The organism is Xanthomonas sp. F4 (assembly GCF_011761895.1).
The window spans coordinates 57672-170409 of the sequence record NZ_JAASQX010000007.1 but is presented as its reverse complement, the minus strand read 5'-3'; the positions used below and the strand labels follow the sequence as shown (position 1 = coordinate 170409).

Here is a 112738-nt window from a genome sequence, read left to right as displayed (position 1 = left end):
GCGGCCGGCTCGGCGGCAGCGGCCGCCGATGCGGTGCCCATGCCGGGCATGGCCTGGCCGGGGGCGGGGCCGTGCCCCCGGGGTCCGCTTGCGGCAGGGGCCGGATCGGCGCCTGCGGGCATGCGCGCGACGCGGCGCGCGCCCGGCTCCACGCTGGTGCTGCGTGCCACGTAGGGCAGGTAGATCAGGCCAGGCAGCACTCCGGCGTGGGTGAGCATGCCGTTGGCCCGTTCCACGATTTCGCCGTAGCGCGACAGCACCTGGCGTTCGAAAGCGCGGTACAGCGCCAGTTGCGTGTCCAGGCCCAGTCCCAGCGCTTGGCCGGCGTCGCGCAGCAGCCGGCACAGCGCATGCGGGCCCGGCGGCAATTGCTCGATCTCGAAGGCCGGCCGCGCCGCCAGCACGCCGAAGCGCTGGCCGAGCAGTTGCAGCGGGATGTTGCAGCGGGTGGCCTCGCGGCGGGCGATCTCGTGCAGCACGATGTCGCGGTCGATATCCATGTCGGCGACCAGGGTCAGCATCTGCGCGGCGGCGCCGGCCCTGGCCGCGCGCGGTGCGGCGGCCGGTGCCGCCGGGCTGCGGATGCCGGCCAGCTCGGCTTCCAGGTGCGCCCGATAGAACGGCGCGAAGCGCGCGCGCTGCGCGCGCAGGCGCTGCGCCTCCTGGTAGATGTCCTGCTGCACCTGGCCGTTGCGGGCGCGCTCGGCCTGCTCGAACAGGGTCTGCTCCAGGTCGTCCAGGGTCGCCTGTAACGGCCCCTCCAGGGACTGCCACAGCAGGTCGTTCAGGCCCAGCAGGAGATCGCGCACGCGCGCCGGCAGGGCGGCGCTGGCAAGCGTCGCCGGCGGGGCCGACAGGGTCGCAGACACGGGCATCTTGTGATCGCCGTTGTACTTTTCTGCGGGGTATGTAGCACGATCCGCCGCCGCAACCAAGGCGGGCGGCGTCGCCAGGACGCGTCTCAGGGCAAAAACAGGGCGACCACGTCGTTGGTGAAACGCCGCCCCAGCTCGGTCGGCACGGCGTGGCCGGCGTCCACCCGCAGCCAGTCGCGGGCCTGCGCGGTGGCCAGGGCAGGGGCGATCGCCTGCAGCGGCAGGCCGGTGCGGGCGCTGAAGTCGCGCAGCGCGAAACCGTCGTTGAGGCGCAGCGCGTTGAGCATGTACTCGAACGGACGCCGCTCCGGCGCGATCCACTCGTCGCCGCCGATCGCCGCCGGCGTCCCGGCCGCGTCCAGGAACGCCTGCGGGTGCTTGTGCTTCCAGCGGCGCAGGATGCTCTGCTCGGCGCCGGAGCTGATCTTGCCGTGGGCGCCGGCGCCGATGCCGAGATAGTCGCCGAAGGTCCAGTAGTTGAGGTTGTGCGCGCAGCGGTAGCCGGCGCGGGCGTAGGCGCTGACCTCGTACTGCGCGTAGCCGGCCTCGGCCAGCAGTGCCTGGCAGCGCTCCTGCATGTCCCAGGCGTCGTCGTCCTCGGGAATGCCCTGCGGCGGCCGCGCGGCGAACACGGTGTTCGGTTCCAGGGTGAGCTGGTAGTGGCTCATGTGGGTCGGCTGCAGCGCCAGCGCCCGCGCGATGTCGCGCTCGGCCTCGGCGAGGGTCTGCTGCGGCAGCGCGTACATCAGGTCCAGGTTGAAATTGGCGTAGCCGGCGTCCTGCGCCAGCTTCACCGCGCGCTCGGCCTCGGCGCCGTCGTGGATGCGGCCCAGCCGCTGCAGCGCCGCATCGTCGAAGCTCTGGATGCCGAAGCTGAGGCGATTCACCCCGGCCGCCAGGTAGCGGTCGAAGCGGCCGTGCTCGGCGGTGCCGGGATTGGTCTCCAGGGTGATCTCCAGGCCCGGCGCGAAGCGCAGCCGGGCGCTGGCCGCCTGCAGGAAGCGGTCGATCGCCTCGGGCGGGAACAGGCTGGGCGTGCCGCCGCCGAAGAACACGCTGTTGACCACGCGGCCCCAGACCAGCGGCAGGTCCTGGTCCAGGTCGCGGATCAGTGCATCCACATAGGCGTCGAAGGGCAGCGCGCCCTTGGCCGCATGCGAATTGAAGTCGCAGTACGGGCATTTGCGCACGCACCAGGGCAGGTGCACGTAGAGCGACAGCGGCGGCGGCACCAGTGCCGGGCCGTCGGCGTGCGCGGACGGGTCCGGGCAGGCGGCGCCGGGCGGGTGCTGGCAATGGTCGTGGGTGTGCGGCATGGCGAGCGGGGATCTGGGAAACGGAGATGCGGGCGGTGCGGGCGCTGGATGGCTCAGGGCTTGGCGCAGCGGCGCAAGGCAGTCTGCGCGCGCCGTGGTGCCTGGACTGGCCCGGCGCCCGCGCGCGGCGCGTTCACACGGCGGGCTGCGCCGCCAGCAGGTCGGCCAGGCGCTGCTTGAGCTGCTGCAGGGCGAGGGCGCGATGACTGATGCGGTTCTTCAGCGCCAGTGGCATCTCGGCCGCGGTCTGGCCATGTTCCGGATCCAGGAACACCGGATCGTAGCCGTGCCCGCCGCTGCCGGCACGCGCATGCGCGATGCGGCCGCGCCAGCGGCCTTCCACCAGCAGCGGTTGCGGATCCTCGGCATGCCGCAGCAGCACCAGCACGCAGTAGAAGTGCGCGCCACGCTGTGCGTCGGGCACATCGCGCAGCGCGTCCAGCAGCTTGTCGATGTTGGCCTGCGCATTGCCGTGTTCGCCGGCGTAGCGCGCCGAGTACAACCCCGGCGCACCGTGCAGCGCGTCCACGCAGATGCCGGAGTCGTCGGCCAGCGCCGGCAGGCCGGTGACGCGGGCGGCGTGGCGTGCCTTGAGCAGCGCGTTCTCGACGAAGGTCAGGCCGGTTTCGTCGGCATCGCTGACGCCGAGGGTGGATTGCGCGATCAGCTCGACGCCGACGTCGTCGAGCAGGGCGTGCAGTTCTTCGAGCTTTCCGGCGTTGCTGCTGGCCAGGACCAGTTTCATGCGGTGGGCTCCAGCAGATCCCAGGTGTTGCCGTACAGATCGCGGAACACCGCGACCGTGGCGTAAGGTTCGTGACGCGGGGCTTCCAGGAACTCCACGCCGGCGGCGAGCATCGCCGCATGGTCGCGCTGGAAGTCGTCGGTGTGCAGGAAGAAGCCGACGCGGCCGCCGGTCTGGTCGCCGATGCGGCTGCGTTGGGCATCGTCGCTGGCGCGCGCCAGCAGCAGCGCCGCGCCGTGGGCATCGCCAGGCCCGACCACGACCCAGCGCTTGTGGCCCTGGTCCACGTCCTCCAGCAACTGGAATCCCAGCTTGCCGGTGTACCAGGCGATGGCCTCGTCGTAGTCGGCCACCACCAGGGTGACCAGGGCCAGGCGCCGGTTCATTGCGCCAGGGCTGCGCGCTGCGCCGCCAGCAGGTCGCCGATGCCGCGCTCGGCCAGGCCGAGCAGCGCGTCCAGTTCGTCGCGGCGGAAGGCATGGCCTTCGGCGGTGCCCTGCACCTCGATGAAGCCGCCACCGTCGTTCATCACCACGTTCATGTCGGTATCGCAGTCGCTGTCCTCGGCGTAGTCCAGGTCCAGCACCGGGGTGCCGCGGTAGACCCCGACCGAGACTGCCGCGACCGCGCCCAGCACCACCGGCTTCTTCAGGTCGCCGCGCTTCTGCAGCCAGTTCACCGCATCCACCAGCGCCACATAGGCGCCGGTGATGGCGGCGGTGCGGGTGCCGCCGTCGGCCTGCAGCACGTCGCAGTCCAGGGTGATGGTGCGCTCGCCCAGCGCATTGCGGTCCACGCAGGCGCGCAGCGCGCGGCCGATCAGACGCTGGATCTCCAGCGTGCGTCCGCCCTGCTTGCCGCGCGCGGCTTCGCGATCGGAGCGCGAATGGGTGGCGCGCGGCAGCATGCCGTATTCGGCGGTCACCCAGCCTTCGCCCTTGCCGCGCAGGAAGCCCGGCACGCGGTTCTCGACGCTGGCGTTGCACAGCACGCGGGTGTCGCCGAAGCTGACCAGGACCGAACCTTCGGCGTGGCGGGTGAAGGCGCGTTCGATGCGGACCGGGCGCAACTGATCGGCCGTGCGGCCGCTGGGACGGGAGAAGGACATGCAGGGGTTCCGGGAAGGGCGGGGCCGTGCGCGGCATGTGACCGCGTCGGTGAGGCGTGAGAGAGCCCTAGGTTAACATTCGCCCCCTGTCCGCACCGGAACACCGCATGATCCGCAGCATGACCGCCTACGCCGGCGCCGAGCGCATCACTCCCTGGGGCACGCTGGGATGCGAGCTGCGCTCGGTCAACCACCGTTTCCTGGAAGTGGGCGTGCGCCTGCCTGAAGAACTGCGCGCGCTGGAGCCGCAGCTGCGCGAACGCGTGGCCGCGCGCATCAGCCGCGGCAAGCTCGACCTGATGTTGCGCCTGCGCGCGCCGGATGCGGCGCAGACGCTGGCGGTGAACGAGGCCCTGGTCGAACAGTTGGGCGTGCTCGCGCAGCGGCTGGGTGCGCGCTTTGGGCAGATGCAGGTGCAGTTCGTCGATCTGCTGCAGTTGCCCGGGGTGCTGCAGGGGCAGACGGTCGATCCGGCGGCGCTGCAGGCGCAGGCGCTGGAACTGCTGGACGAGGTGCTGGCCGAGTTCGTCGCCGCGCGCGAGCGCGAGGGCGGCAAGCTGGCCGCGGCCATCGTCGAACGGGTCGATGCGGTGGAGCGCATCGCCGGCGAGGTGCGCACGCTGATCCCGGCCATCCGCGACGGCCAGCGCGCCAAGCTGGCGGCACGCCTGGCCGACCTGTCGCATCCGGTCGATCCCGGCCGCGCCGAGCAGGAGCTGGTGCTGTGGCTGCAGAAGCTCGACGTGGACGAGGAACTGGACCGGCTCGGCAGCCACATCAAGGAACTGCGCCGGGTGCTGCGCCAGCCGGAACCGGCGGGCCGGCGCCTGGATTTCCTGCTGCAGGAGTTCAACCGCGAGGCCAATACCCTGGGCTCGAAGTCGGTGGACAGCCGCACCTCCAACGCCGCGGTGGAACTGAAGGTGCTGATCGATCAGATCCGCGAGCAGGTGCAGAACCTCGAATAGCCGGGATGGCGGGATTCGAGATTGGGGATTGGCGCGCCGGGCCGGTCACGTCCAATACCGGGTAGCATATCGACCCCGTAGGTGTTGGCCCGCGGCTCCGTTCGCGAATCCCGACTCTCCACTCCCGAATCCCTGATCCTATGCGCGGCACTCTCTACATCGTGGCGGCCCCGTCCGGCGCCGGCAAGAGCAGCATCGTCAACGCCACCCTGGCGCGCGACCCGCAGATCGCGCTGTCGATCTCGTTCACGTCGCGCGCGCCGCGCCCGGGCGAACGCCATGCCGAGCACTACCATTTCGTCTCCGCCGACGAGTTCCAGCGGATGATCGATGCCGGCGACTTCTTCGAGTACGCCCGGGTCCACGGCGACTGGAAGGGCACTGCGCGGCAGTCGGTGGAGCCGCAACTGGCCGCCGGCCACGACGTGCTGCTGGAGATCGACTGGCAGGGCGCGCGCCAGGTGCGGGCCAAGGTGCCGGACGCGGTCAGCGTGTTCATCCTGCCGCCCTCGCGCGAGGCCCTGGAGCAGCGCATGCGCAAGCGCGGCCAGGACAGCGAGGCGGTGATCGCGCAGCGGCTGGCCGCCGCGCGCGAGGAGATGTCGCACTACGCCGACTTCGATTACGTGATCGTCAACGAGCACTTCGATACCGCGGTGGACGAGATGTGCGCGATCTTCGTGGCCAGCCGCCTGCGCCGGCCGCAGCAGCAGCTGCGCCATGCCGGGCTGATCGATACCCTCCTGCAGGAACAGCCAACTGGCTGATTCCAAAGGGAACCGGATGGGGTGGGGTTGAACTCGGGCGGTTGTCGCCCTACAATCCCCGCCCTTTCCCTCATTCGAACGCGCGGCCGCCACCGGCCCGCCGGGAGCCCGCATGGCCCGCATCACCGTAGAAGATTGCCTGGAAGTCGTTAACAACCGTTTCGAACTGGTCATGATGGCGTCCAAGCGCGCCCGCCAGCTCGCCAACGGCGTGCAGGCCACCCTCGACAACAGCGAATCGGCCGACAAGCCGACCGTGCTGGCGCTGCGCGAGATCGCCGCGCGCAAGATCGACAACGCGCTGATCGACGAGGTCGAGAAGGCCGAGCGCGAGCGCGCCGAGCGCGAGGCGCTGGAATGGGCCGCGGCCGAAGTCGTCGCCGACGAGGACATGTCCAAGAACGACGACTGATCGCGTCTCCGCGTCGCGATCGTCCCACGAACAGCCCGCATCCGCGGGCTGTTTCGTTTTGCGGGTTTGCCGTCCACGCGCCGCTGGCATAGTCTTTCCGCATGAACCCAGGCCCTTCTGCCCAGGTCGCCCACGCCGCGCCTTCGTCGGCCGACGAGGCGGTCCCCGATTACGTCCTGCAGCTCGAACGCAGCGCCAGCTATCTGCCCGCCGAGCAGATCCCGCTGCTGCGCCGCGCGTGGGAGGTAGGTGCGGCAGCGCACGCGGGGCAGACCCGCAAGTCCGGCGAGCCCTACATCACCCATCCGGTGGCGGTGGCCGGCGTGCTGGCCGAGCTGGGCCTGGACGTGGAGGCGCTGATCGCGGCGATCCTGCACGACACCATCGAAGACACGCCGCTGACCCGCGCCGAGCTGGCCGCCGAGTTCGGCGAGGCGGTGGCCGAACTGGTCGATGGCGTCACCAAGCTGGACAAGCTCAAGTTCCGCGACCGCCAGGAAGCGGCCGCCGAGAGCTTCCGCAAGATGCTGCTGGCGATGTCGCGCGACCTGCGCGTGATCATGATCAAGCTCGCCGACCGACTGCACAACATGCGCACGCTGGGCGCGCAGAGCGCCGAGGCGCGCAGCCGCATCGCCCGCGAGACCCTGGAGATCTACGCGCCGATCGCCCAGCGCCTGGGCATGAGCCTGATGAAGTCCGAGCTGCAGAACCTCGGCTTCCGCGCGCTGCATCCGTGGCGCCACGCGATCATCGAGAAGCACATCCGCAGCCAGCCGGTGGTGCGCCGCGAGTCGATGGCGCAGGTGGAAGTGCAGTTGTCGCAGCGTCTGGCCAAGGAGGGGCTGGAACACCGGCTGGTGAGCCGGATCAAGACGCCGTGGAGCATCTACAACAAGATGCGCGACGAGAACAAATCCTTCGACCAGGTGATGGACGTGTTCGGCTTCCGCCTGGTGGTGCGCGGCGTGCCCGACTGCTACCACGCGCTGGGCGCAGTGCATGCCACCTTCAAGCCGCTGGATGCGCGCTTCCGCGACTTCATCGCCATTCCCAAGGCCAACGGCTACCAGTCGCTGCACACGGTGCTGTTCGGGCCCTACGGCTCGCCGATCGAAGTGCAGATCCGCACCGAGGAAATGGACCTGATCGCCGAGCGCGGCGTCGCCGCGCACTGGACCTACAAGTTCGGCGGCGATTCGCCCAACAGCGCGCAGAGCCGCGCGCATGCATGGATCGTGGAACTGATCGAATCGCAACGCGCCGCTGGCTCGTCGCTGGAGTTCCTGGACAACGTCAAGGTCGACCTGTTCCCGGACGAGGTCTACCTGTTCACGCCCAAGGGCAAGATCCTGGCGCTGCCGCGCAACTCCACCGCGCTGGACTTCGCCTATGCGGTGCACACCGACGTCGGCAACCGCGCGGTGGCCTCGCGCGTGGACAAGAAGCTGGTGCCGCTGCGCACCAAGCTGGTCAGCGGGCAGACCGTGGAAGTGATCACCGCGCGCTCGGCCACGCCCAAGCCGCAATGGCTGGAATTCGTGGTCAGCAGCAAGGCGCGCACCGCGATCCGCCATCAGCTCAAGCAACTCGAGCACGAGGACGCGGTGCAGCTCGGCCACCGTATGCTCGACCGCGCGCTGGAAGCGATGGACAGCTCGCTGGAGCGGCTGCCCAAGGGACGCCTGGATTCGTTTCTCAGCGAGCACCGCTACCCGCGTCTGGAGGCGTTGCTGGCCGACGTGGCGCTGGGCAACTGGATGCCGAACCAGGCCGCGCAGGCGCTGATGGCCTATGCCGAACTGCGTGGCGGCGGCCACTCCAAGCATTCGCAGGAAAAGATCCTGATCAACGGCACCGAGCGCGGCGTGGTCAGCTTCGCCAACTGCTGCCAGCCGATTCCCGGCGACGAGATCATGGGTTACCACACCGCCGGCAAGGGCATCGTGGTGCATCGGCTGGACTGCCCGAACCTGGCCGAACTGCGCAAGTCGCCCGAGCGCTGGGTGCCGATCGGCTGGGACAGCAGCGTCATCGGCGACTACGACACCGCGCTGGTGGTGGAGGTCGAGAACCGCACCGGGGTGCTGGCGCAGCTGGCCGCGGCGATCGCGCAGAGCCAGTCCAACATCGAACGCGTCGACTACCTGGATCGCGACTTCAACGCCGCGGTGCTGCGCTTCAACATCCAGGTGCGCGACCGCAATCACCTGGCCGAGGTGATGCGCCGGCTGCGGCGTCTGCATGCGGTGCAGAGCGTGCGGCGGCAGTAGGTGGTGCCGGGATTGGGAAGTCGGGATTGGGGATTCGAAGCGGGCCTGGTCCTGGCGTTGTAGGAGCGGTTTCAGCCGCGACGCCTTGTCGATAAAGCGTCGCGGCTGAAGCCGCTCCTACGAAAAACGGGCGAAGCGCATGGCCGGCATCCCCGGCGGGCACGCTGTTCCCGATTCTCGATTCTCGATTCTCGATTCCCGATTCCCCAATCCCCAATCCCCAATCCCCAATCCCCAATCCCCAATCCCCAACCGCGCACGCCAGCTAAACTAGGCGGACATTCTTCCAACGGAGTCGCCATGTCCCGCCAGATCATCCATACCGACCGTGCACCGGCCGCGATCGGCCCGTATTCGCAGGCCGTGCGTGCCGGCAACACCGTGTACTTCTCCGGGCAGATCCCGCTGGATCCGGCCACCGGCGACATCGTCGCCGGCGATATCGCCGCGCAGGCGCGCCGCGCCTTCGACAACCTGCAGGCGGTGGCCGAGGCGGCCGGCGGCTCGCTGGACCGCATCGTGCGCCTGGGGCTGTACCTCACCGATCTGGCGCAGTTCGCGCAGGTCAACGCGGTGATGCAGGACTACTTCCAGGCGCCGTTCCCCGCGCGCTCCACCATCGAAGTCTCGGCGCTGCCCAAGGGCGCGGGCTTCGAAGTGGATGCGGTGATGGTGCTGGACTGATTCCCAGCCGTGCCGCGCGTGCAGGTTCCGGCGCCGGCCTTGTCGGCGGCAGGCGAGGTGCCACTGACCACGCTGCCCGGCGTCGGTCCCAAGCTGGCGGAGAAATTCGCCGCGCGCGGCCTGTCCACGCTGCAGGACCTGTGGCTGCACCTGCCGCTGCGCTATGAGGATCGCACCCGCCTGACCACCGTGGCGGCGCTGCAGCCGGGTGTGCCCGCGCAGATCGAAGGGCGGGTGCAGGCGGTGGACCGCGGCTTCCGCTACCGGCCGATGCTGCGCGTGGCGGTGGCCGACGATTCGCGCGGCACCCTGGTGCTGCGTTTCTTCCAGTTCCGTGCCGCGCAGGCCGCGCAGTTCGCGGTGGGCGCGCGCTTGCGCGCCTTCGGCACGCCCAAGCCGGGCCAGCACGGGCTGGAATTCGTGCATCCCAGCTATCAGATCCTCGGCGAGGACGATGACGCGGCGCTGGGCGATCGCCTGGATCCGGTGTACCCGGCGGTGGAGGGCGTCGGCCCGGCGACCGTGCGCCGGTTGATCGGCCAGGCGCTGGACCGGTTGCCGGAAGAAGCAGCGCTGGAATTGCTGCCGGCCTCGCTGCTGGCCGAACTCGGCCTGCCGTCGCTGCGCAGCGCGCTGCTGGTCGCGCACCGGCCGCCGCCGCAGGCCGATCTGGCTGCGCTCGCCGCTGGTCTGCATCCGGCGCAGCAGCGCCTGGCGCTGGAGGAACTGCTCGCGCATCACCTGAGCCTGCGTCGCCAGCGCATCGCCATGCAATGCCAGCCGGCGCCGTCGCTGCGCGGCCGCGGGCTGCTGGCCAAGCGCCTGCAGCAGTCGCTGCCGTTCCGACTGACCGGTGCACAGCAGCGTGTGTTCGCGCAGATCCGCGCCGACCTGGAGCGGCCGGCGCCGATGCTGCGGCTGGTGCAGGGCGACGTCGGCAGCGGCAAGACCGTCGTCGCCGCGCTGGCGGCGATGCTGGCGGTGGACAAGCGCAAGCAGGCGGCGCTGGCGGCGCCGACCGAACTGCTCGCCGAACAGCATCTGGCCAACCTGCGCGGTTGGCTGGAGCCGCTGGGCGTGCGCGTGGCCTGGCTGGCCGGCAAGGTCACCGGCAAGGCGCGTAGCGCGACCCTGGCGCAGATCGCCTCGGGCGAGGCGCAGGTGGTGGTCGGCACGCATGCACTGATGCAGGAGGCGGTGCGCTTCCACGACCTGGCGCTGGCCATCGTCGACGAGCAGCACCGCTTCGGCGTGCACCAGCGCCTGGCGCTACGCGACAAGGGCGCCTCCGGCGCGGGCGTGCCGCACCAGCTGGTGATGACCGCCACGCCGATCCCGCGCACGCTGGCAATGGCCGCGTATGCCGATCTGGACGTCTCCTCCATCGACGAACTGCCGCCGGGGCGCACCCCGGTGCAGACCATCGTGCTCAATGCCGAGCGCCGCCCCGAGCTGGTGCAGCGCATCCGCGTGGCCTGCGCCGAAGGCCGCCAGGCCTACTGGGTCTGCACCCTGATCGAAGAGGCCGAGGACAGCGAGAAGTCCGCGCAGGCCGGCGCCGGCAACCGGCTCGAGGCCAGCGCCGCGCAGGCCACTTTCGAGGCGCTGTCGGCACAATTGCCGGAGCTGCGTGTGGGCCTGGTGCACGGACGCATGAAGCCGGCCGAGAAGCAGGCGGCGATGCGCGCGTTCAAGCAGGGCGAGATCGACCTGCTGGTCGCCACCACCGTCATCGAGGTCGGCGTGGACGTGCCCAACGCCTCGCTGATGATCATCGAGAACGCCGAACGCCTGGGCCTGGCGCAGCTGCACCAGTTGCGCGGCCGGGTCGGGCGCGGCGCGGCGGCGTCGAGCTGCGTGCTGATGTACCAGGCGCCGCTGTCGGCGATGGCGCGGCAGCGCCTGGAAACCATGCGCCAGACCAACGACGGCTTCGTCATCGCCGAGAAGGATCTGGAACTGCGCGGCCCGGGCGAACTGCTCGGCACCCGCCAGACCGGCCTGGCCGCGTTCCGCGTGGCCGACCTGGCCCGCGACGCCGGCCTGCTGCCGCGCGTGCATGCCCTGGCCGACCGGCTGCTGGAGGAGGCGCCGGTCCTGGCCGACCGCATCGTCGCGCGCTGGGTCGGTGGGGCGGTGCGGTTCGCTGGGGCCTGAACGGCCGGGATTCGGCATTCGGGATGACCAGCCATTCGGCTGTTGAAAGCGGGGATTCGTTAGAAGCGGCCGTCCGCCTGCTGTTGTAGGAAGCGGCTTCGGCCGCCACCGGGCGTTACCAGGAGACCCGATCGCGGCTAAAGCCGCCCCTTCGAACGAAGACGTGGCGATGCCGCTTTTGCGAATCTCCGCTTTCAACAGCCGAATGGCTGGTCATCCCGACTCCCCAATCCTTCCCATGCCTGCGCCGCGGTGCCAGACTCGGCGACCGAATGGACGAGCGAAGCGACGCATGAGCGACAAGATTCCCCTGTTGATCGATACCGACCCCGGCGTGGACGATGCGCTGGCGCTACTGATGGCGTTCGCCGATCCGCGCCATGAGGTGGTCGGGCTGACCATCGCCGCCGGCAACGTCGGGCTGCGCCACACCGTGCGCAATGCGCTGAAACTGTGCGAAGTGGCCGGGCGAGAGGATGTGCCGGTGTTCGCCGGCTGCGCCGATCCGCTGCTGCATCCGTCGGTGGACGCTGGGCACGTGCACGGCCAGGACGGCTTCGGCGACGTCGACCTGCCGCCGGCCGCACGCGGCGCCGAGGCCGAGCATGCCGCGCTGGCGATCCTGCGCCTGTCGCACCAGTACGCCGGGCGCCTGCTGCTGGTCGCGCTGGGGCCGCTGACCAACATCGCGCTGGCGCTGAAGCTGGATCCGACCCTGCCGCAGCGCGTCGGCCGCTTCCTGGTGATGGGCGGGGCGATCACCTGCCACGGCAACATCACCCCGGCCGCGGAATTCAACATCGCCTTCGATCCGGAGGCGGCGCACATCGTGTTCAAGGCGTTCCCGCACATCGAGGTCGCCGATTGGGAGGCGACCGTGGCGCACGGCCTGCCGCACCGCGAGGTCGAGCAGTGGTTGGCGGTGGATGCGCCGAAGGCGCGCTTCTACGAGCTGATCTCGCGCAAGACCCGGCTGTGGTCGGAAGACGCGCGTGGCGAGCACTGGTATGCCGCCGACGCGCTGGCGATGGCCTGGGCGCTGCAGCCCGACGGTGCGCAGGAGGTGCAGTCGCGCCCGATGCAGATCGAGCTGTCCGGGGTGCACACCCGCGGCGCCACCCTGGTCGACTGGAACCGCCAGTTGGGCCTGCCGGACAACGCGACCATGCTTATCCGCTACGACCATGCACGGTTCCTGGATCTGGCCCGCACGGCGGTCGGTGCCGGCTAAGCCTGCCGGTCCCGCCCGAGTCCGGGCGGGACCCATTGGTAGGGCGGCGGCCTCGTGAGCCGTCACTTCACGTGCCATCACGTAAACGTTGCGTGCAGGGCAGGAGGGCTGTTATAGTTTCCCTCTTGTCCAGCAGCCACCTACGGTGCGAGCCCATGAAGGCCGACATCCATCCCCAGTACCGCGACGTCGTGTTCCACGATGTCACCTCCGATTTCAAGATCCTGACCCGTTCGACCATGTCCTCGAAAGAGACGGTCAAGTGGGAGGACGGCGAAGAGTATCCGCTGATCAAGGTCGAAATTTCCTCGGCTTCGCATCCGTTCTATACGGGCAAGCACAAGGTCATCGACACCAGCGGCCGCATCGACAAGTTCCAGAAGCGCTACGCGCGCTGATCGAAACCGTCGAACGGATGTAAAGCGACGGCCGCTTGCGCGGCCGTTTTGCTATCTGCGATCTCCTCCCGGTGTGATGCGCCGGTGTCATCCTTCCGTGAAAGTGCGGCGAGGATGCAACGCTGTGTCGCTTTCCTGCCGCCATCGTGCGGCATGAGCGGTGAGCGACGGCGCAAATGCTGCTGTGCGATAATGGCGCGATCCGTGGCGATTGCCGTGGACTTCCTTCACGCGTCTGTTCGCAACGTAATCGGACAGGCGCCTTCCATCGAGGAGCGCACACTGTGTCCGATCTTGATCAGGTCACGTTGAACGCCGGCGACACGTCGGTCGTTCTTCCGGTACTCAAGCCCACCCTGGGCAACGATTGCGTCGACATTTCCAAGTTGACCAAGGAGACCGGTCTCTTCACCTACGACTCGGGCTTCACCGCGACCGCCAGCTGCAAGTCGGCGATCACCTACATCGACGGCGACAACGGCGTGCTGCTGTACCGCGGCTACCCGATCGAGCAGCTGGCCGAGAAGTCCAACTTCCTCGAAGTGGCCTACCTGCTGATGAACGGCGAGCTGCCCACCGCCGACGAATTCAAGAAGTTCGACCACGAAGTGACGCATCACACGATGATGCACGAGTCGCTGAAGAACTTCCTCGGCGGCTTCCGCCACGACGCGCACCCGATGGCGATGATGGCCGGTACCGTGGCCTCGCTGTCGGCGTTCTACCACGACACCCTCGACCTCAACGATCCGGAGCAGCGCCGCCTGGCCGCCATCCGCCTGATCGCCAAGGTGCCGACGATCGCCGCCGCTGCCTATCGCTACTCGATCGGCTGGCCGATCCGCTATCCGCGCAACAACCTCGGCTACGTCGAGCGCTTCCTGCACATGATGTTCGAGGTGCCGAGCGAGCAGCTGGAGATGAACCCGGTCGTGGCCAAGGCCCTGGACCTGCTGTTCATCCTGCACGCCGACCACGAGCAGAACGCTTCGACCTCGACCGTGCGCCTGGTCGGTTCCACCGGCGCCAACCCGTACGCCTCGGTCGCCGCGGGCATCACCGCGCTGTGGGGCCCGGCGCATGGCGGCGCCAACGAAGCCGTGCTGAAGATGCTGGAAGAGATCGGCACCGCCGACAACGTCGAGAGCGCCGTGGCCAAGGCCAAGGACAAGAACTCGAGCTTCCGCCTGATGGGCTTCGGCCACCGCGTGTACAAGAACTTCGACCCGCGCGCGAAGATCATCCGCGAGATGACCCACAAGGTGCTGGGCGAGCTGGGCGTCAACGACCCGCTGCTGGAAGTTGCGCTGAAGCTGGAAGAGGCCGCGTTGAAGGACGACTACTTCGTGCAGCGCAAGCTGTACCCGAACGTCGACTTCTACTCGGGCATCATCTACAAGGCGCTGAACATTCCGGTGGAGATGTTCACCGTGATGTTCGCCATCGCCCGTACCGCCGGCTGGGTCTCGCACTGGCTGGAGCAGCAGGTCGACCCGGAAATGAAGATCGGCCGTCCGCGCCAGATCTACACCGGCTACGACAAGCGCGACTACACCAACGCCGACAAGCGCTGATCGATCGCCGCAAGGCTGTCCGGAACGCCCCGCCTCGCGGGGCGTTTTTCGTTTGTGGCGGGTGAAGCGGGGAAGGGAAGTGGCAGGTGCCTCGTCGCGTGCGCGGCGAGCCGGAATACGGGCGCCCGCGCGATCGTGCGGCGCCCGTCGCATCCACGACGCGGAATGGTGGTGCGCTCAGCCGTCCTGGTAGGCGGCGATGTCCTGCTCGGTCAGCAGTTGCCGCAGTTGCGGCATCGAGGCGCGCCGCATCGGCTTCTCGTCCACCTGCGACAGCGGCGCCTGGCGCAGCGCGTCGTAGGGCAGTACGGTCAGGTCGAAGGTCAGTTCCTCGGCGGCGAACAGCCACACCGGGAAGTCCTCGCTGCGCTCGCGGTCCAGGCGCAGGCGGCGGCTGCGCAGCTCGGCCGGGATCCGGTGTTCTTCGAGGAAGCGCGCCACCGCCTCGGCGTCGTCGCTGTGCAGGTGCAGTTGCACCGGGCTGTTGGCATCGGCGGTGCCGTCGTGCACCGGTCCGGCCAGGCGTGGCGCGAACGCATGCAGGAAGTCCATCGCGCGCAGCGCCGCCTCGCGCCGCCTTCGCAGTTCGCCGGCATGGTCCGGACCGGCGAACAGCCGCTGGTACTCGCGCAGCGCGTCCTCGATCTCGCTGTTGCGCGGCAGCGAGGCGTCGTCGTGGATGCCGAGCCGCTCGGCGGCCTTGAGCTTGGCCTGGTGGAAATCGCGGATGCCGCCTTCAGCCATCAGCCGGGCGGCTTCGTGCGCCAGTCGGCGACGGCGTTCGTGCGTGCGGGTCCGGGCATGTTGCCGAGCGTGGTGCATGGTGCGCCTCCCCTCAAAGCCTGCCCCGACTGTACCGCAGCCTTGCGAAATTCAGGTGTAGCGGCGGTTTCGCGTGAGCCAGTGTCCGCCGGGCGAGGCGCGCCCGGCGGACGTGCCCCCGGCGAGCGCCGGGGGCGGGGGAAGCGGAGTGATCAGAAGATGTCGAACGCGGCGTCGTCGGTCTTCTGGTCCTGCAGGCTTTCGTCGAACTGCTGGATGCGGTCCATGTCCTCGGTCTTGACCCATTCCGTGGCGCCGTTGAGGCTGACCTGGACCATGCCGCCCGGCGGATCGTTGCGGGCGATCGGCTGGTCCTTCAGCGCGACCCGCATGTAGTCGATCCAGATCGGCAGCGCGGCCTTGCCGCCGTACTCGCGGTAGCCGAGCGAGCGGTAGTCGTCGCGGCCGACCCACACCGTGGTCACGTAGGGGCCGCCGAAGCCGGAGAACCAGGCGTCGCGGTGGTCGTTGGTGGAGCCGGTCTTGCCGCCCACGTCCTCGCGACCGAGCACCTTGGCCGCGGCGCCGGTGCCGCGCTGGACCACGTCGCGCATCATCGACACCAATTGATAGGCGGTGCGCTCGTCGATGGCGCGCGGCGCCACCTTGGCCTCGGGATCGGTGGCCGGGGCCTTTTCGTCCGCGGCTTGCGCGGTGGTCGCGGCCGGTTTGGCCGCCGCCGGCGGCGTGGCCGCGCCGAAGTTGAAGCCGTCGACCACCTGGCTGACCGGCGCCGCGTTGCCGCCGACGCTGCCGCAGCTGCGGCAGGCAGTCAGCGGGTGCTCCTGGAACAGGACATTGCCGTCGCGGTCGGTGACCTTGTCGATGATCCAGGTGTCGACCAGCGAGCCGCCGTTGGCGAACACGGTGTAACCGCGCGCCACCGACAGCGGAGTCAGCGAAGCGGTACCCAGCGACATCGACAGGTTCGGCGGCAGTTCGGCTTCCTGGAAGCCGAACTGGCTGATGTACTTGCGCGCGAAGTCCACGCCGATGGCGTCCAGCAGGCGCACCGAGACCAGGTTGCGCGACTGCACCAGCGCCTCGCGCAGGCGCATCGGGCCGCGGAAGCCGCCGCCGTCGTTCTGCGGCGACCAGGTCTTGCCGCGGCGGTCGCGGAACACCACCGGCGCGTCGAGCACGATCGAGGCCGGGTTGAAGCCCTTATCGAACGAGGCCGCGTACAGGAACGGCTTGAAGCTGGAGCCGGGCTGGCGGCGCGCCTGGGTGGCGCGGTTGAACTTGTTGCCGGCATAGCTGAAGCCGCCGACCATGGCGCGCAGCGCGCCGTTGTGGGCGTCCAGCGAGACCAGCGCGGCCTGGCCGCGCGGGATCTGGGTGATCTCCCATTCGCCCGGCTTGTCGCCGGCCTGGATGCGCACCAGGTCGCCGCGCTTGAGCAGGGTGGCCGGGCTGCGCCCGGTCCAGCGGCTGGCGGCCACCGGCAGCACCAGCTCGGTCTTGTTGGCGAGCACCACGGTGGCGCTGCCGTCGCTGCCGGTGCTGGCGACGATGCTCGGCAGCATCCCGCCCTGCGCGTAGACGCCGCTCAGGTGGCTGGCCAGCGCGGCCGCATCGGCGCTGGCGGGCAGGTCGAAATGCTTCTCGACGCCATGCCAGCCGTGGCGGCGGTCATAGACGACCAGGCCCTGGCGCACCGCATGGTTGGCGGCGGTCTGCAGGGTCGAATCGATGCTGGTGTAGACGTGGTAGCCCTTGTCCAGCACGTCGCCGCCGAAGCGCGCGATCATCTCCTGGCGCACCAGTTCGGCGACGTACGGGGCCTCGACCTCGACCGGGCGCTCGTGCGGCGCGGCGTGCATCGGCACCGCCTTGGCCGCCTCGGCCTCGGCCGGGGTGATGAAGCCCAGGGCGGCCATGCGGCTGAGTACATAGTTGTCGCGGCGCTGCTTGGCGCGCTCCGGGTTGCTGATCGGGTTGCCGCTGGAGGGGAACTTGGGGATGCCGGCCAACGAGGCCATCTCGTCCAGGCTCAGCTCGTTGAGCTTCTTGCCGTAGTAGTACTCGGCGGCGGCGGCGATGCCGTAGGCGCGGTTGCCGAAGAAACTCTTGTTGAGGTACAGCTCGAAGATCTGGTCCTTGGTCAGCTCGGCCTCGATCTTGCGCGCCAGCAGGATTTCCGCCAGCTTGCGGGTGTAGCTGTATTCCGAGCTCAGGAAGAACTGGCGGGCGACCTGCTGGGTGATGGTGGAGCCGCCCGGCACGCGCTTGTCGTTGGTGGTGGCCAGCAGCCACACCGCGCGGGCGATGCCCTTGTAGTCGACCCCGCCGTGCTCGTAGAAGCGGGCGTCCTCGGTGGCAAGGAAGGCTTGCTTGAGCCGCTCCGGCACGTCCTTCATGGTGATGGGGTAGCGCCGGGTCTCGCCGAACAGCGCCATCAGCTTGCCGTCGCTGGAGTAGACGTACATGGGCTCCTGCAGTTCGACCTTGCGCAGGGTCTGCACGTCCGGGAGCTTGGAGGAGACGACGTAGTAGAGCCCGCCTGCCACGGCGGCGCCGACCAGGCCAAGGAGGAGCAACATGACCAGCGCCCAGCGCAGCCAACGACGAAAACGGGGCATCGCGAGAGATTCCGATTGCAGATTTCTTGGGCGCAGAGTATAGAGTACGCCGGGGAACGGCTGGGGCCGGTTCCGGGGATGCGACGGGTTTGCTGCCGCAGGTCGTGCCGTGACACGGATCGCGGCATGCAACCGGGCGGTTGCCAATTGCAAAAAATTTGTTATTAATGCGCTGGCGCAACATTGGCGTCCAAGTGCCCGCCGGCAGGGGAAAATCCGTGGGGCTTATCCCAAAGAGTCAGCAACCGCTGATCGGCATCGACATCAGCTCGACTGCGGTCAAGCTGCTGCAGCTTTCGCGTAACGGCAACCGGTTCCGTGTCGAGCATTACGCCGTCGAACCCTTGCCGCCCAATGCCGTGGTCGAAAAGAACATCGTCGAGGTCGAGGCGGTGGGCGAGGCGATCCGCCGCGCCGTGACCCGTTCCGGCACCCGCGCCAAGCATGCCGCGGCCGCCGTGGCCGGTTCGGCGGTGATCACCAAGGTGATCCCGATGCCGGCCGAGCTGGACGAGAGCGAACTGGAAGCCCAGGTCGAGCTGGAGGCAGTGAACTACATCCCGTACCCGATCGACGAAGTGAACCTGGATTTCGAGGTGCTGGGCGTCATCCCCAACAACCCCGAGATGGTGCAGGTGCTGCTGGCCGCCTCGCGCTCGGAGAACGTGGAACTGCGCCAGTCGGCCCTGGAACTGGGCGGCCTGGTGGCCAAGGTGATGGACGTGGAGGCCTTCGCGGTCGAGAACGCCTTCGCGCTGGTGGCCAGCGAGTTGCCGGTGGCCGCCGACGGCATCGTCGCCCTGGTCGATATCGGCGCCACCATGACCACCCTCAACGTCCTGCGCGGCGGGCGTAGCCTGTACAGCCGCGAGCAGGTGTTCGGCGGCAAGCAGCTGACCGACGAAGTGATGCGCCGCTACGGGCTCACCTACGAGGAAGCCGGCATGGCCAAGCGCCAGGGCGGGCTGCCGGAGAGCTACGAGGTCGAGGTGCTGGAACCGTTCAAGGAAGCCACGGTGCAGCAGATCAGCCGCCTGCTGCAGTTCTTCTACGCCGGCAGCGAATTCAACCGGGTCGACCACATCGTCCTGGCCGGCGGCTGCGCCGCCCTGGCCGGGTTGCCGGAGATGGTGGAGGAGCAACTCGGCGTGGCCACGGTGGTCGCCAATCCGTTGGCGCAGATGACCCTGGGGCCGAAGGTCCAGGCGCACGCGCTGGCCCAGGATGCGCCGGCGCTGATGATCGCCACCGGCCTGGCGCTGAGGAGCTTCGACTGATGGCGAAGATCAATCTGCTGCCCTGGCGGGCGGAACGGCGCAAGCAGCGCGAACGCGAGTTCTACTCGATGCTGGGCCTGGCCGCATTCGCCGGGGTGCTGCTGGCCGGACTGATCTGGTTCTACTACGACCTGCAGATCAGCGGCCAGAACGAGCGCAACGCGTATCTGCAGACCGAGATCGAGAAGGTCCAGGCGCAGAACAAGGAAATCGACACCCTCGACGAGAAGAAGCGGCGGCTGCTGGCGCGCAAGCAGGTCATCGAGGAACTGCAGGCCAAGCGCTCGCAGATGGTGCATCTGTTCGACTCGCTGGTGCGGACCATCCCCGACGGGGTGGTGCTGACCTCGGTGAAGCAGGAAGGCGACATGCTGACCCTGGAAGGTCGCTCGCAGTCCAACGCGCGAGTCAGTACCTACATGCGCAACCTCGAAGGCTCGGGCTGGATGACCAATCCGGAGCTGACGGTGATCGAGGCCAAGGCCCAGGAGAAGGAAGCCAAGGGCCCGATCCTCGACACCAAGGCGCTGCCGTACGTGTTCACGCTGCGGGTCAAGCTGCCGGTGCCGGGCGAGAGCACCGATCCGGCGGCCGCCGGCACGGCGCCGGGCGGTGCCGCCACGCCCGCAACCCCTGGCGCAGCCCCCGCGGGCGGCACGCCTGGCACGTCGATGCCTGCGCAGGCACCAGGCGCAGCACCTGCGGCCGTACCTGCCCCCGGCAGCGCTGCCGCCCCGGCCCCGGCCACTCCGCCGGCACCCGCCGCCAAGCCAGCGCAACAGGGACCGGCGTCATGAGCAAGAAATTCAACATCAAAGAGCTGGATTTCAACAACATCGGCAACTGGCCGCAGCAGGCCAAGATCGTGTTCTGCGTGCTGGTGACGCTGTTCATCCTGATCCTGTCCTGGTTCCTGCTGATCAGCAGCAAGAGCGACGAGCTGCAGGCGTTGGAACAGAAGGAAACCGAGTTGCGCGCCTCCTTCGAGAAGGAGCAGAGCCGTGCGGTCAACCTGCAGCCGCTCAAGCAGCAACTGGTGCAGATGGAGCAGGTGCTGCAGCAGATGCTGCGACAGCTGCCGAGCAAGACCGAGATGCCCGACCTGATCATCGACATCTCGCAGACCGCGCTGTCCAGCGGCCTGACCAACGAGTTGTTCCAGCCGGGTCCGGAGTCGCCGAAGGAGTTCTACGCGGAGAAGCCGATCGCCTTGCGCATGGTCGGCAGCTACCACCAGTTCGGCGCCTTCGTCAGCGGCGTGGCGTCGCTGCCACGGGTGGTGATCCTGACCATGCACGACATCAACCTGAAACCGCGCGACAAGAGCAACGGCATCACCGCGCGCGGCGAGCTGGAACTGTCCGGTACGGTCAAGACCTATCGCTACCTGGACGACAAGGAAATGGAAGAGCAGGAGCAGGCCGCCAAGAAGGCGGGCAAGCAAGGCGGTGGCGCATGAGCCGGCAGCAGCGGATGGTCAGGATGCTCGTTGCGGGCGCGTTGGCGCTGGTGCTTGGCGCGTGCGGCCGCACCATCACCAGCACGCCGGGCGATGCGCCGAACCTGGAGAACTGGGTGAAGGAAGTGCGCGCGCGACCGGCGCAGCCGCTGGAGCCGTTGCCGGTGATGCAGCAGTTCGAGACCTTCGAATATGCGGCGCAGGGCCTGCGCGATCCGTTCAGCGATGCCTGGGCCAATCCCGATGGCAGCAGCGGTCTGCGCCCGGATCCGAACCGCCGCAAGGAACCGCTGGAGCAGTTCCCGCTGGACAGCCTCAACATGGTCGGCACGCTGGGTAGCGGCGCGGGTCAGGTCGCGCTGGTGATGGCGCCGGACAAGGTGACCTACCGCGTGCGTCCGGGCGTGTACATGGGGCAGAGCGATGGCCGCGTGACCGGGGTGCACGAGGATCGCATCGATTTGATTGAACTGGTGCCGGATGGCGCCGGCGGCTGGTTGGAACGTCCCGCCTCCGTCGCGCTGGACGATCAATGATTGATTATGGGGATAGCACGATGACTTTTTCCAAAGCCCTGAGCCTGCGCCCCATCCGGCGTCATGCGACGATGCGGCTATGCGCGTTGGGGTTGGCGGCACTGCTCGGGAATGCGGTCGTCGCCAGCGCGGCGCCGGCCGCCGCGCCTGCTGTCACGCCCGCCGCACCCGCGGCGGCGCCGGCCAAGCTCACGGTGTCGAAGATCGACTTCAAGCGCGGCGACGGCGGTGCGGGGCGGCTGATCCTGTCCTTCAACGGCAACGGCGCCAGTCCTGACCTGCGTACCCAGGGCAACAACGTCGTGGTCGACGTCGGTAACGCCATGCTGCCGCCTGAGCTGCAGCACCCGCTCAACGTCACCGATTTCGCCACTCCGGTGCAGCGCATCGATGCCAAGCCCTACGCGGGCGGCGCGCAGTTGGTGCTGAATACCAATGGCGCATTCGAATCGCTGGCCTACCAGTCGGGCAATGAGTACGTGGTCGAGATCACCCCGCGCGCCGCCGCGCCGGCGGTGGGCGCAGTTACCGCGACCACGGTCAGCCAGGCCGCCGCGCAGGTGGCCGAGCGCGGCTACAGCGGCAAGCCGGTGACCTTCAACTTCCAGGACGTGCCGGTGCGCACGGTGCTGCAGCTGATCGCCGAGGAGTCCAATCTCAACATCGTCGCCTCCGACACCGTGCAGGGCAGCGTCACCCTGCGCCTGGTCAACGTGCCGTGGGACCAGGCGCTGGACATCGTGCTGCGCGCCAAGGGCCTGGACAAGCGCCGTGACGGCAAGGTGATCTGGGTCGCGCCGCAGCAGGAACTGGCCAAGTTCGAGCAGGACAAGGAAGACGCGCGCATCGCGATCGAGAACCGCGAGGACCTGATCACCGACTATGTGCAGATCAACTACCACAGCGCCACGGCGATCTTCAAGGCGCTGACCGAGGCCAAGGGCATCGGCGGTGGCGGTGGCGGTGGTGGCAGTGGCGGCTCGGGTGGCAGCGGCAGCAGCCAGAACGACAACGGCTTCCTGTCGCCACGCGGGCGCCTCGTCGCCGATGAGCGCACCAACACGCTGATGATCAGCGATATCCCGAAGAAGGTCGCGCAGATGCGCGAGTTGATCAACGTGATCGACCGGCCGGTCGACCAGGTGCTGATCGAGGGTCGCATCGTCATCGCAACCGATACCTTCGCCCGCGACCTGGGTGCCAAGTTCGGTATCGGTGCCACGCGGACCTATGGGGACAATGTCGCCACGGTCGGCAGCAACGCAGTCGGTGGCGGCGTCACTACGCGTGGCCTCAATGTCGATCTGAGCGGCCCGACCTTCACCAGCGCGCAGACCCTGCCCAGCCTCGCCTACACTCTGCTCGGCAAGAACTTCAATCTGGATCTGCAGCTGTCGGCTTTGCAGGAAGAAGGGCGGGGCGAAGTCATTTCCAATCCGCGCATCGTGACCTCCAACCAGCGCGAGGCGGTGATCCGGCAAGGCAAGGAAATCGGCTATGTCACCATCACTGGTGGAACCGCCGGCACCGCGGCGACGCCGAACGTACAGTTCAAGGAAGTGTTGCTGGAGCTGAAGGTGACGCCGACCATCACCGACGACAATCGTGTGTTTTTGAACATGAACGTCAAGAAGGACGAAGTCGAACGCTATGTGGTCTTGCAGAACTACGGCACCGTGCCGGAAATCAACCGGCGCGAAATCAACACGGCGGTCCTGGTCGACGATGGGCAGACGGTGGTGATCGGCGGTGTCTACGAGTTCAACGACCGCAGCAGTATCTCCAAGGTGCCGTTCCTGGGCGACGTCCCGTTCCTGGGAAATCTGTTCAAGAAGCGCGGTCGCAACAAGACCAAAGCGGAATTGCTGATCTTCGTGACCCCCAAGGTGATGCACGTGGCAAAGCGCGCGCCGGCCTGAGCTGCAAATACAGGTGGTACCCTCCGACGGGAGAGGCGCAGGCCTCTCCCGTCGCCGTTTGGGGCCATGGATGAGGAAACCCTGAATTCGCGGCCTGGAGCCTCGGCCAGGCGCGGAACCATTTTCACCGGCGATCGGTCAGACTGCGCAAATGAACACTCCATCCCCGACCCTCGATTCCCCGCTGGCCGCGCCCGAGCAGCAGCGCCTGCACGCCGCGTTCGTCGCACTGCGCGACGGCCTGTCCCAGACCATCGTCGGCCAGTCGGCGCTGGTGGAGCGCCTGCTGATCGCGCTGCTTGCCGACGGCCATCTGCTGGTCGAAGGCGCGCCCGGCCTGGCCAAGACCACGGCGATTCGCGCCCTGGCCTCACGCCTGGAGGCCGACTTCGCCCGCGTGCAGTTCACGCCCGACCTGCTCCCGGCCGACCTCACCGGCACCGAGGTGTGGCGTCCGCAGGAAAGCCGCTTCGAGTTCCTGCCCGGGCCGATCTTCCATCCGATCCTGCTTGCCGACGAAATCAATCGTGCACCGGCCAAGGTGCAATCGGCGCTGCTCGAAGCGATGGGCGAGCGCCAGGTCACCGTTGGCCGGCATACCTATGCGCTGCCGAAGCTGTTCCTGGTGATGGCGACGCAGAACCCGATCGAGCAGGAAGGCACCTTCCCGCTGCCGGAGGCGCAACTGGACCGGTTCCTGATGCACGTGCGGATCGGCTATCCGGAAGCGGCAGCGGAAGCGGAGATCCTGCGCTTGGCGCGCGAACGCGCGCGCGAGACGCTGGAGGCGGGCGAGGCGCCGCCGCCGCGCATGCCGCTGGACGACGTGTTCGCGGCGCGACGCGCGGTGCTGGCGCTGCACATGGCGCCGCCGCTGGAGCGCTATCTGATCGAACTGGTGCTGGCCTCGCGCGATGCCAGCGGCTACGACGCCGCGTTGGCGCGGCGCATTGCTTGGGGCGCGAGCCCGCGCGGCTCGATCGCGCTGGAGCGTTGCGCGCGCGCCCGGGCATGGCTGGCCGGACGCGACTTCGTCACGCCCGACGACGTACGCGCGGTCGCCGCCGATGTATTGCGCCACCGCGTGCTGCCCAGCTACGAAGCCACCGCCGAAGGCTGGGACGGCGATCGCCTGGTCGCGGCGCTGCTGGACAAGGTGCCGCCGCCATGACCGGACGCGGCCAAGCACGGCTGTTGCCCGCCGCCCGCCTGCGCGCGGAGTAACGAGCATGGCACCGCAGCCGACCGCGCCGGGCATGCCGCACGCCGCCGCGCCGGGCATGCCGCACGCCGCCGCGCCGGCCGAGGCGGGGATCCGTCCCAGCCTGGCCGAGTTGGTGGCCCTGCGTGCCGCCGTTGCGCGTATCCCGCCACCGCGCCGCGGCCGCCATGGCCTCAGCGGCGCTGCCCCGTCGCCCATGCGCGGGCGCGGCATGGAGTACGCCGAATCGCGCGAGTATGTGGCGGGCGACGACGTCCGCCACATCGACTGGCGGCTCACCGCGCGCAGCGGTCGCACCCACACAAAATTGTTCCAGGCCGAGCGCGAACGGCTCAGCCTGATCGTTGCCGACACCGCGCCGTCGTTGTATTTCGGCACCCGCGTCCGCTTCAAGTCGGTGCAGGCGGCGCGTGCCGGGGCGGTCGCCGCGTGGGCAGCGCAGCGCCAGGGCGATCGCCTGGCCGCCTTGCGCGGCAGCCGCAGCGAAGCACCGGTGCCGCCCGCCTCCGGACCGCGCGGCGTCCTGCGCGTGCTGGATGCGTTGACGCGCTGGTATGCGCAGCCGCCGCAGGAGGACGCCGGCCTGGGCATGGCCCTGGATCACGCGGCCAAGCTGTTGCGCCCCGGGTCGCGCCTGACCGTGCTGGCCGACCCGGCCAGCGCGCAGGCCGTGCCCGCGGCGCGCTGGGCCGCGCTGGCACTGCATAACGAAGTGGAGTTGCTGCTGCTCGCCGATCCGCTGGAGGTGCAGCCGCCGCGCGCGGCCCTGCCGTTCTGGGCGAGCGGCCGCCGCGTGGAAGTGGATCTGCTGGCGAGCACCGCACAACAGCGCTGGCGCGCGCAGTTCGTGCAGCCGTTGGAAACCCTAGCCGCGGAACTGCCGGGCCGCGGCGTGCAGGTGCGGGTGTTGCTGAGCGACGCGCCCAGCGAGTCGTGGTTGCTGCCGGTGCAACGGGGCGCGACGGTATGAGCCCGCAACAACTGCCCCTGCGCGATGTGCATCTGCCGCCGGCACCGGCCTGGTGGCCGCCCGCGCCGGGCTGGTGGATGCTGGCGGCGGTGTTGCTGCTGGCGATCGGCGCGGCGCTGTTCGTGTGGATGCGCCGGCGCCAGCGCGTGCAGCGTTGGCAGCGCCAGTTCGACGCGGCAACGCGCACGGGCGAACCGCCGACGCAGGTGGCCGCGGTCTCTGAGTTGTTGCGGCGTGCGGCACAACGCCGCGATCCGGCCGCTGCGGCCTTGCAGGGCGAGGACTGGCTGCGGTTCCTGGATGGCGGCGACAAGCGCCAGGATTTCTCCACCGGCCCAGGCCGTGTGCTGCTCGATGGCGGCTACCGGCTCAGCGTGGACCCGGCGCAGGTGCAGGCGCTGCTGCCGCTGGCGCGGCGCCGGTTCCTGGCGTTGATGGCGGCGCGGCGCGGAGGACGGCGATGAGTCTGTTGCCGTCGTCGTGGCAGAGCCTCAGCGACCTGGTGGCCGGCTTCGCCTGGCCCTGGATGTGGCTGGCCATGCCGCTGCCCTTGCTGGCCAATCTGCTGCTGCCGGCGCGGCGCGGCAATGCGCCGGCCTTGCGCGTGCCCTATGGCGAGCGCCTGCAGGCCGTGGCCGCCGCACCGGCGCGCGGCGGGTTATGGCGCGCCAGCGTCTGGCTGGCCTGGCTGGCATGGTTCTGTCTGTGTGCCGCCGCGGCGCGGCCGCTGCAACTTGGCGAACCCATCGCGCCGCCGCAGCAGGCGCGGCAGTTGATGCTAGCGGTGGATCTGTCCGGCAGCATGAGCGAGCCGGACATGACCCTGGGCGGGCGCGTCGTCGATCGCCTGACCGCGGCCAAGGCGGTGCTGGCCGACTTCCTCGACCGCCGCGACGGCGACCGCATCGGCTTGCTGGTGTTCGGCCAGCAGGCGTATGCGCTGACGCCGTTGACCGCGGACCTTGCCACGGTGCGCGACCAGTTGCGCGACAGCGTGGTCGGCCTGGCCGGCCGCGAGACCGCGCTGGGCGATGCGATCGCGCTGGCGGTCAAGCGCCTGCGCGAGCAGCAGCAGGGCGAGCGGGTGCTGATCGTGCTCACCGACGGCGTCAACACCGCCGGCGTGCTCGACCCGCTGAAGGCCGCCGAACTGGCCAAGGCCGAACACGTGCGCGTGTACACCATCGCCTTCGGCGGCGATGGCGGCATGTCGCTGTTCGGCCTGCCGATTCCCGGCAGCGGCGGCGACGACCAGGTCGACGAGGACACGCTGCGCAAGATCGCGCAGGACACCGGCGGTCGCTTCTTCCGCGCCCGCGATACCGCCGAACTGGCCTCGATCTACGCCGAGCTGGACCGGCTCGAACCGGTGCGTTCGGCGGGTCCGGCGGTGCGGCCGCGGATCGAGCGCTACGCCTGGCCGTTGGCTGCGGCGTTGGCGCTGGCCCTGCTGTCCTTCATCTGGCCCTGGAGGCGGCAATGACCCGCATGATGGAGTTCCTCCAGGCCCTGCACCTGCTGCGCCCTGAGTGGCTGTGGGCGCTGCTGTTGCTGCCGTTGCTGGGTTGGAGTTGGTGGCGCCGGCGTCGCCGCCGCGACATCTGGCGGCGCACGGTGGACCCGCATCTGCTGCCGCACCTGTTGGCGCGTGGCGACGCCAAGGGCAATGCCGGCCTGCTGGTGGGCGCGTTGGGCTATGCGCTGGCTGTGCTGGCGCTGGCCGGGCCGAGCTGGCGCCAGGAACAGCAGCCGCTGTGGCAGGCGCGCACGCCGTTGGTGATCGCGCTGGACCTGTCCGCGCAGATCGACGCGCGCGATCTGCCGCCATCGCGGCTGTTGCAGGCGCGGGCCAAGTTGGCGCGCCTGTTGCACGAGCGCGCCGGCGGCGAAGTGGCCTTGCTCGCATATGCCGGCGAGCCGTACACGGTGGCGCCGCTGACCGACGATGCGGCGAACGTCGGCCTGTTCCTCGACGCCTTGTCGCCGCAGGTGATGCCGGTGCCGGGACAGCGTACCGACCTGGCGATCGACTGGGCGGCGCAGTTGTTGCGTCAGGCCGGCTTCTCCCGCGGCGACATCCTGGTGCTCAGCGATCAGGCCGACACGCAGGCGCAGCAGGCGGCGGCGCGTGCGGCCGGGCAGGGGTATCACGTGTCCGCGCTGGGGCTGGGCACCACGCAGGGGGCTGCGTACCGTAACGACCAGGGCCGGCTGGCGCACGCGCAACTGGATGCGGGTTCGCTGCGTGCGCTGGCCACGGCCGGCGCGGGACGCTATGCCGCGTTGACGCCTGACGATGCGGATCTGCGCGCGCTGGGCGTGCTGCGGCCGCAGGAAGAAGAGGCGACGGCGGCCGACGAAAGCCATGGCCGCGTGTGGCTCGATCAAGGCTATTGGTTGCTGCCGCCGCTGATGCTGCTGGCATTGCTCGCGTTCCGCCGCCGTGGTGGCGCCGCGGTGCTGCTGCTGGTGTTGGCGCCGCTGGCGATGCCGCTACCGGTTCATGCGCAGGCACCGGCGGCGCCGCAGGCACAGACGCCGGCGCCCGGTCCTGTCGCAGGCGGGTGGTGGGAACGTGCCGACCAGGTCCGCCAGCAACGGCTGGACGCGGGCGTGCAGGCCTACCGCAAGGGCGATTTCGCCGCCGCGCAACAGCAGTTCGAAGGCATCGACAGCGATGCCGGCTGGTACAACCTCGGCAATGCCCTGGCCCGCCAGGGCCGTTACGACGAGGCGATCGAGGCCTATGACAAGGCGCTGAAGCTGCATCCGCAGATGGCCGATGCGATCGCCAACCGCGCGGCGGTGGAGGCGGCACGCAAGCGCCAGTCGTCGCAGAATTCGAAGTCCGGCCAGCAGGGCAAGGACGGCAAGCAGCAGAAGGATGGGCAGCCGCAGAACGGCCAGCAACAGAGCGGTCAACAGCAGAGCGGTCAGCAGCAGAACAGTCAGCAGCAGTCGGGCAAGCAGCAGGACCAGCAGCAGAAGGATCAGCAACAGGGCGGCCAGCAGCAGAACGGCCAGCAGGGACGCAATGGCACCAAGGACGCGCAACAGGCGCCGCCGAAACCCGGCGATGCGCAGACGCAACAGCAGGCCGATGCGGCGCAGCGCCAGCAGATGCAGCGGGCGATGGCGCAGCAGGGCGGCGCCGACAAGCAGGCCGCCGAACGTGCCGCTGCCGCCGCGAACGAGACGCCGCAGCAGCGCGAGCAGCGCCAGGCGGTAGAGGCGTGGTTGCGGCGGGTGCCGGACGATCCGGGCAATCTGCTGCGCGCCAAATTCAGGCTTGAACACGAACGCAGGCAGCGGGAACAAGAACCATGACCCACTTCAAGCGACTCGGCCAGGGGGCACGCGTCTTCGCGGCGTTGATGGTAGTGGCCGCGCTGCTGCTGGCGTTGCCGGCGGGCGCCGCCACGCGCGCGTGGCTGGATCGCGACAACGTCGGCGCCGGCGAGGGCGTGACCCTCAACATCGAGACCGACCAGGCGGCGGCGACGCCGGACTACACGCCGCTGCGCGCCGATTTCGCGCTCAGCAACGAGGTCAAGAGCCGGCAGATGCAGATCGTCAATGGCGCGGTCTCGGCGAAGTCCTTGTTCGGCGTGATGCTGACGCCGCGCAACACCGGCACGTTGGAGATTCCGTCGCTGCAGGTCGGCAACGAGCGCACCGCGCCATTGCGGCTGGAGGTGGCTGCGGCCAGTGCCGCGGCGCCGGCGACCACCAATGCCGATGTGCCGGCGCAGGTGGGCAACGCCGATGTGTTCGTGCAGACCGTCGTCGACGACGCACAGCCCTACGTGCAGCAGAGCGTGGGCGTGGTGGTGCGGCTGTATCTCGGCGTGCCGCTGAGTTCGGGCGAACTCGACCTGGACGCGCCGGCCGGCGCGTCGCTGCAGCGCGTCGGCGACGACATCCAGAACCGCCGCCAGATCGACGGACGCATGTACACGGTGGTCGAACGGCACTACCTGCTGGTCCCCGAACGCAGCGGTTCGCTGCTGCTGCCGGGCGCGCGTTTCAGTGGCCGCGGTCCCACCGGCTTCTTCGACGACTACTTCGGCCGCGGCGGCGAACTCAATGCGCGCGGCACTGCGCAAACCCTGCAGGTGCGCGCGCAGCCGGCCAACGCGCCGCAGCCGTGGCTGCCGCTGCACGAACTGCGCCTGCGCTACACCGCCACGCCGCAGCGCGCCAAGGCCGGCGAGGCTGCCGACATCGTGGTCGAGGCGACCGCGCGCGGCGCAACCCAGGCGCAGTTCCCCGAGCTGCCCACGCCCAGCGTCGATGGTGCGCAGGTGTTCGCCGAGCCGCCGCAGGTGCAGGAACGCTTCGTCGACGGCGGTCCGCAGGTGACCGTCAGCCGTCGCTACTCGATCGTGCCGCAGGCGGCGGGCCCGTTGCTGGTGCGTGGCCTGCGCATGCCGTGGTGGGACGTCGGCGCCGGCGCCGCGCGCGAGGCCAGCCTGCCGGACCTGACCTTGCAGGTGCAGCCCGGGCAAGGCGTGCCTGCGCCGGCACCGGCCCCGGTCAGTCCCGCGGCGCCGACGCTGAACGTGGTGCCGGCCGACAACGCGGTGGCGCCGACGCACACGTTGCAGGGTTGGCTGGCCTCGTTGCCGCTGTGGATGGGGCTGGCCGCGGGTTTCGCGGTGCTGTGGTTGGCGACCCTGGTCTGGGCCTGGCGTCGCGCGCGCCGCTTGCGCGTCGCCGCCGCATTGCCGGCGACGGCGCCCAACGCTGCGCCTGGCGCGACGTCGGCGCCCGTGAATCCACGCGCCGCGCTGCCGGAGTTGCGCAAGGCCCTGGACAGCGGCGGACTGGACGAGGTCGCGGCGATCCTGTGCGCGCAGGCTGGCGTCGCCGATCTGGATACGGTGGTGCAGCGTCTGGACGATCCGACGCAGCGCGACGCGGTGCTGCGCATGCAACACGCACGCTGGGGCGGTGGTGGCGATGTGGCCGGCGCGCGCGCCGCGTTGCGCCAGGCGTTCTGGGCCGGCCCGCGCTGGCGCACTACGTCGCGCAAGCAGGACAAGGACGAGCTGCCGCCGCTGTATCCGCGCGACGCGTGAAGCGTCCCTCGTCGGCGAGAGCGAACGGCGCCGCGTAGTGCGTGCGTCAAGGAGTTGCCGCAAGCTGGCGCTTGGCGACGGATTGGTCCCGGAGAGAAGACAGAGGCGTATTTCCTCCAGCAGCCGTTGCTTCGATGTCGTGGGTCGCAAGATGTGCGTGGCCGAGGCGTCTTTGCCTGTGTCGAGGATGCGAGGGACGGCCGATGCGCGCCCGGCGTCAGCAAGACCTGTCTTGGCAGGGCTAACGCGGTCGCGCTGGCGTGTATGGAGAAAGAGAGGGGGCGAAGCGTGTCTTGATCGCGGATCACGGCCACGCATGCGGGCATGGATGCGGCGCGGCTGGCGCACGGCCCGTGCGGGCTTGCGGCTTCCCAGTGGGGGTTTGTTAAGCTCGGGATTCTCTCTCGCAAGGCGCACTCATGACCGACACCCCCGTGAAGGCCGAAACCGGCATGCCGTTGCACTGGAAAATGGCGATCGGCTTCGTCCTCGGATTGGTGCTGGGGCTGGCGGTACACATGAGCGTCGGGGGCGATGCGGCCTGGGTGCAGGCGCTGACCAAGTACCTCACCACGCCGTTCTCCAAGCTGTTCCTCAACCTGATCTTCATGCTGATCGTGCCGCTGCTGTTCTCGGCGCTGGTGATGGGCATTTCGGAGATGGGCGACATCCGCGCGCTCGGCCGGATCGGCTGGAAGACGCTGGGCTACACCGTGGTGCTGTCCGGCGTGGCGGTGCTGCTCGGGCTGGTGCTGGTCAACGTGCTCAAGCCCGGCATCGGCGTGGATCGCGAGCTGGCGCAGCAGTTGCTGCAGCAGAACGTGGAGCGTACCGCGCAGATCGTCGACCAGAGCAAGCACCAGCCGCACGGCATGGACATGCTGCTGTCGATCGTGCCCGACAACGTGATCGAAGCCGCCTCCAGCAACGGCGCGATCCTGTCGCTGATGTTCTTCGCGGTGATGTTCGGCGTGGGCATGGTGCTCAGCGAGGACGCCAAGGTGGCGACGCTGCGGCGCGGCATCGAGGGCGTGTTCGAGATCTCGATGACCCTGATCGGGCTGGTGATCCGCCTGGCGCCGTATGCGGTGGCCTGCTTCATGTTCAACCTGGCGGCCCTGTTCGGCTTCGAATTGTTGGTACGGCTGGGCGCCTACGTGGGCGTGGTGGTGTTGGCGCTGGGCCTGCACATGGTGGTGAGCTACGGCGTGGCCGTGCGCCTGGCCGGGCGCTCGCCGCTGTGGTTCTTCCGCGCCACCCGCGAAGCGACGGTGATGGCGTTCTCCACCGCGTCCAGCAACGCCACCCTGCCGACCGCGCTGCGCGTGGCCGACCAGATGGGGTTGCCGCACAAGGTCTCGCGCTTCGTGCTGACCGTCGGCGCCACCGCCAACCAGAACGGCACCGCGCTGTTCGAGGGCGTGACGGTGATCTTCCTGGCGCAGTTCTTCGGCGTGGAGCTGAGCATCGCGCAGCAGTGCATGGTGATGCTGGTCTGCATCCTCGGCGGCATCGGTACCGCCGGCGTGCCGTCCGGCTCGCTGCCGGTGGTGGCGCTGATCTGCGCGATGGTCGGCGTGGACCCGGTCGGCATCGGCATGATCCTGGGCGTCAACCATTTCCTGGACATGTGCCGCACCGCGCTGAACGTGACCGGCGACCTGGCCCTGACCACGTTGGTGGCCAAGGGCGAGGACGGCCGGGATTAGGAATTCGAGATTAGGGATTGGTAAAGGCGGCAGTGCCGCCGCCTGACGGACCACGCGTGAGAACGGCTTCAGCCGCGATAGGTGTTTGCCGGGAATGGCCCGCCGCGGCTGAAGCCGCTCCGACGCCATCTGAAGCGTCCAGCCAGTGCCGCTGCGAATCCCCAATCCCCAATCTCCAATCCCCGCCTGTGGGACAATAACGGACCCGACGCCACGCGCCCGCTTCCGACAGATCCCTCATGACGACGCCTACCCGCCGCGAACTCGCCAACGCGATCCGTTTCCTTGCCGCCGATGCGGTCGAGGCCGCCAATTCCGGCCATCCCGGCATGCCGATGGGCATGGCCGACATCGCCGAAGTGCTGTGGAACGACTTCCTCAGCCACAACCCGAACAATCCGCACTGGTTCAACCGCGACCGCTTCGTGCTGTCCAACGGCCATGGCTCGATGCTGCAGTACGCGCTGCTGCACCTGTCCGGCTACGACCTGCCGGTCGAGGAGCTCAAACGCTTCCGCCAGCTGCACAGCAAGACTGCCGGCCATCCGGAGCGCAGCGAGACCCCCGGGGTGGAGACCACCACCGGTCCGCTCGGCCAGGGCTTCGCCAATGCGGTCGGTTTCGCGCTGGCCGAAAAGCTGCTGGCGCAGCGCTACAACCGCCCCGAGCACCAGATCGTCGACCACCGCACCTGGGTGTTCATGGGCGACGGCTGTATGATGGAAGGCGTGTCCCACGAGGCCGCCTCGCTGGCCGGCACCTGGGGCCTGGGCAAGCTGGTCGCGTTCTGGGACAACAACCATATCTCCATCGACGGCAACACCGCCGGCTGGTTCAGCGACAACACCCCGGCCCGGTTCGAGGCCTACGGCTGGCACGTGATCCGTGATGTCGACGGCCAGGACGCTGACGCGGTCAAGGCCGCGATCGAGGCGGCCATCGCCGAGAGCGAGAAGCCGACCCTGCTGTGCTGCCGCACCACCATCGGCTTCGGTGCGCCGACCAAGGCCGGCAAGGAATCCTCGCATGGTGCCGCGCTGGGCAAGGAAGAGCTGGAAGGCGCGCGCAAGGCGCTGAACTGGCCGTACGCGCCGTTCGAGATTCCGCAGGAAATCTACGACGGCTGGCGCGCCGGCGGGGCCGGCACGCTGCGCCAGGCCGAGTGGGAGCAGGCCTTCGACAAGTACGCCAAGCAGTACCCGGCCGAAGCCGCGGAACTGACCCGCCGCTCGCACGGCGAGCTGCCGGAGGACTTCCTCGCCCAGGCCGACGCCTACATCGCCAAGCAGGCCGCCGAAGGCCAGACCATCGCCTCGCGCAAGGCCTCGCAGATGGCGATCGAAACCTTCGCGCCGCTGCTGCCGGAGCTGGTCGGCGGTTCGGCCGACCTGGCGCATTCCAACCTCACCCTGTGGAAGGCCAGCAAGTCGGTCGCCACTGACGATCCCAACGCCAACTACGTGTACTACGGCGTGCGCGAGTTCGGCATGACCGCCATCGCCAACGGCCTGGCGCTGCATGGCGGCTTCATTCCGTTCGACGCCACCTTCCTGGTGTTCAGCGACTACGCGCGCAACGGCGTGCGCATGAGCGCGCTGATCCCGGCGCATGCGATCCACGTCTACACCCACGACTCGATCGGCCTGGGCGAGGACGGCCCGACCCACCAGCCGGTGGAGCACCTGGCGTCGCTGCGCTACATCCCCAACAACGACGTGTGGCGCCCCTGCGACACGGTGGAGTCGGCGGTGAGCTGGAAGGCCGCGATCACCCGCAAGGATGGCCCGAGCTGCCTGGTGTTCAGCCGCCAGAACCTGCCGTTCCAGGCGCGCAGCGCCGAGCAGATCAAGCAGATCGAGCGCGGCGGCTACGTGCTGGCCGATGCCGAGGGCGGCACGCCCGACGTGATCCTGATCGGCACCGGCTCGGAAGTCGGCCTGGCGGTGGAAGCCAAGCAGGCACTGGATGCCGCGGGCCTGAAGACGCGCGTGGTGTCGATGCCGTGTACCGACGTGTTCGATCGCCAGGACGCCGCCTACCGCGAGTCGGTGCTGCCGTCGGCGGTGCGCAAGCGCGTGGCGGTGGAAGCCGGTGTCACCGCGTTCTGGCGCGCCTACGTGGGCCTGGACGGCGCCGTGGTCGGCATCGACAGCTTCGGCGCCTCGGCGCCGGCGAATGTGCTGTACAAACACTTCCGGATCACCGCCGAGCACGTGGTGGCGGCGGCGAAGGCGCTGTAAGCCGAGCTCCCCGATGGGTGACGGGAAAGGCCGGCGCATGCCGGCCTTTTTCTTGCCTGTGTGGATGTGTCGTGTGAGGAAAGTGGCTTTGGCAGGAGCGGCTTCAGCCGCGACCGCCGTTCCCTGTAACGCCCGTCGCGGCTGAAGCCGCTCCTACCACGACGCTGTGGGCGTTACGTGCATTGGCGATGTGGTCAACCGCGTTTGCGCGGCTTGCTGCGCGGTGTCGTCGGTTTGCCGACGGCGCTGCCGGATTGCTGCTGCTTCGCCAGTGCGCCGCCATCGTGCAGTTGCTGCAGCCAGGACAGTGCATCGACGTAGGACAGGAAGTGCTGCAGGTAGCCGGGCGAGAGCGTGCGCATCAATGCCAGCGAGCGGTGTACCAGCACGCCGGAATTCAGCGGGCCGGCATCGGCGGGTGCCTGTTGCAGCGATTGCCGCAGCTGGCTGCGGCTGCGCAGTTCGGTCCACAGCCGGCGCGCCTCTTCGACGGCGGGCAGCTGCGGCGCAGCGAGGCGCGCGGCCGCGGTCGCGGCGGGCGATGACGTCGTTGCCTCCGCTGCCATCGGCACTGCCTGCGCCGCAGCGCCGGCGGTGTTGTCGGTGCCGCTGCCAGGTTCGGCATCGGTGCCGGACATGGTGGGCGCAGCGGCCGCACGATACTGCGCCACCAGGGCGCCGAGCGGACTCGGCTGGGTCGATCGCATCGCGGCGTCGGCATCAGGATCGCCGGCGTTCCGTGAGGACGCATCCAGCGCCGCCGCGTAGGCGTCGAGCAGGGCAGACAGCTTCTGCTCCAGCAGCTCCCGCGTCTTGCCCTGCTGCGCCTCGGTGCGGCGCGCCAGCGCTTCCAGGAAGCGGAAGCGCAGCGGGTCCAGCCGCTCGGCGTGCTGTGCGCGCCAGGCGGCAAGGCGGTCGATGGCGGGAATCGGATCAGGGTGCATGCGGTGTCGCGGCACGCTTGCTCATGCGCGGCAGCGGGGCCATCTCCACGCGGCGGTTGCTGGCGCGTCCGGCCTCGTCGGCGTTCGGCGCCACCGGCTGCTGTGCGCCGAAGGCGGCGGCGAAGATCGCATCGGCCGGGACGCCTGCCTCGATCAGCGCACGGGTCACAGTCAGCGCGCGCTCGGCCGACAGTTCCCAGTTGTCGGCGAACTGGCGGTTGCTCTCGCGCACCTGGCGGTCGTCGGTGAAGCCGCTGACCATCAGGATCTCGTTGCGCGCCTTGAGATAGCCGGCCAGCGGCGCGGCGAGGCTCTTCAGCAAGTCGCGACCTTCCGGCTGCAACTGGTCGGAGTTCAGCGCGAACAGCACGTTGCCACGGATGCCGATGCGGCCGTCGACCAGGGTCACCCGGCCGGCCGCCAGCGGCGCCGCCAGCGCCTGTTCCAGGGTCTTGCGCTGCTGCGCTTCGAGCTGGCGCTGGCGCATTTCCACATCCAGCTTGTTCGACAGCTGCAACTGCACGCCGATCACCCCGATCAGGATCAGCACGAACGCGCCCAGCAGCACCGACATCAGGTCGCCGAACACCGCCCAGACCGGCGCGCCGGTGTCGGCGTCGAGTTCCAGCTCGTCGCTCATGCCACGTCGGCCTGGTCGGGCGCCTGGCGCGCGGCGAGCTGGCGCAGCTCCTCGGTGATCTGCTGCTGCGACAGCATGCTCAGGTCGATCACCTCACGTGCCTGCGCCACGTAGTAGGCCAACTGTTCGTCGCTGCGCGCCAGCGACTTGTCCAAGGCCTGCTCGATACCCTGCAGGCGTTCCAGCAGGGCCATGTTCGATTCGCCGAACGTCTGCACCGCGCCGGAGAACGCGTCGCCCAGGCTGGCCACCTCGGTGGCGCCGGCAACGACCTGCGCGGCGGCCTCGTCGAGCTTGCCGGTCTGCGCTTCGATCTGGTCGGTGAAACGGCTGCCGACGCGCTCCAGCAAATCCGCCGAGGTCGCGACCAGCGCATCCACCGCGCTGCGCTGCTCGGTGGAGGCGTGGTTGACCGCCTCCAGCAAGGTCTGCAGCGTGGCCAGCAGGCGATTGCGTTCGTCCAGCATCGCGGTGTCGCGGACCATGCTGTCGGAGAGTTTCTGGCGCAGTTCCGCGACCACGTCGGCCGCGGCCTTTGGCGCTTCCGAGGCCACCTGCACCAGCCGTTCGATCTCGGCGATGGTGTCGCGCGCCTGCGCCTGACTCTGTTCCGACATCGCCGCGGCGGTCTCCTGCAGCGTGCTGCAGATCTCCTGCTGGCGCTGCGCGATGCGCTCGCCATGATGTTCCCACTGTCCGCCCAGGGTCGCGGCCATGCTGGCGAAACTGTCGGTCCAGGCACGCAGGCGCGCCTGGTCGCGCGCTTCCAGCGCGTCCTGCAGGTCGGCATGGGCCTGCTGCAGCGTCTCGGCGAGCGCGGCGGCGCGCTGTTCCAGGCTGGCGGCGGCGGTGTCCAGCGCCTGCGCGTTGCGCACGGCCAGGGCCTCGTTGACCTCGCGTTGCTGTGCCAGCGCCGCGCTCCAGGCCTGCTGCGCGGCCTCGACAGTGGCATCCAAGCGGGTCGCCACGGTCTCCAGCGCCTGCGCATTGCGCGTGGCGAGGGTGTCGTTGACCTCGCGCTGTTGTGCCAGCGCCGCGCCCCAGCCTTGTTGTGCGGCCTCGGCGGTAGCGTCCAAGCGCATCGCCACGGTGTCCAGCGCCTGCGCGTTGCGTGTGACCAGTGCCGCGTTGGCATCGCGCTGCTGCTCCAGCGCGGCGTTCCAGGCCTGCTGTGCGGCCTCGGCGGTGGCATCCAGGCGGCCTGCGACGGTGTCCAGTGCCTGCGCATGGCGCGCGGCGAGGCTGTCGTTGGCCTCGCGTTGTTGCGTCAGCGCCTCGGCCCAGGCCTGCCTGGCGTCGTCGCTGGCGGCCTGCAGGCGCGCCGCGGTCGCCTCCACGAGCGTGGTTGCACGCTGTTCCAGGCCGTCGCCGGCGCGTTGCAGCGCGCTGCGGAGTTCCTGCAGCAGCGCGCCGTTGACGCGTTGCTGTTCGGCCAGCGCGCTGTCCCAACGCTGCGTGGCCTGCTCGGCGGCCTGGGCGAAGCCGCTGGCCAGGCTGTCCAGTTGCCGCTGCACCGCCTGGCCGACGGTGTCCTGTAGCGCGGCGGTCTCGCGCGCCACGCCGTCGAGCGTGCGTTGCACCACCGGCTCCAGCGCGTCGCCGAACGCACGCGCGTGCGCGGCCACGCCGGCCTGCAGGGCGTGTTCGACTGCTCCGGCCAGGCGCGTGTAGGCGGCCTCGGTGCGGCTGTGGAACGCGTCCTGGCTACTGGCCAGGCGTTCGCCGCTGACCGCGCTGTGCTGTTCCAGCGCCGCCATCATCGTCTGCATGCGCTCGATCAGGCTCGGCATCAGCGTGGCCTGGGTCTGCAGCAGCTTGAACGCCTCGTTGCGCTGGTAGGCCAGCGAGTGCGTGCGCAGCGCGGTGGCCGCATGCAGATCCAGTTGCTGCACTGCCTGCAGGCGCTCGCGCCGGCACAGCGCGGCGAGCAGGCCGAGCATCGCCGAGGCGGCCACGCCGGCGATGGAGGTGCCGAAGGCGAAGCCCAGGCCCTTCAGCGGCGCCGCCAGCGAGGCGCGGATGGCGTGCAGGTCGGTGGCGCTGTCCAGCGCCAGACCGGTGCCGCGCAGCGTCGCCATCATGCCCAGGAAGGTGCCGAGCATGCCCAGCAGCACCAACAGGCCGACCAGGTACGGGGTCAGCGCCGGCACCGGCAGGGCCGCGCGCTCGCCTTCGATGCGCAGGCGCACCGCGTTGCGCAGGCTCGGGTGCAGCCGTTGCAGCCAGCCGCCCAGATCGCTGCGCGCGGCCTCGGCGTCGCGCAGCGCGGTGTGCAGGGTCGCGGTGGCCTGGCGGTAGCGGTACAGCTCGGCGACGCCGGCCAGGTAGCAGAGGCCGATCAACGCGGCGAAGCCGGCGCCCAGCGGGTTGGAGCCGAGATAGCCGGCGCCGATCCAGCAGACCACGGCGAGGCCGGCGAGGAACAGGGCGGAATGGAACAGGGTCTTGGGCATGGGGGTCGGATCAACGGCTGCGAAGCGCGGCGAGCAGCGCTTCGATGGGATGGAAGCGGACGTCCAGTTCGGCGCGCAGGACGCTGTGCAGGTCCTGGCGGAACAGGTCCAGCCAGGCCGTATCGGACGGCGCCGGGGAGACGTCGGTGAGGGAGGGGTCGGGGGCGGGCGCCGCCGCAGCGGCGCGCAGGCGCTGGAAATGCGCTTCGAGCAGGTTGGGCACCGTGGCCAGCAAGCTTTGCTCGCGCGGGCTGAGGGTCAGTTCCATCACCGCGTCGACCTCGGCCAGCCGCGCCATGTCCGGCGAGAGCGGGACCAGGGCGTCGCGCAGCAGGCCGCGCAGGCGCCCGGTGGCGGTGAGCATCGCGCGCTGCAGTGACAGGTAGCGCTGGCGGAACGGCGCGTACTCGATCGGTGCGTCGGGGTCGTGCTGGCGCTTGCCCACGGGCTTGCCGGTCTCCTTGGCGATATCCAGCGCGATGCTCTCTTCCAGCGCGGCGCGCACGCGGCCGCATTCGGCCTCCAGCGCCGACGGTTCCGGCACCTCGGGCGCGTCCTCGGCAGGCTCGGGCAGTTTGCCGTCCAGCGCCCGCGACACCGCCACCGCGCGGTTCCAGTCGATCCATTGGCCGAGCCTGTCGGCCAGCGCGGGGCTGGACGCGGGCATCGGCGCATCGCTCAGGCGCGCCAGCAGGCGAATGAAGGCCGGGCCCGGGACGGGCGCCCGTGGAGGGGCTTTCGCCATGTGAGTGGTCAAAAACCCGCAATTTTACACGCGAATGACATCCCCCGCCGGGATCTGCCCCTGCAGGGTGGAAACCGTTGCGTGGCAGGCGTCGCGCGGTCCTGGTGGCGCGCAGGTGGCAATGGCGGCGTATGCGCCCAGGGATGCGAGGCGCCGCTCACGCGGCCCTCGGGACCAACCGCTATTCCAGGCGTGCGCACAGCCCGGCGCGTCCAAGGCTGCCGATACGCCACAAGGCCTCCGGCGCGGCGCGCCGGAGGCAGGGGCAGCGTCAGTAGGTATAGCTCAGCGTAAGCATGTACACGCGCCCGGTTTCCACGTAGGCGCCATCGGCGCCCGGGTCGTAGGCCATGTAGCGCGTGGACTTGCCCTGGGTCTCGTAGAACGTGGCCGAGTTGAGCAGGTTCTTGGCGGCGATGCCGACGTCGATGCCGTGCGGCAGGTGGTAGGTGGCGGTGAAGTCCAGCGACTTGACCGGTTGCAGGTAGTAGTTGAGCCGGTCGCTGGTCAGGCCGAGCAGTTGCAAGCCAGTGTAGTTGTAGCTGAGGTCGGCGCGCAGGTGGCTGTCGTCGTAGAACAGGTCGAGGTTGTAGATGCGCTCGGGCGCACGCGGCAGCCAGGTCTTGCCGGGCTGATCGGCGCGCTTGCTGTCGGCGGAACTGTGCTGCAGGGTCAGGTTGGCGGCGATGCCGAAATTGCCCCAGACCCCGGGCAGGTCCTGCAGGCGCTTGCTGCCGGCCAGCTCCACGCCGTACAGCTTGGCGGTGCCGCCGTTCTGCGGCATGGTCACCGGCACGCCGTCCTCGAAGGTGGTGCCGGTCGGGACCAGGCCGCCGAGCGTGTTGTCGTTGCTGGTCGCCGACTGCGAGGTGTAGATGAAGCCGCTGATGCGCTTGTAGTAGGTCGAGGCGCTGAGCACGCCGCCGTTGCGGTCGTAGAACTCCGCGGACAGATCGGCGTTGTCGGCCTTGCTCGGCTGCAGGTCGGGATTGGGTTTGGAGATGCCGATGACCTTCTGGGTGGGGTCGACCGTGTACACGGTCTCGCCGGAAATCAGCCCGAACGCCGGGCGGCTGAAGCTGCGTCGCAACGAGGCGCGGTAGACGGTCAGGTCGTCAGGACGGTAGTTGAGGCTGATGCCCGGCAACACCTCGCCGTAGCTGCGGCCGCTGCCGACGAAGCGGCCATTGATGCCGTCGCCGTTCGACTGCCAGGCGTCGGCGGAGTAGCGAGTCAGTTCGTAGCGCACGCCGGGCAGGATGGTCACCGCACCGACATGCAGCGTGGCCATCGCGTAGCCGGCGTAGATCGCCTCGGTGCTGGAGGTGGTGTTGGCGTTGTAGTCGTTGGCGGTATAGATGCCGGCCCCATTGGGATCGTTGACGTACTTGTACGGCACCGCCTGCGCACGCACCCAGTCGCGGTCCAGGATCTTGAATGGGCCGGCATAGTGGCCATCGAACGCCGCGTAGGTGAGGCGGCCGGGGAGGGCGCTCAGCGGCGGGCCGCCGGCGTTGGGGAACACGTAGTTGCTGCCGCCGAAGTAGGGGCCGTTGTAGATGAAGTTGCCGTCCTTGTGGAAGAACGGGTGATCGTAGGAACCGCGATCGGCGTGGTCGAGCGACAGGCCGGTCTTGACCTCGTCGAGGATGTCGCCGTCCACGCGGTAGCTGATGTCGGCATGCGCGTTGGCGCGGTTGTCGTGGCTGCCGGCATCGTGGCCCTGGGTCTTCCAGAACAGCGCCGAATCCAGGCTGTAGAAGAAGTTCTTCAGGGCCGGCGAGCTCGGGCCGATGCTCGGGTAGGTCGGGTCGCTGAGATCGAACGCGAAACTGCCCGGGGTGAAGCCGTACAGGCTCGCCGCGACGTAGTCCGGGCGGCTGCGCGTGCCGCGCCCGAACGAGCTGCCGTAATCGAAGCGCAGGCGGTCCAGCGTGGTCTGCCCACCCAGTTGCAGCGTGGCCAGGGTTTCCTTGATGTCGTGGGTGTTGAAGTAGCCGCCGCGCACCGCGGTCGGCTGGTTGTTGACGGTTTCCAGGCGTGCGCTGGACTGATCCTGCTGGCCGGTGACGTTGTAGCTGCCGTAGATGGCGCGGGCGAAGAAGGAACTATGGTCGCCTTGCCAGTCGAAGGCGAGATTGCCGCCGTAGCGCTCGATCTGGCTGGTGTAGACGCTGTACTTGTAGCGGGCGCTGAGCAGCGGGCCGACGTCGCGCAGGTCGACGGCCTTGGCCTGCGCCGGATCCGCCGGGAAGTACGCGCTGTTGGGCGCAGGCGCCTGCGCCATGTTGTTGTTCTTGCCGTAGTACGCCGAGGCATAGACGCCGAACGCGTGGTCGTCGCCGAACTTCCAGGCCAGCTCCTGTTGCACCGTGCCGCCGGTGTGCTTGCCGCCGAGGTCGGAGGCGAGCGCGTTGAACTGGCCTTGCGCGGTGGTCTTGCCGTAGAAATCGCCATCGAAGTCGAACGCGCTGGGCGTGCGCATGTCGATCGCGCCGCCGATCGCGTCGCCCGGCAGGTCCGGGGTCGGCGACTTGGAGACCTTCACCGACTGGATGCCGAACGGCGCCAGCATGTTCAGCGAGATCGCGCGCGTGGACGAGTCGGTCTCGGGCATGCCGAAGCCGTTGAGGCGGTAGCTGTTGTAGCTGGCATCCAGGCCGCGGATGCTGACGTAGGCGTTCTCGCCGGTGGTGGCCTGGCCCAGGTGCATGTCGCTGTAGGCCGACAGCCCGGGCAGGTGCGCGACCACGTCGGCGATGCCGGCGGAGGGAATCGCATCGATCTGCTGCTTGCTCATCACGCTGTTGACGCCGTTGGACAGGCGCTGTTCGTCCAGCGAACCCGGCACGGTGGCCTGCGCGGCCTGCACGTTGACCGAATCCAGGGTGGTGGTGCGCGCGCTGGCGTCAGGGACGTCAGCGGCGTCGCTGGCGTGGGCGGCGGGCGAGAGCGCAAGCGCGAGGGCGATGGCACAGCACAGGGGACGGGGGCGATGGAACGGGGACATGGGGGCGACTCGTTGGGGGAAACAGCGGTTGCGATCCGAGGTCCGGACACGCCGATGCCGGCGCGCGGATCGCCCAGGCCTTCCATTGCATGCGTGTGGGGCGTGGCCGCGACGCAGCGCGGCCGCGGGCGATCAGTGGCGCAGGTCGACGCCGTGGCAGTCGGATTGTGGACGCTGCGGATTGCAGCGGGCGACGGCGTCGCCGGGAAAGCGCACCACGTAGCCGGAGGCGGCCGGCTCGTGGTCGGGAAAGTCGGTGCTGAGCAACTGCGCGCCGCTGGCCAGCATGGCGTCGCGCCGTTTCGTGTCGGCGTGCGCGGCTTCCTTGAGGTCGGCATCGGTACGCGTGCGCACCAGGTAGCCGGCCTTCACCAACTGCGCGATCTCATCGGCGCTGCCGTCGTTGCGCTCGACGAAGGCGGCATCGTCGGTGCCGGGATCGGCGTTGGTGAAGCACACGCGGCCGCGCAAGGACGGATGGCCGGCGAGGTAGGCCGGGCCGACGGCACGCTGGTCGAGCAGGAACACCACCTTGCCGCGCGCCGCCGCCAGCGTCGGCCAGCCATGCGCGAGCACGGCGGCGTTGAGCGTGGCGGCGTTGCCGCGCACCAGGTCAGGGCTGATGTACGCGTTCGCGGCGAACACCGAGCGCAGCTCGGCGTCCAGCGCATCCAACGCCTTGCCGTCGAACGGCTCCGGCTGCACCGTGGGAAACGCTGCCGGCAGCGTCGATTGCTTGGTTTCCAGCAGAATGAAGATCGGCAGATGCCCGGGGTGCTCTTTCGACCACGCCCGCACTTCGCGCAGGCAGGCCAGCAGCGGCTGGCAGGTGCTGCGCTGGTCGAGGTCCTGGATGTGCATGACCTTGAAGCCCGGTCGCTGCATCACCCCCGGCGCGGCGATCGGCGGCGGCGGCGGCAGTCCGGCCTTGGCGAGCTGGTCGATCATCGCCGGGTGTGCGTAGCGTCCGCCCTTGGCGTCGGCGTAGATGTCCAGTTCGATCTGGCGCACGCCGTCGTCCAGTTGCTGCGTCAACGGCGGATGCCGGTAATCCAGCACTGCGAACGTCGCCGGGTCCAGCCGCTTCCACAGCGCCGCTTCGCTGGGCGCGAAACCGGCGTGGTAGCTGTTGTGGCTGCCGATGTATTGCAGGTCGTTGAGTTTGGGCTCGGCGTGCAGCGCCAACGGCAACAGCGCCAACACCACCAACAGGGCGCGCAGCGCAACCGACTCGCGACGGGACTTCGACGACATCGGGACAGAACGCTTGGAAGGCATCGCGGATCCGTTTGGTAACGATATCCGGACAGCATCCCGAGCGGAGTTGACGCGCGTCCTGCCGGCATGTTGCCGAATCGTGTCATCGCTGCCGATGTGCGGCAAACCGTGCGATGCGTCGCGCGCGCGACTGCGATCACCCTCTCGCGCCGTCGGCCGCGATCGACCCGCGCCTGCGCATTGGCGCGTCAGGCGCGTTCGCGCGTCACTGCGGCGTGCGCGTGCGCTGCAGGGCGAACGCCAGCAATGTCGCTTCCAGGCGCTCGCCGATGCTGCGCGGTGCATCCAGCCCCATGCGCTGCATGCAGGCGGCATCCGCCATGGGGCGCGCCAGCACCGCGCTGGCCACCGTCTTCAGCTTGGCGCCGGTAGTGGCGGTGTGTTGCTGCAGCCAGGACAGGGCGCGCAGCAGGCGCTGCTCGACTTCGGTGAAATCGCTGCCCAGCGGGTAGTCGGGCAGGGTGCCGTCGCGGCGGAACGGCGCCAGCGCGTCGCGTACCCGCGCAGCGTGGTTGCGTTGCCAGTGCGCGGGCGCCGCGAACTCGGCGGCCAGCTTGCCGTTGGCCTTCGCCGTCTCCAGCAATGCGGGCTGGGCCTGCATGTCGGCGATTCCGGTCATGGCGGCGATGCAATCCTCGTCGGTCAGGCCGCGCAGATCGGCGATGCCGTATTCGTTGACGTAGAGGTCGCGCAGGTGCCGCGGAATGGTGGTGTGGCCGTAGTTCCAGCGCACGTTGGACTGCGCTGCGCCGGCATCGCTGCGCACGGCGCGGAACATCAGCACGCTGCGCGCGTCGTCCAGCGCGTGCGCCATGGACACGAAGTTGTACTGGCCGCCGACGCCGGACACCACGCGGCCGTCGTCCAGCGCATCGGACACCGCCGCGCCGAGCGCGGTGGCCATCATGCAGGAGTTGAAGAAGCGCGCCTCGCGCCGTTGCAGCCGGCGCAGCGTCTCGCCGCCGTAGAGCTGGTTGATCTCGCTGATGCGGCGCATGCCGATCGCCGCGCGCGTCTGCGGATCCATGTCGCGCAGCCAGGCGTAGAACTCCGGCGAGCCCAGGTAGAACGCGCCCTGCAGGTATTCGCCCTCGCGCTCCAGGCGCTGCAGGTCCTGCGCGTCGGCGCTGCCGTCGGCCACGCGCTGCAGCAGCGGCGCGTCGTCGAGTACCTTGCGCCGGATCACTCCGCACTGGACCAGTTGCCGGAAGCCCTCGTTGAGCATCTCGCTGCAGCCGAACAGGCCGACCGCGAACGGATCCAGACCACCGCATTCGCGCACCGCCGGATGCCGCTCCAGGCCCGGATCCAGCGCCGCCAGCACCTGCCGGTAGCGCGCGTTGTCGGTATGCCGCAGCACCAGCGCGTGGCACAGCGCATCGGCCAGGGTGCCGATGCCGATCTGCAGCGTGCCGCCGTCGCGCACCAGGGTGCTGGCGTACAGGCCGATGGCGTAATCGGCATCGGCGACCGGCTGCCGCGGCAGCCCGAACAGGCGCGGATACGGCCCCGGCGGGGTCACCACCACGTCGAAGAAGCTCGGCTCCACTGCCGCGCAACCGCCGATCCACGGCAGCTGCGGATCGACCTCGGCCACCAGCAGTGGCCGCGGCAGGCCGCGCCGTTGCACCGCGGCCAGGGTGTCCTGGGTGATGTCGTTGTTGCACGAGAACGACAGCCGGGTGCCGTCGGGCTCGCGCGCCACCTTCTGCACGATCAGGTTCGGCGCGCGCTGCGCCACCGCGTCGGCGGCATGGGTGTAGTTGAGGCTGGTGTAGCTGCGCTGCGCCTGGGTCGAACGCAGCAGCGCGCCGGACTGCATGTAGAACTCTTCGACCTGGATGTGCGCCGGCAGCGCATCGCGCTGCATCGCCTGCACGTAGCGCAGGCGCGGGAAGTCGTCGCCGAAATGGCGTTGCACGAACGGCCGCGCGAAACGCCCCTGCAACCCGCCGCCGGGCGCTGGCGGATGCAGCGACAGCGCGGTGTAGATCTGCAGCGGCCGCGTCGGATCGTGTTCGACCCGGTCGTACAGCACGTTGAGCAGGCGGTGCGGTTTGCCCAGGCCCAGCGGTGCGCCCACGCGCAGCGGGCCGGCGATGCGCTGCAGGATCAGGTCGGCAGCGGCGTCGAGGTCGTCGAGATGATCGGTCATCGGCATAGCTTAGAGGGTGTGCCGCCGATTGCAGTGCTTTCGGACATGGCGCGGGTACGTCGGTGCAGGCGGGACGGCTTCCGATGAGTGCTTGTAGCCGCCGGGCGCCGGTGACGCGTCGGCGTGCTCGTTGTCGCCGCAGTGTCCGGGCGCCGCGGTACTCGTCGCGGCGGCGGCGCCGGGATTGGAAAAAGCGCTTGACAGCGGTTTTGTTTACTCGTGTAATCGATGAAAATTTACGGGTGTAAACGGATGTCGATCAGCGATGCGGAAGCCGTGGTCATGGAGGTGCTGTGGGAGCGCCACCCGCTCAGCGCCGAGGAGGTGTTCGCCGCCTTGTCCGGCCATGGCGGCTGGGCCGAACCCACGGTCAAGACCCTGCTCAACCGCTTGCTCAACAAGGGCGCGATCCGCGCCGACAAACAAGGCCGCCGCTATCTGTACACGCCCCTGCTGCTGCGCGCGCAGTGGGTGCAGCAGCAGAGCGAAGGCCTGCTCGACCGCCTGTTCGGCGGCCGTATCGCGCCGCTGGTGGCGCACTTCAGCGAGCGCGGCAAGCTCAGCGACGCCGATATCGCCGAACTCAAACGACTGATCCAGGAGCTGGACGATGAGCATTGACGGGATCGTGAGGGACCTCGGTAGCACCGCGCTGGTCGTCAGCGTGGCCATCGCGGCTGTGTTGGCGTTGCGCGTGCCGATGCGGCGCGCGTTCGGCGCCAGCATCGCCTACGCGCTATGGACGGCGGTGCCGCTGGCGCTGCTGGTGGCGCTGTTGCCGAGTGGCTGGCGTCCATCGTTGCCGGCGGAGTTGGTGCTGGACATGCCGGCGGTGCTGGTCGGTGCGCCACAGGCGCAGATGTCCGCAGGCGGCGGCGTGCCGGCGAACGGTCACGCCACGGTGTGGTTGCTGGCGGTGTGGCTGGCAGGTGCGTTGGCCTCGGCGGCCGTGCTGTGGCGGCAACAGCGCCGCTATCGGCGCAGCCTGGGTCGCTTGAGGCCGGGCGAGGAGGGCGTGCTGGTCGCCGAGCATGCGTCGCACGGGCCGCTGGTGCTGGGCGCGTGGCGGCCGCAGGTGGTGGTGCCGATGGACTTCGCCGCGCGCTATCCGCAGCCGCAGGCGCAGCTGGTGCTGGCGCACGAGCGCATGCACATCGCCCGCGGCGATACCCGCTGCAATCTGTTGCTCGCCGCGCTGCGCTGCGTGTACTGGTTCAATCCACTGCTGCACTGGGCGGCCACGCGCTTCCGCCTGGATCAGGAACTGGCCTGCGATGCGGCGGTACTGGCACGCCATCCCGGCACGCGCCGCCACTACGCCGAGGCGATGCTGCAGACGCAACTGGATGCGCTGGCCTTGCCGGTGGGCTGCCATTGGCAGGCGGGTAGCGTGTTGTGCCAGCGCATTGCCCTGCTGCGGCGTCCGGCGGTGCGCGGCTGGCGGCGTCGTGCCGGCATCGCGGTGGTGACGCTGGCTGCGTTGAGCGGGAGTGCCGTGGTGTTGGCGCTGCCTAGCGCTGCGCCGGCCGGCGGGATGGCGCGCGAGTTGGTTGCCAGCGAGATGGACAGCGCACAGGCATCCGTGCCGCAGCGCGGATCTGCCAAAGCGCGGGCGACCACGCGGCCCGCCAAGGTGATCGACATGACCCCGCCGAAGTATCCCGAAGCCGCCGTGCGTGCCGGCGTCTCCGGGAAGGTGATGCTGCTGGTCGACCTCGACGCGCACGGGACGCCCAGCGGTGTGCGCGTGCTCGATCATGGCAGCGGCAGTGCGGCATTGGATGCGGCGGCGGTGTCCGCCGCCTGGAAGTGGCGGTTCTCTCCGGCGACCGAACACGGCAGCCCCGTGCCCAGCCGCATGAAGATCCCGGTGGCGTTCGACGTGGAGATGGATCCGGTGGAGGCGCCGGCGGGCGTCGCCGAGGCCGCCGATTACCGCTGGTACCGCCTGGGCGAAGGTGCCGGCGATGCGGTGGCGAGCCTGTGCGACAAGGTGTTCCCCGGCACGGGCGGTGCCGCGCCGCTGTGCGGCATGGTGCGGACCGTGCGATGAAGGCGCACTGGCGAACCGGCATGCTGCTCGCACTCGGTTTGACCGGCTGCGCGAGTCAGGTGCCACGGGAGGCCCCGCAGCAGACCAAACGGATCGACTCGGTGGATCAGCGCATGCTGGAAACGGGCTTCGGCGCGGCGCCGGGTGCGGCCGCGGTGCAGTCGTATCAGATGCAGCCGCAGCAGGTGTTCCGCATGCCGCAACCGCTGCAGGCACCGACCCCGCAGTTGCCGGCCGATTCGCCGCGCCGCAGCCTGGCCCCGACCACGGTCTGTGTGCGGGTGATCCTGTCCGCACAAGGCGCGGTGGAGCGCAGCGCGCTGCTGGACGATCGCCCGGACTGCAGTGCGGGCGCGCAGCCGGAGATGGCCGATCTGCTGCAGGCGGTACAGGACGCGGTCGCGCAGTGGCGCTTCGTGCCGGCGGCGATCTGTACCTATGCCGATCCGGCGCAGCGGCCGGCGCAGGACGGGCGCTGCGACGACGCGCAGTCGGTGCAGGAAGTGCCGGTGACGCTGGCCTATGCGTTCACCTTCGAGGTCCGGCAAGGCAAGGTCAGCGTGCAGTCCGGACGCGTGAGCGGCGTGCGCTGAGCCGGCGGCTGGGGCATCCGGCCAGGACGGTCTTCCGGATGCCCGTGGTCCTCGCTCGGGCGGGGCGGCACAGGGATTGTCCGCTTCCGCTCCGCTCCACTGACAGCGGCGCGATCCGCGCGGGGCTACAGCATCTCCGGCTTGAACAGGCGCCGCCGCGAGATCTCCGGGCCGGACAGCATGAAGCGGCCGTCGCCACGGTAGTGCAGGGTGCGCGGCCGCTTGGGCGAGGCGGCGACGTGCGCCTTGACCACCTCCCACACGAACAGGCCGTGTTTGCCGATCTGGCTGCCATCGTGCAGGCGGCATTCGAAGCTGGCGTAGCACTCGGCGATCAGCGGCGCGGCCACGTGGGTGGCGGGTACCGCGGTGAGGCCGAAGTGCGCGAACTTGTCCAGCTCCGCGCCGCTGGTATTGCCGATGCCGACCACGGTGTCGACCAGATCGGCGGTGGGCAGGTTGATCACGCATTGCCGGCTGCGCCGGATCAGGTCGAAGCTGTGGTTGGCGCTGGAAATGCAGCAGGCAAGCAGCGACGGCGAGAACTCCAGCACCATGTGCCAGCCCAGGGTCATGATGTCGCGCTGCTGCTTCCAGGCCGAACTGACCAGCACCACCGGGCCCGGCTCGAGAAAGCGGCGGACCTCCTGCGTGGGGAAGTCGAGCTTGCGGTAGCGGCGCATGCGAAGTGTGCTGGCGGGTGGAGAACCCAGTCTCGCCAGCGGCGGTGAACGCGGTGTCGGCGTCAGTCCAGCCGATGCACCGCGTCGGCGATGCGCGCCACTTCCTCGGCCTGGTGGCTGACGTAGAGCATCGGCAGGCGCACTTCGTCGCGCACGCGTTGCAGGTAGGGAATGAGTTCGCTGCGGCGATCGGCGTCCAGCGCCGACAGCGGTTCGTCGAACAGCAGCAGCGACGGCTGCGCCAGTAACGCGCGGCCGATCGCCACGCGCTGCGCTTCGCCGCCGGAGAGCGTGTCGGGGCGCCGCCCGAGCAGGGCGCCGATGCCCAGCAGGTCGACCACTGCGTCCAGTGCGAAGCGTGCCGGCTGGCCGCGGCCGTGGCGGCCGTAGCCGAGGTTGCGGCGCACGTCCATATGCGGGAACAGCCGCGCGTCCTGGAACACGTAGCCGATGCCGCGGCGGTGCGCCGGCAGGTCGATGCCGGCGGCGCTGTCGTACAGCACGCGGCCATCGATGGCGATGTGCCCGCTGCGCGGCGTCAGCACGCCGGCGATAGCGTTGAGCAGGCTGGTCTTGCCGGCGCCGGACGGGCCGACCAGGGCGACCACGCGTGCCTGTTCCTCGATGCGCACGTGGCGGGCGAAACGGCCGCGCTGCAGGTGCAGGTCGATGCTCAGCATCGGTGCCGGCTCCGGGCGCATGCGCGGCTCATGCGTCCGCCTCGGCGCCACGCTGGCGCCGGACCAGCCACTCGGAGGCCAGCAAGGCGCCCAGCGAGATCGCCAGCGCCACCGCCGCCAGCCGCCAGATGCCGGCTTCGGCGCCGGGCACCTGCAGCAGGCCGTAGATCGCCGAGGCCAGGGTCTGGGTCTGTCCCGGGATGTTGGAGACGAAGGTGATGGTGGCGCCGAACTCGCCCAGCGCCTTGGCGAAGCCGAGCACGCCGCCGGCGACCACGCCCGGCCACGCCAGCGGCAGGGTGATGGTGAAGAACACCCGCCCTGGGCCGGCGCCGAGCGTGGCGGCGGCCGCTTCCAGGCGGCGATCGGTGGCTTCCAGGGCCAGGCGGATCGCCCGCACCATCAGCGGAAAGCCCATCACTGCGCTGGCCAGCGCCGCGCCGGTCCAGCGGAACGCGAACTGCACGCCGAGATGCTCGAACAGCCAGCCGCCGATCGGACCCTGTAGGCCGAACAGCTGCAGCAGCGTATAGCCGGTGACGATCGGCGGCATCACCAGCGGCAGGTGCAGTAGCGCGTCCAGCAACGATTTGCCGAAGAAGCGGCGCCGCGCCAGCAGCCAGCCGCAGGCCACCGCGAACGGCAGGCTGGCCAGCGCCGCGACCAGCGCGACCTTGACGCTCAGCGCGATCGCGGTCAGTTCCTGCGCGGTGAACTCGAACAACGGCAGGCCTCAGTGGGCGAGAGAGAATCCGTGGCGACGGAAGATCGCCTGTGCCGGTGGCGTGCCCAGCCAGCGCACGAAATCGGCGGCGGCCTGCGCCTGCGCACTCGCCCGCAGCGGCGCCACCGGATACACGATCGGTGCATGGCTGTCGGCGGGGAAGGTCGCCACCACCCGCACCTTCGGCTCGGCCTGGGCGTCGGAGCCGTAGACGATGCCCAGCGGGGCCTCGCCGCGCGCCACCAACATCAGCGCGCTGCGCACGCTCTCGCTCTCGGCCAGGCGCGGCTGCACGCTGTCCCACTGGCCCAGCGCCTGCAGCGCGGCGCGCGCGTACTTGCCGGCGGGCACGCTGGCGGTCTGGCCGACCGCCAGCCGCCCCTGCGCCCCGAGCGCGGCGAGCAGCGCGCCGGGCTTGCGCAGATCGACCTGCGCCGTGCTGGCGGCCGGCGCCACCAGCACCAGGGTGTTGCCGAGCAGGTCGCGGCGCAGCGCCGGGTCGATCAGCTTGCGCTGCTGCAGGTAGTCCATCCATTCCTGGTCGGCGGACACGAACACGTCCGCCGGCGCGCCCTGTTCCACCTGCCGGGCCAGCGTGGAGCTGGCGGCATAGGACACCTGTACCGGGGTGCCGCGCGCGCGCTGGTAGGCGCTGGCGGCCTCGTCCAGCGATTCCTTGAGGCTGGCGGCGGCGAACACGGTCAGCGGGGTTTGCGCGGCGGCCGATGGCAGCGCGATGGCGGCGGCGAGGACGAACAGGCACAAGCGGCGCAGGAAACGGGGCATGAGCGGCTCCAGAGGATCAGGGGGTGATGACGGTGATCGCGCGAACCTGGCGCACCCATCGCGCCGGCCGTTGGTCCTGCGGCACGATCAGGCGCAGTGGCCCCGCGTCGGCCGCGAGTGGCTCGCCACCGCAGCGGTCGACCAGCAGCACGCGCCGCGCCCCCAGGGTCGGGTCCAGCTCGGCCAGGGCGAACACGGCGGTGTAGCCGTCGCGTGCGACGACCTCGATCCGGCGTTGCAACTGCGCGCCACGCAGCGGCTCGGTCGGCATCGCGTGTTGCGCCTGCAACAGGGCGGCGAGCGCCACGCCTTCGCAGTCCAGGCGCTGGCCGTGCGCCTGCGCGACGATCCGCTCGCGTGGAACCGCGGCCAGCGCTGTCGGGTCGAGGGCGATGGGCAGGGCGCCGGCGGCATGCGTTGCGGCGTCGCCGGGCGCGGGTGCGGTCTGCGCCCGGGTCTGCATGCAGACAAGGCTCAGGCAGAGCAGGGCGAGTAAGCGGGATCGTTGCATGCCCGCATCCTAGCGTCTTCAGTGCGTGGGCGGCGCCAGATCGTCGGTACGGCCGGCCTGGATGTTGGCGCGCACCGACGGCTGCATCAGCCGCGGCTCGGCCAGCGTCGCATCGCGCGCCTGGCGCAAGGCGACGAAGGCTGCTTCGTCGATGCCGTCGCGCACGTGGATGTTGGCGCGGCGCTGTTCGCCGATGCTGGTCTGGCAGGCGACCGCGCGGCCGCCTGCGCCGTAGTCGTGGCACACGAACACGCGGGTCGCCTCCGGCAGCGCGTACAACCGCTGGATCGAACGGTACAGCGTGGCCGCGTCGCCGCCGGGGAAATCGCAGCGTGCGGTGCCGCTGTCGGGCATGAACAGCGAATCGCCCGGGAACAGCGCATCGCTGATCAGGTAGGCGACGCTGTCGCCGGTGTGGCCGGGTACCGCGATCACCTGCGCCTGCAGTTCGCCGATCGCGAAGCGCTCGCCATCGGCGAACAGGTGATCGAAGCCGCAGCGCTCCTGCGCATCCAGGCCGAACTGCGGCGCGAAGCGGGCGCGCACCTCGCGGATGCCGTCGCCGATCGCCAGCGTCGCCTGCGGCCAGCGCTGCTTGAACCATTGCGCCGCGGAGACATGGTCGGCGTGGGCGTGGGTCTCCAGGATCCAGCGCAAGTGCAGCCCACGTTCGCCCAGGCACTCGGCCAGCGCCTGCGCCGGTGCGTCGTCCAGTGCGCCGCTTTGCGGGTCGTAGCCGACCACCGGGTCGATCACCGCGGCGTCCTGGCCGTCCTCGACCACATAGCTCCAGGTGCCGGAACCGGCATGGTGGAAGGGATGGACGTGCGGACGCTGGCTCATCGATCGCTCCTGGCGGCGGCGGGCGGCGCGGCGCTGCAGTAGATGCCGTGCAGCACCTCGAGGATGCGCTGCACCGGGCCGGGCACCAGCGAATAATAGATGGTCTGGCCGTCGCGACGGGTCTGCACCAGCCCATCCTCGCGCAGCAGCGCCAGATGTTGCGATAGCGCCGACTGGCTCAACTCCACGCGTGCGTTGAGTTCACCGACCGATTGTTCGTTGTCCACCAGCAGACACAACAGCAGCAGCCGCTTCTCGTTGCCGAGCGCCTTCAGCAGGCGTGCGGCCTCGCTGGCGTGCGCACGCATCGCGGCAGGATCCAGGGCGGGCGCGGCGCGGCGCGGCATGGGCTCAGAAATCGACCGGGCCGCCGGCCGCGGTCCAGCCGAGGAAGCCACCGGTCAGCGAGCGCACCGCGGTGTAGCCCAGGTGCTGCAGGCTCAGCGCCGCCAGCGTGGAGCGGCCGCCGCTGGCGCAGTACAGCAGGATCGGCTGGTCGCGCCGGGCCAGCGCCGGATCGGCGTCGAGGCGGAACTCGAGGATGCCGCGCGGGATGTTGATGGCGTTGGGCAGGTGGCCCATGGCGAACTCGCCGGGTTCGCGCACGTCGATGATCCATTCGCCGGGCAGCGGCGTGGCGGCGGCATCGGTGTGGACGGGGGTTTCGTGGATTTGCGCGCGTGCGCGATCGACCAGGGCTTGAGCGGAGGAGACGGGCATTGGGGGTGCTCGGCGGGAAAGTGCGTACATCATATCAGTTGACTCTAATATAAGAAAATTCTAATTTATCTCGCGGCCAGCCTCGCGCGGTCGCAACCGCCGCCGCGGGGCATCGCCCGTCGACGGCGCAAACCTGCCTTTCCTTCTGGAGTTCGATCATGCATGTGCGTCGTTGGCCGATCTGGGACGCGGAGAACGCCGGACGGCGGCGCTGCACGGGCACGGCTGCCGCCACGCCGTTGCGCCGGAGCGTCCGCGCGACCCTGCCCGCTGTGTTCGCGTCGCTGGCCATGCTGGCGCTCGCCGGCTGCCGCCATGACGCCGCTGCCGTTGCGCCGCCGCCATTGCCGGTGCTGGCGACCGCGCCGGTGGAAGCCGTGGCGATAGGGTCCCGCTCCTGGGACGGCGTGGTCGCCGCGGTGGAACATGCAGAGCTGAGCGCGCAGACCGGCGGTCGGGTGCGCAGCGTCGCGGTGGACGTGGGCGATCGGGTCGCCGCCGGCCAGGTGCTGCTGCAACTGAGCGCGGTGGAACAGCGCGCCGGTGTCGACAGCGCACAGGCGCAGCTGCGCGCTGCCATGGCCAGCGCCGGCGAGGCCGAGGCCAGCTACCGCCGCTATGCCGCCCTGGCCGACGCGCAGTACGTGTCGCGCGCACAACTGGATCAGGCCCGCGCCACCCGCGATGCGGCCAGCGCGGCCCGCGCCGCGGCCGCCGCGCAACTGGCCCAGGCGCAACAGCCGGCCGAGTACACGCTGGTGCGCGCGCCGTTTGCCGGGGTGATCAGTGCGCGCCAGGTGCAGCCGGGCGAGGCGGTGGCGGCCGGGCAGGCGTTGCTGTCGCTGTACGTGCCCGGCGCGCAGCGCATCGAGGTGCAGGTGCCGCAGTCCGATGCGGAGGCGATCCGTGCCGCGCCGCGCGCGCAGGTGCGGCTGGATGATGGGCGCAGCCTGCAGGTTCCGCAGGTGGCGGTGTTCCCCACCGCCGATCCGCGCAGCCACAGCGTGACGGTGCGGGTGCCGCTGCCGGCGCTGCAGCCGGCCCCGGCGCCGGGCACCACGGCCAAGGTCGGCTTTGCGCTGGCCGTCGGCGCTCCCGCGGAGGCGGTGCCGTTGAGCATTCCACGCTCGGCGTTGTTGCAGCGAGGCGAGCTCAGCTCCGCCTATGTCCTGGCCGATGGGCGGCTGATCCTGCGTCAGCTGCGGATCGGGCGGCGCGATGCACAGCGGGTGGAAGTGCTGGCCGGGTTGCGCGCGGGCGAGCGTGTGGTGCGCGACCCGGTCGCCGCCGGACAGGCGCTGGCGGCGCAGCGGCGCGCGCTGGCGGAGCGCTGAGATGGGCATGTCCGGGCGCCTGGCGGCGTTCTTCCAGGCCAATCCGCTGACGCCACTGCTGGCCCTGCTCGGCCTGCTGCTCGGCCTGGCCGCGGTGGCGGTCACCCCGCGCGAAGAAGAGCCGCAGATCGACGTGACCATGGCCAATGTATTCGTGGCCTTGCCCGGCGCCGATGCGCGCGAAGTCGAGCAATTGCTGAGCACGCCGCTGGAACAGAAGCTCGACGAGATCGAAGGCATCAAGCACGTGTACTCGGTCAGCCGCCCGGGCCAGGCGGTGCTGACCGTCGAGTTCGAGGTCGGGGTGCCGCGCCAGACCGCCCTGGTGCGCCTGTACAACCAGGTGTATTCCAACCTGGACGTGCTGCCGACGCGGATGGGCGCGAGCGCGCCGCTGATCAAGCCCAAGGGCATCGACGACGTGCCGGTGATGAGCGTGACCCTGTGGAGCGACGATCCGCAGCGCAGCGCCGCGGACCTGGGCGCGATCGCACGCACGCTGGAAACCGAACTCAAGCGCATTCCCGGCACGCGCGACATCTACAGCATCGGTGCGCCGCCGCGGGTGCTGACGGTGACCCTGGACCCGGCGCGGCTGGCCGCATACGACCTCACCGTGGCCGACCTCGGTCAGGCGCTGCAGGGCGCGAACGTGGTGCGCCAGCTCGGCGACCGGATCGGCGGCGGCCGCGCGGTGCCGCTCAGTGCCGGCCGCTTCCTGGCCGATGCCGATACGGTGCGCGACCTGGTGATCGGCATGCACGGTGGCCAGCCGCTGCAGTTGCGTGACGTGGCGCAGGTGCAGGCCGGCGCCGACCTGCCCGATGCGTATGTGTGGTACGGCGCGCCGCCCGCGCGCGGCGGGCCGGCGCAGGGACGTGCTCCGGCGGTGACCCTGGCCATCGCCAAGAAGCCGGGGAGCGACGCCTCGGCGCTCACCCGCGTGGTGAGTGCGCGCCTGCAGGCATTGCGTGGCGAGCTGCTGCCGCAGGGCGTGCATGCGGAGGTCACGCGCGACTACGGCGCCAGCGCGGCGGCCAAGGCCGGCAAGCTGATCCACAAACTGGTGTTCGCCACCGCCTCGGTGGTGCTGCTGGTGCTGTTCGCGCTGGGCTGGCGCGAGGCCATCGTGGTCGGCAGCGCGGTGGTGCTGACCCTGGCGCTCACGCTGTTCGCCTCGTGGGCGATGGGGTTCACCCTCAATCGCGTGTCGTTGTTCGCGCTGATCTTCTCGATCGGCATCCTGGTCGATGACGCCATCGTGGTGGTCGAGAACATCCACCGCCATCTCCGTGCCGGTGGCAAGACCCTGCGCGAGGCGATTCCGCCGGCGGTGGACGAAGTCGGCGGTCCGACCATCCTCGCCACGTTCACCGTGATCGCGGCGCTGATGCCGATGGCCTTCGTCAGCGGCCTGATGGGGCCGTACATGCGGCCGATCCCGATCAATGCCTCGGTCGGCATGCTGTTGTCGCTGGCGATCGCGCTGGTGGTGACGCCGTGGCTGGCGCTGAAGCTGCTCAGGCGGCATGCGCCGGCGGTCGATGCGGGCCGGGATGCCGATGCCGCGCCGCCGCGCCTGCAGCGCCTGTTCGCGCGCTTGCTGCACCCGTTCCTGGATCCTGTCCGCGGCGCGCGGCGGCGCGGCTGGCTGTTCGCCGGCATCGCCGCCCTGCTGCTGGCCGCGGTGGGCCTGGTCGGGCTGCAGCGGGTGGTGCTGAAGATGCTGCCGTTCGACGACAAGTCCGAACTGCAGATCGTGGTCGACTTGCCCGAGGGCAGCACCCTGCAAGAGACCGACGCGCTGTTGGTGGAACTGTCCGGCGTGCTCGAGCGCACGCCGGAGGTGCACGATTACCAGGGCTACGCCGGTACCTCGGCGCCGGTCAACTTCAATGGTCTGGTGCGCCAGTACTTTCTGCGCAGCGGCAACAACGTCGGCGACCTGCAGGTGAACCTGGTCGACAAGCACCAGCGCACGCGCCACAGCCACGCCATCGCCCGTGCGCTGCGGCCGCCGCTGGCAGCGATCGCGCGACGTCATGGCGCCTCGCTGAAGGTGGTGGAAGTGCCGCCGGGGCCGCCGGTGTTGGCGCCGTTGGTGGCCGAGGTGTATGGGCCGGACTATGCGCGCAGCCGCCAGATCGCCCTGGCGCTGGCGCAGCGCTTCCTGCGCACGCCGAACGTGGTCGATGTCGACACCAGCGCGGAGAGCGCGGCCAGCCGCGAAACGCTGGTGGTGGACCAGGTCCGCGCCGCCCGCCTTGGCGTGAGCCAGGCCGCTGTCGCAGACGCCTTGGCCACGGCCGTGCAGGGCCTGGACGTCACCTGGCTGCACGATGGCGCCTCCAAGGTGGCACAGCCGGTGCGGCTGCGCCTGCCGGCTGCCGAGCAGGCCGCCAGTGCACGCTTGCTGGCGCTGCGCGTGCGCGGCGGCGATGGGCAACTGGTGCCGTTGTCGGAACTGGTGGCGGTGCAGCGCCTGCCCTGGGACGACAGCATCGCGCACAAGGACCTGCGGCCGGTGGTGTACGTCACCGGCGACGAAGCCGGGCGCCTGGATAGCCCGCTGTACGGCATGTTCGACCTGGTCGGGCAACTGCGCCGGCACCAGCCCGGCGGCCAGGCGCTGCAGCAGCACTTCATCGCGCCGCCGGCCGACACCGGCGATTTCGCGGTGAAGTGGGACGGCGAATGGCAGATCACCTACGAGACCTTCCGCGACATGGGCATCGCCTACGCGGTCGGCTTGTTGCTGATCTATCTGCTGGTGGTGGCGCAGTTCCGCAGCTATCTGCTGCCGCTGGTGATCATGGCGCCGATTCCGCTGACGGTGATCGGGGTGATGCCGGGCCACGCCCTGCTCGGCGCGCAGTTCACCGCGACCAGCATGATCGGCATGATCGCGCTGGCCGGCATCATCGTGCGCAACTCGATCCTGCTGGTGGACTTCATTCGCCATGCCTTGGCGCAAGGGCGAAGCGCCGAACAGGCGGTGATCGAGGCCTGCGCGGTGCGCGCGCCGCCGATCGTGCTGACCGGCCTGGCGGCGATGCTGGGCGCGTTGTTCATCCTCGACGATCCGATCTTCAACGGCCTGGCGGTGGCGCTGCTGTTCGGCATCCTGGTCAGCACCGCGCTGACCCTGCTGGTCATCCCGCTGTTGTACTACCCGCTGGCGCGGCGCGAAGCGGCGACGTGAGCGCGACGATGCGTCCACATCCCGTTCCCGGTGCCGGCGTAGAGTCGCAAGTCCCTTCTTCGCAGTGGAGCCTCCGCCATGCCCATCGGCGATCCGATCCGCGTCACCCTGGAGCAGGACACGGACTTCGCGTTCCGCATCCGCTTCGACGAAACCGCGCTGGAGCCCTGGTTGAGCGACGAAGCCGCGCCGCTGGGCCAGGAGCGCGGCCCCAATCCCACGCGCATCCTGCTGGCCGGCATCGCCAATTGCCTGGCGGCGAGCCTGTTGTTCGCGATGCGCAAGTACAAGAACGATCCGGCCGGTGTGGTCGCGCACATCACCGCCACGCCGATGCGCAATCCGGAGGGGTTCTGGCGCATTCCGCAGGCGTCGGTGGAACTGCAGTTGCCCGGCGCCAACCAGGACTACGCGCAACTTGAGCGGATCCTCGCCCAGTTCGAGCAGTTCTGCGTGGTCACCCAGAGCGTGCGCCAGGGCATCGACGTGCAGGTCACCGTCAAGGATGCGCAGGGCACCGTGCTGCTCGGTGACAAGAGCATCGAGGCCGGGGCATGAGCGAGCCGCTGCATGTCGCCTGCCCGCACTGCGCCGCGCTCAACCGCGTGCCGGGCGAGAAGCTGTCGGCGTCGCCGCAGTGCGGGCGCTGCCATCGCGGTTTGTTCGACGCCACGCCGGTGACGTTGACTGCGGACAACTTCGCCGCGCATGCCGAACGCAGCGATCTTCCCCTGCTGGTGGACGTCTGGGCGCCGTGGTGCGGCCCGTGCCGGACAATGGCCCCGCATTTCGCCGCTGCAGCGGCGCAACTGGAGCCGCAATTGCGCCTGGGCAAGCTCGACAGCGACGCGCAGCCGGCGCTGGCCGGGCGCTTCGGGATTCGCAGCATTCCGACGCTGATTCTCCTGCGGCAGGGACGCGAACTCGGCCGGCACAGCGGCGCCATCGGCACCGCCGAGATCGTGCGCTGGGCGCGGGCGCAGCTGGGTGTGGCGTAAGTGCTCTTGTAGGAGCGGCTTCAGCCGCGATGTGCTTTCCCAGGCAAGCCCATCGCGGCTGAAGCCGCTCCTACCCTGTGCGCCGCGCTTACTTGCCCAGCGCTGCGTTCAAGGTTGCCGCCAGATCGGCACCGGCCTGGCGCAACTGCGCCTCGGCGACCGGGCGCCAGGTCGTCACGTAATCGGCCGGCAGCTTGGCGCCAGGAGGATAGAAGCCCGGGCGCATCATGATCTTGCAGGAGGCCTCGGCCCAGGCGGCCGCTGGCGGCGGCAGTGCGCTGCCGGCCGGGGACGGCGCCGGTAACGGCTGCTTTTCCAGCTCGGCCAGGTAGGCCTGTTCGTCGAGTCCACGGCTGCGCAGCAGGCCGCTGTCCCACAGCGCGTGCAGATTGGTGCCCTTGCCATCGAACTGGATCTGCACGGTGTTGGCGCCCTTGTCGCGGGCGTAGCCGGCATGCAGCGGCTGCTGCACGTCGCCGGCGAAATGCACGACGAACTTCAGTGCCTGCACGCGGGCGGCCTGCGGCTGGCTGCGATCGGCGAGGATCGCGGCCTGGCGGCGCAGCGCCTCGACCGCGCAGTTGCCGTCCGGGCAGTCGCGGGTCTGTTCGTAGTGGCAGTCGTTCTCGGCCAGGTTGACGTAGTGCCAGCGCGCGCCGCGCTTGCCCAGGTCGGGATCGTGTTCGCGGAGCTGGTCGGCCCAGTTGGCCACGCCGGCCAGGGTCGGTTCGGGTTCGCCCTGCAGCAGGGCCTGGACCTGGGTGCGGGCTTCCGGGGTGAGTTGGGTGTCGGCGAGATCGGCGACCAGGCGGTGGCCCAGCGGGCCCCAGGCGAAAGCGGCGGACGGCGCGGCGGCGAGGGCCGCGGCAAGCGCGGTGCAAACGAGGGAAGAGGTTTTCATGCGCGGATTCTAGCCGGCGACGACGACGCGGCCATGACCCGTGCCGGGTCCGTTGCGCTGCGGCTCAGCGTGGCGACAACGTGGCGCGGCAGGTGTGCCGGCCGCTCAGGGCCGCCTTGGACGCGGCCCGATGCGCTGGCTCAGAAATACATCAGGTAGGCGACGCCGTAGGTGACCGGATCGAGCTTGGCCTTGCCGAGCTTGCTGCCATCGACCTCCACGTCGCTGCGCATGCCGGTCCAGCGCGCGTCCACGCGGATCGCGCTGCGCTCGCCCACAGCGAAGTCCACGCCCGTATGCAGCGCCGGGCCGACGCTGTCCTTGAACTTCACGTCATTGGACGAGAACGCGCCCTTGCCGTCGCTGCCGAGGAAGGCGGTGTAGTTGAGGCCGGCGCCGACGAACGGAGAGATGTCGCCGTTGCCGTTGAAGTGGTACTGCAGCGAGATGGTGGGCGACAGCATCCAGGCGCTGCCGATATCGCCGCCGCGGTCCACGCCGATCTTCTGCTGGCCGACCAGGCCCTGGATCTCCAGGCCGAGGTTGCCGCGGAAGAAGTACTCGTAACTGAACGATACGGCCGGCGCGGTGTCGGCGTCGAAGCGCTGGTCGCTGCCGCGCAGCGTGCCGTTGGAGCCGCCCGGCACCATGCCGTGCAGGCCGTAGCTGGTGGTGAAATGGCCGGCCGATTGCGCCGCAGCGGGCAGGGCGATGCTGGCGATGGCGGCGACGGCAAGGCGACGGAACAGGCGTGGCGGCATGGGAGACCCCGGTGGACGACGAGTGGGCGGATGCGAACCCCGTGTCGGCCCGGCGGGCGCCGATCCACATCCGTGTGGCGCGTAGTCTGCCAGAGAAGCGCCGCGGACGCGCTGCGACCGGCGTGTCCGCGTGCGTGGCCGCTGCCGACCTGGCGCGCGACCCGGTGCCCGGGATGGCACCACCGCGGCGAACGGCGCCAGTCCTGTCGGCGCCGTCGCACATGGCGGCGCCGGAGCCTTCTCAGAACTTCATCACGTAGGCCAGGCCGTACACCAGCGGATCGATGTGCGCGGTGCCCAGGTCGCTGCCGTTGACCTTCACCTTGCTGTCGATGTCGATCCAGCGCATGTCCACGCGCAGCGCCGATTTTTCGGTGAGCGCGATGTCCACGCCAGCGTGCGCGGCCAGGCCCCAGGAGTCGTCCAGCTTGAGCTTGCTGCCGGCCAGCGCGCCGGTGGTCTTCTCGCTGAAGAAGGTGGTGTAGTTGAGGCCGGCGCCGACGAACGGCGAGACCTTGCCGGCACTGTTGAAGTGGTACTGCAGCGACACCACCGGCGGCAGATGCTTGGTGCTGCCGACCTTGCCCACGCCCTTGACGCTGATGTCGTGCTCGAACGGCAGCGCGGCCAGTACTTCCACGCCCAGGTTCTGCTGCACGAAATACTCGAAGGTCACCGTCGGGCGGATGTTGCTGTCGATGCGCAGCGGCAGGGTGCCGCCGGCCAACGCGCCGTTGTCGGACTTCGGATTGACCTGGTGGGCGCCGATGCCGATGGTCCAGTCGCCTTGCGACTGCGCCAGCGCCGGCAGGGCGCACAGGGTCAGGGCGGCGGCCAGGCCGGTGAGCAGGAAGGGGGAGGGGGTACGCATGGTGGAGTCTCGGTTGGGTGTGGGCGCAGTGTCCGGCGCGGCGCACCGTGGCGCCTTGATCCTGATCAAACCGGCGTGTCCGGCGGGGCGCGGCTGGCCTGCTAGAATGGGATTTCCCCTTCCATCCGCCGCGCCAGGCGCGGCCGCAGGAGCTACTGAAATGGCAATCAAGGTCGGCATCAACGGTTTCGGTCGCATCGGGCGCAACGTGCTGCGCTCGGCGGTGCAGAATTTCGGCAGCGACATCGAGATCGTCGCCATCAACGACCTGCTGGAGCCGGATTATCTGGCCTACATGCTGCAGTACGACTCCGTGCACGGCCGCTTCGAGGGCGAGGTGTCGGTCGACGGCGGTCACCTGCTGGTCAACGGCAAGAAGATCCGCCTGACCCAGGAACGCGATCCGGCGGCGCTGAAGTGGGGCGAGGTCGGCGTGGACGTGGTGATCGAATCCACCGGCCTGTTCCTGACCAAGGAAACCGCGCAGAAGCATCTGGACGCCGGCGCCAAGAAAGTGATCCTGTCGGCGCCGTCGAAGGACGACACGCCGATGTTCGTCTACGGCGTCAACGACAGCACCTATGCCGGCCAGGCCATCGTCTCCAACGCCAGCTGCACCACCAACTGCCTGGCGCCGCTGGCCAAGGTGATCAACGACAAGTGGGGCATCAAGCGTGGCCTGATGACCACCGTGCACGCGGCCACCGCCACCCAGAAGACCGTGGACGGCCCGAGCAACAAGGATTGGCGCGGCGGCCGCGGCATCCTGGAGAACATCATTCCGTCCAGCACCGGCGCGGCCAAGGCGGTCGGCGTGGTGATCCCGGAGTTGAACAAGAAGCTCACCGGCATGAGCTTCCGCGTGCCGACCTCGGACGTGTCGGTGGTCGACCTGACCGTGGAACTGGAGAAGCCGGCCACCTACGCCGAGATCTGTGCCGAAGTGAAGGCGCAGAGCGAAGGCGCGCTGAAGGGCATCCTCGGCTACACCGAGGACAAGGTGGTGGCGACCGATTTCCGCGGCGACGCACGCACCTCGATCTTCGATGCCGACGCCGGCATCGCCCTGGATGGCACCTTCGTCAAGCTGGTGTCCTGGTACGACAACGAGTGGGGCTACTCCAACAAGTGCCTGGAAATGGTCAAGGTGGTGGCGAAGTAAAAGGCCAGGCGTCGCCCGCCCAGTGCGGGCGATGCGGTCTTGTGGCAGCGTCCGGCATGGCCTGGCGCTGCCGCCAACCAAGCCGAGGCGGCAACGAAAAAGGAGCGCTCACGCGCTCCTTTTTCGTTGTGACGAGCCGCTGGCCCTGCCGCGGCGCGTCGAATGCCGCAGGCTGGCTCGGCCTCGCGATTACAGCGCGTCGCGCGATTGGTTGCTTTCGGTCTGCCGATAGTCGGTGACCACGCCCTTGGCGTCGAATTCAACCTCCAGGTCATACGACTTGACGTTGCGTGCACCGACGCCGTGGTCCTGCGCCTCGTTGATCGCCTGGCCGGTGTAGAAACCCGGCAGCATGCGCTTGAGCACCGTCGTCGCGGTACCGCGCACTTTTTCGCCGTGCGACTCGCCCGGCCTGTAGGTCCAGGACTTTTCGTAACCGCCTTCCTTTCCGGAAGTCCTGTAGACGTGCTTGGGCTCGCCATAGATGGCGCGCACTTCTTCCTTGGTGGTCTTGCCGATGACGATGTTCTTCTTGACCGCATCGGCGGTGTAGAGATCCGGATTGTCGACCTTTTCGGCCAGGGCGGGAGCGGCGAAGGACGCGGCCAGCAGGGTCGAGATCAGCAGGGTGCGAAAGGGTTTCATGGTCATGTCCGTTTACCTGGGGAGTGGCGTCTGCAATCCAGCGTGCACCGGTCGCGTCGAGGCGATGCGTCGGTCCGGCATCAGCGCGGCGCAACGAGCTTAGGCATGGCGAAATGACGCCGTCAATACGGCATGCAGCGGCGTTCAGGCAGCGACGACACCTGTGTCGGCGATGCTCGTGGGCGGATCGCGAACGCGATGCGGCATGGCGTGACCTGCGCACCGTCCTGACGCAGCGCGCACTGCCCTGTGATCCGCTGCCGCTTTTTGCGCAGGACGCGGTGCGTCGTGTACCGACTACAGCGCCTGCAGGATCAGCGAGTGCCAGCCGGTGCGGTAGGTTTCGTAGCCGGGCGAGGCGGCATGCGCAATGCAATGCGGCCGGCCATCGAGGTCGATCAGCACCGCGCCGCGCGGTTGCTTGAACAAGGCCTCGCGGCCGTCGAAGTCGAGCCGCTCCTGCAGCATGCGTCCGGCCGAGTCTGCCAGCACCTGGCCCTGCGCGTCGACGATGCAGACGCGGCTGCGGCCCCATTCGGATTCGGACAGCGGCGTGCGCTGCACGATCGTCTGCGCCAGTGCGTCCCAGCGGAACACGATGCCCAGCACGCCGAGCACGCGGCCATCGATGCGGCCCCCCTCACGGACCGTGCACGCGTACACCAGCACCCGCTCGCCATCGGCCAGCGCACTGGGGTGCACGCCCTGAAAGCTGAAGTCCTCGCCGCTGCGGGTGCGCATGGCCTGCTCGAACCACGGTTGTGCGGAGACGTCGCTGCCGACCGAGGCGAACTGCCGCGGCCGGCCGTTGGCGCGGATGCGGCCATCGCTGCCAGCCAGGATCAGGTCGAAGTAGACCGTGTACGAATCCAGGATCTGGCCCATGCGCCGCGATGCGTAGGCCAGTGCGTCGGCGTCGCTGTCGGCGCGTGCCGCCGCCACGACCGCGGCGTCGGTGGCCCACCAGCGCACGTCGCAACTGCGCTCATAGAGGTTGCGGTCGATCAGGTCGATGTTGCTCAGCGCCAGTTCGCTGAGCCGGGTGCGGCGCACGTCGTCCTGCAGCCGGCCCAGCGTCTGCCGCATCTCCGCACTGGTGCGCGCGGCGACCTTGTCCAGGTCCTGCGTGGCTTCGGCTACGCGTCGCGACAGCCCGTCCATTTCCTGCGCGATGACGCTGAAGCCGCGTCCGGCGGCGCCGATCCGCGCCGATTCGATGCGCGCGTTCATCGAGATCATGTGGGTGGTGCGGTTGATCGCGTCGATGCCCTGCAACGAGCGGCGCAGCTGGCCCAGCAATTGGTCGGACAGGCCGACGACCGCGCGGATATGGTCATCGATCCCCGCGTCGGCGGGGTGGGCGGGTAGGTTCATTCATGCTGCCGGTGGGGTGGGAGGGAACAGCAGACGCACGACGTGGTAAGGGGTGTAGCGGCCGTCGAGCTAACGCCTTGAGGGTGGCGTGAAGACCGTCCGTCGGAACGTCGGGCCTTGCCCTGCCTGGGTCGCGGCCGCGTTCGCGGACCGATGCCGGCACCGAACTCGTCTACCATCTGCGCCAGGTCCGGCGCTGCCGGACACCGGATGGGCGCCTTGTGGCGCCGCACCACCGCTGTGGAGATGCGAGTCGAATGGAGATGTTGATCGTGCTGGTGGTGTTGGCGGTGCTGGCGGTGCCGGTGCTGTTGATCGTGACGCTGGTGGGGCAATCGCGTCTGCGCCAGCGGCTCGCCGCGTTGGAGGCGCAGGTCGCACGGATGGCCGCCGCCCCGGTGCCGCCTGCGACGGCCTGGGCCGGCCCCGTGGCCGCGGCCGGGAAGCCCGATGCTGCCGCCGAACCCGAGGTGGAGGCCGAGGGCCTGCCGATCGCGGCGTCCCTCGACCTCGCGCGTCCGCACCAGGTCGCGGAGGATGCCGGCGTGCCGCCGCCGCCGCTGCCGCCGCTGCCGCTGCCGCAGCCCTTGCCGGTGCCGCCGCAGGCCGACGATTTCGCGACGCTGGCCGCCGCGGTCGAACAGGCCGAGCGGGAGCAGGCGCAGGCGCGCGCCGCCGCCAGCGCCGCGATCGCTGCGCTGCATCGGCCGGATCCGATCGAGCGGCTGCTGGGCGGGATCAAACGCTGGTTCACCGAGGGCAACGTCCCGGTCAAGATCGGCATGCTGGTGCTGCTGGCCGGCGTCGCCGCGCTGCTGAAGTACGCCGGCGACCAGGGCTGGCTGCGCATGCCGATCGAGTTGCGTTATGCCGGCATCGCCGCCGCGTCGCTGGCCGGCCTGGCCTTCGGCTGGCGCCAGCGCACGCGCAAGCGCAGCTTTGCGCTGGCCCTGCAGGGCGGGGCGATCGGCGTGCTGCTGCTGACCGTGTTTGCCGCGTTCAAGCTGTCCGGGCTGATCCCCGCCGGCGCGGCGCTGGCGCTGAGCGTCGTGCTGGTCGCGGGCATGTGCGTGCTGGCGGTGGCGCAGGAGTCGCGCACGCTGGCGGTGCTGGGCACGCTGGCCGGCTTCCTCGCGCCGCTGTGGCTGTCCACCGGCAGCGGCAACCACGTCGCGCTGTTCTCCTACTACGCGCTGCTCAACGCGGCGGTGTTCGCGATCGCCTGGTACCGGCCGTGGCGGGTGCTGAACCTGCTCGGGTTCGGCTTTACCTTCGGCATCGGCACGCTGTGGGGCGTGCTGCAGTACCGGCCGGACAAGTTCGCCAGCACCGAGCCGTTCCTGCTGCTGTTCTTCGCCTTCTACCTGCTGATCCCGATCCTGTACGCGCGGCGCCAGGAGGCCACGCGCAGCACGCTGATCGACGGCAGCCTGCTGTTCGGCACGCCGCTGATCGCGTTCTCGCTGCAGGCCGGTTTGCTGCGCGGCGAGCGCCTGCCGCTGGCCTTCTGCGCGCTGGGCCTGGCGGCGATCTATGCGCTGCTGGCGGCGGCGCTGATCCGGCGTGCGCGCTTCGCGCTGCTGGGGCAGGCGTATGCGGTGCTGGCGGTGGGCTTCGCCACGCTGGCGGTGCCGTTGGCGCTGTCCGCGCGGGCCACCGCCAGCGTGTTCGCGCTGGAGGGCGCGGCGCTGGTGTGGCTGGGCCTGCGTCAGCGGCGCTGGCTGCCGCAGCTCAGCGGCGCCGGCCTGCAACTGGCGGCCGCGTTCGGCTTCACCGTGGGCCTGGACGCGGTGGCGCAGGACACCCAGGCGATCGTCAATGCCACCTTCATGAGCGCGCTGCTGCTGGCCCTGGCCGGCTTCGTCAGCGCCTGGTGCTACCGCCGCGAGCGTGCCGCGCTGCCGGCGCTGGGCTACTACCTGTGGGGGCTGGCCTGGTGGTGCGGCATCGGCGTTGCCGAGATCCTGCGGTTCGTCGACACCGATGCGCGTGCCGATGTGTTGCTGGCCTGGGTCGCGGTCAGCGGCTGGCTCGCCGCCGAAGCGCAGCGGCGCTGGCCGGCACCGGCATTGGCCGCGACCACGCTGGGCAGCCTGGCGCTGGCGGTGCCGCTGGCGGCCTGGCAGGCCGATGCGCACGGGCAACCGTTTGCCGGGCATGGCGCCTGGGCCTGGGCGCTGTACGCCGTGCTCGGCGTGCGCAGCCTGCTGTGCCTGCGCGACAGTGGCGGCGGCGTGGCGCGCGCGGCGCAGTACGTGTGGTGGCTGGTGTGGCCGATCGTGGCCACCTTGCTGTGCGGCTGGCTGGCGCTGCACAGCGGTCTCGCCGCCGGCTGGCGCTGGATGCTGCTGGTGGCGCCCTGGCTGCTGTTCGCGGCGCTGTCGCTGTGGCGCTGGACCTGGTTGGCGGCGCCGCTGGGCGCGGCGTTCGCGCCGTGGCGCACGGCCTTGCAGAGCACCTACTTCGGCCTGCTCGCGGTGGCCTGGCTGTACAGCCTGGGCCGGCCTGGCAGCAGCGCGCCGCTGCCGTGGGTGCCGGTGCTCAACCCGCTGGAACTGACCCAACTGGCGCTGCTGGTGCTCGGCGTGCGCTGGACCCGCAGCCCCGAACTGCCGGCGCTGCTGCGTCCCTGGCGCACGCACCTGCTGGCCGGCGCCGGGTTCCTGTGGATCACCAGCGTCACCCTGCATGCGGTGCACTATTGGGCGGCGGTGCCGTGGCCCGGCGTGTTGGGCAATGGGGTGGCGCAGACCAGCCTGACCGTGGTCTGGAGCGTGCTGGGCGTGCTCGGCTGGGTGCTGGGCTCGCGGCGCGGCCAGCGCGGGCTGTGGTTGGCCGGTGCGGTGTTGATGGCGGTCGTGCTGGGCAAGCTGTTGCTGGTGGACCGCGGCAACCTCGGCAATGTCGCCGGCATCGCGTCGTTCATCGCTTACGGGCTGTTGTGTACCGTGGTCGGCTATCTGGCGCCGGCACCGCCGCGCGCCGCCGAACCGGCCGAGGAGGCCATCCCATGATCCGACGTGCGCTGTGTCCGTTGCTGCTGGCCTGGCTGCCGCTATGCGCGTTTGCCGCCAGCCAGCGCGACGATTACGCCCAGCAGTGGCCGCTGACCCTGCAGGACGCCGATGCCGGGGCCTATCGCGTGCAGCTCGACGATGCGGTCTACCGCAGCGCACAGCGCGCCTCGTTGGGCGACGTGGAGGTGTTCAACGCGGCGGGCGATCCGTTGCCGGCCGCCTTGTTCGCCGCCGAGCAGGCCGAGACCACGCCGCGCCGGCAGCCGTTGCCGTGGTTTCCGCTGCCGGCCTCGCGCGATGGGCGCACACCGGACCTGGAGCTGATCGCCGAACGCGACCGCGACGGCAGCGTGCGCCGCATCCAGACCCGTGTGGCCAGCGGCGCGGCCGACGCCGGCGCAGGCTGGCTGGTCGACGCCAGCGCGCTGCACGCGCCGCTGCGCGCGGTGTCGCTGCAATGGGCCGCCGCCGCGCAGCCGCAGCAGGCGCGCTACCGGGTCGAGGGCAGCGACGACCTGCGCGACTGGGAGGTGCTGGTGGCGGATGCGACCCTGGTCGACCTGAGCAACCAGGGACACCGGCTGCAGCAACTGCGCATCCCGATCGGCCGGCAGGTGCGCTACCTGCGCCTGCTGCCGCTGGCCGGCGCCAGCGCGCCGCCGCTGACCGGGGTGGAGGCCGAGCTGGCGCCCGCGCCGGTGGCCGCCGACTGGCATTGGCAGCAACTGGACGCAGTCAGCACCGACCCCGCGCAGCACAGCTACGCCTTCGTGTCGCCGGGCCGCTACCCGGTGACGCGCGTGGACGTCGCCTTGCCCGGCAACAACGCGATCGAATGGCGCGTGCAGAGCCGCGACAGTGCCGAGGCGCCCTGGCAGGATCGCGCCGGTCCGTGGCTGGCCTACCAGGTCGGTGGCGGCAGCCGCTCGCCGCCGCAGGCGCTGACCGCGCCGGTACGCGACCGCTACTGGCGGCTGTTCGCGGCGCAGGACCCGGGCCGGCAGCGGCCGGCGCTGCGCCTGGGCTATCAGCCGGAGACGCTGGTGTTCCTGGCGCAGGGTGCGCCGCCGTATGCCTTGGCCGCCGGCAGTGCGCGCACCCAGCGTGCACAGGCGCCATTGGCCGCCGCGTTGCAGGCCTTGCATGTTCAGCGCGGGCCGCAATGGGCGCCGGCCACCGCCAGCCTCGGCGCCGCACAGCCGCTGGCCGGCGCTGCGGCGTTGCAGGCGCCGCCGCCGCCGCGCGACTGGAAGACCTGGCTGCTGTGGGCGCTGCTGGTCGGCGGTGCGCTGCTGGTGGTCGGCTTCGCACTGAGCCTGCTGCGCAAACCCGGCGCCGCCGACGGCACGGGCTGACCGATCCGGCGGCGATGGCGCGCGCGCTGTACCGTGCGCGGCACCGCACCACCGCGATTTGCCGCTGTGCGGCCGACGCCGGACAATGCCGGTTTGACCGCCACGCGGCGCTCGGCCGGCGTCCGTGCACCCGGCGTTCCGCAGCCGACGCCGATACTGCATGGCTGGCGCTGTTTTCCCTTTGCAACCCCACGAAAGCGAGCAATCACATGTCCATCCTGCGAATGACCGATCTCGACCTGTCCGGCAAGCGCGTGCTGATCCGGCAAGACCTGAATGTGCCGATCGACAATGGCCTGATCACCTCCGAGCAGCGCATCCTGGCCTCGGTGCCGACGCTCAAGCACGCACTGGAGCAGGGCGCGGCGGTAATGGTGACCTCTCACCTCGGCCGGCCCAAGGAAGGCGTGTGGACCCAGGAGGATTCGCTGGAGCCGGTGGCGATCCGACTGGCCGCGCTGCTCGACGTCGACGTGCCGCTGATCCGCGACTGGGTCGATGGCGTGGACGTGCAGCCGGGGCAGATCGTGCTGCTGGAGAACTGCCGCATGAACGTCGGCGAGGGCAAGGACGACGAGGCCCTGGCGAAGAAGTACGCGGCGCTGTGCGACGTGTTCGTGATGGACGCGTTCGGCACCGCGCACCGCGCGCAGGCGTCCACCCATGGCGTGATCAAGTTCGCGCCAGTGGCTGCGGGCGGCCCGCTGCTGATGGCCGAGCTGGATGCGCTGGCCAAGGCGCTGGAACAGCCGGCCAAGCCGCTGCTGGCGATCGTCGCCGGCAGCAAGGTCTCGACCAAGCTGGAGCTGCTGTCCAACCTGGTGGACAAGGTCGACCAACTGATCGTCGGTGGCGGCATCGCCAACACCTTCATCGCCGCGGCCGGGCATGCGGTGGGCAAGTCGCTGTGCGAGCCGGACCTGCTCGAGACCGCGCGCAAGATCGTGGCCGACGCCAACGCGCGCGGCGCGGCGATCCCGCTGCCGAGCGACGTGGTGGTGGCCAAGCAGTTCATGCCTGATGCCGAGGCCACGGTGAAGGCGGTCACCGACGTCGCCGACGACGACCTGATCCTGGACATCGGCCCGCAGACCGCGGCGCACTACGCCGACCTGATCGCCAAGGCCGGTACCGTGGTCTGGAACGGCCCGGTCGGCGTGTTCGAATTCGACGCCTTCGGCAAGGGCACCGAGACCCTGGCGCGGGCGATTGCCGCGTCGCCGGCGTTCTCCATCGCCGGCGGCGGCGACACCCTGGCCGCAGTCGACAAGTACGGCATCGCCGAGCAGGTCAGCTACATCTCCACCGGCGGCGGCGCGTTCCTGGAGTTCCTGGAAGGCAAGACCCTGCCGGCGGTGGCCGCACTGCAGGCGCGCGGCGCGTGAGCGCCGCCAACGTTCTGTTCTTCGACCTGGACGGCACCCTGGTCGACTCGGAGGCCGGCATCGTCGGCAGCCTGCGCCATGCCTTTGCCGAACTGGGGCAGCCGCTGCCGACGCCGGCGCAGTTGCGCGCCTGGATCGGCCCGCCGCTGCGCGACAGCTTCCAGCAGCACTTCCCCGACGACGCGGCATTGGTGGAGCGGGCGCTGACGCTCTACCGCAGCCGCTACGACAGCCACGGCTGGCGCGAGCACACGGTGTTTCCGGACATCGGCGCAGCGGTGGAGGCGATCGCCGCGGCCGGCCACCGCCTGGCGGTGGTGACCTCGAAGAACGAGCGCTTCGCGCGCCGCATCGTCGAGCATCTGCCGTTCGGCGCCCGCTTCGAGGACGTGATCGGCGCCAGCGACGACGGTGCGCGCCGGGCCAAGCCCGAGCTGATCGCCGAGGCGCTGCGGCGGCTCTCTGTCGTGCCGGCGCAGTGCCGCATGATCGGCGACCGGCGCATGGATATCGACGGCGCGCGCCACCACGGCATGCGCAGCATCGGCGTGCTGTGGGGCTTCGGCGATGCCGAGGAACTGCGCCAGGCCGGCGCCGATGTCCTGGCGCAGACGCCGGCGCAGTTGCCGGCGCTGGTCGCGGCCTGAGGCCTGCATGCGTCGGCGTGTCCGGCGCGTGCGAGGGGCGCCATGCACGGCATGGCGCACGCTGCGATCGCCGCTGCGACGTCCGCAGGCCGGCGTCTGCGGGCGCGGCGTGACCACATACTGTCCCGCATTGTCCGGTCGCTATGCCGGGCCGCGCGTGCGTCTATGCCGAAATGCCATGCCGTGTGATGGGCGCGTGTGCTAGCTTTGAGCGCTTTTCCAAGGATGCCGTCATGATCGAACGCCAGCGCCGCACCAAGATTCTCGCCACCCTCGGTCCGGCCACCGACCCGCCCGGCGTGCTCGAGGATCTGTTCCGCGCCGGCGTCAACGTGGTGCGGCTGAACTTCAGCCACGGCGATCCGTCCGGCCAGGCCAAGCGCGCCGCCGAAGTGCGTGCCGCCGCGGCTCGCGTCGGCGCCGAGATCGGCATCCTCGCCGACCTGCCGGGTCCGAAGATCCGCATCGAGCGCTTCGCCCAGGGCAAGGTCTCGCTCAAGCTCGGCGACCGCTTCGACCTGATCGCCGACCCCAACGCCGCGCCCGGCGATGCGACCCAGGTCGGGGTCAGCTACCTGGGCCTGCCGCAGGACGTGGCCGCCGGCGACGTGCTGCTGCTGGACGACGGCCTGGTGCAGCTGCAGGTGGTCGAGGTCAATGGCGAGCGCATCGTCACCAGCGTGCTCAACGACGGCGTGCTGTCCGATCGCAAGGGCTTGAACAAGCAGGGCGGCGGCCTGTCGCTGGGCGCGCTGACCGAGCGCGACAAGGAACTGATCGGCATCGTCGCCAAGATCGGCGTGGACTTCATCGCCGTGTCGTTCTGCCGCAACGCCGAGGACATGAACGAGGCGCGGCGCATCGCACGCGCGCACGGCTGCGACGCGGCGCTGGTGTCCAAGATCGAGCGCACCGAGGCGATCGAAAACCTCAGCGAGATCGTCGAGGCCTCGGACGTGGTGATGGTCGCGCGCGGCGACCTGGGCGTGGAGATCGGCGATGCCGAACTGCCGGGCCTGCAGAAGAAGATCATCAAGGAATCGCTGGCGCAGAACAAAGTGGTGATCACCGCCACGCAGATGCTGCAGTCGATGGTGGAGAGCCCGATCCCGACCCGCGCCGAAGTGCTGGACGTGGCCAACTCGGTGATCGACGGCACCGACGCGGTGATGCTGTCGGCCGAGAGCGCCGCCGGCGCCTATCCGATCCGGGCGGTCGAGGCGATGGCGCGCATCTGCCTGGGCGCCGAGCGCCAGTTCGAAACCGAGACCGACTTCGGCATGGCCCCGCGCAACCTCGAGCGCGCCGACCAGGCCATCGCCATGGCCACGATGTTCCTGTCCCAGCACGTGGGCGTGCGCGCGATCGTGGCGATGACCGAATCCGGTGGCACCCCGCGTTACCTGTCGCGCTTCCGCGCCAAGGCGCCGATCTTCGCGGTGACCCGCCACGACGGCGCGCGTCGGCACATGGCGATGATGCGCGACGTGTTCCCGATCAACTTCGACAGCCGCGGCCTGACCCCGCGCGAGGCCGCGCGCGGCGCGATCCGCGTGCTGGTCGAGGCCGGCCTGCTGGCGCCGGGCGACCGTGTGGTGTTCACCAGCGGCGAGCACATGGAAACCCACGGCGCCACCAACACCCTGCGCCTGCTCGAAGTCGGCCCGGACGGCCGCGCCAGCGGCCTCGGCGAACTCTGAAGGACACGCGGTGCGGCGGCCAAGGCCGCCGCACCGTCGGCAACACCTGCTCGATCGCGCATGGAACGGCGCGGCATCCATCGTTCCCTGATCGCGATTCCCTATGACGTCCACGAGCGCGCACGCCGAACTCGGGCTGGAACTGCCCGAGCGCCCCGGCACGCATTGTCTTGAACACCTGATCCAGGCCTCGGCCACGCGCGAGCTTGTGGTCACCGAGGACATCCGCGACCGCCGCGGCATCCTGCTGGTCGCCAAGGGCCAGCGCATCAATGCCGGCCTGCGCGAACGCCTGATCGCGCGGCGCCTGCTGCGCCCGCTGGAATCCTCGCTGGCGTTCTGCGAGGAGCTGCGCCCGAGCGAAGTGCAACTGGCCGCGCAGCGCGAGCTGGACGAACACCCGCACCTGCGCGCGCTGCTGGGCGACGACGTGCAATCGGTCATGACCGCGCTGGCCCGTGCCCGCACGCTGGGCGCGCCCGGCACCTTGCTGACCACGCTCGGCCAGACCCGACCGGCCGCGTTCTCGCACGCGGTGCGGGCGGCGATGCTGGTGGCCTGGCTGGCGGCGCTGCTGTCGCGCTCGGACGCGGCGATGCGCGAGGCCGCGGAGGTCGGCCTGCTGCACGATCTCGGCGAGATGTACGTGGATCCGGCGGTGCTGGAAATGCCGGAAGCGCAGCAGGATTTTGCGCAGTGGCGCATGCATTGCGTGCATCCGGTGATCAGCGCCGCGTTGCTGGGCGAATCCGGCGTGTACTCGGCGCAGCAGGCCGCTGCCGCGCGCGAGCATCACGAGCGCATCGACGGCTCCGGCTATCCGGTCGGCGCGCCAGTGCTGTCGCCGCTGGGCCGGTTGATCTCCTGCGCCGAAGCGCTGGATGCCTTGTTCGAACGCGAGCACGGCCATGCGCACGCGCTGGCGCGGATGCGCATCGCGCTGCGCATGGTGCCCGGGCAGTTCCCGCGCGACGTGGTCGATCTGTTGACCGAGCGGTTGCGCGATTGCGCGCTGGAGCCGGCGCCGACGCACGACCCGCAGCACCTTCGGGAGGTGGTGGCGGCCTCGCTCGACGGCCTGGAACAGGCTCGCGACGAGGTATTGCGGCTGCAGCGCGGCGGCGACCTGCGCGAAGACGAGCGCGCGGCCCTGCAACACCTGCTGCTGCTGATCGTCGGCTACATCATGGCCATCCACGATTCCGGTGCCGGCAAGATGGTCGAGCAGTTGCCGTGGCTGATCGCCGCGCCGGAGGCGGCCGAGGAGGTCGATCGCATCTGCTGCGAGTTGCGCTGGCAGTTGCCCGGGCTCCGCCGCCATGCCGCGTTGCTGGCGCACCGCCGCGCGCGCAGCGCCGACGACTGGCGGCCCGTGCTCGATGCGCTGGACATCGCACTGCCGGCGGCGCAGGCCGCGCATCCGCCGGCACCGGCACCAGCCGCGGGCGCTGCGCCGCTGCAGACGGCGCAGGTCGACGAAGAGGCGCAGTGCGAGGCGATGACGGACGCGCTTGGCTGAAGCCGACCGAATGCGGTCTACGCCTGTAACCGCTTGCAGCGCCGGCGGTAACGGAATGCATGCAGGCCGGCCCGGTATACTGGGGGTTCCCCCGTTGCAGCCATCAGGAACCGTATGAGCATCGAACAGCTTGCCGAAACCGCACAGGCAATGGTCGCCCCGGGCAAGGGCATCATCGCGATCGACGAATCCACCAGCACGATCGCCAAGCGCTTCGCCGGCGTGGGCATCGAGAATGTCGAAGAGAACCGCCGTGCCTACCGCGAGCTGCTGCTGACCACGCCGAAGCTGGGCGACCACATCTCCGGCGCGATCCTGTACGACGAGACCATCCGCCAGAAGACCAAGGACGGCGTGCCGTTCGCCAAGTACATGGCCGAGCACGGCATCATCCCCGGCATCAAGGTCGACAAGGGCACGCATCCGCTGGCCGGCATGCCGGGCGAGCTGATCACCGAAGGCCTGGACGGCCTGCGCGCACGCCTGGAGGAGTACTACAAGCTCGGTGCGCGCTTCGCCAAGTGGCGCGCGGTCATCACCATCGGCGAGGACATTCCGTCCGGCGTGTGCATCGAGACCAACGCGCATGCGCTGGCCCGCTACGCCGCGCTGTGCCAGGAGCAGGGCCTGGTGCCGATGGTGGAGCCGGAGGTGCTGATGGACGGCGACCACGACATCGAGACCTGCTACGAAGTCACCGAAGCCACGCTGCGTTCGCTGTTCGGCGCGCTGTACGAGCAGAACGTGGTCCTGGAAGGCACCATCCTCAAGGCGTCGATGGTCATCGCCGGCAAGGACTGCGATGAGCAGGCCAGCGTCGAGGAAGTGGCCGAGTCCACCGTGATGTGCCTCAAGAGCACCGTGCCGGCGATCCTGCCGGGCATCGTGTTCCTGTCCGGCGGCCAGACCGACGAGCAGTCCACCGCGCACCTCAACGCGATGAACCAGCTCGGCAACCTGCCGTGGCCGCTGAGCTTCTCCTATGGCCGCGCCATGCAGCAGGCCGCGCTGAAGCTGTGGGCGCAGGACATGAAGGGCAATTTCGCCAAGGCGCAGCAGGTGGTGTACGAGCGCGCCAAGGAAAACGGCCTGGCCGCGCTGGGCAAGTGGCAGGGCTGAGCCCTCCTGACACCGCCTACGAAGAACGCCGGCATCGCCGGCGTTTTTCGTTTTGAGGCCCAGTGTCGTGCGGATGATGCGCGCAGAGGTGCTTTCGCAGCGCTGACGCCAGCGATAGGGCGTGCGTAGAAAAAACGCCGCACTGCGCTCAGGGCGCCAACGCGGCCGGCGCGTGGAAGCGATAGCCGCTGTTGCGCAGGGTCTTCACCGGCAACGGGCGTCCGCTGATCTCTTCCACGCGGCGCCGCAGCCGGTACATCTGCGTGTCGAGTCGGCGCCGGTCGTACTCGAGGAAGTTCACCCCCAGCGCTTTGGCGCGCAGTCACTCTTTACGGCGTCCCCCGACACGGTATCGGGGGAATGCCGCAGTGCGCGGTGCCGCCGCCATTGCAGACGATCGACGATGCCTGCGATCGGGTGGAGCGCAGGCATCGCATGGTCAGGCGCTTGATGCGGGCGCTTGGGATGAAGATGCTCGGCTGGGCCCGCCAGCAATCGGCCGCTCAGGCCGCGGTGGCGCACTGCATGTCGCGCAGCGCCTGTCGGTACGCCTTGGTGGTGGCGTCGTTGTAGGCCACCAGGATGATCCGCTTGGGCACCGCATGCGCGCGCTGCCAGGCGTCGGTCTCGGCGACCGCGATGCGTGCGGCCTGGTGCAGTGGATAGCCGTAGACGCCACAGCTGATCGCCGGGAAGGCGACCGAGTGCAGACCCATCTGTTCGGCCAGGCGCAGGGCGCGCCAGTAGCAGTTGGCGAGCAGGGCCGGTTCGTTGTGGGCGCCGTCGCGCCACACCGGGCCCACCGTGTGCAGCACGTGCCGCGCCTTGAGCCGGTGGCCCGCAGTGGCGCGAACCTCGCCCACCGTGCAACGCACGCCCGGCTTGAGTTCCGGCAGGCGCCGGCATTCTTCCAGCAGGTCTGGGCCGGCGGCACGGTGGATGGCGCCGTCCACGCCGCCGCCGCCGAGCAGGGACTCGTTGGCGGCGTTGACGATCGCGTCCACGTCGAGTTGGGTGATGTCGCCTTGCCAGATTTCGATGTTCATACGCCGATCTTTAGGGGAGCCGAATGATGGACACGTGAGGGCGTCGCCACTGCCGTCGCGCATTGCCACAGCCGCTTAACCGGCTAGCGGCAAGACTGGCGCGCCCCCATCTCAGCACCTGCGACATGAACCCGAATCCGCCGCCACCGCAGGTCGCCGAGGCCATCGCGCAGGGCCAGATCATCAAGGCGATCAAGCTGCTGCGGACGCACAGCGGCATGGATCTGCGCAGCGCCAAGGAGCAGGTCGACGCCTGGCTGCTGGACGGCGCGGCGCGCTCGGTGACGGACCTGCTCGACCGCCACGCCTCCGGCGCGGCGGCGAGGCCGGACACCACGGCCGAGGCGCACGCGCCGGCCGTGGCCGAGGAACGGCGGCTGCCGCCGGCGGCGGAACTGGCGCTGCGCCGCGGCGAGCGGCGCAAGGCCGCCAAGCTGGTGTTCGAGCACTACCCGGACATGTCGCTGCACGAGGCCCTGGAGATGGTGCAGCGGCATCTGTGGTCGGCGCCGACGCTGGGCGCTGCTTCGACCGTGGTGGCCGGCGACCGCGGCCGGGCCTGGCGTTGGGTGCTGCTGGCGCTGCTGCTGGTCGCGGCAGCGGCCTGGTGGCTGCTGCGTTGAGGCGAACCCCCGTGGCGACGGCTACAGCCAGCGCGCCACCTGCGCGCAGTAGCGGTCGTAGGCGCTGCCGAAGCGCTCGCGCAGGCGGGCCTCCTCGTAGGGGATCACCACCCACTGCAAGGCCAGCAGCGGCAACGGCAGCAGCAGCGCCGACCACGGCCAGCCGATCTGCACGCTCAGGCCGAGGTAGCTCAGGGTCAGGCTGACGTACATCGGATTGCGGGTATGCCGGTACGGTCCGTGGCAGACCAACTGCGAAGGTGCGCGCTCGGGCAGCAGTGTGGTGCGGCCGCGCGCGAACAGCACGAAGCACCAGCACGCCAGCAGCAGGCCGGCGAGCGCGACCACGCCGCCGCCCAACTGCAGCCAGGCCAAGGCGGCGCCCTGCGGCAGCGGCAAGGGCAGCGCGTGCTGCAGGCTGGCGCCGAGCAGCAGCGCCAGCAGGAAATGCGCCGGCGAGGTCGTGCGCACCAGCAGCGGCACGCGCGCCTGCGCGCGTACGGGCGGTGGATCGGTGCGGTCGGTTCGTTCGTGCATGAAGTCCTTCCCTGGTCTGGTTGCGGCCGCGCAAGTTTACGCGGCTGCCCACGGCGTTCGCGCGCGAGCGCGTCACGGATGCCGCGAGCGCGGCCCGACAGCGCCCGGCGGCGTATCGCGCGCGTGGCAGTGCACGTAAACCGATTACCCTAGCGCCCACGCGGCACGTCGCACGCGCTTGCGTTTCGACGTGCCGGATCCGTCCACCTCGACCGCTGTCGTTGCGCGCCGATTGTGTGTCCCGTTTCCGTTCCGCCATCCGCTTTCACGCCTCATGCCGATCGCCACCAGCACCGCCAACACTCTCGCGTCCTCATCCGCCATCGCCCCACGCCGCCGGGTCATCCTCGAAGACGACATCGACGGCTTCACCCCGGCGCAGCTGTTGTTGCTGCAATCGCCCGAGGTCGAGGTGCTCGGCATCTCGGTGGTCAGCGGCAACATCTGGCGCGACGAGGCGCTGGCGCATACGCGCCGGCTGCTGGAAATCGCCGGGCGCGGCGAGGTGCCGGTGTTGCCCGGCCCGGTGTTCCCGCTGCTCAACAGCGAATTGGCCACCGAGCGCTGGGAAGCGCTGTACGGCAAGCTGCTGTGGAAGGGCGCCTGGACCCGGCAATGGGTCGAGCACGACACGGTGCAGAGCGCGCCGCGCTACCACGCCCACGACGTGGTCCCGGACCTGCCGCTGGGCAATCCCACCGTGGTGCAGGCGGCCAGCGAGCCGGCCGCCTTGTTCATGATCCGCAAGGTGCGCGAGTTCCCCGGCGAGGTCAGCATCGTCGCCACCGGGCCGTTGACCAACCTGGCGTTGGCGCAGCGGCTGGACCCGGACTTCGCCTCGCTGGCCAAGGAACTGGTCTACATGGGCGGCAGCCTCAATCCGCGGCAGCGCCGCGACAGCGTGTCGGCGGCGCAGTTCGCGCGCGAGTTCGTCAATTCGCCGCGGCGCGAGTTCAACATCCGCTGGGATCCGGAGGCGGCCAGCATCGTGATGCGCTCGCCGTGGCGGCGCATGGTGATGGTGCCGGTGGATCCGTCCACCGCCACCGAACTGACCCCGCAGTTGCTGGCGCGGATGAGCGCCGCCGACACGCCGATCGGCCATGCGCTGCGCCGGCGCGAACCCGGCTTCCCGATGTGGGACGAACTGGCCACCGCGCTGTGGCTGCGCCCGGAACTGGCCGCCGTCAGCGAGACCCTGTACGTGGACACCAACACCGAATTCGGCGCCGGCTACGGCGACATCCTGTCGTGGGCGCCGGGCTACCAGCCGGGCCTGGGCGAGCAGGCGCAGCAGGTGGTGCGCGAGGTCGACGTGGCGGCCATCGAAGAGTTGTTGGTAGAGCGCCTGACCGCGCCGCAGCCGCCGGCGCTGGGCGCGCCGCTGCCGGGCTGAGGCATGGCGCACGCGGATGTGCAGTCCGGTGCAAGGCGCGTCGTCGTGGTGCGCAGCGGCGCTGTCTGCTTGCCGCTCGCGTGCGATGCAGGTGTGGCACAGGCCTGCGCTATGCCCGCATGAGCGCGTCCGCACCCGACGACCGCCTCGCCCAAGCGAAGGCCTTGGCCATGGCGGCGTTCCAGGAGCCGCAGCATGCCGATGCGCGGCTGGCCGAGGCCGAGGCGTTGTTGCGCGCCGCGGCCAGGGCGGCGCCGGCCGATCCCGGCGCACTCACCTGCCTGGGCGCGGTGCTTTGCGATCGCGGGCACTACCGGCGGGCGCTGACCGTCCTGCGCCGCGCCGTGCGCCTGCGGTCCGACGATCGCAACAGCTACTTCAACCTCGGCGTGGCCTTGCTCAACGCGGGCCAGGAGGCCGAGGCCAGGGCCGCGTTCCGGCAGGCGGCGAGCTTGCGCGCCGCCGCGGGGTCATGGACGGCGTACTTCGATCCGCACGCGCACTAGCGATGCCGCGCCGATGTGGCGCGGCGAGCGCGCAGGCGCCACGGTGCGCTTACGGCAGGCCGGCCAGCCAGTCGTCGTCGCTGCCTTCGTTGATGTCGGCGAACAGCGGCGTGGAGAAGTAGCGCTCGCCGGTATCCGGCAGCATCGCCAGGATCACCGCGCCGGGCGTGGCGGTCTCGGCCACGCGCAGTGCGGTGGCGACGGTGCCGCCGCCCGAGATGCCGGTGAAGATGCCTTCCTCGGCGGCGAGGCGGCGCGACACCGCGATGGCGTCGGCGTCGTCCACGCTCAGCACGTCGTCGTAGACCTCGCGGTTGAGCACCTCGGGCACGAAGTCCGGGGTCCAGCCCTGGATCTTGTGCGGCTTCCACTCCTGGCCCTGCAGCAGGGCCGCACCGGCCGGCTCGGTGGCGGTGATGCGTACTTCCGGGCGGGCCAGGCGCAGCACTTCGCCGACGCCGGTGAGCGTGCCGCCGGTGCCCCAGCCGCTGACGAAATGGTCGAGCCGGCGGCCGGCGAAGTCGCGCAGGATCTCCGCGGCGGTGGTGCTGCGGTGGTAGGCCGGATTGGCCGGGTTGGCGAACTGCCGGGCCAGGAACCAGCCGTGCTGCTTGGCCAGTTCCTCGGCCTTGCGCACCATGCCGCTGCCACGCTCGGCGGCCGGGGTCAGGATGACCTTGGCGCCGTAGGCGCGCATCAGCTTGCGGCGCTCGATCGAGAAGGTTTCCACCATCGTCGCCACGAACTTGTAGCCGCGCGCGGCGGCGACCATTGCCAGGGCCACGCCGGTGTTGCCGGAGGTCGCTTCGACGATGGTGTCGCCGGGCTTGAGCAGGCCGCGCGCCTCGGCGTCGAGCACGATCGCCAGGGCCAGGCGGTCCTTGACCGAACCGCCGGGATTGAAGGCTTCGACCTTGACGTAGAGGTCCACGTGCGCCGGCGCCAGGCGTTGCAGCTTGACGATCGGGGTGTGGCCGATGGTGTCGAGGATGTTGTCGTAGATGGCCATGCGTGGGGTCTCCGGAAAGTGCGGGTCAGGCGGCGTGGGCCAGGGTAGGCACGGCCGGCTTCGGGGAAGGTGAGGGCGCGCGCAACGGCGCGGCGCCGAACCAGTGCAGTGTGTCGGCCAGCGCGGCAACCTCGCCGAGGATCAGCAGCGCCGGCGCGCGCACCGCATGCGCACGGGCGGTGTCGGGCAGGTCGGCGAGGGTCCCGAGCACCACCCGCTGCTCGGTGCGCGAGCCGTTCTCCACCAGCGCGAACGGCGTGCTGGCGGCGCGGCCGGCGGCGAGCAGGCGCGTGCGCACCGTGTCCAGGCCGGCCACGCCCATGTACACCGCCAGGGTCTGTCGCTCCTGCGCCAGCGCGGCCCAGTCCAGGGTGTCCAGCGAGGCCTTGCAGTGCGCGGTGACCAGGCGCAGCGACTGCGCGTGGTCGCGATGGGTCAGCGGGATGCCGGCGTAAGCGGCGCAGGCCAGTGCGGCGGTGATGCCGGGCACCACGGCGTAGTCCACGCCGTGGGCGCGCAGGTACTCCAGTTCCTCGCCGCCGCGGCCGAACACGAACGGATCGCCGCCCTTCAGCCGCACCACCCGGCGGCCGCGCCGCGCGTGTTCCAGCAGCAGCGCGTGGATCTGCTCCTGGGCGACGCTGTGGCCGTCGGCCGACTTGCCGACGGCGATGCGTTCGGTGCCCACCGGCACAAGCTGCAGGATCGCGGCGCTGACCAGACGGTCGTGCAGGACCACGTCGGCCTGGCGCAAGGCGTGCAGCGCGTGACCGGTGAGCAGGCCGGGATCGCCGGGGCCGGCGCCGACCAGGGTCACGCTGCCTGGGCGCAGCGGCGGCAGCGTCGACTCGGCGGCGGCATCCGCCGGCGTCGCCAGCGCCTCGGCCGGCAACGCCTGCGCCAGCACCCGCTTGGCGGTAGCGGCCTGCAGCGCCTGGCGGTTGGCCGCGGCGTCCTCGCTGGCGGCGATCAGGTACCAGACGGTGTCCAGCCAGGCGCTGTCGAAGGCGCCGCGCCGCCACGCCAGCCGCCCCTGCGCGGCCAGCGCGTGCAGCGTCGGGGTCAGGGCCGGTGCCGCCACCTGCGGCGCGGCACCGGCGGCGAGCAGCGCCTGCACCTGGCGCTCGGCGGCCGCGCCGCCGCCGATCACCAGCACGGCCCGGTCGCGCAGGTCCGGATACAGGGCAATCGGGGCTGGGCTCACAGGGACGGCTCGCAACGCGGGGCAGACGGGAACGACGACCGTAGCGCCGGCTCATAGCCCCAGGAAATGACTTCATGCCCACCGCAGATAGCTTTCGGTTATAAGGTGAAAGGCCGAATTCCACTACAGTCGAGCGTCTCCGCCAGGCGGCGCCTCGCCCTCGTCCCGATGACGCTGACCCAACTCCGCTACCTCGTCGCCATTGCCGACGCCGATCTGAACATCACCCTGGCGGCGGCGCGCGTGCATGCCACCCAGCCGGGGCTGTCCAAGCAGCTCAAGCAACTGGAGGACGAACTGGGCTTCCTGCTGTTCGTGCGCAAGGGCCGCAGCCTGGAGACGGTGACGCCGGCCGGGCGCGAGGTAATCGAGCGCGCCCGCGCGGTGCTGGCCGAGGCCAACAACATCCGCACCTATGCGGCCAACCAGCGCCGCGAGAGCCAGGGCCAGCTGACCCTCACCACCACCCACACCCAGGCACGCTTCGTGCTGCCGCCGGCGGTGGCGCAGATCAAGCAGGCCTATCCGCAGGTCAGCGTGCACCTGCAGCAGGCCGCCGAGAGCGCGGCGCTGGACCTGCTCAGCCAGGGCGATGCCGATATCGCCATCGTCAGCACCGCCGGCACCGCGCCGGCGGCCGGCATCGCGGTGCCGCTGTACCGCTGGCGGCGGCTGGTGCTGGTGCCGCGCGGGCATGCGCTGGACGTACCGAAGCGGGTGCCGGACATGGCCGCGCTGGCGGCGCAGCCGCTGATCAGCTACGAATCCTCGACCCGCGCCGGCTCCTCGCTGCAGCGCGCCTTCGGCCGGCTTGGGCTGGAGCCGCGGATCGCGTTGACCGCGCTCGATGCCGACCTGATCAAGACCTATGTGCGCACCGGGCTCGGCGTGGGCCTGCTGGCGGAGATGGCGGTGAGCGCCAACGACACCGACCTGCGCGCGTGGCCGGCACCGCCGGAGATTCCCGAGTGCATCGCCTGGGCGGTGCTGCCGCGCGACCGCGTATTGCGCGACTACGCGCTGGAACTGGTGCACGTGCTGGCGCCGCAGATCGACACCCGCGACCTGCGCCGGGTGATGGAGGGCAACCAGCAGCCGGACTGGCCGGCGCCGCCGAGCTGGGAAGCGCTGACCCAGACCATCACCAGTTGAAGCCGGGAATGGGGAATCGGGATTGGGGAATGGCAACAGCGGCGCCGCGTTCGCGATGCGTCGATTGGCTTCGGGCAGACGTCCGGGCAAAAGACATGCGGGCAACGACACCGCGGCCTGTGCGGGATGCTGGAACGAAGACCCGCATCGATGCATCGACATGGCCGCTTGGTGCGGCTGATTAGGCCATCGCCAGCCAAGGCGCGATGAAGTCGGGAATCGGGAATGGGGAATGGCAACAGCGGCGCCCCGTGCTCGATGCGTCGACGGCTTCGGACAGGTTTCCGAGCAAAAGAAGCAAGGGCAACGGCATCGCGGCCTGCACTGGAATGCTGGAATGCAGACCACGCACTGGCGCGGCTGCCCGCCGCGCGCGTTGCCGCTGCCGGAGCCGCCGCCTATCATGCGGCCCGCTCTGCCACCCGGCAGACCGCGACCCTGGACGTGCCGGCGGCGGCCGGCACTGCGCCGCCGCCGTGCGGCCGCCGCCCAGGGCGCGTCGATTTCCCCAACGCAAGGACGCCCGATGCATCCTGTTCTTCAGCACAACCTGTTCTTCGTCAAGGAACAGGTCGGCATGTTCAAGGCCGCCAACAACTACGACGTGTTCGACCCGCACAGCAACCGCAAGCTGCTGGAATGCCGCGAGCCGAACCTGGGCGTGTTCACCAAGATCTTTCGTTTCAGCGACTACAAGCGCATGACCCCGTTCCAGGTGGAAGTGCGCAGCCCGGACGGGCAGAAGGTGCTGACGGTCAAGCGCGGGTTCTCGCTGTTCCTGTCCAAGGTCGAGGTACTGGACGAGCACGACCGGCTGGTCGGTTCCTTCAGCCAGAAATTCTTTTCCATCGGCGGCAAGTTCGATGTGCTCGATGCCCAGGGCGCGCCGGTGTGCACGCTGCGCGGCAAGTGGACCAGCTGGGATTTCCGCTTCGTGCAGGGCGAGCGCGAACTGGCGCAGGTGTCCAAGAAGTGGGCCGGGCTGGGCAAGGAACTGTTCACCAGTGCCGACAACTACATGCTGGCGATCGCCGACAGCGTGCCGGCCGAGGATCCACGGCGGATCCTGATCATGGCGGCGGTGCTGTGCATCGATATGGTGTTGAAGGAGTGATGGTGAAGCCGGGAATGGGGATTCGGGATTCGGGATTCGCAAAGGCGGGATTTCCGCGGCGGCTGCGCCCAGGCCCCTCACGCTGAGCGAGCGTGGCCATTGTGAGAGGGACTTCAGTCCCGACTGCATGCGGGTCGAGCCGGACCCTTCTCCCACCGGGAGAAGGTGCCCCGAAGGGGCGGATGAGGGTGCGGGCGCCAGCGGCAGCTCCTGCGCCCGGCACGGCTCAGGCGACGGGCGCGGCCGCCGGCAGCAGCACGGTGAAGCGGGTGCCCTGGCCGGGCTGGCTGCGCACTTCGACGGTGCAGCCCAGGGTCTCGGCGGCGCGGCGCACGATCCACAGGCCGAGGCCGAGGCCGTCGCTGCGCGGGTCGGCCTGGCGGAAGGCCTGGAACAGCGTGCGCAGGCCGTCTTCGTCCATGCCGATGCCGCGGTCGATGATCTCCACCGCCACCTGGTCGCCACGGCGCCGGCAGCCGATCAGCACCTTGCCCTGCGCGGTGTATTTGACCGCGTTGCCCAGCAGGTTGCCGAGCAAGGTGGATAGCAAGGGCGCACTGCTGCGCACGCGCAGGGACGTCGGCACGCTGCGCAACCGCACGCCCTTGGCCGCCGCCTGCGGCTGCCAGGTGGCCAGGATCGGCGCCAACACGTCGGCCAGGGCCAGGTCCTGCAGCGCCGGCAGGCGCAGTTCGCCGGCGGCGGCGTTGGTGGCGAGCTGGTCGAGTCCGCTGGCGACCTGGTTCAAGGCGGCGCGCGCGGTCTCCAGCGAACCATCCTGCGCGGCGTCCTGCTGACGCTGCAGCTTGCTCAGCGCGTAGGACGCGGTGCGCAGCGGCGCCTTCAGATCGTGGCCGGCGATGGCCATCAGGCGGCTGCGGTAGTGGTTGGATTCCTGCGCCATGTGCAGTGCCTTGCGCAGTTCCAGTTGCCCCATCGCCTGGCGCGCCAGCGCACGCAGCGCTTCGATCTGCTCGTAGCTGAGCTGGCGCGGGCGCCGGTCCAGCACGCACACCGTGCCCAGGGCCAGGCCGTCGGAGGTCTTCAGCAGCGCGCCGGCGTAGAAGTGCAGGCGCATGTCGCCGGTGACCAGCGGGTTGCAGGCGAAGCGCGGGTCTTCGCGCGTGTCCGGCACCAGCAGCAGGTCGTCCTCGAGCAGGGCGTGCGCGCACAGCGAGGTCGCCAACGGCGTTTCGCGCGTGCCCAGCCCGATCTCGCTCTTGAACCACTGGCGCTCGCTGTCGATCAGGTTGACCACCGCGATCGGCGCCTGGCAGATCAGCCCGGCCAGCCGGGTGATGTCGTCGAACGCCGGCTCGCGCGGCGTGTCCAGGATCGCGTAGCTGTGCAGTGCGTCCAGGCGCAGCGCTTCGTTGCGGGGCTTGGCCGCGCAGTAGACCGGGTCGGCGGCGGTTTCGACGGTGGACATGCAGCGCGACTCGGGCAGGAAGGCGCGCAGTTTATGGTACCTGTCACGGTTTTTGCCGACGCGGCGTTCACGCGGCGCTCGCGTGAGCTGCACCCGTGCTTAGCGAATTCGATGGAGCGTCGGCGACCCCTCGGCTCAGCCCACCCATCGGCCCTGTGCGTCGACCAGCAACGTGCCGTCCTCCTTGGCGAAGGCGCCGCGCTGCGGCGACGGCAGGATCTCCAGCACCGTCTCCGACGGCCGGCACAGGCGCGTGCCCAGCGGGGTGACCACGATCGGCCGGTTGAGCAGGATCGGGTGTTGCTGGATGGCGTCCAGCAGCGCGTCCTCGTCCAGCGCCGGATCGTCCAGTCCCAACTCCGCGTACGGTGTGGCCTTCTCGCGGAGCAGTGCGCGCAGCGGCTGGCCGCTGGCGGCCGCCAGCGCCTGCACGGTGGCGCGGTCCGGCGGTGTCTTCAGGTACTCGATCACCGTCGGTTCGACGCCGCTGTTGCGGATCAGCCCGAGCACGTTGCGCGAAGTGCCGCAGGCAGGGTTGTGATAGATCGTGATCGTCGACATGGGGCGGCTCGCTGGATGGACAGGACAAGGGCGGCCGGAAGGGACTGCGCTGCGCGGCCGCGGCCGATGGTGCCGCATTCGCGGCGCCATGCAAGGGCCACGCTCGTCGGACACCGCGCGTGCGCGGCGCTCGTCGCGGTCGTGGCCGGATGGGACCGGCCGGTCGTCGATCTGCAGCGACAGCGGGTCTGGCCGGGTAACCGATGGACCACCTTGCCGGGCGCCTGGCCGGCGGCAGGACGCCGCCTGAGGCGATGACGGAGGCAGGGGCCGTTGTTGGCGGCCGTGGCCTGCCGACCGATGACGCGGTCCGTCCTGCACTTCCGCGACGCGGGGTGTGCGTCACTTCGCCGCACACCGCGTCGCAGGCGGTCCAATGGCCGGCACACCCTCTAGAATGCGCCGATGTTCCGTCTCCGCCAGCCGCCGTCGCTCTGGGCCGCGCTCGCCGCACTGGCGCTCGGCCTGCTGCTGCTGGCGCCGCCGATCAGCCAGTGGCGGCAGGCGCAGGCCGAGGCGACGGCGCTGCAGGACCAGGCGCTGTGCACCAGTGGCGGCCTGCGCCTGGCGGCGCTGGCAGGTGCCGTCTCCGCGGCGCATGGCGGCCACCACGACGATGCCGGCCTGGCGCATGCGCCGGCCTGCGATTACTGCCTGCTCGCCGCGCGGCTGCTGCCGTGGGTGGCGCTGTTGCTGGCGCTGCTGCCCTGGCGCTGTCCGCCGGCGCCGGTGGCGGCGCTGCGCCGCCGCGTCGTCACGGCCACCGCACGCCGCGCACACCCGGTGCGCGGGCCACCGCTGTTCTCCTGATCCACGGGTTGCCGTTTCCGTGCCGCGGCGCTGCTGCGGCATGTCCTCGTGCCGATGGAGTTTCGCCATGTTCCGCTTTTCTGCCATGCCGCCCGTGGCGGCGTGCTGCTGCGTGTGCCTCGCAGCGGTCGCGCCCGCCCATGCCGCCGATGCGCCACCGGGCGCCGCCGGCGATTCCGTGCTCACCCTGGGCAAGGTCCAGGCCACCTCACCGCTGGCCGCCGGTTCCAACGCGCGCAGCGTGTTCAGTTCCGTCGACATCCTCGGCGGCGACCTGCTGCAGGACCAGCACGTGGACTACAGCTGGGAACTGCTGATGCGCGCGCCCGGCGTGCAGGTGACCCAATTCAAGATGGGCACCGACGCCGGGCGTTTTTCCTTCCGCGGCTTCAACGGCGAAGGCCGGGTCAATGCGGTCAAGTTGCTGATCGACGGCGTGCCCAGCAACGACAATGCCGGCGCCATGCCGTACCTGGATGCGGTGTTCCCGCTGGACATCGCCGCGATCGAGATCGTGCGCGGCACCAACGACCCGCGCTACGGCCTGGACGCGATCGCCGGCAGCGTCGACGTGCTGACCCGCAGCGGCGGCAACGACGGCCGCGCCAGCGTCACCGTCGGCAGCTTCGGCACCCGCGAGGTACAGGCGGCGCAGGGCATCGAGCGTGGTGCCTGGAGCCAGAACTATTTCGCCGCCTGGCGCGACAGCGACGGCTACCGCGACCATGCCGACGCACGCAAGCACGCGTTCTCCGGCAAGTGGTTCTATACCGATCCGGACGGGCGCTGGCGCGCCGGGCTCAGCGCGCGCGACTACCGCAACACGGCGTTGGAGGCGGGCTATCTCGACTACGCCACCGCGCAGCGCGCCCCGCGCAGTTCCCCCGACTACGCGCGCGACGACCGCAGCCAACGCCACACCACGCAGCTGTCGCTGCACCTGGACGCGCGTCTGGCCGACAGCGTGCAGGGCAGCGCCAAGGCGTACTGGAACCGCTACGACAACCAGCGCTGGGTGCGCTTCACCGCCGCCGGCGCGCAGCAGGAGCGCGACACCGACGAGCGCCAGCGCGGCGTGCTGGCCAAGCTCAGCTGGCGCCCGGCGCTGGCCCGCGTCGACGCCTTCGCGCTGGAGGGCGGGGTCGATGCGCAGTGGCAGGACAACGGCTCGCAGCGCTACCGCACGGTGGCGCGCGTGCGCACCGCGCCGCTGCGCGACTGGGACTTCGATCTGCACACCGAAGGCGCCTACGTGCAGGCGGTGCTGCGCCCGACCGCGCGCCTGCAGCTGGTGCCCGGCTACCGGGTGGATCGGGTGGGCGGGCAGTTCCGCGATGTCGCCAGCGGCGCGCGCTATCCCACCTACGCCTACGGCACGATCCGCCAACCCAAGTTCAGCGCGGTGTACGCGCTGACCGCGCAGGCCAGCCTGTACGCCAACATCGGCCGCACCTTCCAGATCGGCAGCGGCAACGGCGCCTATCGCACCCAGGCAGGCAACCTGGCGCCCTCGTTCAACGATGGCTGGGAGACCGGCCTCAAGTTCGCCGGCGCCCAGCAGCGCTGGGACGCGCGCGTGGCTTACTGGGAGCAGCGCGCCTCCGACGAAGTGGCGACCATCCTCGGCGTGAACGGCAGTGTCGGCACCGGCGAGGTCGGCAACGTCGGCAAGACCCTGCGCCGCGGCTGGGACGCGCAACTGAACCTGCGTCCGGACGAACGCTGGACGCTGTGGCTGGCGTACTCGCGGCAACGCGCGCTGATCGTCACGCCGGACCCGAGTGCGCCTGACACACGCGGCAAGGAGATCGAGAACGTGCCGCACTATCTTGCGACGGCGGGCATCGACTGGCAGGCCACGCCGCGGCTGACGCTGTCGGCCTGGGGCAATGCGCAGGGCGACTACTACGTGGAACGCAGCAACACCTTGGGCCGCTACGGCGGCTACGCGCTGGCCAATCTCGGTGCGACCTGGCGCTGGCGCGCGCAGCGCGAGCTGTCGCTGCAACTGAAGAACCTGACCGATCGGCACTACGTCTACGCCTGGTACGACAGCGGGTCCTCCGGCTACTCGCCCGGCGACGGCCGCGCGCTGTACGCCACGCTGAGCTGGGGTTGGTGATGACCACGAAAGCCATCACCACCGAGGCGGCGCCGGCGCGCTTCTACCGCGCGGTGTGGCGCTGGCATTTCTATGCCGGCCTGCTGGTGCTGCCGCTGCTGGTCTGGCTGGCGCTGACCGGTGCGGCCTTCGTCTACCAGCAGCCGATCGACGGCTACTTCCACCGCGCGCTGAAGACCGTGCCGGTGCCGGAGCACGCGCAGTCGTTGGCACCGCAGCGGCTGCTGGATGCGGCCCTGGCCGCGCAACCGGGCCAGGCGCTGCGCTACACCACGCCGCTGCGGCGCGATGCCTCGGCGGAAGTGACCATCGCCACCGCCGATGGTCGCCACGCGGTCGTGTACGTGGATCCGTACCGGGCGCGGGTGCTGGGTCAGTTGCCCGAGCACGGCACCGTGGCCTGGACGATCCGCCGCCTGCACAGCCTCGACTACGTCGGCTGGTTCGCCAATGCACTGATCGAGGTGGCGGCCGGCTGGGCGATCCTGCTGGTGCTGACCGGCGTGTACCTGTGGTGGCCGCGCGGGCGCCGCGGCGGCGTGACCACGGTGCGCGGGCGGCCGGCGCAGCGCGTGTTCTGGCGCGATCTGCATGCGCTCACCGGCAGCGTGGTCGGTGCGCTGCTGCTGTTCCTGGCGCTGACCGGGATGCCGTGGTCGTGGTTCTGGGGCGCGCAGGTCAACCGCCTGGCCAATGGCCACCACTATGGCTATCCGTCCGGGCTGCGGGTGGATGTGCCGATGTCGACGCAGCGGCTGAGCGACAGCGAGGTGCCGGCGTGGTCGTTGCGGCAGGCGCGCCTGCCGCAATCGTCGCCGCCTGCAGCGGATCCGCATGCGGCGCACGGCGCGCACGATGGTCACGATGGTCACGGCGAACACGGCGAACACGGCGGCATGGCCGACATGGCCGACATGCCGGACGCCGCGCCGGCGGCGGGCGCGATCGGCCTGGATGCGGCGGTGGCGCGGTTCCAGGCGCGCGGCATTGCGCCGGGCTACAGCGTGGCGCTGCCGCGCGGCGTGCGCGGGGTCTATACCGCCTCGGTGTATCCGCCGGACCTGGCCCAGCAACGGGTGATCCATCTGGACCAGTACAGCGGCCAGGTGCTGCTGGACATGCGCTATGCCGACTACGGCCCGCTGGCCAAGACGCTGGAGTGGGGCATCAACGTGCACCTGGGCCAGGAGTACGGCGTGCTCAACCAGCTCATCCTGATCGGCGCCTGCCTGGGCATCGTGCTGCTGTGTGTGAGCGCCGCGGTGATGTGGTGGAAGCGGCGTCCGCAGGGCGGGCTCGGGGTGCCGCCGTTACCGGCGGATCGGCGCACCTTGCGCGGCGTGGTCGCGCTGCTGGCGCTGGGCGGGATGCTGTTCCCGCTGGTCGGCCTGTCCTTGCTGCTGATGCTGGCGCTGGACTGGGTGCTGGTGCTGCGGCGCGAGCCCGCGGTGGGGGCTTAGGAGGTCGGTGAGGCATCCACTGTGATTCTGCGGCGATAAGCGAAGCCATCGGCGCCTCCAGCCTGACTGCAGTCGGGACTGAAGTCCCTCCCACAAGGAGGGATCAGTGGTCAGCGCTGGCGTCAGGACTTGCACAGGGACACGGGGCCGCCCTTGTAGGAGCGGCTTCAGCCGCGACCGGGGGGCATCGGAACGCCCGGTCGCGGCTGAAGCCGCTCCTACGGAAAAGACACGGCGTGGTCGGTACGTCTGTCGCGGCTGAAGCCGCTCCTACAGTTCCTACAACAGGCCGGGCGCGTGCTGGAGCGCGTCACAGATCCTCGTGGATCCCGCACTCGCGCTTGAGGCCGAAGAAGCGGGTGTCCTCCTCGCGCATGCCCGGTTCCCAGCGGCGGGTGGTGTGGAAATCGCCGATGGAGACGTAGCCCTGTTCCCACAGCGGGTGATAGGGCAGGTCGTGCTGCTGCATGTATTGCCACAGGTCGCGGTCGCTCCAGTCGGCGATCGGGTTGATCTTGTAGCGGTCGCCGCGCTTCTGCACGAACGGGGTCTGCGCGCGGCTGTCGGACTGGCTGCGGCGCAAGCCGGTGAACCAGGTGCCGACCTTCAGCTCGTCCAGGGCGCGGCGCATCGGCTCGACCTTGCGCAGGTTGTTGTATTGCTCGATGCCGACCATGCCCTGTTCCCACAGGCGGCCGTGGCGCGCTTCCATCCAGGCACGGCTGACCAGCGGGCGGTAGATCTTGAGATTGAGCTTGAGCCGCTCGGTGAGCGCGTCGGCGAAGCGGTAGGTTTCGGCGAACAGGTAGCCGGTGTCGATCAGGATCACCGGGATGTCCGGGCGCTGCCGGGTCAGCAGGTGCAAGGTGGCCGCCGATTGCGCGCCGAAGCTGGACGACAACGCGGGCTCGGCCGGGCCGTGCTGCAGCGCCCAGGCCACCCGTTCCGGCGCGGACAGCGTCGCCAGCAGCGCATTGGCGGCATCGAGATCCAGGGCTGGCGCCGGTGCGTTGGCGGAGACGTTGTGGGAGGCAGCGGGCAGAGCGCTCATGCGTGCAGTTCCGACGGAATCAGGTGACGGTGGGTGGGGTAGGCGGGCAGTTCGACCACGCCGGTGCGGTGCAGGAAGTCGCCGAAGCGCTCGTCCGCGCCGCGTTCGCTGGCATAGCGTGCGAACAGCGGTTCCAGCGCGGCGAGGATCTCCGGCTCGGCGATGTTCTCGCGGTACAGGGTGTTGAGGCGCTGGCCGCGGTGGTCGCCGCCGAGCATCAGGTTGTAGCGGCCGGGTGCCTTGCCGACCAGGGCGATCTCGGCCAGGTACGGCCGCGAACAGCCGTTCGGGCAGCCGGAGAGGCGCAGCAGGATCGGCGCGTCTTCCAGGCCGTGGCGGGCCAGCAGTGGCTGCAGCTGCGCGGCGAAGGCCGGGAGATAGCGTTCGGCTTCGGCCATCGCTAGGCCGCAGGTCGGCAGGGCCACGCAGGCCATCGCCGCGCGCGCCAGCGCGGTGGGCGCGCGGTTGCCGGCGTCCAGCGCGTGCGCGCGCACCAGCGCGTCGATCGCGGCGCGTTGCGCGGCGGGAATGCCGGCGATCACCAGGTTCTGGTTCGCGGTCATGCGGAAGTGCGCACCGTCGCCGTCGTCGCGCAGGTGCGCGGCGATCGCGCGCAGGCCGCTGAGGTGCTGCGCGCCGTCGGCGTGGTCGGCGATACGCCCGGCGGGCAGCGACAGGGTCAGGTGCCAGCGGCCGTCTTCGCCTTCGTTCCAGCCGTCGCGGTCGCCGTTGTGCTCGAAGGCGAAGGCGCGCACGGGCTGCAGGCGCACGCCGGCGCGGCGCTCGATCTCCGCCACCACCGTGTCCAGGCCGTGGTCGTCGATGGTGTATTTGAAGCGTGCGCGCTTGCGCACCGTGCGGTTGCCCAGGTCGCGCTGGGTGGTCACCACTGCGGTGGCGACGTCGAGCAACTGCGCGCGGTCGATGAAGCCGACCACGTTGGCCACGCGCGGGTAGGTTTCCGCGTCGCCGTGGCTGGCGCCCATGCCGCCGCCGAGGCTGACGTTGTAGCCGGCCAGGGTGCCGTCGGCGTCGAGCACGCCGATGAACCCCAGGTCGTTGGCGAACACGTCGACGTCGTTGACCGGCGGCAGCGCGAAGCCGATCTTGAACTTGCGCGGCAGGTAGGCGTTGCCGTAGATCGGCTCGTCCTCCTGGCCGCTGCCGGCGACCTGCTCCTCGTCCAGCCAGATCTCGTAGTAGGCGCGGGTGTTGGGCAGCAGGTGTTCGGACACGCGCGCGGCATCGGCATAGAGCGTGGCATGCGCCTGCGAGGCCAGCGGATTGGCGGCGACCTGCACGTTGCGGTTGACGTCGCCGCAGGCGGCCAGCGTGTCGATCAGCGCGGCGTTGATCGCCTGCATGGTCGCCTTCAGTTCGCGCTTGATCACCCCGTGGAACTGGAATGCCTGGCGCGTGGTGATGCGCAGCGAGTGGTTGCCGTAGGTGGTGGCGATGGCATCGAGCTTGAGCCACTGCGCCGGCTCCACCACCCCGCCCGGGGTGCGCGTGCGGATCATGAACTGGTAGGCCGGCTCCAGCTTCTGCCGGCGCCGCTCCTCGCGCAGATCGCGGTCGTCCTGCTGGTAGCTGCCGTGGTACTTGATCAGGGTCTGATCGTCCTCGCGCAGCGCCCCGGTGACCGGATCGGCCAGGCTCTGCAGCAGCGACCCGCGCAGCCGCTGGCTGTTGTGCTTGATGTCTTCGACGGAATGGGACATTGAAGGGCCGGGATTGGGGAATGGGGATTCGGGATTGGTGGAGCGAGCAGACGTGTGCTGACGGATCAAAGCCTTCGACAGCAACAGGCGCGCGGATCGCCGCTTCGACGAATCCCCAATCCCGACTCCCAAATCCCGGCCTCAATAGACATCGCGCGCATACCGCCCCTCCCGCTGCAGTTGGCTGAGGTAGGCGGCGGCATCTTCGGGGCTGTGGGCGCCGTGTTCGGCGACGAGCTCCAGCAGGGTGGCGTGCACGTCCTTGCCCATGGCGATGGCGCCGCACACGTACAGGTGCGCGCCGTTTTGCAGCCAGTCGTAGACGGCGCGGCCGTGTTCGCGCAGGCGCTGCTGCACGTACACCTTGGCTGGCGCGGCGGTGCCGCGCAGCGGCTGCACGTCGCGCGAGAACGCCAGGTCCAGCTTGTGCAGTTCGCCGCTGCGCAGTGCCTGCTGCCATTCGGCCTGGTAGAGGAAATCGCGGTTGAAGTGGCGGGCACCGAAGAACAACCAGTTGCGGCCGCTGGCGCCGCTTTCGGCGCGCTCCTGCACGAAGCCGCGGAACGGCGCCACGCCGGTGCCGGGGCCGATCATCAGGATGTCGCGGCCGCCGTCGGCCGGCACCCGGAAGCGTTCGTTGGGTTCGATGTAGACCAGCGCGCTGTCGCCTTCGGCCAAGGCGGCCAGATAGCCGCTGGCGGCGCCGCCATGGGCATGACCGTGGGCGTGATAGGCCAGCACGTCGACGGTGAGGTGGGCTTCGTCGCCGACGCGCTTTTGGCTGGAGGCGATCGAGTACAGCCGCGGGACCATCGGCCGCAGCGCCTGCAGCAGCGCGGCGTGGTCCCAATCCGCCGGCCAGCGACGCAGCACGTCGATCACTTGGTGATCGGCGAGCAGCGCCGCCAGGCCGGCGGTCTGGGTGGGGTCGAGCAGCTCGGTCAGCGCGGTCGCGCCGGCGCGTTCGGCCACCGCGGCGAGCAACGGGCGCGAGGCCCGGGTCAGCTCGCGGTGGCCGCTGAGCCACTCGTGCAGGGACAGTGTCTGCCCATCGGCAGTGAATTCGACGTCACCGTCCAGTCGGGTCGCGGTCAACACCGCCTCGACCAGCGCGGGCGGATTGCGATGGCGCACGCCCAGGGCATCGCCGGGTTCGTAGTGCAGGCCGCTGCCGGCCAGCGACAGTTCCAGGTGGCGCACGTCCTTGTCGGCTTGGCCGTGCGCGGCGTAGCGCGGCCCCTTGAAGTCGCGGCCGCTGATCGGCTGGTTGGCCAGCACCTCGGCGGCGAACGGCTGGGTGCGGCTCCACGTCGCGGCGGCGGCGCCGCGCAGCGGCGTCACCGTGGCCGATGGCGCCGCGGGCGTGCGGCCCAGCACGCCGCGTGCCTGCGCCAGCGCCTGCGCGCGCCACGGCGCCGCCACCGTCTCGATCTCCAGGTCGGCCTCGCCCAGCGGCAGCAGCCGCTGCGCGCCGAGTTCGGCCAGGCGCGCGTCCAGGCGCCGGGCGATGCCGCAGAAATCGGCGTAGCTGGAATCGCCCAGGCCGAGCACGGCGTACTGCAACTGCGGCAGCTTCGGCGCGCGCCGGCCCTGCAGGAACTCGACGAAGCCGATCGCATCGTCCGGCGGGTCGCCCTCGCCCTGGGTGCTGATGACCACGTACAGCAGGCGTTCGTTGCCCAGCTCGCGGGTGGGGTAGGCGTCGGCGCGCAGCAGGCGCACCGCCAGGCCAGCGGCTTCGGCCTCGGCGGCCACCTGTTCGGCGGCGCGGCGCGCGTTGCCGGTCTGGCTGCCGTAGACGATGCTCAACTGCGGTGCGGGCGAGGGGGCCGCGGCGGCGCCGGCGACCACGGCCAGCGCCGGGGTCGCCGGACCCTGCGCCTGGGCCAGGCCGGCGGCGTAGCCGGACAGCCACCACAGGCCGGCCGCGTCCAGGCCCTCCACGGTCCGCGCCAGCAGTGCCTTGCGCTCCTCGGGCAAGGGGCTGGGCGGCAACGCGGGCGAGGCGGCGGTCATGGCCGGTCCGATGTATGAGGAAGGGATGACCGATGTTAGGGATTCGTTGCGCGGGGCAGAAAGGAACAGGGGTTATCGGCTCATGCCCGGGGCTTATTTCTGCCGAGTGGCCAGCGGACGCACACTGCCGGCCCGACTGCCACGACCGCTGCTACGCTTCGGTCCGGTCTCCACTGCCTGCCGCCGCCGTCTCGATGAGTTCGTCACCCCTGTCCCATCTCGACCGCCTCGAGGCCGAGAGCATCCACATCCTGCGCGAGGTCGCCGCCGAATTCCGCAACCCGGTGCTGCTGTATTCGGTGGGCAAGGACAGCTCGGTGCTGCTGCACCTGCTGCTCAAGGCGTTCGCGCCGGCGCTGCCGCCGATCCCGCTGCTGCACGTGGACACGCGCTGGAAGTTCCGCGAGATGATCGCCTTCCGCGACCGCCGCGCCGCCGAGACCGGCGTGGAACTGCGCGTGCACATCAATCCCGACGGCGTCGCCCAGGGCGTCGGCCCGTTCAGCCACGGCGCCAGCGTGCATACCGACGTGATGAAGACCCAGGCGCTGAAGCAGGCGCTGGACCTGTGGAAGTTCGATGCCGCCATCGGCGGCGCGCGCCGCGACGAGGAGAAGGCGCGGGCCAAGGAGCGCGTGTTCTCGTTCCGCAACGCGCACCATCGCTGGGATCCCAAGCAGCAGCGTCCGGAGCTGTGGAATCTGTACAACCCGCGGATCCATCCAGGCGAAAGCGTGCGCGTGTTCCCGCTGTCCAACTGGACCGAGCTGGACATCTGGCTGTACATCTATCGCGAAGCGATCCCGGTGGTGCCGCTGTACTTCGCCGCCGAACGCCCGGTGGTGGAGCGCGACGGCGCACTGATCATGGTCGACGACGCGCGCCTGCCGCTGCGTCCCGGCGAAACCCCGCAACTGCGCCGCGTGCGCTTCCGCACCCTCGGCTGCTACCCGCTGACCGGCGCGATCGAGTCGCAGGCCGACACCCTGGAGAAGATCATCGCCGAGATGCTGCAGGCCACCACCTCCGAACGCCAGGGCCGGATCATCGACCAGGATCCAGGCGCGTCGATGGAGCAGAAGAAGGTGGAGGGATATTTCTGATGGGCCGGGAGTCGGGATTCGGGATTGGGGATTCGCAAGAGCGCAGTTCGGCGACGGATGCGGTGTCGGGAGGGAACGCTGTTACGAATCCCCAATCCCGAATCTCCAATCCCGTAGGCGGCGACGCAGTCGCCGCCTACTTGCAACAACACGAACACAAGCCACTGCTGCGCTTCATCACCTGCGGCAGCGTCGACGACGGCAAGAGCACGCTGATCGGGCGCTTGCTGTACGACAGCAAGCGGCTGTTCGACGACCAGTTGGCTGCGCTCGGTGCCGACAGCAAGCGCCACGGCACCCGCGGCGGGGCCATCGACTATGCGCTGTTGCTGGATGGCCTGGCCGCCGAGCGCGAACAGGGCATCACCATCGACGTGGCCTACCGCTATTTCGACACCGACCGGCGCAAGTTCATCGTCGCCGATTGCCCCGGGCATGCGCAGTACACCCGCAACATGGCCACCGGCGCGTCCACCGCCGACGTGGCGGTGGTGCTGGTCGACGCCGCCAAGGGCGTGCTCACCCAGACCCGCCGGCATAGCTACATCGTCGCCCTGCTGGGCATCCGCCACGTGGTGTTGGCGGTCAACAAGATGGACCTGGTCGAGTTCGATCAGGCGACGTTCGAGACCATCGCCAGCGAGTACCGTGCGCTCGCCGCGCAACTGGGCATCGCCGACGTGCAGTGCATTCCGCTGTCCGCGTTGGAGGGCGACAACCTGTCGCAGCGCTCGCCGCGCATGCCCTGGTACGCCGGTCCGGCGCTGCTCGAGCATCTGGAAGGCGTGCAGCTGGATGCGCGCGGCGGCGACAGCGGCCTGCGCCTGCCGGTGCAGTGGGTCAACCGCCCGCACGCGCAGTTCCGCGGCTTCGCCGGCACCGTGGCGGCCGGTGCGGTGCAGCCCGGCGATGCGGTGGTGGTGCTGCCGTCGGCGCGGCGCGCGCAGGTGGCGCAGGTGCTGATCGGCGCCGAAGCGGTGCCGCGCGCGGTGGCCGGGCAGGCGGTGACGCTGACCCTGACCGAGGAGATCGACGTCAGCCGCGGCGACGTGATCGCCGCCGCCGGCGATCCGCCGGAGGTGGCCGACCAGTTCGCCGCGCACGTGCTGTGGATGGACGATGCCGCGCTGCTGCCCGGCCGCCCGTACTGGCTGAAGATCGGCGCGCGCACCGTGGCCGCCAGCGTCACCGAGATCAAGCACCGCATCGACGTCAACACGCAGGAGCGGCTGGCGGCCAAGCGCCTGGAACTCAACGAGGTCGGCTACTGCAACCTGGCGCTGGACCAGCCGATCGCCTTCGCCCCGTACGCGCAGGACCGCACACTCGGCGGCTTCATCCTGATCGACCGCCACAGCAATGCCACCGTCGCCGCCGGCACCCTGGATTTTGCGCTGCGCCGCGCCGGCAACGTGCACTGGCAGCACCTGGACGTGGACAAGGCCGCGCGCGCGCGGATCAAGGGACAGACGCCGAAGGTGCTGTGGTTCACCGGCCTGTCCGGCGCCGGCAAGTCGACCATCGCCAACCTGGTCGACAAGCGCCTGCACGCACTGGGCTACCACACCTTCATCCTCGACGGCGACAACGTCCGCCACGGCCTGAATCGCGACCTGGGCTTCACCGACGAGGACCGCGTCGAGAACATCCGTCGCGTCGCCGAAGTGGCCAGGTTGATGACCGACGCCGGCCTGATCGTGCTGGTCAGCTTCATCTCACCGTTCCGCGCCGAGCGGCAACTGGCGCGCGAGCGCTTCGGCGAGGGCGAATTCCTCGAGGTGTTCGTCGACGTCCCGCTGCCGGTGGCCGAGGCGCGCGACATCAAGGGCCTGTACGCCAAGGCGCGCGCCGGCCTGATCCCCAACTTCACCGGCATCGATTCGCCGTACGAAGCGCCGGAGCGGCCGGAGCTGCACCTGCATGCCGATGGCGACAATGCCGAAGCGCTGGCCGCGCAGGTGCTGGCGGCGCTGGGGCTGCAGGACTGAGGCGGGAGCGGGGTTTTGCCGCTGGCGTGCCGGTGTCGATCATGTCGCCGTGCCCCTGTAGCGCCTTTGTAGGAGCGGCTTCAGCCGCGACCAGGCTTTCCCGGTAAAGTCCGGTCGCGGCTGAAGCCGCTCCTACAATCCAACTGCCGCCGCAACAAAATGAGCAATAGCAACGGCTTTCGCCCTTGCGGGCGAGTTACTTTGATCAGCCTTCGGCTGCTGAGAAGCGCTTCCTTGCTCGCGCAAAGAAAAAGGTAATCAAAAGAAGCGCTTCACCTCAGCCGAAGGCTGGTCAAGCGCGCCCTGCCTTGCGGAAGGGAACCCGGCAAGTCAAAGCCGAAGCAACAGCGATAGCAAAGCGAATGCGCTGCACTTGGTGGCACACGTCGCCTGTTGATCGTGGTGGGCACGCAACACCGCTGGTCTCCGCAGCAGCCGCAGGCGCCGTTCGCGCGTGCGGAACGACGCCTGCCGGGACTTGCGATACGTTGGCCGAGTGCACTGTGGGAGGGACTTCAGTCCCGACGCCTTTCAAGGGTGGGTGCACAGCAGGAATCGTTCGTCGCGGCTGCATGGCAGTTGATTCCTACGACGAACTGCTCCCCGCGCGAGCGCTAGTGTTGTCCCACTGACCGTCATCACGTGACAGTCGCTTCCGCGCATGCTTAAGTCGTCGCCCTCCTCATCGGCGAAGACCCATCCATGCCAGCTCTGTCCCGTCGCGTGCTGTTCTCCGTCCTCGCGCTGTGCTGCGGCGCGGCCTGCGCGCAGGCGCCCGATGCGGCGCCGAGCGGGCGCCTGCCGGATTGGGCGGTGCCCGAGCACTATGCGCTGGACCTGAAGGTCGATCCGGAGCGCACCGACTTCGACGGCACCGCCACCCTGCGCGTGCGCCTGGAGCGCGCTTCCGACCACCTGTGGCTGCACGGCAAGGAGCTGCGGGTGCGCAAGGCCACGCTGCGCACCGCCGACGGCGCCGCGTTCCCGGTGCGTTACGCGCAGGCCGATGCACAGGCCGGTGTGGCCCGCATCGCGTTCGGGCGCACCCTGCAGCCGCAGGAGCTGACCCTTACCATCGTCTACAGCGCGCCCTTCAACCAGCAGCTGCAGGGTCTGTACCAGGTCAAGGCGCAGGGGCATGCCTACGCCTTGACGCAGATGGAACCGATCAGCGCGCGCTATGCCTTTCCCGGCTTCGACGAGCCGGCGCTGAAGACGCCGTTCGCGCTGCGCCTGACCGTGCCCGATGGCGAGCAGGCGCTGGCCAATACCCGCGCCGAGTCCACCGAGCCGGCCGGCAAGGGCTGGAAGACGGTGCGCTTCGCCGAGACCGTGCCGCTGCCGACCTACCTGGTGGCCTACGCGGTCGGGCCGTGGGACGTGGTCGACGGACCGGCGCTGCCGGCCACGCCGCAGCGCCCGCAGTCGATTCCGCTGCGCGGCGTGGCCGCGCACGGGCAGGGGCCGCGCATCCAGCGCGCGTTGCAGCAGACGCCGGACATCATCGCCGCGCTGGAGGACTACTACGACTTCGGCTACCCGTTCGACAAGCTGGACCTGGTGGCCGCGCCGGACTTCTCCGCCGGCGCGATGGAGAACCCCGGCTTCGTCACCTTCCGCGACTGGCTGCTGCTGCTGGACGACGATTCGCCGCGGCACAACGTCGAGGGCTCGTTCAACGTCACCGCGCACGAACTGGCGCACCAGTGGACCGGCGACACGGTGACCATGGCCTGGTGGAACGACCTGTGGCTCAACGAGGCCTTCGCCACCTGGATGCAGCAGAAGATCACCATGCGCCTGCGTCCGCAGTACCGCGCCGACCTGGACCGCATCAGTGCCGCGCAGGACGCGATGAACAACGACAGCCTGGTCAGCGCACGCAAGATCCGCCAGCCGATCACCGGTAACGGCGACATCGAGACCGCTTTCGACAGCATCACCTACCGCAAGGGCGCCGCGGTACTGGGCATGTTCGAGCAGTTCGTCGGTGAGGACACCTTCCGCAGCGGCATGCGCAGCTACATCCGCGCGCACCGCTTCGGCAACGCCACTGCCGACGATCTGGTCGACGCCATCGCCGCCGCCGCCGGCAAGGGCGAGGATTTCAAGGCCGCGTTCCGCAGCTTCCTCGATCAGCCGGGCGTGCCCTACCTGCAGGCGCGGCTGCAGCCGGCGTCGGGCGGTGCGGTGCTGCAACTGCACCAGCAGCGCTTCCTGCCGCTGGGCTCGCGCGGCAGCGCCGCGCAGACCTGGGGCGTGCCGGTGTGCGTCAAGTACGGCACGCGCCAGGGCGTGCGCCGCGCCTGCCACATGCTGTCGGCCAGCGACGGCCGCCTCGCGCTCGCCGGCGCCGATGCCGATGCCGACAGCTGGGTGATGCCGAACGCCGGCGGCACCGGCTACTACCGCTTCGCCCTGCCCAAGCCGCAACTGGCCGCGCTCGGCCGTCATCTCGATGCGATCGACGACGCCGAGAAGCTGGCCTACGCCGATGCCATCGACAGCGCCTTCCGCACCGGCGACGCCGACACCGCCGACGTGATCGCGGCGATGCGGCAACTGGCGCCGGCCAAGGCCACGGCGGTGGCCACCGCGATGAACGATCGCATCGCGTGGATCTGGCGGGTGCTGGCGCGCGACGAGGCGCAACGGGATGCGCTGCGCTTGGCGACCGAAGCCGCGTTCGGTGCACGCCTGCAGGCGCTTGGCTATCAGCGCCGCGCCGGCGATAGCGACGAGGATGTGGCGCTGCGCTCCAACCTGGCCGAGTTGCTCGGCGTGACCATGGGCGTGCCGGCGGTGCGGCAGGCGCTGCTGGCCCAGGGCGATGCGGTGCTGGCCGGCAAGGGGAGCACGTTGGAGTTCGCCGCCGCCAACCCGGATCTGCTCGGCGCAGCACTGACCGTGGCGGTGCAGGAGCGCGGTGCGCCGGCGGTGGACGCGTTGATCGCGGCCTTGCGTGGTCATGGCGAGCCGGCCCAGCGCAACGCGATGATCGCCGCGCTCGGTGCCGTGCGCGATCCGCAGCAGTTGCAGAAGGTGCGCGATTTCGCCCTGACCGATGCGATCAAGGTCGGCGAGATGGCCAGCCTGTTGATGGGCGGGCATGCCGAGCCGGCGACGCATGCCTCGATGTGGCCCTGGTACACGGCCCACTTCGATCGCATCGTGACGCGCTCCGGTTCCTTCGACGGCGGCCGCCTGCCGGCGCTGGCCGCCGCCGGTGGCTGCGACGCCGCCGAAGCGGATCGACTGGAGGCGTTCTTCACGCCGCGCCTGAAGGCGCTCAGCGGCGCCGACCGCGGCCTGGCGCAGACCGCCGAAACCATTCGCCTGTGCAGTGCGCTGCGCGAGCGGCAGCACATCGCCGGCGCGCCGCGCTAAGCACGCCGAACGGGCGCGGCGCAGGCCGCGCCACGCGCGCGCTGCTGGCGCCGTACACCCGCTCGCCGGATGCGGTGCAGCAGCGTCTGCAGCCACTGGAAGCGTAGACGCCGCCGGTCGGCGGCCACGCCTGGGCGGCGGCGTGCAGGCCGGTTCGCTCAGGCCGGATCGGTGCGCGACGGCGCCAGCGGTCGCGGCGCGCAGCGCGGCTGCTGCAGCAGGTGCACGAACTGCGCGGCGATCACCGCGCCGCCGAAATGGCGCTGCACGAAGTCGCGCCCGGCCTGGCCCATGCGCTGGCGGCGTTCGCTGTCGCACAGGCGCAGGATCGCGTCGCGCCAGCCGTCCACGTCGCCGGGCGTGAGCAGTTCGCCGCTGACCCCGGGGTCCAGCGTCTCTGCGGTGCCGCCGACGTGGCTGGCCAGCACCGGCACGCCACTGGCCTGCGCCTCCACCGAGACCCGGCCGAAGGTTTCCGGCGCCAGCGACGGGAACGCCAGCATCGACATCGCGTTGTAGTACGGCGTGGTGTCGTTGACCCAGCCGACGAAGCGGTGGCGCTCGCCGTGCGGCTGCGCCGCGGCCTGCGCCTGCAGCTGCGCCGCGTCCGGGCCGTCGCCCAGCCACAGGCAGTGCAGCCGCGGCTCCTGCGCCATCGCCGCCGAAGCGGCCTCCAGCAACGGGAAGATGCCCTTGCCGGCGTGCATGCGCCCGCTGTAGCCGAGCACGATCGCGTCCTCGGGCAACCGCTGCGCGGCGCGGATGGCGCGGCCGCGTTCCGGATCCGGGCGCAGCCGTTCCATGGTCACCGGGTTGTACAGCACCTGCACCAGCGCCTCGGGCACGCCGCATTCCAGGTAGGCCTGCCGCGCGTAGTGCGACACCGCGAAGAAGCGCGCCGCCAGGCGCGGGATCGCGTAGCCGGACAGCGCGCTCATCGACGGCGTGCGGTGGCGGAACAGCGCGACGGGGATACCCAGCGCGCGCCCGGCCAGCAGCAGTGGCCAGTACTCCTTGCCGAAGTTGCCGACCAGCCAGTCCGGCCGGCTGCGCCGCGCCACCCGCAGCAGCGGTCCGTAGCCCTCGGGATCGAGCACGTTGCGGAAGTGCCCGACGTGCACGGTGATGCCGCTGCGGCGCAACTCGTCGGCGATCAGGCCGCCCTCGCAGGCGATGACCTCCACCTGGTGGCCGACGCCGGCCAGCGCCTGCGCCAGCGCGACGAAATGCGTGGCCGCGCCGGTGTTTTCGGGATTGGTGCCGACGAACAGGAATTTCATCCGCGGCGGTCCTCGTAGGCGGTGAACGCGCGCAGCGCGAACTGCGGCAGCAGGTGATGGCGCGCGACCTGGATGCGCGGGTAACGCATCGGGTCCGAGCCGGCCAGCGCGCGGCCGCGGCGGGTGCTGGTGGCGGCGGTGTAGCCGGCCTCCCGCACCACGTCGGCGACGCGGTCGTCGACATCGCCGTAGGGGTAGCAGAACTGCGGCACCGCCTCGCCGAGCAGGTCCTCCAGCTCGCGCTTGCAGCCGCCGATCTCCTCGCGCAGGGCCGCATCGCTGCAGCCGGTCAGGTGCGGGTGCGAGCGGGTGTGCGCGCCGATTTCCATGCCGCCGGCGCGCCACTGACGCAGCTCGGCGAGGTTCATCAGCGGCTTCTCGATGCCGAGCTTCTGCGCATCCCACACGTTGTGGCGGCCGATGCAGCCGCTGACCATGTACACCGTGGCGGTGAAGCCCAGCCGCTGCAGCACCGGCAACGCCGCCTGCAGGTTGTCCAGGTAGCCGTCGTCCAGGGTGACCACCGCGATCTTCCCCTCGCGTTCGCCGCGCAGGTAGGGCATGGCGTCGGACATGGACACGCCGCGGTAGCCCAGCCGCTGCAGCAGGCGCATCTGCCGGGCGAAACGGCCGGGGCTCACGTACAGGCTGCGGTACACCTGCAGGTGGCGCGGCGCCTCGGCCACGTTGTGGTACATGAAAATCGGAATGCGGGCCGTGGCGGCGGTGTCGGAAGGCATCGGGGAACGGCTCGGTGACGGAAGGGCGATGTGCGGCGCGGGAGTCTACCGGGCCTGGCTTTCGCTGGTCTGTCGGGTAAAACCCTCAGTCGTAGACGATTGCGACGCCGCGGCGACCGCGGCCGGCGGCTATGCTGCGGGGCCCCTTGCCGCAGGAGCCGCCGATGTCCGAGACCGCCGCTGCCGCCCCCTGGCGCGATCTGCAACTGCACCTGGACGGCATCGTGCTGCGGCGCTGGCGCCCCAGCGACCTGGACGCACTGGTCCGGCATGCCGACGACAGCGAGGTGGCGCGCGGGCTCAGTCGGCGCTTTCCGCATCCCTACACGCGTGCCGATGGCGAGGCCTTCCTGGGCGGGCAGGTGATCGACCTGAACGATCCGGTGCTGGCGATCGAGATCGGCGGCGAGGCCTGTGGCGGCATCGGCTTGCACCCAGCGGCGCAGCCGGCGCCGGACCAGGCCGAGCTTGGTTACTGGCTCGGCCGCGCGCACTGGGGCCATGGCCGGATGACCCGCATCGTCGCCGCCTACCTGGACTGGGCGGTGCCGGCGCTGCGCCTGCAGCGGATCGAAGCGCTGGTGCTGCCGGACAACGCCGCTTCGGCGCGCGTGCTGCAGAAGAGCGGCTTCGCCGAGATCGGCACGCGTCGCGAGTTGTCGTTGCGTGACGGACAGCCGCGCGACCTGCGGCTGTTCGCGCGGACCTGGCCGGCGGCCTGAGCGGCGCGTCGCTCGCGGTGAGCGACGCGCGGCAGGCCCAAGCCTGGCTGACAAAATGTCGCGAGCAGCCGCCTGGTGGGTGCCGATGGCGCGGAGGAACCGCAGTATGCAAGTGGTACACGAGTTCCGAGCGCCGTCCGCGCGTGCCTGGTGGCTTCGCAGCCGTTTTGTTGCCCGCTCTGGGCCTCAGTAGGAAATGGTTGCGGAGGTCGCGGTGGTATCCACCGCGTAGTTGCATTGCACGTCCAGGCCCGAACTGTCGCTGTACGACGCCCAGGCCGGCGACGTCACCTGCTGCATGCGGTAGTCGTACACGCCGATCGCGTCGAAGGTGATGCTGCCGTCCGGCGGATACTGGTCGCAGCTGTCTACTGCATAGACCTCCAGCGCGCCGCCCACCACCAGGTGCCTGGCCGAATTGATGTTGTAGGTGGTGCTGAGCCGCACGCTCTGGCCGGTGGTGACGTTGCGCGTGTCCACGTTCCAGTTCGAGCAGGGCAGGCCGTTGTTGCAGGTCGCGTAGGTGTCGCCGACGATCTGGTCGCCGGCCTTGGCCGCAATGAAGTCGCTGTGCCACACCATGCCGTCCTGGCAGCAGTTCCAACTGCTCAGGTCCCAGCTGTTGTTGTAGCCGCGGTAGCCCAGTACCGGTTGCAGGATCGTCGGATCGTCGCTCTGCAGCCCCGGGAAGAAGTACACCGTCTGCTGCGCCACGTTGGTCGGGTTCTGCGGCACGGTCCAGCGCGCGACGATGCGGCCCATCTTGTTGCCGGTCACCTCGATGGCCGATTGCACCCAGTCGTGGGTGATCGGCGGCGGCACCGCGCCGTGTGCGCTCGATGCCCGCAGCGCGGCGTTGCCGCGCAGTTGCCTGCCATCCAGGCCGCGTCCGTCGGGATGGACGCGGATGCCATTGGGCATGAAGTTGTCCTGGGCGCAGGCCTGGGCTTGTTCGCGCACGCCATCGGCATGCTGCAGGCGGCCGTCGGCGAGCACGCGCTCGCTGCGCTGGACCTGGCGCACGCAGGCCGGTGCGAAGTAACCGAAGGGCGTCTGCACGTAGTCGTCGGGTACGTCGGCGGGCTTGTGCGTGGCGGGCAGGGCGCCGACCCGCGCAAGCCGGGCGTCGGGCGCGGCGGTCTGTGCCAGTGCGCTGGCGCTCAGGCCGAGCAGGGGCAGCAACAGCAGCAGTGCGCCACCCAGGCGGCGCGCGGACGAGGAAAACGGACGGATGTCGGAGTGCATGGGAGTCGCCTTGTCGTGAGAATGCGGAGTGCGTTCTCGGGAGGCCGCGGAGCTGCGCGCGCATGGCAGGCGCAGGTGATCGCAGGCATCCCGTCTGCGAAGCGAGTGGCGCGGGAATCTGTGGTCGAGGAGGCCTGCGTGGTCGCGGAAGGAGCCGCGACCATGGACCCGATACGCGTGCCGCGCTTGTCGGATTTGCGCATGTGTCGCCGCGAATCCTGCATGATGCCGGGCGAGGGCGAACTGCTTCACGGTGCCTGCCGGAATACGGGTAGCGCTTTGCGTGGCGTAGCGTAGACAAGTGCCGGCACCGCGATTGGCACGTCGGGGCAGCCGACGGCGCGCGGATGAGCGAAAATCCCCACAGCGCGCCGTCGTGGCGAGCGCCCCCGCGTTTTCCAGGAGATTCCCATGCGTCATGCCCTTCGTTCCCGCTGCGCCGCCCCGGCCTGGCGCGCTTGCGCCGCGGGCGTGCGCCGATGACCTCGCCCTGGGGCAACCGCCCGCGCGGGGGGCATCCCCCCTCTCCCCCCGGGAGAGGGGCCGGGGGTGAGGGTACGGCAGCCGCAGCGCCCCGTAACGAACTGCGCCTCTACGGCCTCAACGCCGTGCGTGCGGTGTACGCGCGGCGGCCGGAAGCGATCCGCAAGCTGTACCTGAGCGAGGCACGGATCCCGGCGCTGCAGCCGCTGTTGAAGTGGTGCGTGGCCAACCGCGTCGGCTACCGCGTGGTGGACGAGGCCGATCTGCACAAGCTCGCCGCCAGCAGCCACCACGAAGGCGTGGTCGCCGACGTGCTGCGTGTCGCGCCGCTGGCCTTGGCCGACTGGCTCCAGACATTGGCGCCGGGACCGGCGATGGCGCTGTGGCTGGATGGCGTCGGCAATCCGCACAACTTCGGCGCGATCCTGCGCTCGGCGGCGCATTTCGGCGTGGGCGCGATCCTGTTGCCGGAGCAGGCCGCACTGGCGCTGTCCGGTGCCGCCGCGCGCGTGGCCGAGGGCGGCGCCGAGGCGGTGCCGCTGGTACGGCTGCCCCCCACGGCGCAGGCGCAGACGCAATTGCGTGACGCGGGCTTCGCCCTCGCGGCGACGCTGGTAGACGGCGGCGACGATCTGTTCGCCACCGCCTTGCCGCAACGCCTGGTCTACGTGATGGGCGCCGAGAGCGACGGCATGGACCGCGACTTCGCGCAGGCCTGCGACCTGCGTCTGTCGATCCCGGGCAGTGGCGCGGTGGAAAGCCTCAACGTCGCCGCCGCCACGGCGGTGTTGCTGGGGACCTGGCGCAGCCGGCATCCGCACGACCACGTGACGCGCTGAGCACGGCGTCACGCCCTGAGCGCTCGCTGCATTTGGCTACGCGATAGTGTGCGCGGCGGCCGGTTTCGGGTTTGCGGGGCGCGCGTCGGCGGCGTAGCGTCGCGCAGGCGCATCCATGAGGCCGCGCCTCGTGCGATGCGCATCAGCACGACCGTGCAGTTCCCCCGAAAGGGTCATCGTCACTCCTGCGGAGATGTCGCTCATGAAACTGCTGTTCTCCATCAAGCACCTGCTGTCGTCGAAGAAGCCGCTGAAGTCGTACGCCTGGTACATCTGGTACTGAGCGCTGCGTGTCTTGCCGCACGGCGAGCCGTGCGGCCGGTGTCCGGCGGATGCGCTTCGCCGGGCGCCGATGCTTCGGGAGAGTCGGGATGTCCGCCATCATGGTCGACCGCGATGCGCGCGCCACCGTGTTCGCGCCGCGTCTGCAGGCATTGCTGCGCACGCATCTGGGGCAGGACGCGTTCCGCCTGGACGCGGACACCATCGGCGTCGCCGGCGCCGCGCTGAGCGACCGCCTGCTCGCGGCGCGGCCGGCCACCGAACACGAACGGCCGACCTTCAAGCCGCTGCACGGCCGTTCGATCGCGCGCAGCGAAGCGGCAAAGTTGATGCAAGCGATCGGCCGCGACGTGCGCGAGGCGCTGAAGCGTCCGGTGCCCGCGACGCTCGACCTGTCCGGCCCGTGGCCGCACGTCGGCCACGTCTATCTGCGCGATCTGCTGCTCGGCGGCGATCCATGGCGGCTGCGCCTGCTGATGGACCGCACGCTGGAACTGACCCCGCGGCTGACCTGGGCGGTGATCGCCGCCGGCGCGCTCGCACCGCTGGCCCCAGGCGACGATGCTTCGACCCTGGCGACCCTGTTGTCCGCGGCCGGCAGTTACCGCGAGCGCCGCGACGCCATGGGCCTGTACCGGCGCACCGCCGCGCCGGTGTGCTTCACCATTTCCACCCTGGTCGCCAACGCGCTGTGGCTGGGGTCGCCGTTCGACGCCAACGCGTCCAACCGCAACATCCTCTACGAAACCCTGCGCCTGCTGCCGCCGTCCTGGAACATCCTGCGCAATGCCTCGCCGGAATACGGCGCGCTGGACCCGCGCATCGGCGCTGCCGACGACGTGCTGGTGCTGCCCTTGCTCAGTCATCGCGATCCGGCATTGTGGGAGGAGCCGGACGCGTTCCGCCCCGAACGCTGGGATGGCCTGGATCCGGATGCGCTGCCGGGCTATCTGCCGTTCGGGCACGCGGCCGAGCGCTGCTGGGGACGACACATGGTCATGCCGCTGGCGGAGCGGCTGCTGGATCTGCTACGCGGTCAGGACCTGGTCGCGGACCCGCAGCAGCGGCGCGCCGCGGTGCCGTTGACCGGCCTGCTCGGCGTGGCCCAGGTCGACGTGGTCCGGCGCGCGCGCGTGAGGCATTGCCTGTCGCGCCGTGACGACGATCAGCGCGGTGCGGGCGGCGCCGTGGAGCCGCGCGTGACCAGGGTGTAGTCGAGTATCTGGTGGGTGCCGCGGCTGGCCAGGCCGTCGCGGCGCTGGCGGATCTCGCCGAGCAGCAGCGCCACCGCCGCCCCGCCCATCGCCGCGACCGGCTGGTGGATGGTGGTCAGCTCCGGCCAGATCGTGGTCGCCACCGGCGTGTCGTCGAACCCGGCGATCGACAGATCCTCGGGTACGCGCAGGCGCAGCCCGTGCGCGATCGCCAGCGCCGCCGCCGCCATGTCGTCGTTGCTGCACAGGATCGCGCTGGGGCGCGGGGTGACCTGCAGCAGCGCGGTGGCCGCGAGCAGGCCGGAGCGGTAGGTGAACATGCCTTCGGCCACGCGCTCGGGTGCCACCGTCAGCCCGGCCCGGGCCATGGTGTCGAAGAACGCGCGGCTGCGCAGCGCGCTGGGCGTGTGGCCGGGATCGCCGCTGACGAAGCCGATGTCGCGGTGGCCCAGGTCGAGCAGGTGCTGGGTGAGCGCGCACGCGGCCTGGTAGTCGTCGATGCGCACCGAGCTGACCCCGGGCATCGGTGCGCCGGTGGCCACCGCCACCAGCGGGATGCCGCGCGCGTCCAGTTCGGCGATGGTCTGCCGCGCATCGCACAGCGGTGGCGGCAGGATCAGGCCATCGGCACCGGCATCGAGCAGGCGTTCGGTGGCGGCGCGCTGGCTGTCGCTGTCGTCGCTCTTTTCCACCAGCACCTGGCAGCCTTCCAGGCTGCTTTGCTCGAGCACGCCGAGCATGAACTGGTTGAGGTAGGCCGCGCTGGGATTGCTGTACAGCACGCCGATGCGTGCCAGTCCTGCGGTGCGCAGCGAACGGCCGGCGAGGTTGGGGCGGTAGCCCAGCGCCTGGATCGACGCTTCGACGCGCTCGCGCATGGTCGCGCTCACGCGCGGGTGGCGGTTGATCACGCGCGAAGCAGTCATCGGCGACACGCCCGCATGGCGGGCCACATCCAGCAACGTCACCGCTGAGCCCGCGCGACGTTGCCGTATGCCCATCAAAGGTCCTGGCGCTGCTGCGAAGGGAACGCCCTCGCGCGCATCCTGCGCAGGGCCAACGCACTTTACTCCCTGGGCGGTTCCACTGTCTTGGCCTGGCTGCCGAAACCACCGTCGGCCTGCGCCGCCAGATACGCGAACACCGCGTATGCAGCGACGTTCTGCGCCAGCGCCTTCGGGTCGATCTTGTCCAGGGTGTCGTCGGCGGTGTGATGCAAATCGAAGTAATCGCTGCCGTCCTGCGCCAGCCAGGCCCAGGCGCCGCCCTTGGCCGCGAGCGGACCGACATCCGGGCCCGGGCCGCCGGCCTCCGGCGCATAGGCGATGCCGAGCGGCGCCAACGCCTCGGCGATCTGCCGGGTCGCTTCACGCGAGCCGGCGGCGTCGCCCGAGCCGGTATTGAAGGCGTAGATGCGACCGGCGCCGAAGTCGCTCTCGGCGGCGATCTGGTGCCGCGCCACGTCCTGCGCATGCGCCTGCGCGTAGGCCTTGCCGCCATACAGGCCCTGCTCCTCGTTGGCGAAGGCGACCACGCGGATGCTGCGCTTGGGCGCCTGCTTGAGCTGGCCGATCAGATGCCCGGCGGCCATGCTGATGGCCACGCCGGCACCATCGTCGATCGCGCCGGTGCCCAGGTCCCACGAATCCAGGTGCCCGCCGATCAGCACGACCTCGTCGGGCAGCGTGCGCCCGGTGATCTGCCCGATCACGTTGTAGGAGGTGGCGGTGCCATCCCAGCCGCAGTCCAGCGCCAGGCGCAGGCGCACCGGGCCGCGCGCGAGCAGGCGCGCAAGCTGGTTGGCGTCGGGCACAGAGAGCGCTGCCGCCGGCACCGGCGTCAGCCCCTCGTCGAAGCGGGTGATGCCGGTATGCGGCACGCGGTGCGAATCGGTGCCGGCCGAGCGCATCACGAAGCCGATGGCGCCCTTGCGGATGGCTTCCGACGGCCCCTTGCTGCGCACCGCGCCGCCGTTGCCGTAGTCCTTGCCGTCGCGGGTGCGCAGCATCTGGTAATCGACGAAGGCGATCTTGCCGCGCAGTGCGTCGGCCGGCGCCGCCTGCAATGCGGCCAGGTCGACGAAACGCACCACCTCGGCCTCGACCGTGCCGCCCGGGCTGCCGCCCAGCGCGGTGACGGTCAGCGGTTGCGCGTGCGCGCCGAGCACCTGCGCGTGTTCGCTGCGGCGTTCCCATTTCGGGAATGTCACCGGCTCGGTCCAGACCTTGTCGAAGCCCAGCGCCTTGAACTTGGCGGTGGCCCAGGCCACCGCGCGCGCATCGGCTTCGCTGCCGGCCATGCGCGGGCCGATTTCGGTGGTCAGCGATTCCACGACCTTCCAGCCGGTGTTGTCGGCCAGTGCCTGCTCGCGCAAGGTCGCCGCGTCGCGCAGCGCCGCCTCCGGAATACGCGTGGCGTCGGCGGCCATGGCGGCAGTGGAGGACAGGCCGAGGACGGCAGCGATGACGAGGGCGAGACGGCGCATGGCGGATTCCGCGAACACAGGAACGGCCAGCTTAGCAGTGCCTCACCACGATGCACCGCGCGGCCTGCAGGGTGCAGGCCGCGCGACGCTGCGCTTATTCGGGACGCGCGTCGTGCTTGAGCGAATCGCGGATCTCGCGCAGCAGCAGCACTTCCTCGGTCGGGGCCTTGGGCGCCGGCGGTTCCTTGCGTGCGATGCGGTTGATCGCCTTGACCAGCATGAAGATGGCGAAGGCCACGATCACGAACTGGATGATGGTGTTGAGGAAATCGCCGATGCCGATCACCACGGCCGGTACCGGCTTGCCCGCCGCGTCCACCGTGGCCGCCTTCAGCGTCCATGCCCAGCGCGAGAAGTCCACGCCGCCCGCGAGCATTCCGATCGGCGGCATGATGATCTTCTCCACCAGCGCGGTGACGATCTTGCCGAACGCGGCGCCGAGCACCACGCCGACCGCCAGGTCCAGCACGTTGCCGCGCATGGCGAATTCCTTGAATTCGCGGATCATGCTCATCGGAACTCCTCTTCTTGTCAGTGCGGGCCTGTCGCCGCGGCGCTAGCCTAGCGCAGTCGCTGTGGTGGTCGGATCACAGCCGTGCGCATGCCGCGCGACAGGCGCGCCCGCTCAGCCGACGATGCGGCCGTGACGCTCGGCCACGTTCTCCAGGCGCGCGCTGAAGCGGTCGCCCGGGCGCAGCGCGGCCACGCCGGCCGGCGTGCCCATGAACACCAGGTCGCCGGCGCGCAGCGCGAACAGCTTGGACAATTCGTGCAGGATCTCCGGCACGTTCCAGATCATCTGCTCCAGCAGCGACTGCTGGCGCACCTCGCCGTTGACTTCCAGCGACAGGTTCAACGCCTCCAGCGCACCGACCTCGCCAGCCGGGACCAGCTCGCTGATCGGCGCCGAGGCATCGAAGCCCTTGGCGATGTCCCACGGCAGGCCCTTGGCCTTGGCCGCGGCCTGCAGGTCGCGACGGGTCAGGTCCAGGCCCACGCCATAGGCCAAGACCAGTGCCTCGGCGCCTTCCACCGGCAGCACGCCTGCGGGCGCGTCCTGGCCCAGCGCCACCACCAGTTCCACCTCGTGGTGCAGGTCCTGGGTCGCGGACGGGTAGGGAATGGCTTCGTCGCCGATCACCAGCGCATCGGCCGGTTTCATGAAGAAGGTCGGCTGGCCACGCTCGGCCTTCGAGGCGGGCGCACTGGCGCCCATCTCGCGCGCGTGGTCGGCAAAGTTGCGGCCCACGCAGTAGATGCGATGCACCGGGAACAGGCCCTGGCCGCGCACGGGAACGCGCGGAGCCTCGGCAGCGGCGAACAGATCTTTCATGGGCGTGCATCCAACGAGAGGGGATGCCGCAGTTTAACGCGTCGGGTTCAACCCAATTCCAACAGGAGTGCGGAGTCCGCTCTTGCGAATCCCCAATCCCGATTCCCCATTCCCGGCTTTACAGCGGCAAGGCCGGCTTGCGCACCACCCGGTACTCGCCATCGACGACATGGCGGCGTGCGGTGGCCGGGCGCTTGCCGCGCTGGCTCAGCAGCTTCATGGCGATGCCGCCCAGGATCATCGCCGCGCCCACGAACACGCTGACGAACACCAGCCCGGCCAGGATCGCCAGGCCGAGCAGGCCCACTGCCAGCTTGACCAGCGGATGGCGCGGCTTGCGCGGCGCGAAGACATGCCGGAATTGGTCGAAATTGAAGACGGAAGCACGCATGGCAGAACTCTGTTTCAGTTTGAACCGAAGGGGTGCAGTATCGACGCTGTTTTATGTGACGGAGTGAAAACTTCGTTAAGCGAAAAATTAACACTTTGCGTTCAACCGCTTGCATGTCCTCGCGGAGTGAAGCATCGCGCAGGGGCGGGCAAGGCAGGTCCGTGCCAGAATTGCGGCCCCATCGCTGCCTGTTCGTCCGTCATGACCGAGTCTTCCGCCGTGCTGGCGTCGCTGCACGACCTCGTCCCCGGCGAACTGGCCGAGGCCGAGGCGCTGCTCGGCGGCGAGTCCGAGTCGCTGCTGCTGTACCGCGAGGGCGACAGCGTGCGTGCGTGGTTGAACGTGTGCCCGCACGC

98 protein-coding genes and 1 other RNA gene (2 of these 99 only partly in view) are annotated in these 112738 nt (G+C 70.1%); 53 read left to right on the top strand and 46 right to left on the bottom strand.

Annotated elements, in window-relative coordinates:
- The 5 genes from FHR66_RS18725 to rph form a co-directional block, all read right to left on the bottom strand.
- Positions 1-875: the beginning of a DUF1631 domain-containing protein gene (locus FHR66_RS18725; RefSeq protein WP_167088028.1), read on the bottom strand. It extends 1465 nt beyond the left edge of the window; only the first 875 of its 2340 coding nucleotides appear in the window; its start codon is at positions 873-875; the stop codon falls past the left edge of the window.
- 86 nt (positions 876-961) lie between these two features.
- Positions 962-2191, bottom strand: coding sequence for a radical SAM family heme chaperone HemW (gene hemW / locus FHR66_RS18720; protein WP_167088026.1), 1230 nt, complete (start codon positions 2189-2191; stop codon positions 962-964).
- Positions 2192-2324: 133 nt separating this feature from the next.
- A complete protein-coding gene (gene rdgB, locus FHR66_RS18715; protein ID WP_160965366.1) occupies positions 2325-2936 on the bottom strand; it encodes an RdgB/HAM1 family non-canonical purine NTP pyrophosphatase in 612 nt (203 codons plus the stop codon).
- Positions 2933-3322: a VOC family protein gene (locus FHR66_RS18710; RefSeq protein ID WP_160965368.1), complete on the bottom strand. Its 390-nt coding sequence runs from the start codon at positions 3320-3322 to the stop codon at positions 2933-2935. Before FHR66_RS18710 ends, rdgB begins: the two co-directional genes overlap by 4 nt.
- Positions 3319-4044 (bottom strand): ribonuclease PH, encoded by a 726-nt coding sequence (gene rph, locus FHR66_RS18705; protein ID WP_167088024.1) that lies wholly within the window; start codon positions 4042-4044, stop codon positions 3319-3321. Before rph ends, FHR66_RS18710 begins: the two co-directional genes overlap by 4 nt.
- Positions 4045-4151: 107 nt before the next feature.
- On the opposite strand from rph, the gene FHR66_RS18700 reads away from it, so the two are divergent.
- From FHR66_RS18700 to FHR66_RS18660, 9 genes are all read left to right on the top strand, one after another.
- A complete protein-coding gene (locus FHR66_RS18700) occupies positions 4152-5012 on the top strand; it encodes a YicC/YloC family endoribonuclease (protein ID WP_160965372.1) in 861 nt (286 codons plus the stop codon).
- 140 nt (positions 5013-5152) lie between these two features.
- Entirely contained in the window at positions 5153-5779 is a 627-nt protein-coding gene (gene gmk / locus FHR66_RS18695) for a guanylate kinase (RefSeq protein WP_160965374.1), read from the top strand.
- Positions 5780-5891: 112 nt separating this feature from the next.
- Entirely contained in the window at positions 5892-6191 is a 300-nt protein-coding gene (rpoZ, locus tag FHR66_RS18690) for a DNA-directed RNA polymerase subunit omega (RefSeq protein ID WP_160965376.1), read from the top strand.
- Between the two features lie 101 nt (positions 6192-6292).
- A complete protein-coding gene (locus FHR66_RS18685; protein WP_160965378.1) occupies positions 6293-8464 on the top strand; it encodes a RelA/SpoT family protein in 2172 nt (723 codons plus the stop codon).
- Positions 8465-8764: 300 nt separating this feature from the next.
- Positions 8765-9148 (top strand): RidA family protein, encoded by a 384-nt coding sequence (locus FHR66_RS18680; protein ID WP_160965380.1) that lies wholly within the window; start codon positions 8765-8767, stop codon positions 9146-9148.
- A 9-nt stretch (positions 9149-9157) separates the two neighbouring features.
- The gene (gene recG, locus FHR66_RS18675; RefSeq protein ID WP_167088022.1) at positions 9158-11305 is read left to right on the top strand and encodes an ATP-dependent DNA helicase RecG; all 2148 of its coding nucleotides are present in this window, start codon (positions 9158-9160) and stop codon (positions 11303-11305) included.
- Positions 11306-11597: 292 nt separating this feature from the next.
- Positions 11598-12536, top strand: a complete 939-nt coding sequence (locus tag FHR66_RS18670; protein ID WP_160965384.1) for a nucleoside hydrolase — start codon at positions 11598-11600, stop codon at positions 12534-12536.
- A 155-nt stretch (positions 12537-12691) separates the two neighbouring features.
- On the top strand, positions 12692-12934 hold the full coding sequence (locus FHR66_RS18665; protein WP_010341537.1) for a type B 50S ribosomal protein L31: 243 nt from the start codon (positions 12692-12694) through the stop codon (positions 12932-12934).
- Between the two features lie 284 nt (positions 12935-13218).
- The gene (locus FHR66_RS18660; RefSeq protein ID WP_160965386.1) at positions 13219-14508 is read left to right on the top strand and encodes a citrate synthase; all 1290 of its coding nucleotides are present in this window, start codon (positions 13219-13221) and stop codon (positions 14506-14508) included.
- A 177-nt stretch (positions 14509-14685) separates the two neighbouring features.
- Here the strand turns inward: FHR66_RS18660 and FHR66_RS18655 are convergent, their stop codons facing one another.
- Together FHR66_RS18655 and FHR66_RS18650 are read right to left on the bottom strand one after the other, a co-directional pair.
- Positions 14686-15330, bottom strand: a complete 645-nt coding sequence (locus tag FHR66_RS18655; protein ID WP_160965387.1) for a hypothetical protein — start codon at positions 15328-15330, stop codon at positions 14686-14688.
- Between the two features lie 152 nt (positions 15331-15482).
- Entirely contained in the window at positions 15483-17912 is a 2430-nt protein-coding gene (locus FHR66_RS18650; protein WP_160965388.1) for a penicillin-binding protein 1A, read from the bottom strand.
- A gap of 218 nt (positions 17913-18130) precedes the next feature.
- On the opposite strand from FHR66_RS18650, the gene FHR66_RS18645 reads away from it, so the two are divergent.
- The 13 genes from FHR66_RS18645 to tkt all read left to right on the top strand — a co-directional run bounded on the left by FHR66_RS18645 (position 18131) and on the right by tkt (position 34325).
- Entirely contained in the window at positions 18131-19189 is a 1059-nt protein-coding gene (locus FHR66_RS18645; protein ID WP_017908825.1) for a pilus assembly protein PilM, read from the top strand.
- On the top strand, positions 19189-19986 hold the full coding sequence (locus FHR66_RS18640; RefSeq protein WP_160965389.1) for a PilN domain-containing protein: 798 nt from the start codon (positions 19189-19191) through the stop codon (positions 19984-19986). The genes FHR66_RS18645 and FHR66_RS18640 overlap by 1 nt, the downstream gene beginning before the upstream one ends.
- Positions 19983-20648, top strand: coding sequence for a type IV pilus inner membrane component PilO (locus FHR66_RS18635; RefSeq protein ID WP_160965390.1), 666 nt, complete (start codon positions 19983-19985; stop codon positions 20646-20648). The genes FHR66_RS18640 and FHR66_RS18635 overlap by 4 nt, the downstream gene beginning before the upstream one ends.
- Positions 20649-20662: 14 nt before the next feature.
- On the top strand, positions 20663-21184 hold the full coding sequence (locus FHR66_RS18630) for a pilus assembly protein PilP (RefSeq protein ID WP_425612943.1): 522 nt from the start codon (positions 20663-20665) through the stop codon (positions 21182-21184).
- Between the two features lie 20 nt (positions 21185-21204).
- Positions 21205-23103 carry a type IV pilus secretin PilQ gene (locus FHR66_RS18625; RefSeq protein ID WP_160965392.1) on the top strand — a complete coding sequence of 633 codons (1899 nt, stop codon included), beginning with the start codon at positions 21205-21207 and terminating at the stop codon, positions 23101-23103.
- A gap of 151 nt (positions 23104-23254) precedes the next feature.
- Entirely contained in the window at positions 23255-24274 is a 1020-nt protein-coding gene (locus FHR66_RS18620) for an AAA family ATPase (RefSeq protein ID WP_160965393.1), read from the top strand.
- An 85-nt stretch (positions 24275-24359) separates the two neighbouring features.
- Positions 24360-25295 (top strand): DUF58 domain-containing protein, encoded by a 936-nt coding sequence (locus FHR66_RS18615; RefSeq protein ID WP_160965464.1) that lies wholly within the window; start codon positions 24360-24362, stop codon positions 25293-25295.
- The gene (locus tag FHR66_RS18610; RefSeq protein ID WP_160965394.1) at positions 25292-25759 is read left to right on the top strand and encodes a DUF4381 domain-containing protein; all 468 of its coding nucleotides are present in this window, start codon (positions 25292-25294) and stop codon (positions 25757-25759) included. Before FHR66_RS18615 ends, FHR66_RS18610 begins: the two co-directional genes overlap by 4 nt.
- Positions 25756-26778 (top strand): vWA domain-containing protein, encoded by a 1023-nt coding sequence (locus tag FHR66_RS18605; RefSeq protein WP_160965396.1) that lies wholly within the window; start codon positions 25756-25758, stop codon positions 26776-26778. Before FHR66_RS18610 ends, FHR66_RS18605 begins: the two co-directional genes overlap by 4 nt.
- The gene (locus FHR66_RS18600; RefSeq protein WP_160965398.1) at positions 26775-28622 is read left to right on the top strand and encodes a vWA domain-containing protein; all 1848 of its coding nucleotides are present in this window, start codon (positions 26775-26777) and stop codon (positions 28620-28622) included. Before FHR66_RS18605 ends, FHR66_RS18600 begins: the two co-directional genes overlap by 4 nt.
- Positions 28619-30376 carry a BatD family protein gene (locus tag FHR66_RS18595; protein WP_456361781.1) on the top strand — a complete coding sequence of 586 codons (1758 nt, stop codon included), beginning with the start codon at positions 28619-28621 and terminating at the stop codon, positions 30374-30376. Before FHR66_RS18600 ends, FHR66_RS18595 begins: the two co-directional genes overlap by 4 nt.
- A gap of 419 nt (positions 30377-30795) precedes the next feature.
- Positions 30796-32085: a dicarboxylate/amino acid:cation symporter gene (locus FHR66_RS18590; protein ID WP_160965400.1), complete on the top strand. Its 1290-nt coding sequence runs from the start codon at positions 30796-30798 to the stop codon at positions 32083-32085.
- Positions 32086-32324: 239 nt separating this feature from the next.
- Positions 32325-34325 carry a transketolase gene (gene tkt / locus FHR66_RS18585; RefSeq protein WP_160965402.1) on the top strand — a complete coding sequence of 667 codons (2001 nt, stop codon included), beginning with the start codon at positions 32325-32327 and terminating at the stop codon, positions 34323-34325.
- 194 nt (positions 34326-34519) lie between these two features.
- Here the strand turns inward: tkt and FHR66_RS18580 are convergent, their stop codons facing one another.
- The 7 genes from FHR66_RS18580 to FHR66_RS18550 form a co-directional block, all read right to left on the bottom strand.
- Positions 34520-35269, bottom strand: a complete 750-nt coding sequence (locus tag FHR66_RS18580) for a DUF2894 domain-containing protein (RefSeq protein ID WP_160965404.1) — start codon at positions 35267-35269, stop codon at positions 34520-34522.
- Entirely contained in the window at positions 35259-35909 is a 651-nt protein-coding gene (locus tag FHR66_RS18575; protein ID WP_160965406.1) for an OmpA family protein, read from the bottom strand. The genes FHR66_RS18580 and FHR66_RS18575 overlap by 11 nt, the downstream gene beginning before the upstream one ends.
- Positions 35906-38362, bottom strand: a complete 2457-nt coding sequence (locus FHR66_RS18570) for a DUF802 domain-containing protein (protein ID WP_160965408.1) — start codon at positions 38360-38362, stop codon at positions 35906-35908. The genes FHR66_RS18575 and FHR66_RS18570 overlap by 4 nt, the downstream gene beginning before the upstream one ends.
- 10 nt (positions 38363-38372) lie before the next feature.
- On the bottom strand, positions 38373-39107 hold the full coding sequence (locus FHR66_RS18565; protein ID WP_160965410.1) for a DUF3348 domain-containing protein: 735 nt from the start codon (positions 39105-39107) through the stop codon (positions 38373-38375).
- 271 nt (positions 39108-39378) lie between these two features.
- Positions 39379-42117: a TonB-dependent receptor gene (locus FHR66_RS18560; protein WP_160965412.1), complete on the bottom strand. Its 2739-nt coding sequence runs from the start codon at positions 42115-42117 to the stop codon at positions 39379-39381.
- A gap of 132 nt (positions 42118-42249) precedes the next feature.
- On the bottom strand, positions 42250-43371 hold the full coding sequence (locus FHR66_RS18555) for a phosphatidylinositol-specific phospholipase C1-like protein (protein ID WP_160965414.1): 1122 nt from the start codon (positions 43369-43371) through the stop codon (positions 42250-42252).
- Between the two features lie 229 nt (positions 43372-43600).
- Positions 43601-45556, bottom strand: a complete 1956-nt coding sequence (locus tag FHR66_RS18550) for an acetyl-CoA hydrolase/transferase C-terminal domain-containing protein (RefSeq protein ID WP_160965416.1) — start codon at positions 45554-45556, stop codon at positions 43601-43603.
- Between the two features lie 246 nt (positions 45557-45802).
- On the opposite strand from FHR66_RS18550, the gene FHR66_RS18545 reads away from it, so the two are divergent.
- Genes FHR66_RS18545 through FHR66_RS18535 form a run of 3 tightly spaced genes read left to right on the top strand, consistent with a single transcriptional unit; the run spans position 45803 to position 48196 of the window.
- Entirely contained in the window at positions 45803-46171 is a 369-nt protein-coding gene (locus FHR66_RS18545) for a BlaI/MecI/CopY family transcriptional regulator (protein ID WP_160965418.1), read from the top strand.
- On the top strand, positions 46161-47603 hold the full coding sequence (locus tag FHR66_RS18540; protein ID WP_160965420.1) for a TonB family protein: 1443 nt from the start codon (positions 46161-46163) through the stop codon (positions 47601-47603). The genes FHR66_RS18545 and FHR66_RS18540 overlap by 11 nt, the downstream gene beginning before the upstream one ends.
- Positions 47600-48196, top strand: a complete 597-nt coding sequence (locus tag FHR66_RS18535) for a hypothetical protein (RefSeq protein ID WP_160965422.1) — start codon at positions 47600-47602, stop codon at positions 48194-48196. Before FHR66_RS18540 ends, FHR66_RS18535 begins: the two co-directional genes overlap by 4 nt.
- A 125-nt stretch (positions 48197-48321) precedes the next feature.
- On the opposite strand, the gene FHR66_RS18530 is transcribed toward FHR66_RS18535, so the two are convergent.
- From FHR66_RS18530 to FHR66_RS18495, 8 genes are all read right to left on the bottom strand, one after another.
- Positions 48322-48879: a flavin reductase family protein gene (locus tag FHR66_RS18530; protein WP_160965424.1), complete on the bottom strand. Its 558-nt coding sequence runs from the start codon at positions 48877-48879 to the stop codon at positions 48322-48324.
- A gap of 62 nt (positions 48880-48941) precedes the next feature.
- Positions 48942-49559 (bottom strand): molybdenum ABC transporter ATP-binding protein, encoded by a 618-nt coding sequence (locus FHR66_RS18525; RefSeq protein ID WP_160965468.1) that lies wholly within the window; start codon positions 49557-49559, stop codon positions 48942-48944.
- Between the two features lie 28 nt (positions 49560-49587).
- Positions 49588-50283 (bottom strand): molybdate ABC transporter permease subunit, encoded by a 696-nt coding sequence (gene modB / locus FHR66_RS18520; protein WP_160965426.1) that lies wholly within the window; start codon positions 50281-50283, stop codon positions 49588-49590.
- A 9-nt stretch (positions 50284-50292) separates the two neighbouring features.
- Positions 50293-51069, bottom strand: coding sequence for a molybdate ABC transporter substrate-binding protein (gene modA, locus FHR66_RS18515; RefSeq protein WP_160965428.1), 777 nt, complete (start codon positions 51067-51069; stop codon positions 50293-50295).
- 16 nt (positions 51070-51085) lie between these two features.
- Positions 51086-51580 (bottom strand): molybdopterin-binding protein, encoded by a 495-nt coding sequence (locus FHR66_RS18510; RefSeq protein WP_160965430.1) that lies wholly within the window; start codon positions 51578-51580, stop codon positions 51086-51088.
- 18 nt (positions 51581-51598) lie between these two features.
- Positions 51599-52423 (bottom strand): MBL fold metallo-hydrolase, encoded by an 825-nt coding sequence (locus tag FHR66_RS18505; RefSeq protein ID WP_160965432.1) that lies wholly within the window; start codon positions 52421-52423, stop codon positions 51599-51601.
- Entirely contained in the window at positions 52420-52770 is a 351-nt protein-coding gene (locus tag FHR66_RS18500) for an ArsR/SmtB family transcription factor (RefSeq protein WP_160965434.1), read from the bottom strand. The genes FHR66_RS18505 and FHR66_RS18500 overlap by 4 nt, the downstream gene beginning before the upstream one ends.
- Positions 52771-52774: 4 nt before the next feature.
- On the bottom strand, positions 52775-53143 hold the full coding sequence (locus FHR66_RS18495) for a rhodanese-like domain-containing protein (protein WP_160965436.1): 369 nt from the start codon (positions 53141-53143) through the stop codon (positions 52775-52777).
- Between the two features lie 158 nt (positions 53144-53301).
- Between FHR66_RS18495 and FHR66_RS18490 the strand changes: the two genes are divergently transcribed.
- The 4 genes from FHR66_RS18490 to trxC all read left to right on the top strand — a co-directional run bounded on the left by FHR66_RS18490 (position 53302) and on the right by trxC (position 58677).
- Positions 53302-54477 (top strand): efflux RND transporter periplasmic adaptor subunit, encoded by a 1176-nt coding sequence (locus FHR66_RS18490; RefSeq protein ID WP_160965438.1) that lies wholly within the window; start codon positions 53302-53304, stop codon positions 54475-54477.
- Position 54478: 1 nt separating this feature from the next.
- Positions 54479-57679 (top strand): efflux RND transporter permease subunit, encoded by a 3201-nt coding sequence (locus FHR66_RS18485; RefSeq protein ID WP_160965440.1) that lies wholly within the window; start codon positions 54479-54481, stop codon positions 57677-57679.
- Between the two features lie 78 nt (positions 57680-57757).
- Positions 57758-58237, top strand: a complete 480-nt coding sequence (locus FHR66_RS18480) for an OsmC family protein (protein ID WP_160965442.1) — start codon at positions 57758-57760, stop codon at positions 58235-58237.
- Complete coding sequence (gene trxC, locus FHR66_RS18475; RefSeq protein WP_160965444.1) at positions 58234-58677, top strand: thioredoxin TrxC; 444 nt, start codon at positions 58234-58236, stop codon at positions 58675-58677. The genes FHR66_RS18480 and trxC overlap by 4 nt, the downstream gene beginning before the upstream one ends.
- A gap of 88 nt (positions 58678-58765) precedes the next feature.
- On the opposite strand, the gene FHR66_RS18470 is transcribed toward trxC, so the two are convergent.
- The 3 genes from FHR66_RS18470 to FHR66_RS18460 all read right to left on the bottom strand — a co-directional run bounded on the left by FHR66_RS18470 (position 58766) and on the right by FHR66_RS18460 (position 61210).
- Complete coding sequence (locus FHR66_RS18470; protein ID WP_160965446.1) at positions 58766-59578, bottom strand: S1/P1 nuclease; 813 nt, start codon at positions 59576-59578, stop codon at positions 58766-58768.
- A 140-nt stretch (positions 59579-59718) separates the two neighbouring features.
- Complete coding sequence (locus FHR66_RS18465) at positions 59719-60339, bottom strand: OmpW/AlkL family protein (protein WP_167088020.1); 621 nt, start codon at positions 60337-60339, stop codon at positions 59719-59721.
- A gap of 241 nt (positions 60340-60580) precedes the next feature.
- The gene (locus FHR66_RS18460) at positions 60581-61210 is read right to left on the bottom strand and encodes an OmpW/AlkL family protein (protein WP_160965450.1); all 630 of its coding nucleotides are present in this window, start codon (positions 61208-61210) and stop codon (positions 60581-60583) included.
- A gap of 160 nt (positions 61211-61370) precedes the next feature.
- Here FHR66_RS18460 and gap point away from each other — a divergent pair, with 160 nt between their 5' ends.
- Positions 61371-62372 (top strand): type I glyceraldehyde-3-phosphate dehydrogenase, encoded by a 1002-nt coding sequence (gene gap / locus FHR66_RS18455; protein WP_043094937.1) that lies wholly within the window; start codon positions 61371-61373, stop codon positions 62370-62372.
- Between the two features lie 189 nt (positions 62373-62561).
- Here gap and FHR66_RS18450 read toward each other — a convergent pair whose 3' ends face one another.
- Both FHR66_RS18450 and FHR66_RS18445 read right to left on the bottom strand, forming a co-directional pair.
- Positions 62562-63023: a hypothetical protein gene (locus tag FHR66_RS18450; RefSeq protein ID WP_160965452.1), complete on the bottom strand. Its 462-nt coding sequence runs from the start codon at positions 63021-63023 to the stop codon at positions 62562-62564.
- 291 nt (positions 63024-63314) lie between these two features.
- The gene (locus FHR66_RS18445; RefSeq protein ID WP_160965454.1) at positions 63315-64391 is read right to left on the bottom strand and encodes a methyl-accepting chemotaxis protein; all 1077 of its coding nucleotides are present in this window, start codon (positions 64389-64391) and stop codon (positions 63315-63317) included.
- 257 nt (positions 64392-64648) lie between these two features.
- Between FHR66_RS18445 and FHR66_RS18440 the strand changes: the two genes are divergently transcribed.
- The 7 genes from FHR66_RS18440 (at position 64649) to FHR66_RS18410 (ending at position 75133) form a co-directional block, all read left to right on the top strand.
- Positions 64649-67405, top strand: coding sequence for a DUF2339 domain-containing protein (locus tag FHR66_RS18440; RefSeq protein WP_167088018.1), 2757 nt, complete (start codon positions 64649-64651; stop codon positions 67403-67405).
- A complete protein-coding gene (locus FHR66_RS18435; RefSeq protein WP_160967590.1) occupies positions 67402-68763 on the top strand; it encodes a DUF3999 domain-containing protein in 1362 nt (453 codons plus the stop codon). Before FHR66_RS18440 ends, FHR66_RS18435 begins: the two co-directional genes overlap by 4 nt.
- Before the next feature lie 209 nt (positions 68764-68972).
- Positions 68973-70148, top strand: a complete 1176-nt coding sequence (locus FHR66_RS18430; protein ID WP_160967592.1) for a phosphoglycerate kinase — start codon at positions 68973-68975, stop codon at positions 70146-70148.
- On the top strand, positions 70145-70795 hold the full coding sequence (locus FHR66_RS18425) for an HAD-IA family hydrolase (protein WP_160967594.1): 651 nt from the start codon (positions 70145-70147) through the stop codon (positions 70793-70795). Before FHR66_RS18430 ends, FHR66_RS18425 begins: the two co-directional genes overlap by 4 nt.
- A 233-nt stretch (positions 70796-71028) precedes the next feature.
- Positions 71029-72495, top strand: coding sequence for a pyruvate kinase (pyk, locus tag FHR66_RS18420; protein WP_160967596.1), 1467 nt, complete (start codon positions 71029-71031; stop codon positions 72493-72495).
- Positions 72496-72598: 103 nt separating this feature from the next.
- Positions 72599-74014 carry an HD-GYP domain-containing protein gene (locus FHR66_RS18415; protein WP_160967598.1) on the top strand — a complete coding sequence of 472 codons (1416 nt, stop codon included), beginning with the start codon at positions 72599-72601 and terminating at the stop codon, positions 74012-74014.
- A 114-nt stretch (positions 74015-74128) separates the two neighbouring features.
- A complete protein-coding gene (locus FHR66_RS18410) occupies positions 74129-75133 on the top strand; it encodes a class I fructose-bisphosphate aldolase (protein ID WP_160967600.1) in 1005 nt (334 codons plus the stop codon).
- A gap of 148 nt (positions 75134-75281) precedes the next feature.
- Here the strand turns inward: FHR66_RS18410 and FHR66_RS18405 are convergent, their stop codons facing one another.
- Together FHR66_RS18405 and FHR66_RS18400 are read right to left on the bottom strand one after the other, a co-directional pair.
- Positions 75282-75434: a winged helix-turn-helix domain-containing protein gene (locus FHR66_RS18405; protein WP_326520324.1), complete on the bottom strand. Its 153-nt coding sequence runs from the start codon at positions 75432-75434 to the stop codon at positions 75282-75284.
- 202 nt (positions 75435-75636) lie between these two features.
- Complete coding sequence (locus tag FHR66_RS18400) at positions 75637-76179, bottom strand: O-acetyl-ADP-ribose deacetylase (protein ID WP_160967602.1); 543 nt, start codon at positions 76177-76179, stop codon at positions 75637-75639.
- 125 nt (positions 76180-76304) lie between these two features.
- On the opposite strand from FHR66_RS18400, the gene FHR66_RS18395 reads away from it, so the two are divergent.
- Positions 76305-76802 (top strand): hypothetical protein, encoded by a 498-nt coding sequence (locus FHR66_RS18395; RefSeq protein ID WP_167088016.1) that lies wholly within the window; start codon positions 76305-76307, stop codon positions 76800-76802.
- Between the two features lie 21 nt (positions 76803-76823).
- Here FHR66_RS18395 and FHR66_RS18390 read toward each other — a convergent pair whose 3' ends face one another.
- Positions 76824-77339 (bottom strand): methyltransferase family protein, encoded by a 516-nt coding sequence (locus FHR66_RS18390; protein WP_160967606.1) that lies wholly within the window; start codon positions 77337-77339, stop codon positions 76824-76826.
- 274 nt (positions 77340-77613) lie between these two features.
- On the opposite strand from FHR66_RS18390, the gene FHR66_RS18385 reads away from it, so the two are divergent.
- Positions 77614-78735 (top strand): nucleoside hydrolase, encoded by a 1122-nt coding sequence (locus FHR66_RS18385; RefSeq protein ID WP_160967608.1) that lies wholly within the window; start codon positions 77614-77616, stop codon positions 78733-78735.
- A gap of 119 nt (positions 78736-78854) precedes the next feature.
- A complete protein-coding gene (locus tag FHR66_RS18380) occupies positions 78855-79241 on the top strand; it encodes a tetratricopeptide repeat protein (RefSeq protein WP_160967610.1) in 387 nt (128 codons plus the stop codon).
- A 49-nt stretch (positions 79242-79290) separates the two neighbouring features.
- Here the strand turns inward: FHR66_RS18380 and cysK are convergent, their stop codons facing one another.
- Entirely contained in the window at positions 79291-80250 is a 960-nt protein-coding gene (gene cysK / locus FHR66_RS18375; protein ID WP_160967612.1) for a cysteine synthase A, read from the bottom strand.
- Between the two features lie 25 nt (positions 80251-80275).
- Entirely contained in the window at positions 80276-81454 is a 1179-nt protein-coding gene (gene cobA / locus FHR66_RS18370; RefSeq protein WP_160967613.1) for a uroporphyrinogen-III C-methyltransferase, read from the bottom strand.
- A 168-nt stretch (positions 81455-81622) separates the two neighbouring features.
- Here cobA and FHR66_RS18365 point away from each other — a divergent pair, with 168 nt between their 5' ends.
- Together FHR66_RS18365 and FHR66_RS18360 are read left to right on the top strand one after the other, a co-directional pair.
- Complete coding sequence (locus FHR66_RS18365) at positions 81623-82606, top strand: LysR family transcriptional regulator (protein ID WP_048490360.1); 984 nt, start codon at positions 81623-81625, stop codon at positions 82604-82606.
- A gap of 526 nt (positions 82607-83132) precedes the next feature.
- Positions 83133-83720, top strand: coding sequence for a phospholipid scramblase-related protein (locus FHR66_RS18360; RefSeq protein ID WP_048490359.1), 588 nt, complete (start codon positions 83133-83135; stop codon positions 83718-83720).
- Between the two features lie 226 nt (positions 83721-83946).
- On the opposite strand, the gene FHR66_RS18355 is transcribed toward FHR66_RS18360, so the two are convergent.
- Complete coding sequence (locus FHR66_RS18355; protein WP_160967614.1) at positions 83947-85149, bottom strand: GAF domain-containing sensor histidine kinase; 1203 nt, start codon at positions 85147-85149, stop codon at positions 83947-83949.
- Positions 85150-85284: 135 nt separating this feature from the next.
- Positions 85285-85710 carry an arsenate reductase (glutaredoxin) gene (gene arsC / locus FHR66_RS18350; RefSeq protein WP_160967615.1) on the bottom strand — a complete coding sequence of 142 codons (426 nt, stop codon included), beginning with the start codon at positions 85708-85710 and terminating at the stop codon, positions 85285-85287.
- A gap of 405 nt (positions 85711-86115) precedes the next feature.
- Between arsC and FHR66_RS18345 the strand changes: the two genes are divergently transcribed.
- From FHR66_RS18345 to FHR66_RS18335, 3 genes are all read left to right on the top strand, one after another.
- Entirely contained in the window at positions 86116-86520 is a 405-nt protein-coding gene (locus FHR66_RS18345) for a DUF2946 family protein (RefSeq protein ID WP_160967616.1), read from the top strand.
- Between the two features lie 67 nt (positions 86521-86587).
- A complete protein-coding gene (locus FHR66_RS18340; RefSeq protein WP_160967617.1) occupies positions 86588-88642 on the top strand; it encodes a TonB-dependent receptor in 2055 nt (684 codons plus the stop codon).
- Positions 88642-90102, top strand: coding sequence for a PepSY-associated TM helix domain-containing protein (locus FHR66_RS18335; protein ID WP_160967618.1), 1461 nt, complete (start codon positions 88642-88644; stop codon positions 90100-90102). The genes FHR66_RS18340 and FHR66_RS18335 overlap by 1 nt, the downstream gene beginning before the upstream one ends.
- Positions 90103-90412: 310 nt before the next feature.
- Here the strand turns inward: FHR66_RS18335 and FHR66_RS18330 are convergent, their stop codons facing one another.
- The 3 genes from FHR66_RS18330 to FHR66_RS18320 all read right to left on the bottom strand — a co-directional run bounded on the left by FHR66_RS18330 (position 90413) and on the right by FHR66_RS18320 (position 94890).
- The gene (locus FHR66_RS18330) at positions 90413-91153 is read right to left on the bottom strand and encodes a phosphoadenylyl-sulfate reductase (RefSeq protein ID WP_160967619.1); all 741 of its coding nucleotides are present in this window, start codon (positions 91151-91153) and stop codon (positions 90413-90415) included.
- Positions 91150-92874 carry an assimilatory sulfite reductase (NADPH) hemoprotein subunit gene (gene cysI, locus FHR66_RS18325; protein ID WP_160967621.1) on the bottom strand — a complete coding sequence of 575 codons (1725 nt, stop codon included), beginning with the start codon at positions 92872-92874 and terminating at the stop codon, positions 91150-91152. Before cysI ends, FHR66_RS18330 begins: the two co-directional genes overlap by 4 nt.
- 141 nt (positions 92875-93015) lie before the next feature.
- Complete coding sequence (locus tag FHR66_RS18320; RefSeq protein ID WP_160967623.1) at positions 93016-94890, bottom strand: assimilatory sulfite reductase (NADPH) flavoprotein subunit; 1875 nt, start codon at positions 94888-94890, stop codon at positions 93016-93018.
- A gap of 194 nt (positions 94891-95084) precedes the next feature.
- On the opposite strand from FHR66_RS18320, the gene cysD reads away from it, so the two are divergent.
- From cysD to FHR66_RS18305, 3 genes are all read left to right on the top strand, one after another.
- Positions 95085-95993: a sulfate adenylyltransferase subunit CysD gene (gene cysD, locus FHR66_RS18315; RefSeq protein WP_160967625.1), complete on the top strand. Its 909-nt coding sequence runs from the start codon at positions 95085-95087 to the stop codon at positions 95991-95993.
- Positions 95993-97981: a sulfate adenylyltransferase subunit CysN gene (cysN, locus tag FHR66_RS18310; protein WP_160967627.1), complete on the top strand. Its 1989-nt coding sequence runs from the start codon at positions 95993-95995 to the stop codon at positions 97979-97981. Before cysD ends, cysN begins: the two co-directional genes overlap by 1 nt.
- Before the next feature lie 702 nt (positions 97982-98683).
- Positions 98684-101368 carry a M1 family metallopeptidase gene (locus FHR66_RS18305; RefSeq protein ID WP_160967629.1) on the top strand — a complete coding sequence of 895 codons (2685 nt, stop codon included), beginning with the start codon at positions 98684-98686 and terminating at the stop codon, positions 101366-101368.
- 158 nt (positions 101369-101526) lie between these two features.
- On the opposite strand, the gene FHR66_RS18300 is transcribed toward FHR66_RS18305, so the two are convergent.
- The gene (locus FHR66_RS18300) at positions 101527-102648 is read right to left on the bottom strand and encodes a glycosyltransferase family 4 protein (protein WP_160967631.1); all 1122 of its coding nucleotides are present in this window, start codon (positions 102646-102648) and stop codon (positions 101527-101529) included.
- A complete protein-coding gene (locus FHR66_RS18295; RefSeq protein ID WP_160967633.1) occupies positions 102645-103388 on the bottom strand; it encodes a polysaccharide deacetylase family protein in 744 nt (247 codons plus the stop codon). Before FHR66_RS18295 ends, FHR66_RS18300 begins: the two co-directional genes overlap by 4 nt.
- A gap of 164 nt (positions 103389-103552) precedes the next feature.
- On the opposite strand from FHR66_RS18295, the gene FHR66_RS18290 reads away from it, so the two are divergent.
- Entirely contained in the window at positions 103553-104110 is a 558-nt protein-coding gene (locus tag FHR66_RS18290) for a GNAT family N-acetyltransferase (RefSeq protein ID WP_160967635.1), read from the top strand.
- 45 nt (positions 104111-104155) lie between these two features.
- Here the strand turns inward: FHR66_RS18290 and FHR66_RS18285 are convergent.
- Positions 104156-104231, bottom strand: a non-coding RNA gene (locus FHR66_RS18285) — sX9 sRNA.
- A 65-nt stretch (positions 104232-104296) separates the two neighbouring features.
- Positions 104297-105355 carry a hypothetical protein gene (locus FHR66_RS18280; RefSeq protein WP_160967637.1) on the bottom strand — a complete coding sequence of 353 codons (1059 nt, stop codon included), beginning with the start codon at positions 105353-105355 and terminating at the stop codon, positions 104297-104299.
- Between the two features lie 479 nt (positions 105356-105834).
- Between FHR66_RS18280 and FHR66_RS18275 the strand changes: the two genes are divergently transcribed.
- The 3 genes from FHR66_RS18275 to FHR66_RS18270 all read left to right on the top strand — a co-directional run bounded on the left by FHR66_RS18275 (position 105835) and on the right by FHR66_RS18270 (position 108173).
- Positions 105835-106677, top strand: coding sequence for a TrmH family RNA methyltransferase (locus FHR66_RS18275; RefSeq protein ID WP_160967639.1), 843 nt, complete (start codon positions 105835-105837; stop codon positions 106675-106677).
- Between the two features lie 193 nt (positions 106678-106870).
- Positions 106871-106960, top strand: a complete 90-nt coding sequence (locus tag FHR66_RS21185) for a tryptorubin family RiPP precursor (RefSeq protein ID WP_017911958.1) — start codon at positions 106871-106873, stop codon at positions 106958-106960.
- Between the two features lie 88 nt (positions 106961-107048).
- Positions 107049-108173 carry a cytochrome P450 gene (locus FHR66_RS18270; protein ID WP_160967641.1) on the top strand — a complete coding sequence of 375 codons (1125 nt, stop codon included), beginning with the start codon at positions 107049-107051 and terminating at the stop codon, positions 108171-108173.
- Here FHR66_RS18270 and FHR66_RS18265 read toward each other — a convergent pair.
- The 5 genes from FHR66_RS18265 to FHR66_RS18245 form a co-directional block, all read right to left on the bottom strand.
- Positions 108125-109174, bottom strand: coding sequence for a LacI family DNA-binding transcriptional regulator (locus FHR66_RS18265; protein ID WP_456361780.1), 1050 nt, complete (start codon positions 109172-109174; stop codon positions 108125-108127). The genes FHR66_RS18270 and FHR66_RS18265 overlap by 49 nt on opposite strands.
- 65 nt (positions 109175-109239) lie before the next feature.
- On the bottom strand, positions 109240-110658 hold the full coding sequence (locus FHR66_RS18260) for a M28 family peptidase (RefSeq protein WP_160967645.1): 1419 nt from the start codon (positions 110656-110658) through the stop codon (positions 109240-109242).
- Positions 110659-110752: 94 nt separating this feature from the next.
- A complete protein-coding gene (gene mscL, locus FHR66_RS18255; protein WP_160967647.1) occupies positions 110753-111172 on the bottom strand; it encodes a large-conductance mechanosensitive channel protein MscL in 420 nt (139 codons plus the stop codon).
- Positions 111173-111283: 111 nt separating this feature from the next.
- A complete protein-coding gene (locus FHR66_RS18250) occupies positions 111284-111991 on the bottom strand; it encodes a fumarylacetoacetate hydrolase family protein (protein WP_160967649.1) in 708 nt (235 codons plus the stop codon).
- 118 nt (positions 111992-112109) lie between these two features.
- Positions 112110-112382: a hypothetical protein gene (locus tag FHR66_RS18245; RefSeq protein WP_160967651.1), complete on the bottom strand. Its 273-nt coding sequence runs from the start codon at positions 112380-112382 to the stop codon at positions 112110-112112.
- Between the two features lie 201 nt (positions 112383-112583).
- On the opposite strand from FHR66_RS18245, the gene FHR66_RS18240 reads away from it, so the two are divergent.
- Positions 112584-112738: the 5' end (the start) of a Rieske (2Fe-2S) protein gene (locus FHR66_RS18240; RefSeq protein WP_160967653.1), read on the top strand. Its footprint extends 184 nt past the window's final position; only the first 155 of its 339 coding nucleotides appear in the window; the start codon lies at positions 112584-112586; its stop codon lies beyond the right edge, outside the window.

Bases quoted from the DNA above. Each gene is read 5' to 3' on its own strand.
- FHR66_RS18400 (WP_160967602.1), bottom strand. From the start codon at position 76,179: ATGAACATCGAAATCTGGCAAGGCGACATCACCCAACTCGACGTGGAC.
- cysD (WP_160967625.1), top strand. From the start codon at position 95,085: ATGAGTTCGTCACCCCTGTCCCATCTCGACCGCCTCGAGGCCGAGAGC.
- hemW (WP_167088026.1), bottom strand. From the start codon at position 2,191: ATGCCGCACACCCACGACCATTGCCAGCACCCGCCCGGCGCCGCCTGC.
- arsC (WP_160967615.1), bottom strand. From the start codon at position 85,710: ATGTCGACGATCACGATCTATCACAACCCTGCCTGCGGCACTTCGCGC.
- rph (WP_167088024.1), bottom strand. From the start codon at position 4,044: ATGTCCTTCTCCCGTCCCAGCGGCCGCACGGCCGATCAGTTGCGCCCG.
- FHR66_RS18620 (WP_160965393.1), top strand. From the start codon at position 23,255: ATGAACACTCCATCCCCGACCCTCGATTCCCCGCTGGCCGCGCCCGAG.
- FHR66_RS18550 (WP_160965416.1), bottom strand. From the start codon at position 45,556: ATGCCGATGACCGATCATCTCGACGACCTCGACGCCGCTGCCGACCTG.
- FHR66_RS18470 (WP_160965446.1), bottom strand. From the start codon at position 59,578: ATGAAAACCTCTTCCCTCGTTTGCACCGCGCTTGCCGCGGCCCTCGCC.
- FHR66_RS21185 (WP_017911958.1), top strand. From the start codon at position 106,871: ATGTCGCTCATGAAACTGCTGTTCTCCATCAAGCACCTGCTGTCGTCG.
- FHR66_RS18570 (WP_160965408.1), bottom strand. From the start codon at position 38,362: ATGCCCAAGACCCTGTTCCATTCCGCCCTGTTCCTCGCCGGCCTCGCC.
- FHR66_RS18345 (WP_160967616.1), top strand. From the start codon at position 86,116: ATGTTCCGTCTCCGCCAGCCGCCGTCGCTCTGGGCCGCGCTCGCCGCA.
- FHR66_RS18305 (WP_160967629.1), top strand. From the start codon at position 98,684: ATGCCAGCTCTGTCCCGTCGCGTGCTGTTCTCCGTCCTCGCGCTGTGC.
- mscL (WP_160967647.1), bottom strand. From the start codon at position 111,172: ATGAGCATGATCCGCGAATTCAAGGAATTCGCCATGCGCGGCAACGTG.
- FHR66_RS18540 (WP_160965420.1), top strand. From the start codon at position 46,161: ATGAGCATTGACGGGATCGTGAGGGACCTCGGTAGCACCGCGCTGGTC.
- FHR66_RS18385 (WP_160967608.1), top strand. From the start codon at position 77,614: ATGCCGATCGCCACCAGCACCGCCAACACTCTCGCGTCCTCATCCGCC.
- FHR66_RS18505 (WP_160965432.1), bottom strand. From the start codon at position 52,423: ATGAGCCAGCGTCCGCACGTCCATCCCTTCCACCATGCCGGTTCCGGC.
- FHR66_RS18495 (WP_160965436.1), bottom strand. From the start codon at position 53,143: ATGCCCGTCTCCTCCGCTCAAGCCCTGGTCGATCGCGCACGCGCGCAA.
- FHR66_RS18280 (WP_160967637.1), bottom strand. From the start codon at position 105,355: ATGCACTCCGACATCCGTCCGTTTTCCTCGTCCGCGCGCCGCCTGGGT.
- FHR66_RS18300 (WP_160967631.1), bottom strand. From the start codon at position 102,648: ATGAAATTCCTGTTCGTCGGCACCAATCCCGAAAACACCGGCGCGGCC.
- FHR66_RS18640 (WP_160965389.1), top strand. From the start codon at position 19,189: ATGGCGAAGATCAATCTGCTGCCCTGGCGGGCGGAACGGCGCAAGCAG.
- FHR66_RS18330 (WP_160967619.1), bottom strand. From the start codon at position 91,153: ATGAGCGCTCTGCCCGCTGCCTCCCACAACGTCTCCGCCAACGCACCG.
- FHR66_RS18245 (WP_160967651.1), bottom strand. From the start codon at position 112,382: ATGCGTGCTTCCGTCTTCAATTTCGACCAATTCCGGCATGTCTTCGCG.
- FHR66_RS18340 (WP_160967617.1), top strand. From the start codon at position 86,588: ATGTTCCGCTTTTCTGCCATGCCGCCCGTGGCGGCGTGCTGCTGCGTG.
- FHR66_RS18260 (WP_160967645.1), bottom strand. From the start codon at position 110,658: ATGCGCCGTCTCGCCCTCGTCATCGCTGCCGTCCTCGGCCTGTCCTCC.
- FHR66_RS18650 (WP_160965388.1), bottom strand. From the start codon at position 17,912: ATGCCCCGTTTTCGTCGTTGGCTGCGCTGGGCGCTGGTCATGTTGCTC.
- FHR66_RS18360 (WP_048490359.1), top strand. From the start codon at position 83,133: ATGCATCCTGTTCTTCAGCACAACCTGTTCTTCGTCAAGGAACAGGTC.
- pyk (WP_160967596.1), top strand. From the start codon at position 71,029: ATGATCGAACGCCAGCGCCGCACCAAGATTCTCGCCACCCTCGGTCCG.
- FHR66_RS18530 (WP_160965424.1), bottom strand. From the start codon at position 48,879: ATGCGCCGCTACCGCAAGCTCGACTTCCCCACGCAGGAGGTCCGCCGC.
- modA (WP_160965428.1), bottom strand. From the start codon at position 51,069: ATGCCCCGTTTCCTGCGCCGCTTGTGCCTGTTCGTCCTCGCCGCCGCC.
- FHR66_RS18605 (WP_160965396.1), top strand. From the start codon at position 25,756: ATGAGTCTGTTGCCGTCGTCGTGGCAGAGCCTCAGCGACCTGGTGGCC.
- FHR66_RS18410 (WP_160967600.1), top strand. From the start codon at position 74,129: ATGAGCATCGAACAGCTTGCCGAAACCGCACAGGCAATGGTCGCCCCG.
- FHR66_RS18600 (WP_160965398.1), top strand. From the start codon at position 26,775: ATGACCCGCATGATGGAGTTCCTCCAGGCCCTGCACCTGCTGCGCCCT.
- FHR66_RS18655 (WP_160965387.1), bottom strand. From the start codon at position 15,330: ATGCACCACGCTCGGCAACATGCCCGGACCCGCACGCACGAACGCCGT.
- FHR66_RS18615 (WP_160965464.1), top strand. From the start codon at position 24,360: ATGCCGCACGCCGCCGCGCCGGGCATGCCGCACGCCGCCGCGCCGGCC.
- FHR66_RS18525 (WP_160965468.1), bottom strand. From the start codon at position 49,559: ATGCTGAGCATCGACCTGCACCTGCAGCGCGGCCGTTTCGCCCGCCAC.
- rpoZ (WP_160965376.1), top strand. From the start codon at position 5,892: ATGGCCCGCATCACCGTAGAAGATTGCCTGGAAGTCGTTAACAACCGT.
- cysN (WP_160967627.1), top strand. From the start codon at position 95,993: ATGGGCCGGGAGTCGGGATTCGGGATTGGGGATTCGCAAGAGCGCAGT.
- FHR66_RS18670 (WP_160965384.1), top strand. From the start codon at position 11,598: ATGAGCGACAAGATTCCCCTGTTGATCGATACCGACCCCGGCGTGGAC.
- FHR66_RS18450 (WP_160965452.1), bottom strand. From the start codon at position 63,023: ATGACCATGAAACCCTTTCGCACCCTGCTGATCTCGACCCTGCTGGCC.
- trxC (WP_160965444.1), top strand. From the start codon at position 58,234: ATGAGCGAGCCGCTGCATGTCGCCTGCCCGCACTGCGCCGCGCTCAAC.
- FHR66_RS18685 (WP_160965378.1), top strand. From the start codon at position 6,293: ATGAACCCAGGCCCTTCTGCCCAGGTCGCCCACGCCGCGCCTTCGTCG.
- FHR66_RS18560 (WP_160965412.1), bottom strand. From the start codon at position 42,117: ATGTCCCCGTTCCATCGCCCCCGTCCCCTGTGCTGTGCCATCGCCCTC.
- FHR66_RS18565 (WP_160965410.1), bottom strand. From the start codon at position 39,107: ATGGCGAAAGCCCCTCCACGGGCGCCCGTCCCGGGCCCGGCCTTCATT.
- FHR66_RS18595 (WP_456361781.1), top strand. From the start codon at position 28,619: ATGACCCACTTCAAGCGACTCGGCCAGGGGGCACGCGTCTTCGCGGCG.
- FHR66_RS18535 (WP_160965422.1), top strand. From the start codon at position 47,600: ATGAAGGCGCACTGGCGAACCGGCATGCTGCTCGCACTCGGTTTGACC.
- FHR66_RS18625 (WP_160965392.1), top strand. From the start codon at position 21,205: ATGACTTTTTCCAAAGCCCTGAGCCTGCGCCCCATCCGGCGTCATGCG.
- FHR66_RS18435 (WP_160967590.1), top strand. From the start codon at position 67,402: ATGATCCGACGTGCGCTGTGTCCGTTGCTGCTGGCCTGGCTGCCGCTA.
- FHR66_RS18580 (WP_160965404.1), bottom strand. From the start codon at position 35,269: ATGCACCCTGATCCGATTCCCGCCATCGACCGCCTTGCCGCCTGGCGC.
- FHR66_RS18445 (WP_160965454.1), bottom strand. From the start codon at position 64,391: ATGAACCTACCCGCCCACCCCGCCGACGCGGGGATCGATGACCATATC.
- FHR66_RS18465 (WP_167088020.1), bottom strand. From the start codon at position 60,339: ATGCCGCCACGCCTGTTCCGTCGCCTTGCCGTCGCCGCCATCGCCAGC.
- FHR66_RS18395 (WP_167088016.1), top strand. From the start codon at position 76,305: ATGAACCCGAATCCGCCGCCACCGCAGGTCGCCGAGGCCATCGCGCAG.
- FHR66_RS18485 (WP_160965440.1), top strand. From the start codon at position 54,479: ATGGGCATGTCCGGGCGCCTGGCGGCGTTCTTCCAGGCCAATCCGCTG.
- FHR66_RS18295 (WP_160967633.1), bottom strand. From the start codon at position 103,388: ATGCCTTCCGACACCGCCGCCACGGCCCGCATTCCGATTTTCATGTAC.
- FHR66_RS18430 (WP_160967592.1), top strand. From the start codon at position 68,973: ATGTCCATCCTGCGAATGACCGATCTCGACCTGTCCGGCAAGCGCGTG.
- FHR66_RS18710 (WP_160965368.1), bottom strand. From the start codon at position 3,322: ATGAACCGGCGCCTGGCCCTGGTCACCCTGGTGGTGGCCGACTACGAC.
- rdgB (WP_160965366.1), bottom strand. From the start codon at position 2,936: ATGAAACTGGTCCTGGCCAGCAGCAACGCCGGAAAGCTCGAAGAACTG.
- FHR66_RS18355 (WP_160967614.1), bottom strand. From the start codon at position 85,149: ATGTCCACCGTCGAAACCGCCGCCGACCCGGTCTACTGCGCGGCCAAG.
- FHR66_RS18460 (WP_160965450.1), bottom strand. From the start codon at position 61,210: ATGCGTACCCCCTCCCCCTTCCTGCTCACCGGCCTGGCCGCCGCCCTG.
- FHR66_RS18575 (WP_160965406.1), bottom strand. From the start codon at position 35,909: ATGAGCGACGAGCTGGAACTCGACGCCGACACCGGCGCGCCGGTCTGG.
- FHR66_RS18265 (WP_456361780.1), bottom strand. From the start codon at position 109,174: ATGGGCATACGGCAACGTCGCGCGGGCTCAGCGGTGACGTTGCTGGAT.
- FHR66_RS18555 (WP_160965414.1), bottom strand. From the start codon at position 43,371: ATGTCGTCGAAGTCCCGTCGCGAGTCGGTTGCGCTGCGCGCCCTGTTG.
- cysI (WP_160967621.1), bottom strand. From the start codon at position 92,874: ATGTCCCATTCCGTCGAAGACATCAAGCACAACAGCCAGCGGCTGCGC.
- FHR66_RS18335 (WP_160967618.1), top strand. From the start codon at position 88,642: ATGACCACGAAAGCCATCACCACCGAGGCGGCGCCGGCGCGCTTCTAC.
- FHR66_RS18270 (WP_160967641.1), top strand. From the start codon at position 107,049: ATGTCCGCCATCATGGTCGACCGCGATGCGCGCGCCACCGTGTTCGCG.
- FHR66_RS18415 (WP_160967598.1), top strand. From the start codon at position 72,599: ATGACGTCCACGAGCGCGCACGCCGAACTCGGGCTGGAACTGCCCGAG.
- FHR66_RS18610 (WP_160965394.1), top strand. From the start codon at position 25,292: ATGAGCCCGCAACAACTGCCCCTGCGCGATGTGCATCTGCCGCCGGCA.
- FHR66_RS18635 (WP_160965390.1), top strand. From the start codon at position 19,983: ATGAGCAAGAAATTCAACATCAAAGAGCTGGATTTCAACAACATCGGC.
- FHR66_RS18390 (WP_160967606.1), bottom strand. From the start codon at position 77,339: ATGCACGAACGAACCGACCGCACCGATCCACCGCCCGTACGCGCGCAG.
- FHR66_RS18480 (WP_160965442.1), top strand. From the start codon at position 57,758: ATGCCCATCGGCGATCCGATCCGCGTCACCCTGGAGCAGGACACGGAC.
- gmk (WP_160965374.1), top strand. From the start codon at position 5,153: ATGCGCGGCACTCTCTACATCGTGGCGGCCCCGTCCGGCGCCGGCAAG.
- FHR66_RS18500 (WP_160965434.1), bottom strand. From the start codon at position 52,770: ATGCCGCGCCGCGCCGCGCCCGCCCTGGATCCTGCCGCGATGCGTGCG.
- FHR66_RS18510 (WP_160965430.1), bottom strand. From the start codon at position 51,580: ATGCAACGATCCCGCTTACTCGCCCTGCTCTGCCTGAGCCTTGTCTGC.
- FHR66_RS18380 (WP_160967610.1), top strand. From the start codon at position 78,855: ATGAGCGCGTCCGCACCCGACGACCGCCTCGCCCAAGCGAAGGCCTTG.
- FHR66_RS18250 (WP_160967649.1), bottom strand. From the start codon at position 111,991: ATGAAAGATCTGTTCGCCGCTGCCGAGGCTCCGCGCGTTCCCGTGCGC.
- gap (WP_043094937.1), top strand. From the start codon at position 61,371: ATGGCAATCAAGGTCGGCATCAACGGTTTCGGTCGCATCGGGCGCAAC.
- FHR66_RS18320 (WP_160967623.1), bottom strand. From the start codon at position 94,890: ATGACCGCCGCCTCGCCCGCGTTGCCGCCCAGCCCCTTGCCCGAGGAG.
- FHR66_RS18680 (WP_160965380.1), top strand. From the start codon at position 8,765: ATGTCCCGCCAGATCATCCATACCGACCGTGCACCGGCCGCGATCGGC.
- tkt (WP_160965402.1), top strand. From the start codon at position 32,325: ATGACGACGCCTACCCGCCGCGAACTCGCCAACGCGATCCGTTTCCTT.
- FHR66_RS18365 (WP_048490360.1), top strand. From the start codon at position 81,623: ATGACGCTGACCCAACTCCGCTACCTCGTCGCCATTGCCGACGCCGAT.
- FHR66_RS18290 (WP_160967635.1), top strand. From the start codon at position 103,553: ATGTCCGAGACCGCCGCTGCCGCCCCCTGGCGCGATCTGCAACTGCAC.
- FHR66_RS18545 (WP_160965418.1), top strand. From the start codon at position 45,803: ATGTCGATCAGCGATGCGGAAGCCGTGGTCATGGAGGTGCTGTGGGAG.
- FHR66_RS18590 (WP_160965400.1), top strand. From the start codon at position 30,796: ATGACCGACACCCCCGTGAAGGCCGAAACCGGCATGCCGTTGCACTGG.
- FHR66_RS18440 (WP_167088018.1), top strand. From the start codon at position 64,649: ATGGAGATGTTGATCGTGCTGGTGGTGTTGGCGGTGCTGGCGGTGCCG.
- FHR66_RS18490 (WP_160965438.1), top strand. From the start codon at position 53,302: ATGCATGTGCGTCGTTGGCCGATCTGGGACGCGGAGAACGCCGGACGG.
- FHR66_RS18665 (WP_010341537.1), top strand. From the start codon at position 12,692: ATGAAGGCCGACATCCATCCCCAGTACCGCGACGTCGTGTTCCACGAT.
- cysK (WP_160967612.1), bottom strand. From the start codon at position 80,250: ATGGCCATCTACGACAACATCCTCGACACCATCGGCCACACCCCGATC.
- FHR66_RS18630 (WP_425612943.1), top strand. From the start codon at position 20,663: ATGGTCAGGATGCTCGTTGCGGGCGCGTTGGCGCTGGTGCTTGGCGCG.
- FHR66_RS18700 (WP_160965372.1), top strand. From the start codon at position 4,152: ATGATCCGCAGCATGACCGCCTACGCCGGCGCCGAGCGCATCACTCCC.
- FHR66_RS18275 (WP_160967639.1), top strand. From the start codon at position 105,835: ATGACCTCGCCCTGGGGCAACCGCCCGCGCGGGGGGCATCCCCCCTCT.